Below are 113597 nucleotides of genomic sequence, written 5' to 3'. Positions count from 1 at the left end.
CCGTCCGGTGGGGGCTTCTCGCGCAGTTCCCCGCGCCCCTGATGGCCTGCGGCCATCTCAGGGTCGCGGGGAACTGTGCGAGAAGCCCCACTCACCCGCACCCGACAACGCACCCCCGTTCCCATGCCCGCGGGCGGGGTTCGGGGGACGGGACGCGTGTCACAGGGCTTCGCGGTTCCATCGGGTCCGGCATCCCCCTATGGTCAGGCGCATGTTCGCTGCCTACGCCGCCCGCATCGACCGCGACCAACCGCTCAACGGACTGGAGTTGGGCGACCGGCCCGCGCCGGAACCGAGGCCCGGCTGGACGACCGTGAAGGTGAAGGCCGCCTCGCTGAACCATCACGACCTGTGGTCCCTGCGTGGAGTCGGCCTCGCGGAGGACAAGTTGCCCATGATCCTCGGCTGCGACGCCGCCGGCGTCGACGAGGACGGCAACGAGGTCGTGCTGCACTCGGTGATCGGCCAGTCCGGCCACGGCGTCGGCCCGGACGAACCCCGCTCGATCCTCACCGAGCGCTACCAGGGCACCTTCGCCGAGCTTGTCTCCGTCCCCACCTGGAACGTCCTCCCCAAGCCCGCCGAGCTCTCCTTCGAAGAGGCCGCCTGCCTGCCCACCGCCTGGCTGACGGCCTACCGCATGCTCTTCACCAACGCCGGTGTACGCCCCGGCGACTCCGTTCTCGTCCAGGGCGCCGGCGGCGGCGTCGCCACCGCCGCGATCGTGCTCGGCAAGGCGGCGGGCCTGCGGGTCTTCGCCACCAGCCGGGACGAGGCCAAGCGCAAGCGGGCCCTGGAACTCGGCGCCGTGGAAGCGCTGGAGTCGGGGGCGCGGCTCCCGCAGCGCGTCGACGCGGTCATCGAGACCGTCGGCGCCGCCACCTGGTCCCACTCGGTGAAGTCCCTGCGCCCCGGCGGCAGTCTCGTCATCTCGGGCGCCACCAGCGGCGACCGCCCCTCCCACGCCGAACTGACCCGCATCTTCTTCCTCGAACTCAAGGTCGTCGGCTCCACCATGGGGACCAAGGACGAACTGGAGGACCTGCTCTCCTTCTGCGCCGCGACCGGTGTGCGCCCCGTCATCGACGAGGTGCTGCCGCTGGACCGCGCCCGCGAGGGCTTCGAACGCCTCGCGGCGGGCGACCAGTTCGGCAAGATCGTGCTCACCAGCCCCTGACGGGTCGACTCCCTCGACATGACGACGGCCGGCCCGGACACCCGGGCCGGCCGTCGTCATGTCAACCAGGGTTGACATGGGCCATGGTGTCAACGTAGGTTGACGTCATGACCGAAGCAACGGATCTCGCCGAGCGCGCGGGCGATCGTGACCCCCGGGTCGGACTGCGAGCCGTCGCCGCGCTGCGGAGGCTGCTGGAGCAGTTGGAGTCGGTGCAGGTGCGCAGCGCGCGCAACCAGGGCTGGTCGTGGCAGGAGATCGCCGCGGAACTCGGCGTCAGCAGGCAGGCCGTCCACAAGAAGTACGGGAGGCATTGATGTTCGAGCGGTTCACGAAGGATGCCCGGGCCGTGGTAGTGGGCGCGGTCGAGCACGCCGAACGCGCCCGTGCGGGGGAGGTGACCGAGGAGCATCTGCTGCTCTCCCTGCTGGACAGGAAGGCCGGCCGCGCCTCGTTCGCCCTTGGCGCGCTCGGGCTCGCCGAGGAGCGCCGCGACTCCGTCGCGCGAGCCCTCGCCGAGGCCCGCCGCCGGGGCGGCCTCTCCCGCGCGGACACGGACGCCCTCTCCGGCCTCGGCATCGACCTCTCGGAGATCGTCTCCCGCGTCGAAGAGGCCCACGGGGTCGGAGCGTTGGAACCGGGTGCCACGGGCCGCCGGCGGCGGTGGTCGTCGGGGCATCGTCCCTTCACCCGCGATGCCAAGGACGTCCTCACCCGCTCCCTGCGCACCGCCCACGCCCACCGTGACCTCCACATCGGCGACGAGCACCTCCTCCTCGCCCTCACCACCCGCCCCGGGGTCCCGGCCGAGGTCCTCGCCGACCACGGGGTGACGTACGAGGCGCTGGAGCGGGTCCTCTACGGGGTGGGGGAGGCCAAGGCGGGTTGAAGGGAGCCGGTCACCCCCTGGGGGCTCGCAGTATCACCCCGATGTGCGCCGCCGCTGTCGACAGATGGCGGCGGGCGTCACGGAGTTGGGCCTCTGTCACGCCGTGGTCGCGGGCCGCGTCGCGGATGTCGTCGCGGAAGCGGTCCAGCAGGCGGTCGAGGTCGCGGGACGGGTCGCCGGTGGGGGTCTCGTGCACCCAGGCGGGCTCGTACTCGGCAGGGAAGTCCTCGGGGGTGGTCGAGTACTCGGGCTCCCCACCGTCGGTGGCCGTCCCGGTCCCCTTGGGCGAGGTCGTCCCGGGGCCCGTGCCGCCTTCCGTGCCGGCCGTCGTCGAGCCGGGCTCCGGCCCCGTCCGTCCGAAGCCGAAGTCCTTGCCGAACTCCTTTCCGAAGTCCTTCCCGAACTCGCCGAACTCCTTGGCCAGCTCGGTCAGCCCCTCGCGCACCCCCGTCGGCCAGTCGCCCCGCGTGAAGTGGTCCTGGACTCGGTCCTGGACCCGCTTCGCGATGCGCTGCAACTCCTCCTGGGCCTGGGTGCGGGCGTGCTCCTGCGCCTCCTTCGCCTGACGACGGGCGCGCTGGGCCTCCTCCCGGGCTCGCCGGCTCTCGTCCTTCGCCCGGCGGGCCTGCTCCTTCCACTCCTGCTTGACGCGGCGCATCTCCTCCTTCGCGACCCGCCAGGACTCGCTGTCGGCGTACTCCCCGGGCTCTCCGGACGGGCCCCCGTCCCCGCCGCCCCTGCGGGCCTCGGAGGCCGCCGCCCGCATCTCACGGCGCAGATCGCCCGCCGCGCCCCGGACATCGGCCCGGATCTCGGCGGCCAGCTCCGCGACCGACTCCCGGATCTCCAGCTCCAGGTCGGCCAACTCGCCGCTACGGTCGGCCAGTTCGGCGCGACCCGCGTCGGTGATCGCGTACACCTTGCGGCCGCCCTCCGTGGTGTGGGTGACCAGGCCCTCGGCCTCCAGCTTGGCCAGGCGGGGGTAGACGGTGCCGGCCGAGGGCGCGTACAGGCCCTGGAAGCGTTCCTCCAGCAGGCGGATCACCTCGTAGCCGTGGCGCGGGGCCTCGTCCAGCAGCTTCAGCAGGTACAGCCGCAGGCGTCCGTGGGCGAAGACGGGAGGCATGTCAGAGGTCCTTCTCGTCGGTCGTGCGAGGGGTCGTGCCGTCGGTCGCGCCGTCGGTCGCGTCGGCGGATGTGGCGTGCGCGTCAGCGGTCTCGGCGTCCTTGTCGGGGGAGTCCGGGGTGGCCCAGGGCTCGTCCTCCGACGGGGGTCTGCGGAGGAGGGCGATGGAGCCGGAGATCGTCGTGGCCTTGAGGCGGCCGTTGCCCGGGCCGAGGCGGCCGGTGACCTTGTGGGCGCCCCAGGGGCCGCTGACGCGGAGGTCGTCGAAGGCGTTGGAGATGGTGCCGCTGGCCGTGTTGGCCTCGACCTCGGCGTCGGCGGGGTGGGGGAGACGGATCGCGATCTCGCCGGAGACGCTGGAGAGGCCGATGTCGGTGGGGCCGCCCGTGGGGTCGAGGTCGAGGATGATGGCACCGCTCACCGAGTCGGCCTTCACCGTGGGGCAGGAGCCCTCTATGACGGTCAGATCGCCGGAGACGGAACTGAGCCGCAGATCGCCGGTGAGGGCCTGCGCTTCCACGCTTCCCGAGACCGTCGTGGCGCGCACCGGGCCCGACAGGCCGACCAGGGTGGTGTCGCCCGAGATGCCCTTCACCTCCGTACGCCCGCCCAGCCCGGACATGACGGCCGTGGCACCCACCACGCCCACCTCGACCCGGGTGCCTGTGGGGACGGCGAGCGACACCAGGGCGTGACGACGCCAGCCCTTGCGGTCGAGCCACTTCAAGAAGCCCTTCCAGGGCAGGTCGTCGTAGGCCACGGTCAGGGTGCCGTCCTTCTGCGTCACCGTCAGCGGTGGGCCCTCGACGCCGGCCACCTCCAGGCGGGCGGAACCTTCGTCGGTGCCCATGACGTTCACCGTTCCGTTGACGACGCGCACATGCAGTGCCGTCACCGGCTCGTCGAACGTGAGCTTTCGCGGCTCGGCGACGGACCACTCGGACATGGTGCTGACCTCCTCGACAGACCCGACACGACAGAACACAAAGACGCGCACTATCGCGTCTCACGTCATTCACGATATATCGCGGAGAGGGAAAGTCAAGGCACCCGTTCTGGTGATCCCGCAGGATGTTCCTGGGCAAATCGGCCTAGCGTGGAGGCATGTCGACGGAACGCTCCCAGGGATCCCGTGACCCCCGGCCCGCCCCCGCGCCCGGTGCGCTCCTGCTCTGCCGGGCGGAGCCCGACTCCGTCGCCCCCGTCGCCCAGCTGCTGCGCGAACGCATGCTGCTCGTCCCCGCCGGTCCCGAGTGGACGGCTCTCGTGCCGGAGGGAAAGCCCTGGTCGCACGGCGGGGAGCTGGTCGACCGGGTCCTCACCGGCTGGGCCACGGCCCTCGCCGTCGGAGTCCCGTGGCCCGTCCTCGCCCTGTGGTGGGACGCCGACCGCGGCGGCTACACGCTCGCCGCCGGATTCCGCCGCACCGTCGGCTATGTATGGCTCGCGAACGGCACCCCGGTCGGCGAGGACGAGGCGATGCGCACCTTCGCCGCCCGACTGGGGCTGGATCCGGTCCTGGACGGGGAGTCGCTGGACCACCTCACCAGGCCCGACCCCGCCGCCGACGCCCGCGCCCGCCTGCTGGGCCTGCTCGCCGTCCTCACCCGTGCGGGCATGTCACTCCCCGCAGGCCTCACCCCGGGCGAACCCGCCGACCGACTCCGTGAGGTCGCCCGGGTCCAGCCCGGTGTCCAACGCATCGAGTGGACCGGCTGGCGCGGGGCCGTCCGCACGGAACTCGACGCCCTCGACCGCGGCCGCCTGGGTCCGTGGCTCCCCTGGGCCGGCACCCCCAGAGCGCGCGCCCTGGCCACCGCCCAACTCCTCGCGGGCATCCCGCTCACCGCCTGGGGCCTGCACCGCCGCAGCCCCGGCTGGCTCGTCGCCGGCGGCCTCCTGATCGGCCACGGCACCCTCGGCCTGCTCTACGACCTGGCCCACCCGCGAGACTGAAGCCGGCCGCGGGGCTGAAGCCGACCTTCGAGGCAAGACCGAAGCCGGCCGTGGAGTCAGCCGGCCGCGAGGCTCAACCGGTCGTGCGAGGAGACCGGCCCCGCCAGTAGCCCCGGCCGCGCCCGCCAAAAAGGCGGCTACTCGTCCTCGTCCTCGTCGTCCAGCCGCGCCAGCCACGTGGCCAGCCGCTCCACCGGCACCTCGAAGTCCGGGTTCAGGTCCACGAAGGTCCGCAGCTGTTCGGCGAGCCACTCGAACGTGACCTCCTCCTCGCCGCGCCGCTTCTCCAGTTCCTCGATGCCGCGGTCGGTGAAGTACATGGCTCGCTCTCCTGGGTCCGTACATGGTCGATGTGCCGCTCACAGCGTACGAAACCGATCGATGCCCCTCGGTCGCGTTGGCCGACGGCTATGGTGTGCGCCTGGCGATTTCTGGGCAACTGCCCTATTTCGTACGCCTGTTCAGGGAGCGGTGAGATGTCCGAACTGATATCGGCGGTCGGTCAGCTGTCCCCCTATCTGAGTGCGGCCGCGGCCTCGATGGGGACGGCCGTGCTCGTCACGGCCAGGGACCAGCTGGCGGTCAGTGCCGTACGAGGCGGCCGCGCGTTCCTGGCCGCGGCCCTGCGCGGGAAGGACGCGGGGGACGAGGAGGCGGCCGGGGCGGCGACGGTCCTCGAAGGGCTCGGCGACGAGGAGCGGGCCCTGGTGGAAGCGGCCGTGGGCCACTGGCTCGCCGATGGCGACCTGAGCGCCGCCGCCCTGGAGGCCCAGGTCACGAAGGCCGCGGGCGTCGGGCGGGGCGGCGACATCCATGTGACGGCTCACGGGAGGCACGCGGTGGCCGTGGGGCGGATCGAACGTGATCTCACCATCTCGTTCGGGGCGGACCCGCGAGCGGCAGATGTCCCAGCCGACTGACAGCATCCCGACGAGCGGCCAGGACCAGCCCGTCGAGGACCGACGGCCCGGCGTCTTCGGACAGGGCCGCTGGGTGACGGCCGTCGGACAGGTACTGGGCAACCTCGTGGTCAGCCTGGTCGTGGGCGACGCGCTCGCGAACGCCACCGAGCGGGCGCGGAGCTGGCGGGTCTGGAACTGGCTGCCCTTCCTGGTGGTCCTCGGCCTGGGCGGCACCGCCCTGCTCCGTACGAAGGGCTCCTCCGAGCAGTTGCTGTGGGTGTGCCTGATGCTCGGCGTGGCGGTGACGGCCGCGCTGGTGCGGGTGGCGGGCTTCCGGCACCCCGCGGCCGTAGCCGCCCTCGTCTCGGCACTGTCCGTGGCCCTCGCCGCCGGCGCGGTGGTGCGGGCGGAGTATCTCCGTGAGCACGGGGAGGTCCACGTCGAGGGCCGGACGACGGTCTCGCCCGACCGGCCGCTGACGGACGGGGAGACGCTCCTCGTGAGGGTGCGGGGCGACGTGCCCCGTACCCATCTGCGTCTCGTCCTCACGGTCACGGACGCCTTCCCGGACACGGCCTACTGCGCCCCGGACACCTCTCTCGACATCGCTCTGGAAGGCGGCCGTACCGCCGTGGCCGAGGTCCGCTCGGGCGCGACCGTCGACCTTCCGCTGGGCGGGGCACGGCCTGACGCCCGGGTCGGCGTGACGGTCAGCACCTCCCACGGCTGCCAGATGCACGTGACCGTCCGCGATGCCGTCCTGCACGGCTGAGGAGACCGTATGAACTGGAACACCCGTTGGATCTTCGCGGCCTCGGTGGCCCTCTTCGTCTGCAGTGTCACCGGTCTCGCGATGGGCGGCATACCGGACGAGCGTGGTCCGGAGTTCCTCGGCACCGAACGGCTCAGGGTGGGCATGCACAACGACCTGCCCGGCGTGTCCTTCGAAAAGCACTACAAGCGCTTCGGCTTCGATCCAGAGGTGTTCCGGGCGGTCATGAAGGGGCTGGAGTTGCAGGAGGACGACGCGACGCTGACCAATGTGTCCTCCGAGGCCCGGGTGTCGAAGCTGGAGGAAGGACACCTCGACATGGTGGTGGCCAGCTTCTCCATCACTCCGCAGAGAGGGAAGCGGATCGACTTCGTCGGGCCGTACGCCACCACCTACCAAGGGTTTCTGGTGGGCCCCGAGGGCGCGGACATCCAGGAGTTCGGCGACCTGGGCGGCAAGGTCGTGTGCTCCTGGGACGGCAGTACCTCCGCGGACGTACTGCGGCGCTTCAAGCTCGCCGACATCGAGGCGAGGACTCTCCTCGACGCCTCCGCCTGTGTCCAGAAGCTCAGGGAGGGAGAGGTCGACGCGGTCTTCACCGATCAGATGATCCTTCAGGGCTTCGCGGACCTCTACGCCGCCGACGGGCTCAGGGTCGTGCCCGGCCTGACGATCGGCGGCCCCCAGCACTACGGCATCGGGTTGCCCAAGGGACACCGGGCAGACTGTCTGCGGCTGCGTGAAGTCCTGAAGGACTACGTCGAGAGCAGCCAGTGGAAGCGGGACTTCGAGACGTGGCTGCCGGGCATCGCGAAGCAGGACCCCGCCTGGATCAGCGACTACCGGCCGAGCGCCGACGCGATCGACGCCCGTTCCTGCCGCGACAGTCCCTGACGTCGCCCGGCGCGACCGCCGAGGGCCCGGTCCGAGTGACGTAGCACTCGGACCGGGCCCTCGCCGCGACCGGGGGTCAGAGGCTCACGCCTCGAACACCTCGCGCACCAGCTGCTCCTGCTCGGCCTGGTGGCGCTTCGCCGAGCCGACCGCCGGGGACGACCCGTGCGGGCGGGAGATGCGCCGCAGGCGCTCGCCGTGCGGGACGTCCGCGCCGACCGCGAGGTCGAGGTGGTCGATCAGGTTGAGGGCGATGAACGGCCAGGCACCCTGGTTCGCCGGCTCCTCCTGGGCCCACAGGTACTTCTCGGCGTTCGGGTACTTGTTGACCTCCGCCTGGACCTCGGCCCCGGGCAGGGGGTAGAGGCGCTCGATGCGGATGATCGCCGTGTCCGTGACGCCGCGCTTCTGACGCTCGGCCTCCAGGTCGTAGTAGACCTTGCCGGCGCAGAAGACGACCTTCTTGACCGCGTTCGGGTCGACCGAGCCGTCGCCGATGACCGGGCGGAACTCGCCGCTCGTGAACTCCTCCGCCTTCGACGCGGCGGCCTTCAGACGCAGCATCGACTTCGGGGTGAAGACGACCAGCGGCTTGTGGTGCGGGTTGTGCACCTGCCACCGCAGGAGGTGGAAGTAGTTCGACGGGGAGGTCGGCATGGCGACCGTCATGTTGTTCTGCGCGCACATCTGGAGGAAGCGCTCCGGGCGGGCGGACGAGTGGTCCGGGCCCTGGCCCTCGTAGCCGTGCGGGAGCAGCAGGGTGACGCCGGACGTCTGGCCCCACTTCTGCTCCGCCGAGGAGATGAACTCGTCCACGACCGTCTGGGCGCCGTTGACGAAGTCGCCGAACTGGGCCTCCCACATCACCAGGGACTCGGGGCGGGCGAGCGAGTAGCCGTACTCGAAGCCCATCGCCGCGTACTCGGAGAGCAGGGAGTTGTAGACGTTCAGCCGCGCCTGGTCCTCGGAGAGGTACATCAGCGGCGTGAACTCCTCGCCCGTCTCACGGTCGATGATCACCGCGTGACGCTGGCCGAAGGTGCCGCGCTGCGAGTCCTGGCCGGCCAGCCGGACCGGGGTGCCCTCCAGGAGGAGGGAGCCGACCGCGAGGGTCTCGCCCATGCCCCAGTCGATCGTGCCGTCCTCGACCATGGCCGCCCGGCGCTGCAGCTGCGGCAGCAGACGCGGGTGGGCGGTGATGTGGTCCGGGACGTTGACCTGGGACTCGGCGATGCGCTTGACGGTCTCCGCCGTGATCGCGGTGTTCACCGCGACCGGGAAGCCGTCCTGCGGGTCGTGGACCTCGGCGGACGCCGACTGGGAGGTGGCCTCGCGGACCTCCGTGAAGACCTTCTCCAGCTGGCCCTGGTAGTCCTGGAGGGCCTGCTCGGCCTCTTCCAGGGTGATGTCGCCGCGACCGATGAGGGACTCGGTGTAGAGCTTGCGCACCGAGCGCTTCTTGTCGATCAGGTCGTACATCAGCGGCTGGGTGAAGGCCGGGTTGTCCGACTCGTTGTGACCGCGGCGGCGGTAGCAGATGAGGTCGATCACCACGTCCTTGTTGAACGCCTGGCGGAACTCGAAGGCGAGCCGCGCGACGCGGACCACGGCCTCCGGGTCGTCGCCGTTCACGTGGAAGATCGGGGCCTCGATCATGCGGGCCACGTCGGTCGCGTACATCGAGGAGCGCGACGACTCGGGGGCCGCGGTGAAGCCGACCTGGTTGTTGATGACGATGTGGACCGTGCCGCCGGTGCGGTAGCCGCGCAGCTGCGACATGTTCAGGGTCTCGGCCACCACGCCCTGGCCCGCGAAGGCCGCGTCGCCGTGGAGGGCCACCGGCAGGACCGTGAAGTCCGTGCCGCCCTTGTTGATGATGTCCTGCTTGGCGCGCGCGACGCCCTCCAGGACCGGGTCCACGGCCTCCAGGTGCGAGGGGTTCGCGACCAGGCTGACCTTGATCTGCTCGCCGTCCAGGCCCGTGAAGGTGCCCTCGGCGCCCAGGTGGTACTTCACGTCGCCGGAGCCGTGCATCGACTTCGGGTCGAGGTTGCCCTCGAACTCGCGGAAGATCTGCGCGTACGACTTGCCGACGATGTTCGCGAGGACGTTCAGGCGGCCGCGGTGGGCCATGCCGATGACGACCTCGTCGAGGCGGGACTCCGCCGCCGAGTCGATGACCGCGTCCAGCAGCGGGATGACCGATTCGCCGCCCTCGAGGGAGAAGCGCTTCTGGCCGACGTACTTGGTCTGCAGGAAGGTCTCGAAGGCCTCCGCCGCGTTCAGCCGGCGCAGGATGCGCAGCTGCTCCTCGCGCTCCGGCTTGGTGTGCGGGCGCTCGATGCGGTCCTGGATCCAGCGGCGCTGCTTCGGGTCCTGGATGTGCATGAACTCGATGCCGGTCGTACGGCAGTACGAGTCGCGCAGGACGCCGAGGATGTCACGGAGCTTCATCAGGGACTTGCCCGAGAAGCCGCCGACCGCGAACTCGCGCTCCAGGTCCCACAGGGTGAGCCCGTGCTCGGTGATGTCCAGGTCGGGGTGCTTGCGCTGGCGGTACTCCAGCGGGTCGGTGTCGGCCATGACGTGGCCGCGGACCCGGTAGGAGTGGATCAGCTCGAAGACGCGGGCGGCCTTGGTGACGTCGTCGTCGTGCGAGGCGTCGATGTCCTTGAGCCAGCGGACAGGCTCGTAGGGGATGCGCAGGGCCTCGAAGATGTCGTCGTAGAAGCCGCCCTCGCCGAGGAGGAAGTTCGCGACGATCCGCAGGAACTCGCCGGAGGCGGCGCCCTGGATGACCCGGTGGTCGTACGTCGAGGTCAGGGTCATGACCTTCGAGATGCCCAGCTTGTTCAGGGTGTCCTGGGACGTGCCCTGGAACTCGGCCGGGTAGTCCATGGAGCCGACGCCCATGATGACCGACTGGCCGGGCATCAGACGCGGCACGGAGTGGACGGTGCCGAGGCCGCCGGGGTTGGTCAGGGAGACCGTGACACCGGTGAAGTCGTCCATCGTCAGCTTGCCGTCACGGGCGCGGCGGACGATGTCCTCGTAGGCCTGCCAGAACTCGAAGAAGTTCAGCGTCTCGGCCTTCTTGATGCCCGCGACGACCAGCTGGCGGTCGCCGTTGGGCTTCACCAGGTCGATGGCGAGGCCGAAGTTGACGTGCGGCGGCTTGACGAGGGTGGGCTTCCCGTCCTTCTCCGCGTAGTGCCAGTTCATCGACGGCATCGTCTTGATGGCCTGCACCATCGCGTAGCCGATCAGGTGCGTGAAGGAGATCTTCCCGCCCCGGGCGCGCTTGAGGTGGTTGTTGATGACGATGCGGTTGTCGAACAGCAGCTTCACCGGGACGGCGCGCACGGACGTGGCCGTGGGCAGCTCCAGCGAGGCGTTCATGTTCTTCGCGACCGCGGCGGCCGGGCCGCGCAGGGTGATCAGCTCCGGGCCCTCGGCGGCGGCAGCGGCGGGCGCGGCCTGCTTCGCGGGGGCGGCGGCCTTCGGCTTCGCCGGCGCGGGCGCGGCGGCCGCGGGCTTCGCGGGGGCCGGGGCAGCGGCGGCGGGCTTCGGGGCAGCCGGGGCGGGGGTGGCCGGGGCGGCGGGTGCGGCCTGGGCCGGGGCGGCGGGGGCCGCGGGTGTGGTGGTCGCTGCGGGCCCCGTGGCCGCAGAGCTCGCCGGAGCCGGGGCGGCAGCCGCGCCTGGCTTGTAGTCGGCGAAGAAGTCCCACCAGGCTCGGTCTACCGAATTCGGGTCCTGGAGGTACTGCTGATAGATCTCGTCGACGAGCCACTCGTTCGGACCGAAGGCCGCGGCGGGGTTCTTACCCGCTTGGTCTGCGTCGGTCGAGATGCTCGAGTTACTGGGGGACTGTGGCGACACGGCGGCAACCGCCCTCTTCCGCTTCACAAGGTGATGGACAGCGGGAATTAAGGCTACGCCCCCGTGGCCGGGTAGGTCAGGCCGAGTCCGCTCTTCGTCGCGTAAGTCACATCGGAATGCGTGTTTCGGGGGTGGAAATGGCGGGAAACAAGCGTGGTTCCGGTCTGGAACGGGGGTGGGGGGCGGGTGCCGGGCATGCGTCGGGTGGGGCCTGCGGCGATGTGCACGCGGCCCTCTGCTCGAACGCACCTGATCACACGTGTCCGGCTGGGCGGATCTGCCATGGATCTTGTGGCTCCGGTTCGAACTTTACGTCAACTTGGGGGAGAAGTAAGCCCCGGGAGGATGAGCGATATCTGGCAATGGCGGGGGGATTCAGCCAGGTGGGATGTGGGTATCGCGGGATTTTTCCGGCCCCCGCCGCCCCTACCCGTCCCCTCCTGCCCCGGGGGTCTGGGAGGGCGCGTGGTCGGGTGCGGGTTCGTGGGGGTTGCTCGCGCAGTTCCCCGCGCCCCTGGAGAGCCTGCGGCTCTCCGCAGAGCGCGCCCGGGTGGTCGGCCTAGGTGGTCGCCGGGCTCTGCGGTTTCGGGGGTATGCCCGGGAGGATCACCTGGATGCGGCAGCCCTTGGGGGATTCGGCTACTCCGATGCGGCCGCCGTGGAGGTCCACCGCCCAGCGGGCGATCGCCAGGCCCAGGCCGGTGCCGCCGTCGCTGCCGGGGCCGTGGGGGGAGCTGACGGCGCCGCGGTTGAAGCGTTCGAAGACGCGGTGCCACTCGGACTCGGGGATGCCGGGGCCCTCGTCCAGGACCTCCAGTTCCAGCGACTCGGCGGTGGGGCCGCGCCGGGCCTTCACGGTCACGCGGCCGTGCGCCGGGCTGTGCTTGACCGCGTTGTCGATGAGATTGGCGACCACCTGGTGGATGCGCTCCGGGTCCGCGTTCGCGGTGAGCTCCGGCGGGTGCACGTCCAGGTGCAGGTGCACGTCCGTACGCGTGTGCTTGCCGGAGTCCGAGGCGACGCCGCCGCGGGCCGAGGCGACCATCTGGGCCTCCTTGAGGACGCCCGAGAGGTACGGCCAGACCTCGAAGCGGCGGCGGCGCAGCGGGACGACGCCGTTGTCCAGGCGGGACAGGTCCAAGAGGGTCTCCACCAGCCGGCCGAGGCGCTCGGTCTGCTTCAGGGCCGTGCGCATCGTCTCCGGGTCGGCCTGGGTGACGCCGTCGACGATGTTCTCCAGGACCGCCCGCAGGCCCGCGATGGGCGTGCGCAGCTCGTGGGAGACATTCGCCACGAGCTCCTTGCGCTGGCGGTCCTGGGCCTCCAGTTCGTCCGCCATGAGATTGATCGTGTGGGCGAGGTCGCCCAGCTCGTCCCGGCGGTTCTCGCTGACCCGCCGGGTGTAGTCGCCGCGCGAGATGGACCGGGCGACCGCGTTCATCTCGTCCAGCGGCGCGGTGAGTGAATGCGCCACGAACTGCGTTATCAGGAGTGTGGCGATCATCGAGAACACCGTGATGAAGCGCAGCTCCGTCTTGGTGTGCACCGCGATCATCGACAGACCGGTGGTGATCAGGACCGAGATGACGACGAGCGCGCCCAGCTTCGTCTTGATCGAGAAGGGGCGCACCCCGCCGAGCGGGCCCGCGCCCTTCCGCGACTGCGCGCCACCGGGAGCCCGGTTCCGGGACCTCGGGTCACCGATTCCGCTCATCACGCCACCAGCCCCCTGCGCCTACCTGTCTGCGTGCCTACGAATGCCCCGCGCACGCGGGACGGCGAGCACGGGTCAGGGAGTCGGGGTCTCCAGGGCGTACCCCACACCGTGCACCGTGCGGATCCGCTCCGCGCCGATCTTCCGCCGCAGCGCCTTGATGTGGCTGTCCACGGTCCGCGTCCCGGACGCGTCCGCCCAGTCCCACACCTCGGCGAGCAGCTGCTCGCGCGAGAGTACGGCACGCGGGGTGTTCGCGAGACATACGAGGAGGTCGAACTCGGTGGGCGTGAGGTGCACGTCCTCGCTGCGCACCCGGACGCGGCGCTGGGCGTGGTCGATCTCCAGCTCGCCGAGGCGCAGGATGCCCGAGCGCGGCGTGGTCGCGGCCAGCGCGGCGCGCTCCACCCGGCGCAGCAGGACGTGCACGCGCGCGGCCAGTTCACGCATGGAGAACGGCTTGGTCATGTAGTCGTCGGCGCCGACGCCGAGCCCGACCAGCATGTCCGTCTCGTCGTCCCGGGCGGTGAGCATCAGCACGGGGACGGGCCGCTGGGCCTGGACGCGCCTGCACACCTCCAGGCCGTCGAAGCCGGGCAGCATGATGTCGAGGATCAGCAGGTCGGGCTGCCATGCCTCCGCCGTGTCCACCGCGGCCGGTCCGTCGGACGCGGTCTGCACGACGAAACCCTCGGCGCGCAGGCGGGCCGCGATGGCGTCGACGATCGTCGGGTCGTCCTCGACCACGAGCACGCGGCGCTGTGCGCCCGGCGTCGCCGTGGCGCTGTTGTGGGTGGTGTGTGTCTGCTCCATCGCCCGCCCCTGTGTTGCTTTCCGGAATCCGTGGGGTGATCCCTTGACTACGCATGGCTGCGCATGACTGCGATTGACGCTTGAATGATCGGCGTCAGGCAAGCAGGGTACGGGCAGTCACCGCACCAGGGCTATCCAGGTCGGACCGCGAGGTGCACGACGTCCGGAACTCCTCGGGCAACCGGGATCTCTTCGGTACGCACCTGTTGGAACCCGGCATTCCCCAAGGTTTCCTCGAATTCCGCAGATGGCCGGGCCGACCACACGGCAAGCACCCCACCTGGCCTCAACACCCTTGCGCAGCTTGCCAGTCCGGTCGGCGAGTACAGGCTGTCGTTGGTCTCGGAGACGGTCCAGTCGGGCCCGTTGTCGATGTCCAGGCAGAGTGCGTCGAACGTGTCGGATGTCTCATTGACGTAGGTGACGAGATCGGCTTCCACGATCTCCGTACGGGGGTCGGCGAGCGCCTCGGCGGACACCTCGGCCAGTGGTCCGGTGCGGTGCCACGCGATGACGGAGGGTTCGCGTTCGACAACTGTGATCGCACCCCAGCGCGGGTCCGCGGCGGCTCGGGCGAGCGAGAAGCCGACGCCCAGACCCCCGATGAGCACATGTGGCCGAGAACGATCCGTCAGCGCGGAGAGGGCGGCGTCGACCAGCAGCCGCTCCGAGCGGCCGTCCGAAGTGTCCATCAGGAAGCACCCGTTGGCGATGATCTGCAACAGCTCTCCGTGCCGTCGCAGCACGACCTCGCCGTAGGGGCCCTCGTGCCGGTCGATGACCACGGGTTCGTCGGTGATGGGCATCCGCCCATTTTCGCGCGCCCCCGGCTCCGAGGCAGCCGAATTTCGACGGACGGTGACGCCGCGTCGACAACCCGGTGGCGAATGGCTCGATCGGCGCGCCGTGTCAGAGCGTCAGGCCGTGGCCGTACGGGAAGACCGGGTCCGCGGTGTCGTTGGGGACGTCCGGGCGGGACGCCTCGACGGCCGCCATGGAACGGGGCAGTTCGAAGGGCAGCCGGCCCTCGGCCCGGGCCCGGCCGAAGGCCACGTCGAGCAGGGCCGTGTCCGAGGCCCCGTAGTCGGCGACGAGCGCGGCGGCCTTCTCCGCGATCTCCGGGAGGACGGCGGGCCGCTCCAGGTTGACGCAGACCAGGGTCGGCACGGCCGCCAGCAGCGCCAGGATCTCCTTCAGCCGCTCCTCGTCGAACGCCAGCGACCCGGAGTGGAAGAAGGACTCGAACAAGCCCGGTCGCTCCTCGTACGGCGTGCGCAGCCGCAGCACGGCGACGTCCGCGTGGGCCGGGTCGGCCACGACGTTGCCGTACAGGGACGCCGTCTGCGCGCCGACCCCTTCGACGTACAGGTTGGGGCGGTCGGTGAGCGGGAGGAGGGAGTGGTTGGTCAGGATCGTGAGCGAGCGGCGCTGGGCGGCCTCGCCGAGGGCGGTGAACTCGCTCGCGCCGACGGTCTCCTCGGCCCGGTCCGGGTCGACGTACCGCCTCTCGAAGAGGCCGAGGACGAACTTCACGCGCAGCAGACGGCGGACCGAGGCGTCGACGCGGTCCTCGGTGATCCGGCCGGAGCGGACCAGTTCGACGATCACCTCGGGGCACTGTTCTCCGCCGAACTGGTCGGCGCCCGCGTCCAGGGCCTTCGCGGCGCGTTCGGCGAGGGTGAGGTGTTCGACGCCCCAGGCGTGGGCCTGGTGCGGTTCGCCGCCGATGGACGCGTCGGTGAGCAGGCCCCAGTCGGTGCAGACGACGCCGTCGAAGCCGAGGCGTTCGCGCAGCAGTCCGGTGAGGACGTCCCGGTTGAAGCCGAAGCCGACCTCCTCCCAGCCGTCCACGCCGATCGGCTGCCCGTAGTACGGCATCATCTGCGCGCACCCCGCCTCGACGGCGGCCCGGAAGGGCGCGAGGTGGTGGTCGTGCATGCCGCCGGGATAGATCTGCTCCTTGCCGTACGGGAAGTGCGGGTCCTCGCCGTCGCGTTGCGGGCCGCCGCCGGGGAAGTGCTTGACCATGGCGGCGACCGACCGCGGGCCGAGCCGGGGCCCCTGGAGGCCGCGTACGTACGCCCTGGCCAGGGCGCTCGTGACCTCGGCGGACGAGCCGAAGGTGCCGGACTGGCGCGACCAGCGGGGCTCGGTGGCGAGGTCGATCTGCGGGTGCAGGGCGACCCGGAAGCCGACGGCGAGGTACTCGCGGCGGACCGTGTCGGCGAACTTCTCCACCAGCTCCGGTTCGCCGATCGCGCCCAGGCCCAGGGGCTCGGGCCAGGCCGAGAAGGCACCGGCGCCGATGGAGGCGCCCGGGTGGTCGGTGAACGAGTGGCGCGGGTCGGTGGAGAGGGTGACCGGGATGCCCAGGCGGGTGTCGGCCGCGACCGCCTGGAGCCGGTTGACCCATTCCGCCGTCTCGCGCGCGCCGTGGCCGCCCATGAGGTTGAAGTGGGTCAGCCGGCCGTCCACGACCAGTTCCGTGGTGCCCTGCCGGGGGGACGAGGCGTCGGTCGCCTCCACGAGCGTCCCGTCCTCGTTCATCGTCAGCATCGTGTGGAAGAGCTGACCCGCCTTCTCCGCGAGGGTCATCCGGGACAGCAGGTCCTCCACCCGTTCGTCGACGGGCCGGCTCGGGTCGAGGTACGGGGCTGTGGACATCCTGGGTTCCTTGGACGAGGCGGTGGCAGGGTGCGAGTGGGGGTCACCTGACCGCGCGGACGGTCCGGGGTGACGGTGATGGGCTCTCCTGGGGACGGGGGTTGCGGCGTCGCCGCGCAGGCCAGTTCAGGGAAGCAGTAAAACCGAGTGGGTACTAGGTTTTGGGCAAGTGGCCACTCTCACGCGGCAGATGGCTTGAAAGAAGGGGGTGGTTGACTCGTGTAACCGCCGGTCCGCAGGGGCTCTTGAGGCCGTGGGGCGGGGGCTAAAGTGGCGGACATGGTGCGAAACCCGAGGCCGGAGGGGCCGGAGGGATCCGACAGCTCCGCGGGGCGCGCGCCGGAGGACTCCGGTGGCGTGCGGGGCACGTACGCCGTCGGGGACGAGCGGCGGCTGCGCATTCTCGACGCGGCCGTCGAGCGCTTCGCCCAACGGGGTTTCCACGCCTCCTCGTTGGCCCGGATCGCCGCCGACGTCGGCCTCACCCAGGGCGGGCTGCTGCATCACTTCCGCAGCAAGGAGGACCTGCTCGTCCAGGTCCTGGAACGCATAGACCAGACGGACCGGGAGCGGTTCTTCTCCCGGGAGTTCGAGTCGGCCGCCGACATGTTCACGGCGCTCGTGCGACTCGCCGAGTACAACAGCACCCGCCTGGGCCGCACCCGGATGTTCAACGTCCTGGCCGCCGAGGCCGGCGACCCCGGGCATCCCGCCCACGCCTACTTCGTCGAGCGGTACGCCGAGGTGATCGGCACGCTGTCCGCGGTGCTGCGGCGCGGGGTGGACGGCGGTGAACTGCGGGCCGGCACGGATGTGGTGGCCGTGGCGCAGGAACTGGCCGCGGTGATGGACGGGCTGCAGATCCAGTGGGTGCTGGATCCGAAGGGGTTCGACATGGCGGGCCGGTTCCGGGCGTATGTGGAGCGGGTGAGGCGGGAGATCGGGGGCCCGTAGCTGTCGGCTTGCTGTGAATCGCCCTCCGGGTGGCGGAGGTCACAGACAAGGACGTACCGGGGCGTCGAGGGTGAGGTGAAACGGAAGGAGCGCCTCACCTTGGATGCCGCCGAGACTGTGGAGACCGCGGGGCCCGTCCTCGACGGCATCCCGCGGCAGCCCGGTGCGGCGCCCGGTGGGGCGCCCGGCGCGGCGTCCAGTGGGGTGACGGAGCGGGAACCGGCGGAGGTCGCGGACGTCGGGGCGCACGTGGAGCCCGGGGCGTACGTGGACTCAGGGGCGTACGCCGGGCGGGTGTCCTCCTCGCGTCGGCGCACGCCGTTCCCGCGCCCCTGGCGGCTGCTCCCCGCCCCCGCCGGCACGCCCTTCACCTTCTTCTACGCCACCGTCCTCGTGGTGACCTCGCTCGTCGCCGAGTACGCCGACCCGGCCCTGGTGCACGCGCTGCACCAGGGCTCCAGTACGGATGTGGCCCATCTGGTCCGCACCCCCGTACTCGTCCTGATCGCGAGTGCGCTGTGGGTCGCGGGCGGGGTCGCTTCCCTGTACGCCGTCGCCTTCCTGCTGGTGCTGACCGCGCTGGAACGCCGGATCGGCGGGTGGCGCACGGCCGGTGTGTTCCTGCTGGGCCATGTCCTCGCCACCCTCGCGACGGAGGTCCCGGTGGGCCTCGCCGTCCTGGCCGGCCGTCTCCCCGACAGCTCCCTCCACCGGCTCGACTACGGCATCAGCTTCGGCGTGGCCGCGAGCGCGGGCGCGTTGGCGGGCCTGCTCCCGCCGTGGCTGCGGTGGCCGCTGCTGCTGGGCTTCGGCGGGATGCTGGTGGACGACCTGCTCGCCTACGCGGACCCGCTGACCAACTGGGGGCATCTGCTCTCCCTGGCGATCGGGGTTGCCGCATGGCCGGTGGTGCGGCGGTGGCGGCGGTCGGCGGGTGACGGTCCTGTGGGCCCGGTCGGTCCGGGGGCGCGTACGAGTCGGGCTCAGGCCGCCACGACCGCCGCGTAGCCGCCGGCCGCGTCCAGCGCGTCGAGCGGGCCGTGGAAGGCGACACGACCGTCGGCCAGGACGGTCACGTCGTCGCAGGCGCCCTCCACGTCCTCCATGAGGTGGGTGGACACGACCACACACGCGTGCCGCCCCAACCGCCGTACGAGGACGTGGAAGTCGGACCGTTGCCGCGGATCCAGCCCGGTGGTCGGCTCGTCGAGCAGGAGCAGGGTGGGCGAGTTGACGAGGGCCTGCGCGATGCCGACCCGCTGCTTCATCCCGCCGGAGAGGGTGCGGAGTCTGTGCCCCAGACGGTCATGCAGGTCCACGGCCTCCGCCGCCCTGTCCACGGCCTCGGCGATGCGACCTCCCGGCATGTCGCGCAGCCAAGCCGCGGACGACAGGAACTCCCGCACCGTGTAACCGCGGAACACACCGAACTCCTGGGGGAGGTAGCCGAGACGGCGTCTGATCTCGAGGCGTTGCGCCGGCACGCGGGGATCGCGGTCGAGCAGGGTGACCGTGCCTTCGGTCGGGGCGATCGCCGTGGCGAGGACGCGGAGCAGCGTCGACTTCCCGGCGCCGTTGGGGCCGAGCACGGCGTGCACACCCTGGCCCAGGGCGAGGGTGAGCTCGTCCAGGACGAGGGCTCGGCGGCGGCGTACGCAGAGGCGATCGGTGCGGATCATCGGGAGCCTCGCTGGTGTCGTCGGGGCCGGGGCGGGCGGTGGTCGCCGGGGGAGGGGGTGTTGTAGGCGTGGCGGCGCAGGAAGAGGAGTTCGACGAGGACGGCGGCGCCGATGGCCCAGATCAGCTGCCTGCTGTCTCTGAGGAGGAGAGAGAGGGCCTTGAACAGTTCCCGGCGACCCAGCCCGGTGACGGTGTTCTCCTGTCCGCACAGGTGAGTGATCGTCGCGACGGTGAGCAGCCAGCCGCAGGTGGTGAGCAGTGCGGCGAACCGGCTGTCGACGTAGGAACTGAGCAGCAGTGTCGCCAGCGTGAGGAAGAGGCAGGGCAACAGCCACCCCGCGGGACCGACTTCCAGCTCTTCAGGGACTCGCCCGGACACCGCGAACGTGGCCGCTGCCAGCAACGGCACGCACAGGACCAGTACCTGCCCGGTTCTGATCAGCAGGAGCCGCAGGCCTCCGGCAGGGGTCGTACGGGTCACTTCCGCGAACGGGTCGGCTCTGCCGCCGTAGCTCGCCGCCACGCAGAGCAGAGGGAGCAGTGGGGCGAGCAGGAGCAGTACCGGCAGGGTGTCGTCATCGCGTTCGACACGGGACAGCCATGCGCCGGTCGCGCATACGCCCAGGACGGCGAGCAGCCAGGACACCCGCAGTCCGTGCACGGCGAAGAGCCACGGAGGCCGCCGCCGTGGTGCTCCGCCGCCCGACGGTGCGGGGGGCGGCGGATCAGGGGGCGGGGGACCGCCGAGCCGGTTGAGGAGTGAGCCCAGTACGGCGTCGAGGCGCAGGCCTTGCGTCCCGCTCCGTACGGAGGCATTGACCGCTGTCGCACAGCGGCGGCATGCGAGCAGATGAGCCTCCGTGTACCGGAGGAGGCCGGAGGAGAGAGTGCCGTGGGCGTACGCGGTGACCCAGGCGCACGGGAGGTGACGGTCGTCGGTGCGGGTCCCGGCCCGGGCCAGGGGTGAGGAGTCGGTCATCGGATGGCAGCCTCTGGGGTCGGCGGAGGATGAGGAAGGGGTCGGTCCGCACGGGCGTGAGCGAAATAGCGGCTCAGCCAGACGGCTCGGGTGCCGGGCGGGAGGGCGGATATGTGGGCGACCAGGCGGCGGACAGCCGGGGGACGGTCGCGGAGGTCGCGCTGCTCGGTGGGGAGGAACCACAGGTGGAGTGCCTCGACGACACGGTCGTCATGGGGCGACACGGAGGGTTCCCACCTGAGGCAGTGCGGGTCCGCGATCACCTCGGCGACGTCGTCGAAGCGCTCGACACGTCCGTCCTCCGGTCTGACGTCGACCGTCCACCCTCGAACACCTGTGGAGGGCATGTCCGAGCAGGAGGTCTGCGTCTCCGCCGTGGCCAGGAAATGCGAGGGGCCGCCCTCGACGTTCGCCAGTTTGGCGGCGAAATGGCCGACGAGCCGACGCAACTCCGCACGGAACCTCGCTCGGTCGTCCGACAGGCACAGGACAGGGGGCGTGTGCGTGCAGCGGACGGCGATGGTCACCGGCCCGGGCTTGGGAGCCGCCGGGTGGTCGACGGGCAGGACGTACACGGCGGATGCGAGCGCGGCGCCGAGGAACGAGGCGAGCACCCGTCGCCGTGCCAGTACGGCGAGCGCTGTCACCGCCACGGTCCCCAGCAGGGCGAGCGCGAGCCAGTAGAGCGGCAGGGCCGTGGTGTCCGGCAGGTCGCGCCACCACTCGTACCCGGGGATGGCGGGGCCTGTGTAACGCCGGTCGGGGGTGACGTCGTACCACGACACCCCCAGGTGGATCGCGAAGGGCTCGTCGGCGGACTCGATGAGCGAGCCCGCGACAGCGACCCCGACGGTGGCGAGGACGGGTACGACACGGAGAGGCAGCAACTCGCCGACGGCATGGGCGAGGCAGGTCGCGGCGATCAGCAGAGCCGCGTTGTAGGCCACTTCGTGCAGAGGCGGGGCTCCGGCCGTCGCCGTGCGCCAGGTGGCAACCAGAAGCAGCAGCGTGACGGCTGTGAAGCCGGTCAGTGGCCAGAGCACGGAAGGGGCACAGGACAGCAGGGCCCGTGGGAACGGTCCGCGCGCCGCATGGGGGTGGGCCCAGAGCATCCTGGCTCGCTCCTCCATGCCTCCTTGCCCGCATGCGAAACCCACCGCGACGGGCAGGGCGACCGAAAGGGCGGAGCCGAGCGCCTCGCCGGCGTTGATCCAGTCCCCTTGCCAGGGCGCCCAGAACGGAGTCGACCGCCGGGACCAGAGCCACGCCAGGAGGACACCTGTGAACACGACGGCGCCGATGGCCCCGGGGCCTCGGCGCAACCGCGTCCCCAGCACCCTGAGATGGCCGGAGCCACCTGGCGACCCTCCGAGGCCCCTACGAGCGCGGGCGAGGAACCCGGTCCCCACAGCCACCGACCTCGTCACCCCCGCCCCCGCGGTCGTCCTCGTCCCCGTGCGTCAGCAGCCACCGCCGTAGCTGGGCGCAGCCCCGTGACGCCCGCGCCTTCACCGTCCCCTCGGCCACGCCCAGCCGCTCCGCGGTCTCGCGGACGCTGAATCGGTGGAGGTATCGCAGCTCGATGACGTCCCGCTGGGCCGGGGGGAGTTCGGCGAGGGCCACCGCGACGGCCGCGTAGCGCGGGGAGGCGGCGAGGAGACAGTCCTCGGCGGAGGGAGCCGTGGCCGTGGCCGGCGGGGCGGACTGGACACGTTCGTCGAGCGCTGCCCGGCGCCCCTGCTCGCGGACGAGGTCCAGGGCCCGGCGGTGGGCGATCCGCATCAGCCATCCGATGGCGTTGCCCTCATGGAACGACGACGCGCCCTTCCACGCCGAGAGGAACGCCTCCTGTACCGCGTCCTCGGCGGTGTCGGGGGAGAAGCCACGGTTCAGGAGGTGGGCGAAGATGCTTCCCGCGTGTCGGCCGAACAGCTCCGACAGTGCCTCGGTGCTTCCCTCCGCCATGGCACGGACGAGGTGGGTGTCACAGGGTGCGTTGTCCTCGGGGGAGGGCTCGGGCGGCGGGTCGGTGCAGGACCGGCACCCGGGAAATGTGGTCATGCGGCCTCGGTGGTCGTCGGTCGATCGGGCCGCGAAGTCCCCAGGTGCGGCCGCCGGTGTCATCACGTTCAGTTCATCGCTCGATGCGCTGTGTGAGGTTGCGTCGGTGGCGGCTGTCGTACGGGGCGGGGGTGTGCCGTCGGTGGTGCGGGCGGTTCCCGTGCGCCGTCGGTAGGCGCGCGGGGGGCGCGTGCGCCGGTTCGTCGAGGTCTTGGCGGGGTCTCGCTACGGGGTCGAGTCAAGGGGCCTTCCCGAGGGGCGCCCCTGGGAGGGCCGCTCCGAAAACCTCTGGAGGGTCGTCCCGCTCCGGTGCCGTGGCTCAGGCGTGGCCGGTGAACTTCGCGCTGGTCAGGGGGGCCCGTACCGTCCAGCCCAGTGACTCGTACAGGGCCCGGCCGTCCGGGGTGCCGCCCAGCACGCCCGTCTCCGCGCCCTGTTCGCGGGCGGCCCGGGTGAGGGCGCGCATGACGAGGGTGCCCAGGCCGCGACGGCGGTGGGCCGGGGACGTCTCTATCTGGTCGACGACCGCCGTAGCGCCGGTCGGGGCGACCTGGCCGCGGGCCGCCAGGGAACCGTCCGGCGCCGCGACCATCACGCGGGTCACGCCGCCGCGCGACCAGGTGCGCAGCCGGTAGCCGTCGGGCACGCAGGCCGGGGGCTCGTGGGGGTCCAGGCGTACGGACATGAGGTAGCCGGGGTCGGGGTCGATCCACCAGCCCTCGCCGAGCCATGAGGTCACCGCCGACGAGTCCGCGAAGACCTTGAGCCAGGTGCCGGGCCCGGTGACCGCGTCCGCCACCTTCCGTACCGCCCTCTCCTCCACGTCGTCGTTCGTCGCCGCGAAGACGTGACGCGTGACGTGATGGGTCAGGCCCATGTCGATGGTGAAGCCCCACGGCTCGACCACCGGGGGCGCCGCTCCCCGCGACACGACCCATCCGTCGACCCACGCCCGCACGATTCCGTCCACGCCGCCCCCCGCTCCGCGATCGTTGTAAGGGATGGGATGAGGATACGGGTGTTACGGGAGGGCGGGGGTGTGGCGTGGGTCTCTCGTGCGGTCGCCGCGTCCGCTCGCGTCCGTCGCCGCTCGGCCTCCTCCGGTTGCCCGTGAGGCCGGTCGTGATCGCCCACAGCGAACGGGCGGCGGCTCGGGGAACATTCCTCGACTCACGGGCATTGAGTCGGCATAGCTCAACTTGACTGCCGAGGGAGAGATCATGGCTTCGACGTCCGCACCGCTCACCCTGCCCGTACTGCCGCTCGACGACGAGGTCGTGCTGCCGGGCATGGTGGTGCCTCTGGACCTCAATGACGCGGATGTACGGGCCGCGGTGGAGGCCGCGCAGGCCGCGGCGCGGGCGGTGCCCGGCAAGCCCAAGGTGCTGCTGGTGCCGCGGATCGACGGGGCCTACGCGAGCACCGGTGTGCTCGGGACCGTCGAGCAGGTCGGGCGGCTCGCCGACGGGGACCCGGGAGCGCTGATCCGCGCCATAGGGCGGGTACGGATCGGGGCCGGGACCACCGGGCCCGGTGCCGCCCTGTGGGTGGAGGGCACGCGGCTCGACGACAGCGTGCCGGAGCCGCTGCCCGGACAGGTCGCCGAACTCGTCAAGGAGTACAAGGCACTTGCCACCAGCTGGCTGCGCAAGCGCGGCGCCTGGCAGGTCGTGGACCGGGTGCAGGCGATCGACGACGTCTCCGCGCTCGCCGACAACTCCGGCTACTCGCCCTTCCTCACCGTCGAGCAGAAGATCCAGCTCCTGGAGACCGCCGACGCCGTCGCCCGGCTGAAGCTCGCCACCCAGCTGCTCCGCGACCACCTCGCCGAGCAGGACGTCGCCGAGACCATCGCCAAGGACGTCCAGGAGGGCGTCGACAAGCAGCAGCGCGAGTTCCTGCTGCGGCGTCAGCTCGAAGCCGTCCGCAAGGAACTGCGCGAACTGAACGGCGAGAAGGACGGCGAGGAGTCCGACGACTACCGGGCGCGCGTCGAGGCCGCCGACCTGCCGGAGGCGGTCCGGGAGGCCGCGCTCAAGGAGGTCGACAAGCTGGAGCGCTCCAGCGACCAGTCGCCCGAGGGCGGATGGATCCGCACCTGGCTCGACACCGTCCTCGAACTCCCCTGGAACGAGCGGACCGAGGACGCCTACGACATCCAGGGCGCGAAGGGCGTCCTGGACGCCGAGCACGCCGGGCTGGAGGACGTCAAGGAGCGCATCACCGAGTACCTCGCGGTGCGCAAGCGACGGGCCGACCGGGGCCTCGGTGTCGTCGGCGGGCGGCGCGGCGGTGCCGTGCTCGCGCTCGTCGGGCCGCCCGGCGTCGGCAAGACCAGTCTCGGCGAGTCCGTGGCGCACGCCATGGGGCGCAAGTTCGTCCGGGTCGCGCTCGGCGGTGTGCGGGACGAGGCGGAGATCCGCGGGCACCGGCGTACGTACGTCGGTGCGCTCCCCGGACGGATCGTCCGCGCCATCAAGGAAGCCGGGTCCATGAACCCCGTCGTCCTGCTCGACGAGATCGACAAGGTGGGCTCCGACTTCCGGGGCGACCCGGCGGCGGCGCTGCTGGAGGTCCTCGACCCCGCGCAGAACCACACCTTCCGGGACCACTACCTGGAGGTCGAGCTGGACCTGAGCGACGTCGTCTTCCTCGCCACCGCCAACGTGCTGGAGGCGATCCCCGAGGCCCTGCTCGACCGGATGGAACTCGTCCGGCTCGACGGGTACACGGAGGACGAGAAGGTCGTCATCGCCCGGGACCACCTGCTGCCCCGCCAGCTGGAGCGGGCCGGGCTCGACGCCGACGAGGTCGTGCTCGACGAGAGCGCCCTGCGCAAGCTCGCCGGTGAGTACACGCGCGAGGCGGGCGTCCGGAACCTGGAGCGGTCCGTGGCACGGCTGCTGCGCAAGGTCGCGGCCCAGCACGAACTGGGTCAGCGGGAGCTGCCGTTCACCGTCACCGACGGGGATCTGCGCGGGCTCATCGGGCGCCCGCACCATGTGCCCGAGTCGGCCCAGGACCCCGCGGAGCGGCGTACGGCGGTGCCGGGTGTCGCCACCGGGCTCGCGGTCACCGGCGCGGGCGGCGACGTCCTCTACGTCGAGGCGTCGCTCGCCGACCCGGAGACGGGCGCGGCGGGGCTGACCCTCACCGGTCAGCTGGGCGACGTCATGAAGGAGTCCGCGCAGATCGCGCTCTCCTTCCTGCGGTCGCACGGCGCGGAGCTGGAGCTGCCCGTCGCCGACCTGAAGGACCGGGGCGTGCACATCCACTTCCCGGCGGGCGCGGTCCCCAAGGACGGCCCCAGCGCCGGCGTCACCATGACGACGGCCCTCGCCTCGCTGCTGTCCGGGCGGCTGGTCCGTACGGACGTGGCGATGACGGGTGAGGTCTCGCTGACGGGCCGGGTGCTGCCCATCGGCGGGGTGAAGCAGAAGCTGCTCGCCGCGCACCGGGCCGGTGTCACCACCGTCGTCATTCCGAAGCGGAACGAGGCCGACCTCGACGATGTGCCGGCGGAGGTGCTCGACAAGCTGGACGTCCACGCGGTCACCGATGTCCGGCAGGTGCTGGAGCTGGCGCTGGCTCCGGCGGCGGTGGAGGTGCCCGTGGCCGCGTGAGCGCTCCGCTGTGAGGGGTGTGGGGTGGGGGCGTGCGGGTGAGTGGGCAGGTGCGGGTCCGGTGGGGGCTTCTCGCGCAGTTCCCCGCGCCCCTGAAGGAGCCTTCGGCCCTTCGATGAAAAGCACGGGGCGCAGCCCCTGCTTTTCAGGGGCCCGGGGAACTGCGCGAGAAGCCCCACCGGACCCGCGGGCGACCAGGGCGATGTTCCGCCCCCCACCTACGAAATACTGACCCGCAGGTAGCCGGAATCGGAAAGCAGGAGCGCTGACGTGCACGACGAGGGCGGAAACGGCGACGGCGGCGGGGTCGGGGCCGGCGGGCCGACGGCAGGAATGCCGGCGGCCGGCATGGACCAGGCGTTCCTGGCCCTCGAACGCGAGTTGACGGTCCTGCTGCGGCGCGCCCGGGCCAAGTCCGGCGAGATGGCCCGGGCCGTCCACCCCGACCTGGAGTCCGCCGCCTACGGTCTCCTCGCCCGCCTCGACGAGGCCGGTCGGCTGCGCGCCACCGAACTCGCCGCCTACATCGGCGTCGGCAAGGCCACCATGTCCCGTCAGCTGCGCGCCCTCGAACACCTCGGCCTCATCGCCCGCGAACCCGACCCCGCCGACGGCCGCGCCTGGCTCGTCCACCTCACGGAGGAGGGCCGGGCCCGCTTCCGGGCGGTCCGGGACGCCCGCCGGGGGGCGTACGTACGTCAGCTGGCGGGGTGGGACCGGGACGAGGTGGCCCAACTCGCGCGTCTGCTGCACCAGTTGAACCGGGGCGTGGAGGGCTGAGACCCGGAGGGGTCGCTCACCACTCCACGAACACCACGCTCGCGTCGTCGTGCGTCTTGGCGCGGCCCAGGAACCGCCGCTCCACATCGGTGGCCTCCAGCTCCCGCACCCGCTGCACCAGCCCCCGCGCCCCCGTCTTGCGGACCAGGGTGAGGCAGTCCGCCCAGTCGCCCTCGCGGAACGTCTCCACCCAGCGGCCCGCCCCGTCCGTCAACGCGACCAGCGCGCGGACCTCCTCGCGGGGGACGGTTCCCGTCACCGCGCGCGCGGCCACGGCGGGATCGGCGGCGGCCGTCCAGAATCCGCCCTCCTTGTTCCGCACCGTCGAGTCGGCGATCGCGGCCGTCGCCAGCGAGGCCCGGGGCAGCAGGGCGAGACGGTCGTCCAGGACGGCCGTCACCGCGCCGTCCGGCCGCTCGAACAGCAGGGCCGAGTCCGACAACACCAGGTACTCCACGGCCTCCGTGGACCAGCGGGCCAGGACCACCGTGGCCTGTGGGGTTCGTGGGTGAGAAAGGTCACAGGTTTGGGTGTGGGTCCGGGCGGTACGAGAAATGGCCTGTGAGAGCACGTCGGGCAACGGTGAATCCCGCTCCGAAACGGACAGTTCGGTCAGGGTGCCGCCGAGGCGGGAAGTGAACCATGCGACCGAATGTCGACAGCCGTAGCCCTCGGGCGGCGGAGTCACGCCGTCGAGGACGACGAGGGCGCCGCCCTGTCCCCCCGCGGGCAGGGCCACCGACGCGAAGTCCTCGTTGGGGCGAAGGGGATCGCCGGGTTCCGAGACGAGTTCCGTGCGCATTCGGCCAGTCTGCACGAGCCCGCCGCAAGATCCGTGAAAGGCCGACAATGGTCGTGGTACGACCCGGACCCTCCAGGTGGGCCGCCGGGTTTGGCATGGAATGATCGTGAGCGGTGAAGCGCGGCGGCGAATACTGTCAAAGCGCGTCGCCGACGTCCAACCGGCCCGCTGCGGAGGGCATCGGCACGAGCCGGAGGAACTTGCCCGCCAACTCCCCGGGGATGTTCACTCCTTCGGGTGGCGGGACTGATGATGCGGGACCACTGCCCACCGGCACTGGGAGGGTCGGGAGCCGTACCGGGGGGACGGCCGTATTTGACGAGTTGACGGATCGTCACCCGGGCCAATGGGTACACGAGTCAGGAATGCGAGCACCGGTGCAGAAGACGCGGCCTCGGCGCGCAGGCAAGCAGGCAGCTTCGAAGGCCTCCGCGGCCTCCCCGAACCAGCAGGGGACGGCACAGGCAGAGGCCCCCGCCGTCGGCACCGGACGGAAGGCGCGCGTACGCAATCGGCTCATCGTCGCCGTGGCCGTCGTGGCCGCCGCCATAGCGGGCGCCGGGGCGCCCTCGATCCTCGCCGCCTCGGAGCAACTGCACGACACCCAGAGCCTGGTCACGCTCGCCGAGCAGACCCAGGAGGCGCTCACCCTCGCGCACGCGCTCGCGGACGAGCGGGACGAGGTCACCGCGTACATCGCCGCCGGGCGCCCGAAGCGGGCCGCGCCCAGCAAGCAGCGCAGCGACCGCGTCGACACCCAGGCCGAGGAACTGAGTGCCGACACCGACACCTCCGCCGCCCTGCGGGAGGACATCGAGTCCATCGCCGGCGTGCGGCAGGCGGCCCTCTCCGGGAAGAGCACCGCTCTGGAGGCGCACACGGCGTACACCGCCGTCGTCACCGAACTCCACGCCCTCGCCGAGGAACTGGCCGCCGAACTGCCGCCGCGCGCGGGCGGCGGCGCCTACGCCCTCGCCGAACTCGACAGCGCCGTCCAGCAGGCCGCCGCCGCCCGGGGGCTCCTCGTCGCCGCGCTCAGCGTCCCGACGACCACCCAGACGGTCATCGACCCCACCACCGGGCTGCCCACGACCAGGACCGGAGCCTCGGCCGCCGACGCGAAGCAGCGCGACGCCCTCACCGCCGTCGCCCAGCAGGCCCGCGTCCGTTCCGACGCCGCCCTCGCCCACTTCCGCGAGACCGCGCCCGCCGCCGGACGCTCCTCCTACGACGCCACGGTCACCGGCCCCGAGGCCGACACCGCCGACGCGTACCTGGCCGACCTCACCGACCAGCCCACGCTCTCCGCCGACGAGGCCGGCACCAGCGCCGAGAAGGTCGGCGCCGCCCTCTCCGCCCGTGTGGACCTGATGCGCGGCGCCGAGTCCTCCCTCTACGACCGGCGCACCAAGGACCTCGCCCAGCTGCGCGACGAGGACGTCACCGCGCTGGAGATCCGGGTCGCCGTCCTGGGCGCCCTGATGCTCCTGGCCGTCGGCGTCGCCACCGGCATGGCCCGCTCCCTCACCCGCCCGCTCGCGGTGCTGCGCATCGGCTCCGCCCGGGTCGCCGGCGACCCCGCGCACGAGGAACCGGTCAAGTTCACCGGCCGCAACGACGAGTTCGCCCAGGTCGTGCGCTCGGTCAACGCGCTCCACGCGCACGCCCTCGCCCTGCACGAGCGGCTCGCGCCCCTGGAGGGCGACCGCAAGCACCTCATCGGCCAGCGCCAGACCATGGCCGACGAACGCGACCGGCTGCGCGCCGAACTCGCCGAGGCGACCGCCCATCTGACGAAGGTCCAGCACAGCGTCCACGCCACCTTCGTCAACCTCGCGCTGCGCACCCTCGGCCTCGTCGAGCGGCAGCTCGCCGTCATCGAGTCGATGGAGGAGCGCGAGCAGGACCCCGACCGGCTCGCCACCCTCTTCAAGCTCGACCACTTCGCGACCGTCATGCGCCGCCACAGCGAGAACCTCCTCGTGCTGGCCGGTCACGAGCACGTCCAGCACCACGCCGGACCCGTCCCGCTCGTCGACGTCGTCCGCGCCGCGGTCAGCGAGATCGAGCGCTACGAACGCGTCCGCATCGCCGCGCTGCCCCCGGGCGCGCACGTCGCCGGGTTCGCCGCCGACGACCTCAGCCACCTCCTCGCCGAACTCCTGGAGAACGGCACCTCGTTCTCGCCGCCGGAGATGTCCGTCGAGGTCACCGGCCATCTGAGGGAGAACGGCGAGATCACCCTCTCCGTCCAGGACGGCGGCATCGGCGTCGCCCCCGAGCGGCTCGCCCGGCTCAACTCCCGCCTCACCGACTTCGACCCCGAGGCGCCCTACGAGCAGGAGGACGGCGAGGGCCTCGGCCTCGGCCTGTACGTCGTGGCCCGCCTCGCCCACCGGCTCGGCACCCCCGTCCGGCTCCAGCCGCACGGCTCGGGCGGCACCGCCGCGGTCGTCGTCCTGCCCAAGGCGCTGCTGGCCCCCACGCCCGCCGTGCCCGTGGGCACCCCAGTCTCCGTCACGCCCCAGTTCTCGCTGCCGGGCGCCGACGCCGAGGCCAACTCGAACGTCCTGCCCGGCCGATCCGTCGCCGTACGCGAGCCCGAGGGCGACGGCGACCCGCTCATCGAGGCGGCCGAGCGGGCACTTCAGGCGAGGGAGGCCGTGGGGACGGCCGCCGTCGCCGCAGAGGTCGCCGGGAGCGTCGTACCGGAAGACGACGCACCCGAGGCCGCACCCGGCCCCGACACCGGGGCCGGTACCGGACCCGTGTCCGGGGCCGAGTCCGTGTCCGAGACGACGATGGAGCTCTTCGCTCCGGTGACCCCGGGGAAGGGCGCCGACGAGGAGAGCGACGAGGACTCCGCCGCCCACGAGAGCCACGCCGGCACAGGCGTGGGCGCGGACGGCGACACCGACGGCGACGCCTCGTACCCGGGCGAACCCGACACCCACGAGCGGGCCGCCGACGAGGGGAACACGGCGCGCGCGACCGAGGGGTCACGGGCCGGGACGGAGGGGCCACGGGGTGATGCGACCCCGCGGCTCACCGACAAGGGGCTGCCCAAGCGCACGCCCCGGATCACCGCGCCGGTGCCCACGACCCCCCGGCCACGGGTGGGCGGCGTGAACGCCGAGGAACTGCGCCGTCGGCTCGGCGGGTTCCACCAGGGGGCCAGGGAGGGGCGGCGTGACGTCGAGGCGGAGATCGCCGAGCAATCGGGTGAGACACGGATGCCCGTGCCGCACGAGTACCGGACAGAGGCAGTTGACACCACGGGGGGCACTTCCGAGGAGGAAAGCAGTTGACCGCGCCCATGACCTTCGGACTGAGCAGTGAAGCCCGCAACCTGCACTGGCTCCTGACCAACCTGGTGGAGGAGGTGCCGGGACTGCTGTCGGTCGCGGTGGTCTCCTCCGACGGACTGCTGCTGCTCTCCTCCGACCCCGGCAGAAACGCCGCGGCCCGCGAGGCCCGGGAAGCACGACCGCAGGGCCCGCGGGGCTCCGCCGCCGACCTGGCCACCATCGTCTCCGGCATCGGCAGCCTCACCATCGGCGCCGCCAAGCTGATGGAGTTCGGCGGGGTCAAGCAGACGATGGTCGCGATGGACGAGGGCAGCCTCTTCGTGATGTCGATCAGCGACGGCTCGCTGCTCGGGGTGCACGGCTCCCCGGACTGCGACATGAGCGTGGTGGCGTACCACATGGCGCTCTTCGTCGGCCGCGCCGGCCATGTACTCACCCCGGAACTCCGCAGCGAACTGCGCAAGTCCCTGGAGGCCGAGTCCCAGAGGGAGACCGAGGCGGCCGGGAGCCGACGATGAGCGGCCCCAGGCAGAACAGGGCGCGGGCCCACGAGTCCGGCCGGGTGAAGCGGCCGCCCGCGACGAAGGGCGCGACGGGCGCCAGGAGCACGAAGGGCGCCAAGAGGCTGCCCGTGCGCGGCGGCGACCGCAAACCCGCCCGCGTACGCCCCTACTCGCTCACCGGCGGCCGCACCCGCTTCGGTCACGTCCTCCTCGTGGAGACGTTCGTCGCCGTGCTCGAAGCTCCGGCGGAGCGGCCGGAGTTGGCTGGGGGTACCGCCCACACGTTCCCTCGTGGGGGAGGTTCACCCAACACCAGGGTGATGCCCGAGATGCGGGCCATCGTCGAACTCTGCCGCCGTATGCGGACGGTGGCGGAGATCGCCGCGCTGCTGAAGATGCCGCTCGGCGTGGTCCGCGTCCTCCTCAGCGATCTCGCGGACCAGGGAAAGATCCGTGTGTACGGAACAGGTCACGGACCGGGACAGCCGGACCGCGCTCTGCTGGAAAGGGTGCTGAGTGGACTCCGCCGTCTCTGACGCCGCCTCGGCTGGCGTCAACCCCGACGCCTCGGCCGGCGTCACCCCGGGCGTCGACGACGCCTCCCGTGTCGGGACAGACACGGACGCGCCTCGTGTCGGGACGGACACGGGCGCGCCCCGTGTCGAGATAGACGCGGACGCTCCTCGTCTGGACGTGGACGCCGTGCGTGCCGGGACCGGCACGCACGGCGTCGGCATCGACACCGGTACGACCCCGCCCGGGGGCTACGCCCGGGCGGCCTCCCGCGGTCTCGACCGGCTCGCCGAGGCCGAGGCGGAGGCCGACACCGGCCCCGTCGGGCCCGGCGCGGAGCCCGAGGAGGAGCTGAAACCCTGGCAGTCCGACCTGAGCCGGGCCCCCATCGCCACCAAGATCGTGGTGGCGGGCGGCTTCGGCGTCGGCAAGACCACCTTCGTCGGCGCGGTCTCCGAGATCACCCCGCTGCGGACCGAGGCGCTGATGACCGAGGCCAGCGTCGGCACGGACGACCTCTCCAGGACGCCGGACAAGCTCACCACCACCGTGGCCATGGACTACGGCCGCCTCACCCTCGACGACGACCTCGTCCTCTACCTGTTCGGCACCCCCGGGCAGGAGCGGTTCTGGTTCATGTGGGACGACATGGTGCGCGGCGCGATCGGCGCGGTCGTCCTCGCCGACACCCGCCGCCTCGACGACTGCTTCCCCGCGCTCGACTACTTCGAGAGCTGCGGACTGCCGTACATCGTCGCGGTCAACGCCTTCGACGGCAGTGTGCGCTACGAGCCCGAGGACGTACGGGACGCGCTGACCGTGCCCGACCATGTGCCTGTCATGATCATGGACGCACGCAAGCGGGCCTCCGCGATGGAGACCCTGCTGGCGCTGTGCGCCCACGCGATATCCCTCAGCCCCGAGTAGTCCCCGAGCGGGACGTCACGGGACGCCACGGACGAACCAGGAGACCTGTCCGGATGCGGAAGATTCTCGTCGTCGGAGCCGGCCAGTCCGGGCTGCAACTCGCCCTCGGGCTCCAGTCGCACGGGTACGAGGTCACACTGATGTCCAATCGCACCCCGGACGAGATACGCGCGGGCCGCATCATGTCCACCCAGTGCATGTTCGACTCGGCCCTGCGCCACGAGCGCGAGAGCGACCTCGCCTTCTGGGAGTTCCAGGCACCGCGGATCGAGGGCGTCGGAGTCTCCGTCGCCGGCCCGGACGGGCACCGCGCCGTCGACTGGGTCGGCCGGCTGCGCGGGTACGCACAGGCCGTGGACCAGCGGGTGAAGATGGCCGGCTGGATGGAGACGTTCTCCCGGCGGGGCGGCCAGCTGGTCGTCCACGGCGCCGCGGTCTCCGACCTGGACTACTTCTCCCGGCTGTACGACCTCGTGCTCGTCACCGCGGGCAAGGGCGAACTGGTGCGGATGTTCCGCCGCGACGCCGCCCGCTCGCCCTACACCGAACCGCAGCGCGCGCTCGCCGCGGTGTACGTCCACGGACTGGGGCCGCGCCCCGAGCACCCGGAGTTCGACGCGGCCCGCTGCAACCTGGTGCCCGGCGCCGGCGAACTCATCGTCCAGCCCGTCCTCACCACCTCCGGGCGCGCCGACGCCCTCTTCTGGCTGGGCCGGCCCGGCGGGCCGCTCGACGTCTTCGAGGGCGTCCGGAACGCGGAGGAACAGCTCGCGCTGACCCTGGAGCTCATGAAGCGGTACACGCCCTGGGAGTACGCGCGGGCCACGGACGTCGAGGTCACGGACCCGGGGGCGGCGCTGACCGGCCGCTACACCCCGGTCGTGCGGCACCCCGTCGGACAGCTCCCGAGCGGCGGCCTGGTGCTGGGCGCCGGGGACGTCGTCGTGGCCAACGACCCGCTCACCGGGCAGGGCGCCAACTCGGCGGCCAAGTGCGCGGCCGTGTACCTCTCGGCGATCCTCGACCACGGCGACGGACCGTTCGACGAGGTGTGGATGCGACGGACGTTCGAGCGGTTCTGGCGGATCGCGGGGCCCGTCACCAAGTGGACCAACACGATGTTGGCTCCGCCGGCCGAGCACGTCATGGAGCTGGTCGGGGCGGCCGAGGGGCTGCCGGTGGTGGCGGATCGATTCGCCAACGGCTTCGACGACCCGGCGGATTTCGAGGGGTACTTCTACGAGGCGGAGAAGACGCGGGCGTATCTGGCGGAGGTCGCGGGGGGTTGAGGGCCGGGCGCCTACTGGACGGGGGTGCGGGGTTCGTCGGCCGGTGCGGGTGCCGGTGCGGGTGCGTGGGGCTTCTCGCGCAGTTCCTCGCGCCCCTGAGGGGCGTGGGCGCCCTGCGGCATCGAGGAGAGGGCCTTGTCGGTGGTCTCCGACGTCCTGAGGGCGGCGAGTTGGTCCGGGGTCAGGGAGACGAGGAGTTCCTCGATCCTGTCCAGGCGGTCGGACGCGGTGTCGTGTTCTCTCCGGTGCTGTTCGGCGAGGGTGAGCTGGCGGTCCAGCGCCACACGCGCTTTGCGGGCGAGGGCGTCGGTGTCCTGTTCGCTGCCGACCAGGCGCTCGATCGTCTCGGCCCGCTTCCGCGCCACCTGCCCGATCACATGGCCCTGCTCCAGCGCCCGGTGCGGGTCCCGGCTCATCAGCAGCCGTACGTAGGGGGACAGCGCGGTGCTGCTGTTCTGGTACTGCTGCCGCGCCAGCCGGCCGGCCGCGCCCCGGCTGTCGTGCAGGGAGAGACGGGCCGCCGCGAGCCGGTGGTCGAGCCCCGCCACCTCGGCCCGTTGCCTCCTCAGCTCCTCGCCGGTCCGGTGGTACGCCTCGGTGGCCTTCTCGGCCTCCTGGTGGAGCCGTCGCAGGTCGGTGAGGAGGTCGGCGACCGAGCGGCCCTCGGCGGCGGGCGGTTCGGTCGTGGCCATGGCGGGTGCGGGGGCCGTGGCGAGGAGGACGCCGGCCGTGAGGGCCGTGACCGTCACCGTACCGACCAGGCGCAGAAGCCTTTCTGACATGTCATCACCTCCGGTGCTCAGGTGGGCCGTCCACCTCGCACCGGCAGGATCGGGGCAGGGGGAGGCGGCCGCGCGCCGGGTGGACCGTTCGGTGCCGGGGTGTCACTCGTCGGTGGGGCGCGGCCGCGCCGGCGGCGTGGCGGATCGCCCGTCCGCCCGGTCCGGGGTGCCGGCGCCCGCCGGGGTGCCCGGCTTGGACCAGGGCCACTTCAGGTGGCGCCGGGGGTCGGCGTCCGGGGCGTACTCGTACTTCCACAGCTGGTGCAGCAGGCCGCCCCGGCCGGCGTCGACCCGGCGGTAGACGAGGACCGTCGGCGGGCCGCCGGCCGCGTCGGGCACCGGGACCCGGTACGTCTTCGGGGGGTGCCCGGTGATGCCGAGCAGCACGGGCAGGACGCGCCCGTCGAGGGGGCCGCCCACGAAGGGGGTGTCTTGGCTCTTCACCGGACCAGTGTCACAGCAGGTGGCCGGCGTCGGCGACGACGGGCAGGACGCGGCGGGCCAGGGCTCCGACGGCGCCTTCGGGCGTCTCGACGGTGAGGGCGTGCCGGACGGCGGCGGCGGTCTGCGCGTCGCGGCCGGCGGTGGCGGTGAGACAGGCGACGAACTGCTCGACGAGCCAGTCGCGGAGTTCGCCGACGTCCGGTTGTTTGCCCTCGTCGAGCCAGATGAGGGAGGCGGCCTCCACGGAGGTGATCCACATCCGGACGGTCATCCGCAGCCGGAGGCCCGGCTCGGCGACCTCCAGGTGGCGCAGGATGTGGTCGGCGGCGGCGCGCCGGACCCCGTCCACGATGGCCGTCGCGCGGGAGGTCTCCACGACGCTGCCGCCCTGGAGGAGGGCGCTGAAGCCGGTGTCGTGGGTGTCCACGAAGGTGAGATACCGGTCGAGGGCGCGGGCGAGGCGGCTGGTGAGGGGGCCCTCGGCGGGCTCGTCGAAGCAGTGCTCCAGTTCCTCGGCGGCCGTGCGCAGGGCCGCCTCGTAGAGCTGCTGCTTGCCGCCGGGGAAGTAGCGGTAGACGAGGGGCCGGGAGACGCCGGCCGCCTCCGCGACGTCGTCGAGGGAGACGTCCTCGGGCGCGTGGTGCGCGAAGAGCTCCAGGGCCGCGTCCAGCAGCTGGCTGCGCCGTTCTTCGACACTGAGCCGACGGTACGTGCGGGTGGGGGCCTCGGACGTCATACCTCGCAGCGTACGGGCTGCGCCGCTGGGCCGGGGCGCCCAGTGGGGTGGGGTGCGTGCATCGTCGGCGGGTGCGGGTGAGTGGGGCTTCTCGCGCAGTTCCCCGCGCCCCTAAATGACCAGGCCCTGCGGGCCTGAAAAGCATGGGGCGCAGCCCCGGCTTTTCAGGGGCGCGGGGAACTGCGCGAGAAGTCCCACCGGGCCCGCGGCCGCCGTGCGACCCGCACCCCCGAGCCATGAGGCGCCCAGCCCATCACCCCTACGGCAACAACCCCGACGACCTCCACATCCGCCGCCCCACACCCCGCAGCACCCCGATGTCGTCCAGGAAGTCCGTCAACCGCTTCGCCCCGGTCTGCATGATGTCGCGCCGGTGCCCGCTGGCCCGTACCTGGGCGACGGCCGCCCGCTGGTCGAGGCCGACGTTCGAGTAGACCTCGGGGTTGATGAACGCGACCGAGAAGACGCGGGCGAACTCGCCGGACGTGACGCGGGTGAAGCTCCGGGACAGCCGCGGAGCGGTCACCATCTGGCGGCGCAGCTCCTCACGCGCGTACCGCACATGCCGCGCCTCCTCGACGACATGGATCCGCGTGACCCCCCGGATCAGCGGCTGCACCCGCTCGTCCGCGAAGGTCAGCCGCTGCATCCAGTCGAGGATCTCCTCGCCGAGCAGGGTCGCCGTGAAGGACCCCGGTGTCGTCGAGATCGTCTTGAAGACGCGGCCCAGATTCTGGTGCAGCCGGCTCACCGGGTAGTACGGCGTACCGCCCTTGCTGATCAGCCGGGCGAACATCTTCGAGTGCCGGCACTCGTCCTCGATCTCGGTCAGCGCGTAGCGCACATGTGCGCTGGTCGCGGCCCGGTCGTAGATGTGCCGGACGAGCAGCTGCATGAGGATGATCTCGAACCAGATGCCGAGGGAGGCCAGCGCCGCGGCCTCGTGCTGGGACAGCGCGATGCGCTGCTCCTGCGACATCCCGCGCCACATCGGCGTCCCGTACAGGGACACCAGCTCCGGCGGCCAGAACCACTTCCCCTCCTCGAAGGGGGCGTCCCAGTCCAGCTCCTCGTCCGGGTCGAAGGAGTGCTTCGCGGACGAGAGGAGCAGCCGCTCGGCCACCTGTTCCCGGTCCTTGAGGAGCCCGAGCGCGTCGCGCAGCACGTCCGCCTCCGACCCGGGGTTGGTCGCGTTCACCGAGGTCACCGTAGTCATGGCTGTCGCAGCTCCTCGTACGGGATGGCAGGAAGTCACCGGCGTGAGTTACCGGCGGTCACCGCTTATGAGACTACTTGTCAGCAAGGCCGTCAATCCTTTGCGCGCGACTTGTGCAGTAGCGTGCTGGCGTGTCCATGCCTCCATCGCCTCAGCAGCCCTACGGCCAGCAGCCGCCGCACCAGGGGCCCTACGGCCAGCAGCCGTCGCCTCAGGGGCCGTACGGCCAGCAGCCGTACCCGCCGCAGCAACCACAGCCGCAGCCGTACGGCCGACAGCCGCACGTACCGCAGCAGTACCCGCCGCCACCGCAGCAGTACGGCGCGCCCCATCCCGCCGGGTGGCAGCCCCCGCCGCCGCCGAAGAGCCGGACGGGGCTCGTCCTCGGGCTCGTCGGCGGGGTCGTCGGGCTCATGGTGCTCGGGGCCGTGGGCCTGTGGGTCGTCGGGACGAAGAGCACCAGCGGCTTTCCGGAGGCCGAGTACAAGCTGGCCCTGCCCGAGACCGTCCTCGACGGTGAGTACAAGCTGGCCCAGGACCTCTCCGACACCGAGGGGCGCCAGGTGGAGGACGAGGCGGAGGGCGCCTTCGACGCCCGTGACGTCACGGCCGCCGTCGCGCAGTACGCGCCCGCGGGCGACGGGGCCGAGGGCGCCCTGATCGTGTCGGGCATGTACGGCCGGTTCAAGAACACCGACGCCGCCCGCGACAACATGCTGAAGGGCGCGGCCGGGGTCAGCTCCATCACGGTGGTCGTGCCGCCCGAGGACTACACCCCGGGCGACTCCGACCTCACCATCAGCTGCCAGGTCGTCACCCAGAACCAGGCCGGCAGCAAGATCACGTACCCCATGTGCGCCTGGGCCGACGGCAACACGGGGGCGTCCGTCGCAGAGCTGAGCGTGGAGAGCGTCGGACAGGACGCCTCGGAGGTGGACGTGGAGGCCTTCGCGGAGCGCACCCTTCAGGTCCGCTCCGAACTCCGGCAGCCGATCAGCTGAGGACCGCGTCGGCGATGGGTTCCGCCGGCCCCGCCGGGAACGACGTGCGCAGGGTGAAGGCGTACGGCGTCGGGCCGTGGGCGCGGAGGTGGAGGATCCGTTCCTCCGCCTCGGCCACGGTGGGGCGGTGGCCGGCCGGAACCCACCACAGCGCGGTCGCCGCCTCGCTCAGCCGCTCGAACCACTCCCGCCTGCGGGCCAGCAACTCCCGGTGCTGTCCCTGGTACATGAACGCGGTCAGGGCGTCGGTGTCCCGCCACACGGACATGTTGATGATCAGCCACTCGTCGCCGAGGACGGGGATGTCGGTCGCGTTGCCGGAGTCGCTCTGGAGGCGCCAGACGAAACCGGGGGAGCGGTCAGCGACCGCGTTCACCGGGTCGAGGGCGTCGACGAAGTCCTTCAACTGGGGTGAGTCCAGCGGGGCTTGGAGGCGGGCGATGTTCACCTGGGCGAGTTCGTACGCGGCGGTCGTCATGGGCGAACGGTAGGGCCGGGTGGGCCCGCGGGCCCACTGGTTATCTCAGGAACTGGGCAGGCGATCACGGCGCGCCGGCCGGGCTTCTCGCGCGGTTCCCCGCGTCCCTCACGGGGCGCCGGAGGCCCTGAGCACCGCCCGCATCACCTCCCGCGCGATCGGTGCCGCGTCCCCACCCCCGCTGATGTCGCCCCGGACCGCCTCCGCGTCCTCCACCACCACCGCCACGGCCACCTCGGGTTCCATCGCCTCGTCGGACTGGGCCCAGCCGACGAACCAGGCGAACGGGGTGCCGGAGTTGCCGAGGCCGTGCTGGGCGGTGCCGGTCTTGCCGCCGACGGTGGCGTGGCGGAGGGCCGCGTTGGCGCCGGTGCCGTTCTCGACGACGCCGCGCATGAGGTCCCGCATCCGGCGCGCGGTGGTGGGGTCCATGACCTGGCGCGGGGTGTGCGTGCCCGAGCCGGCGACCGTGCGGCCGCTCGCCGTGGTGGTGCGTTCGACGAGGTACGGCGGCCGCACCGAACCGCCGTTCGCGACGGCCGCCGCGACCAGCGCCATCTGCAGGGGGGTCGCCCGGGTGTCGTACTGGCCGATGGAGGAGAGCGCGAGCTGCGCCCGGTCCATGTCGGTGTCGAAGCTGCTGGGGGCGACCGAGAAGGGGATCCGCAGGCCGGCGTCGTTGAAGCCGAAGGCGCGGGCGGTGTCCGTCATGGCGTCGAGGCCGACGTCCACGCCCAGTTTCGCGAACACCGTGTTGCAGGACCACTCGAAGGCATAGCGCAACGAGGCGTTCTCGCACCCCTCGACCTCGTTGGAGAGGGAGGTCGTGGTGCCCGGCAGGGTGTACGGGTCGGGGGAGCGGGTCGGCGCGTCGAGGTCCTCGACCACCCCGGTGTCCAGCGCGGCGGCCGCCGTCACCACCTTGAAGGTCGAGCCCGGCGGATAGGTCTGCCGCACCGCCCGGTTGAGCATGGGCCTGCTCGCGTCCCCGTTCAGCCGCGCCCACGCCTCGGCCGCCTCGCGCCCGTTGCCGGAGAGCGCCCCGGGGTCGTACGACGGCCGCGAGACCAGCGCCAGGACGCGTCCGGTGGCCGGTTCGAGCGCGGCGACCGCGCCCCGGCGGGTGCCGAGGCCCAGATACGCCGCCCGCTGGGCCGCCTCCCGGATCGTGGTGACGACCGAGCCGCCCGCGTTGCGGTCGCGGGTGATGTCGTTCCACAGCGGGAGGAAGGAGAGCAGCGGGTCGCTGCCGTCGAGGACGGAGTCCTCCGCGTGCTCCAGGAACGTCGTCCCGTACACCTGCGAGGCGAAACCGGTGACCGGCGCGTACAACGGGCCGTCCCGGTAGGTGCGTTCGTAGCGGAGCTGCTCCCCGGTGTCCTTCGAGCCGGTGACCGGGCGCCCCTCGACCACGATGTCCCCGCGCGGCTGGCCCCAACGGGCGATCTCCGGACGGCGGTTGGCGGGGTTGTCGTCGTAGGCCCGGGACTGGAGGACCTGGACCCGGGTGGCGTTGACGAGAAGGGCGAGCAGCAGCAGGGCGCACAGCGCGGCGGCCCGGCGGATGTACCTGGTCATGCGCCCGGGCCCTCCCCGTGCGCGCCCGGGCCCGGCGGGCTCTCCTGCGGCGGCCCGGGGGCGTACTGCCGCCTGGAGGAGTCGCTCAGCCGCATCAGCAGCGCCACGATGACCCAGTTGGTGACGACGGACGAGCCGCCCTGCGCGAGGAAGGGCATCGCCATGCCGGTCAGCGGGATGAGGCCCATGACACCGCCGGCGATGACGAAGACCTGGAGGGCGATGATCGAGGCGAGGCCGGTGGCCAGGAGCCGGCCGAAGGGGTCGCGCAGGGCGAGGCCGGCCCGGAAGCCGCGCTCCACCAGCAGGGCGTAGAGCAGGAAGATCGCGGAGAGTCCGGCCAGGCCCAGCTCCTCGCCCGCCGTGGCCAGGATGAAGTCGGACTTGGCGGCGAAGCCGATCAGGATGGAGTGGCCGAGGCCGAGCCCGGTGCCGAGCAGCCCGCCGGCGGCGAACGCGAAGAGGGACTGGGCGAGTTGGTTGGGTCCCTGTCCCGCCTCGATCGACGCGAACGGATGCAGCCAGTCCTCGACCCGGCTGTGGACGTGCGGTTCGAGCCAGCCGACGGCGACCGCGCCCACGCACGCCAGCAGCAGCCCCACCGCGATCCAGCCGGTGCGGCCCGTGGCGACGTACAGCATGATCACGAACAGGCCGAAGAACAGCAGGGAGGTGCCGAGGTCCCGTTCCAGGACCAGCACGCCGACGCTCAGCAGCCAGATGGTGACGATCGGGCCGAGGACGCGCCCGGTGGGCAGCTGAAGGCGCTTGAACCGCCAGATCTGACGGCCGGCGTACGCCAGCGCGTTGCGGTTGGCCGCGAGATAGCTGGCGAAGAACAGCGCGAGCAGCACCTTCGCGAACTCGCCCGGCTGGATGGAGAACCCGGCGATCCGCATCCAGATCCGGGCCCCGTTGACCGGCGGGAAGAGGATCGGCAGCGCCAGCAGCCCGAGCGCGGTCACCACGGAGACGTACGCGTACCGCTGGAGCACCCGGTGGTCGCGCAGCAGCGCCACCACCGTGATGAACAGCGCCACCCCGAGCGTCGACCAGTTCAGCTGCGCGGGCGCCGCGTGGTCGGCGGGCGTCTCCAGGTCGAGCCGGTGGATCAGCACCAGACCCAGGCCGTTGAGGAGCACCGCGATCGGCAGCAGCAGCGGATCGGCGTACGGCGCCCGCAGCCGGACCACGAGATGGGCCAGCAGCGCGAGCACGCCGAGCCCGGCGCCGTAGTCGGCGGCGCCGGGCGGGACCGTGCCGTTCTCGGCCAGACCGACAGCGCAGTAGCCGTACACGGAGAGCAGGACGGCCACGACGGTGAGGGTGAGCTCGACGCCTCGGCGCCGGAGCAGGCGTACGGCGGGCGGTGGGGAGGGGTCCGAGTGATCCGCCGCCAGGGTCGTTCCGGCCTTGTGGTTCATGCCCGGAACTTACCCAAATGCAATGCCTTGTGCGTCTTGTCGGTCAGGCGTCGCACCAGCGTGGCGCCTTGAAGGGGGCGATGTAGCGGGCCGAGCCCCAGGCCCAGGTGCCGTCGACGAGCAGGTACCACTGCCGGTTGCCGTCGACGCTCCGGCCCTCGGTGCGGCAGTAGATCTTGACGATCTCGCCGTAGCGCGCGACCCGGACGACCGAGCCCCCACGGGTCGGGGCGCTGCGCAGGATGAGGCCGGTGCGGGCGACGACCTCGCCGTTGACTATCTGCTTGCTCTCGCGGGGGTCCTCCTGTTCGACACCGGCGGCGGGAGTCGTGGCCGCGAACGCCAGAAGGGCGCCACCGGCAGCGGCTATTCCGAACCGCATGAGCAGAATCCGCAGGGACATCTGATGCTCCTCCAGGGGAAAAGGGGGCGAGGCTGACTATTCGCCACGTTAGGAGGAGGGAGGGTGGGGCGCCTTTCCCGATGGGCCATCAGAGTGGCGCGGCCCTCAGCGGGTGCTGCGGTGCTGCGGGCTCTGCGGGTGCTCTGCGGGTGCGGGGACCCGTGTGATCAGCCCTCATCGACCCGCAGTCGCAGAACGGCCGACGCACCCCCGTCCGCGGCGTTCTCGAACTCCAGCCGCGCCCCCAACACCTCCGCCTGCCCCACGGCGATGGTCAACCCCAGCCCGTGCCCCTTGGCGGAGCCCTCCGTGCGAAATCGTTGTGGCCCCTCACTGACCAGATAGGCCGGGAACCCCTCCCCGTGATCCCGCACACTCACCACCGCCCCCTCCACGGTCAGCACCACCGGAGGCGCCCCGTGCCGGTGGGCGTTGGCCACCAGGTTCCCCAGCACCCGCTCCAGCCGCCGCCGATCGGTCTCCACCCACGCGTCCTCGACGACCCGCACCTCGGTCTCGCCGCTCGTGTGCGCGGCCACCCGCTCCACCACCGGACCGAGCCGGATCGCGTCCAGCTCCAGCCGCTCGCTCCCCGCGTCCAGCCGCGAGATCTCCAGCAGATCCTCGGTCAGCGTCCGCAACGCGGCGACCCGGTCCCGCACCAGCTCCGTCGGCCGCCCCGCCGGCAGCAGCTCGGCCGCCGCGTGCAGCCCGGTCAACGGCGTCCGCAGCTCGTGCGCGACGTCCGCCGTGAACCGCTGCTCGCCGAGCAGCTTGCGCTGCAGCGTGGACGCCATGGTGTCGAGCGCGGCGGCCACCGCGGCCACCTCGTCGCGGTACCGCGCCGGGTCCGTCGTACGGGGATCGCCCACCCGCGCGTCCAGGTCGCCCGCGCTGATCCGCCGGGCCACCTGGGAGGTCGTGCGCAGCCGCCGGGTCACCCCGCTGACGCCCAGCGCGCCGACGACCAGCGTCACGCCGATCGCCAGAGCCGAGGACCCCAGGATGGCCCGGTCGAGGTTCTCGATGGTGGCCGCGCTCTGCGCGTAGTCGATCTGTACGGCGAGGGCCCGACCGTCGGCGGGGGCGGCGGCCCACATCGAGGGGACCCCGGCGACGACCCCGACCATCGTGCCGCGCCGCCCGCTCACCGCCAGCTCGCGCAGTTCCGCCGGCAGACCACGCGGATCGATCCCGGAATCGGGCGGGAGCCGGTTCCCCGCCTCGTACGCCCGCGCCGCCTCGTCGAGCCGGACCAGCGCGCGGGAACGCGCGTCGCTCACGGTCCGGTTGGTGACGGAGACATGGACGAGGGCGCCGAGCAGCGCGGCCAGCCCGCAGCACATGACCGTGATGAAGGCCAGCGCCTTCCAGGTGAGCGAGGACGTCCACCGGGGCAGGCCGAACCGTTTCCGCGCGGACCTCTCGACGCTCACCCCGGCCTCACCGACGACGAGGCGGCGGACGGGACGGACAGAGGGGAGAGGCCGGCCGACGGGGAGGCGGAGGGCGAGGCGGCCGGTGAGCGGGACGGCTTCACCGGTCCGCCCACGCGGAGGATCTCGTCCCGTGTGAGCAGCATCGCCAGCTGGTCCTCGTCCCAGGTCCACTGCGTGCGGTACTCGTAGCCGACGATGCCCGCGGGGGAGCGGATGATCACCGTACGGCCGGCCAGCTCGACCGCGAGCACGGCGTCGTCGTTGGCCAGCACCTGCACCAGCCGGTCCGCCTGGAACGTGTACATCCGCACCGCCGTCTGGTTGCCGGGCAGCAGCCGGAAGCCGAGCACCATGTCGTCGCGCCCGTCGCCGGTGAGGTCCCGGTAGTAGGCCTTCAGGACGGGGCACCCGGCTCGACGGGCGTCCGTGCCGGAGTCCGGGCCCGGGGCGGCGGTTCCGTCCGCCCCCGCCTCGGCGCTCTCCCCGGCGCCCTTTCCGCAGGCGGCCATGCGCGTGGCCGTTCCCCCGTACGGCGCGCCGGACCCGGAGTACACCTCGGGGTGCGCGGCGATCTCCGCGCGGACCACGGCCGACGGATCCACCCGGTGGATGTCCTCGCCGGGGGCCTTCACGCCCCTGACCACCTCCGTCTCGGCCTCGCCGTAGTCGTAGGCGGGGGAGGACGCGGGCGGCTCCCCGGGCCACAGCCGGGTCGGACCGTTCGCGGCGGGCGTCGCGCCCGCGCTCACCAGCCCTCCGGAGTCACCACAGCCGCCCAGCAGCAGGACGACGGCCACGGCGGCGAAGGCGCCGACGGCAGCGCGCGCGGGGCGGCTGGTGGACACGGGACTCCTGGGCGTACGGGTGAAGGACATGGGGCAAGGGGGTGTGGTCCCGTACACCCTAATTCGCGCGGAAGTGCTTTTTCGTGACGGCCCGATCGCGCACGCCCAGCTGCCCGGCCTGCTCCTCCCGCACGCCCGGCTGCTCGGCCGGCTCGTCCCGTTCGCCCGGTTACTCGGCCTGTTCCTCCAGTTCCTCCAGCAGCCGGACCGTGGCCAGCCCCGTGTGCAGGTACTCCACGAACAGCTCGTTGTGCAGCGCCCACGGCGAACGGCGGGTGCGGATGAGCCGGATCGCCTCCTCGGCGGAGTGCCCGTCGCGGATCAGCGCGTGCGCCACGACCAGACCGGAGCGGTTGTACCCGCTGTAGCAGCGGACGAGGACCCGTTTGCCGTCCTCCAGCGCGTCGCACGCCGCCTGCGCCAGCCGCATCACACCCGCCAACTGCGTACCGTCCAGCGGCCCGTCCGGGATCGGCCACACATGGTGCTCGACCCCGTCGTCCGGCCCGTGCCCCGGCAGCCGCAGCAGGGTCAGCACCAGGTCGAACTCATCGCGCACGACCGCGAATTCGACGCCCCCGGCACCGGTCGGCCCCGCGAACTCGTGTCCGCCCATCCACAGCCCGGGCACGATCTCGCTCCACGGTTCCCTCGGAGCCGGGACATCGGGTTGCTTGCGCGTCCGCAACGGCGCCTCCCCCAGACCTCGGAGCCCATCCGACGGACCATGGCCCTCGACGACGGGTCGTCACCCCAAAGGTAGCCGGGTTCTTGCCGATGGAGCACCCCGCCTGTTCCCATGGTCGTGGGGTGATGGTGCATGAGCGGACTGCGCGTCATACCGACCTGGCGCCATGGACAGCAGCGCCTGTACGTGTGCCGGACCGATGGGAGGAACATCGCCTGGTACGACCGTGAGGCGGGCCGGGTGAACCTCCTCAGCGAGGAGCTGAGAGAGGACGTGATGGCCGTCCTCCGCCCCTTCGTCACCGGCCCGGTCACCGTGGGGCCGCCACCCGTGCCGACCCCCGCCGAGCTGGCCCGGCTGAGTCTCCCCCCGGACGACGACCTCGCCCCCAACCGGCCCGGCGAAGCCCTGCTGATCTCCCTCGAGCGCGCCCCCGGCCCGCCACACCGGCTGCGCCCCGACCCGCGCCGCCGGGCCCTGGCCGCCGAGCGGACCGTCGGCGACGCGCTGGACCGGCTGGAGGGCGCCGGCTGGCACACCCTGCACTCCGTGCCGCTGCCCGGCGGCGACCGCATCCACCATCTGGTCGTCGGCCCCGGGGGCCTGTTCTGCGTCCGCTCCGTCCACGCCCGCAGGCAGCGCGTCGTCGTCACCGACCCCATGGTCGCGGTCGGCCGGCACGAACCCCGCGCGCTGCTGCGCGGACTCCGCGCCGACGCCGACCGCGCCTCCTACGCCCTGACCGCCGAGGTCCGTCCGGTCCTCGCCCTCGCCGAACCCTCCTCCGTCGCGGTCACCACGCCGCTGCGCGAGGTACGCGTCCTGCGCGACACGGACCTGGCCGAGCTCGCCCGCGCGGGTGGGGTGCTGAAGCCGGCGGACGTGGAGGGACTGCACGCGATGGCCCGCGACCGGCGGACGTGGACACGGGTGTAGACCGGGTGCGGGTGCGGGTGCGGGTGCGGGTGCGGGTGCGGGTGTTGGGCGTTCGGGCTGCGGCGGTGGGTGTGCCCGGCGGTGGGCCGCGTCAGGGCAGGGGGTGCGCGGCCTGCGGGTCCAGGAGGGGTGCCAGCAGATCGCCGTGGTCCTGGAGGCGGGGCGCGATGTCCGGGGCGCGGAAGACCAGCCGGCCGGGGGAGGCGCACTCCTCGACCTCGGTCCAGGTCACCGGCGCGGAGACGGTCGGCTCGGGACGGGCCCGCAGGGTGTACGGCGCGGCCGTGGTCTTGCGGGCGGCGTTCTGGCTCCAGTCGACGAAGACCTTGCCGGGGCGCAGACTCCGGGTCATCCGGTGGACGACCCGGCGGGGCATCGCCTGCTCCGCCTCGACGGCGAGTTCCTTGGCGTACTCCGAGACCCGCTCCGAGGACGCCCCGCGCACCGCCGCCAGCAGATGCAGCCCCTTCGACCCGGACGTCTTCGCGTAGACCTCGATCCCGTCCGCCGCGAGCCGCTCCCGCAGCCAGCAGGCCACCTCGCAGCACTCGACGACCGTCGCGGGCGACCCCGGGTCCAGGTCGAACACCAGCCGGTCGGCCTCGTCGGAGGTGCGGACGGTCCACTGCGGTGTGTGGAACTCGGCGACCAGGTTCGAGGCCCACATCAGGCTCGCCAGGTCCTGGACCAGCACCATCCGGGCCGGCCCCTCCATCCGCCGGACCTCGGCGGTGGTGACCCAGTCCGGGGTGCCCGGCGGCACGTTCTTGGTGAAGAAGACCTGGCCGCCCGGCCCGTCCGGGTAGCGGAGGAAGGAGACCGGGCGGTCGCGCAGGTGCGGCAGCAGGGCGTCAGCCGTCGTGGCGTAGTAGTGCAGCAGCTCCCCCTTGGTGAAGCCGGTCGCCGGGTGGAGGACCTTCTCCAGATTGGAGAGGGCGACCCTGTGGCCCTCCACCTCGGTGATCGGCGTCATGGAAGCCAGAATCCCATGATTTGACGAGAAAAGGGGCGGAGTGCCCGGCGTGTGGAGGCGTGCGTGCCCGGCGTGTGGAGGCTGGTGTGCCGGGCGTGTGGAGGCTGGTGTGCCGGGCGCGTGGAGGCCCGCGCGCCCGGCGTTCCGCTCCCCGCTCAGGCGCCCACGTACGCCGCCAGGTGCTCGCCGGTGAGGGTGGAGCGGGCCGCGACCAGGTCGGCCGGGGTGCCCTCGAAGACGATCCGGCCGCCGTCGTGGCCGGCGCCGGGGCCGAGGTCGATGATCCAGTCGGCGTGCGCCATGACCGCCTGGTGGTGCTCGATGACGATCACCGACTTGCCGGCGTCGACCAGCCTGTCGAGCAGCCCGAGCAGTTGCTCCACGTCGGCGAGGTGGAGACCCGTGGTGGGCTCGTCGAGCACGTAGACCCCGCCCTTGTCGCCCATGTGGGTGGCCAGCTTCAGCCGCTGCCGCTCACCGCCGGAGAGCGTGGTGAGCGGCTGCCCCAGGGTGAGGTAGCCGAGCCCGACGTCCGCCATCCGCTCGACGATCCGGTGGGCGGCCGGGGTGCGCGCCTCGCCCTCGCCGAAGAAATTCTCCGCCTCGGTCACCGACATCGCGAGCACCTCGCTGATGTCCCGCCCGCCGAAGCGGTACTCCAGCACCGACGCCTCGAACCGCTTCCCCTCGCACTCCTCGCACGTCGTGGCGACGCTCTGCATGATCGCCAGGTCGGTGTAGATGACCCCGGCGCCGTTGCAGGTGGGGCAGGCGCCCTCGGAGTTGGCGCTGAACAGCGCCGGCTTGACCCCGTTGGCCTTGGCGAAGGCCTTGCGGATGGGGTCGGCCAGCCCGGTGTACGTCGCCGGGTTGCTGCGCCGGGAGCCGCGGATGGGGGTCTGGTCGACCGACACCACGCCCTCCTCGCTCGGGATCGAGCCGTGGACCAGCGAACTCTTCCCGGAACCGGCCACACCGGTGACGACGGTGAGCACGCCGAGCGGGATGTCGACGTCCACGTCCTGGAGGTTGTTGGCCGTCGCGCCCCGGATGGCCAGCGTGCCCGTGGGCTTGCGCACCGTCTCCTTCAGCGCGGCCCGGTCGCCGAGATGACGTCCGGTGACGGTGTCGCTCGCCCGCAGCCCCTCCAGGGTGCCCTCGAAGCAGACCGTGCCGCCCGCCGTACCGGCGCCTGGACCGAGGTCCACGACATGGTCGGCGATGGCGATCGTCTCCGGCTTGTGCTCCACCACCAGCACCGTGTTGCCCTTGTCGCGCAGCCGCAGCAGCAGGTTGTTCATCCGCTCGATGTCGTGCGGGTGCAGCCCGATGGTCGGCTCGTCGAAGACGTATGTGACATCGGTGAGCGAGGACCCGAGGTGCCGGATCATCTTCGTCCGCTGCGCCTCACCGCCGGAGAGCGTGCCGGAGGCCCGGTCCAGCGAGAGGTAGCCGAGGCCGATCTCCACGAAGGAGTCGAGCGTGAAGTGCAGCTTGGCGAGCAGCGGCGCCACCGACGCGTCCTCGATGCCGCGCGCCCACTCGGCGAGGTCCCGGATCTCCATGGCGCAGGCCTCGGCGATGTTGAGCTTGCCGATCCGTGAGGAACGGGCCAGTTCGCTGAGCCGGGTGCCCTCGCAGTCGGGACAGACGGCGAAGGTGACCGCCCGGTCCACGAAGGCCCGGATGTGCGGCTGCATCGACTCGCGGTCCTTGGAGAGGAAGGTCTTCTGCAGCTTCGGGATCAGACCCTCGTACGTCAGGTTGACCCCGTTGACCTTCACCTTGGTCGGTTCCCGGTACAGGAAGTCGTGCCGCTCCTTCTTGGTGTACTTCCGGATCGGCTTCTCCTTGTCGAAGAACCCGGACTCGGCGATGACCCGTACGACCCACCCGTCCCCCGTGTAGGTGGGGATGGTGAACGGGTCCTCGGACAGCGACTTCGAGTCGTCGAACAGCTGGGTGAGGTCGATGTCGGAGACCGTGCCCCGGCCCTCGCAGTGCGTGCACATCCCGCCGGTGCGGCTGAACGTCACCTTCTCGGTCTTGGTCTTGTCGGCGCCCCGGTCGACCGTGAGACCGCCGCTCGCCGAGACCGAGGCGACGTTGAAGGAGAACGCGCCGGGCGGGCCGATGTGCGGTCTGCCGAGCCGGCTGAAGAGGATGCGCAGCATCGCGTTGGCGTCGGTGGCGGTGCCGACGGTGGAGCGCGGATCGGAGCCCATCCGCTGCTGGTCCACGGTGATCGCGGTGGTCAGCCCGTCCAGCACGTCCACCTCCGGGCGGGCCAGGTTCGGCATGAAGCCCTGGAGGAAGGCGCTGTAGGTCTCGTTGATCAGCCGCTGCGACTCGGCGGCGATCGTGTCGAACACCAGCGAGCTCTTCCCCGAGCCGGAGACCCCCGTGAAGACGGTGAGCCGGCGCTTGGGGATCTCGATGCTGACGTCCTTGAGATTGTTCTCCCGCGCCCCGTGCACACGGATCAGGTCATGGCTGTCGGCGGCGTGCGGCCCGGGAGCCTGCGCCCGCGTCCGCGCGCTCGTGGGCTTGGTCATCGTTCCTCCATCTGTCGGGCGGGGCCGCGTCCACGGCGACCGCCGGTGTCGCCCGTCCGCTTCCGGTCCGCTGGGCCCGGCGGCGCCGAGACCAGGTCTCCCGGGTCCGTTCAGGTCCGGGTCCGGGTCCGCCGGAACAGTCCGCTGCGTACGGTACGTGCGAGGGGGCGCCGGAGGCGCGTGTTCCGCGGGTCAGCCGGTGCTGCCGCGTGGTCGTGCGGTCCCCGGCTCTCAGACCTCGTGGACGCGGATCAGGTTGCCCGCGGCATCGCGGACGGCGAAGTCACGGACGCCGTACGGCTGCTCCGTCGGCTCCTGGACGATCTCCGCGCCGTCCGCCTCCAGCCGGGCGAAGGTGCCGTCGAGGTCGGCCGTCCTTGCGCACCTCGAAGCCGAGGACGTCGCGGTAGAGGGCGAGGGAGGCGTCCGGGTCGGTGTGCGGGAGGAAGCTCGCGCTGATGGTGAGGTCCATGACTTTCACGCTAGGCGCGCCCCGCCCGCCGGCGCTTCTCGAATCCTGACCGGTCGGGTGGTCGGGTGGTCGGATCGCCGGGTGGTCGGGTGCTCCGGAGTGTGCCGACGGTCGACGGGCAGGGGCGGCGGGTCGGCGTTACGGTGTGGACAAACCGGAAGCAGGGACCCGAAAGGTGCGTGCTGCCCCGTGCGATCCATCTGGAACGGCGCCATCTCCTTCGGCCTGGTCAGCATCCCGATCAAGCTGGTGAACGCGACCGAGAGCCACTCCGTCTCCTTCCGCCAGGTCCACCTGGAGGACGGCGGCCGCATCCGCTACCGCAAGGTCTGCGAGCTGGAGGACCGCGAGGTGACGCAGGGGGAGATCGGCAAGGCGTACGAGGACGCGGACGGGACGATGATCCCGATCACCGACGAGGATCTCGCGTCGCTGCCCATCCCCACGGCCAAGACGATCGAGATCGAGGGCTTCGTACCGGCGGAGAGCGTCGATCCGCTCCAGGTGGACGCCGCGTACTACCTCGCGGCGAACGGGGTGCCCGCGGCCAAGCCGTACACCCTCCTCCGTGAGGCGCTCAAGCGCAGCGGAAAGGTCGCCATCTGCAAGTTCGCGCTGCGCGGGCGCGAGCGGCTGGGGATGCTCCGGGTGGTGGACGACGTGCTGGCGATGCACGGTCTGCTCTGGCCGGACGAGATCCGTACGACCGAGGGGGTCGCGCCCGACGCGGGTGTCACCGTCCGCGACAAGGAACTCGACCTGGCGGACGCCCTCATGGACACGCTCGGCGAGGTCGACCTGGATTCCCTCCACGACGACTACCGCGAGGCGGTGGAGGAACTGATCGCGGCGAAGGCCTCCGGCGAGGAGCCGCCGAGTGCTCCGATGCCGGCCGCGGAGGGCAAGGTCCTCGACCTCATGGCGGCGCTGGAGAAGAGCGTGCGCGAGGCCAAGGAGTCCCGGGGCGAGGACGTCGAGGCCGACGTCACCCACCTCGCGTCCCGGCCGACGCCCAAGCAGTCGCCCGGCAAGAAGTCCACGGCGTCCACGGGCGGAACGGGCAGGAAGACGGCCGCACCCAAGAAGTCCACGTCCAAGTCGACCCAGCCGACGAAGAAGGCGGCCACGAAGAAGCAGACGCCCAGAAAGACGGCGGCGACGAAATCGACGAAGTCGTCCACGGCGAAAACCGCAGCGAAGAAAACCCCCGCAAAGAAAACGCCCACCCGCAAACGCACGGCGTGACCGACCGACGAGCGAACAGAGCCGCGACAGGCCACCACCATCCATCCGCCCACCGCCGAGGCCTGCGCCGCAGCTCCTGCGCCGCAGCTCCTACGCCGACGCCTCGCGCCGAGGCCTCGCAGCGGAGCCCCCTGTGCTGCCGCACTCCGCTGAGGCCCTCGCTCTGACCCCCTCGCTCTGCCCCCCTCGCTCTGCCCCCCTCGCTCTGCCCCCTCGCTCTGACGCCCCGCGTCGCCGTCCCCGCGTCGCCGTCCCCGCGTCGCCGTCCCCGCGTCGCCGTCCCCGCGTCGCCGTCCCCGCGTCGGGACCCGGGCCGGAGGGCTGCTCCACGGGCCGGGACTGCCGCCGGCTCCCCTTCGCTGTCCGGCGGCCCTCCCGCCGCTGAGCCACTCGTCCGCCGCCCCCCGTGGCCGGTGGTGTCCGCCCCGCCCGGAGGGCTACGTGCGGCGGAGGGCCAGGACCGCGTTGTGGCCGCCGAAGCCGAAGGAGTTGGTGAGGGCGAGGTCGCCGTCGGCCGGGAGCGGGCGCGGCGCGCTGGTGACGACGTCGAGCGCGATGGCGCGGTCCTGCTCGGCGCAGCCGATGGTCGGCGGGATGAGCCCGTGATGGAGCGTGAGCGCGGTGGCGAGCGCCTCCACCGCCCCGGCCGCCCCCTGAAGGTGCCCGAGGTGCCCCTTGAGCGCCGTCACCGGCACCCGGCGCCCCGACAGCACCGCCCCCAGCGCGTTCGCCTCCGCCAGGTCACCGTCGACCGTGGCGGTGGCATGCGCGTTGACGTGGACCACGTCCGAGGGCGACGCCGCCGCGTCCTCCAACGCCCGCCGCAGCGCGAGCGCCACCCCCGCCCCCGACGGATCGGGCGCGGCCATGTGGTGCGCGTCGGCGGACAGCCCCCACCCCGCGGCCTCGCAGTAGACCCGGGCCCCACGAGCCCGGGCGTGGTCCTCCGCCTCCAGCAGCAGGAACCCCGCCCCCTCCCCGTTCACGAACCCGTCCCGGTCCTTCGCGAACGGCCGCGACGGACTCGCCCCACCACCGTCCAGCCCGTGCCGCGACAGCGCCCGCATCGCCGCGAAGGACGCCATGATCGCCGGCGTCACCACCGCCTCCGCGCCGCCCGCGAGCGCCATGTCCACCCGCCCGTACCGGATCCGGTCGACCGCCTGCCCGATCGCCTCGGTCCCGGAGGCGCACGCACTGGTGACGGTCCGCGCCTCCCCGGTGATACCGAGGTCCAACGAGATCTGCGACGCCGCCTGCGAGGGCACGCACATCGGCGTCGTGAGCGGCGAGACACCGCGCGGCCCCCGGTCCCGCAACTGCCGGTCGCCGGCCACGAGCACCGACGCGTCCCCGAGGATCGCCCCGGCGGACACCCCGACCCGCCCCGCGTCGACCCCGCTCTGCGCCGTACCGCCGGGCGGGAGGCCCCCGTCCCGCCACGCCTCCCGCGCCGCCAGTACGGCGAACCGCGCGGCCCGGTTCATACGCCGGGCCCGGGGCCGGGGCAGCAGCTCGGCGGGATCCACCGGCACCGTCCCCGCGACCCGCACGGGTAACCCCGCGAACTCCTCCCCGTCCAACTCCCGTATCCCGCAACGCCCGTCCAGCAGGCCCTGCCACAGCTCACCCACGCCCACCCCGAGCGGAGTGACGGCCCCCAGCCCCGTGACGACCACCCGACGCCCCACCGAGTACGACATGCGCCCTCCCCAACCTGCTGGCCCCGCCCGATCCTCCTGTTCCAGAGATAGTTCCCGCTTCAACTGCTAGGACGCACTCGGGGAGGGTGTCTCACAGGCGCGCTCGAGCGGGCAGCACAGCACCGCATGAGCCGCAGCGCCGCATGAGCAGCAGCGCCGCATGAGCCGCAGCGCCGCATGAGCCGCAGCCCCTCGCGACGCCGCAGCCCCTCGCGATCCGCAGCGCACCGAGCGCCCCCGCGCACCGAGCACCCCCGCGCACCGAGCGCGCTCCTGCGCACTGAGCGCGCCCCCGCGCACCGAGCGCCGCAGCGCGCATCGCGCGCCACTCCGCTCCGCCCGCTCAGAGCACCTTCGCCCGCACCAACGCCGAGAGGACGAGCGTGCCCGGCAGGAGGGGCAGCCAGACGGTGAGCACGCGGTAGCCGATGACCGTGGTGGTCGCCAGGGTCGCCGGCGCGCCGAAGGCGACCAGGGTGAAGACGAGCGCCGCGTCCATCGGCCCGAGGCCGCCCGGCGCGGGCACGGCACCGGCGGCCGTACTGGCGACGAGGTAGGCGAAGAGCATCTGCGGCCAGGACACGGACAGCCCGAGCGAGGAGCCCACCGACGCGACCACGGCCCCCTGGCACAGCGGGAAGGCGGCGGCCCCGCCCCACAGGGCGAGCGCGCGGACGGGCCGGCCGTGCACGATCCGGGTGTCGGTGAGGGCGGACCGCAGCCCTCCGATCAGGGGACGCCGCAACGGCCGTACGGTCGTGATCAGTGTGACCACGGCGGCGAGGCTGACGCCGGTGATCGCGCCGATCAGGGCGAGCGTCTCGCCCTTGGGAAGGAGTTCGGTCAGGCGCAGCGTGCCCGGGAAGGCGACGACGAAGGCGACGATCACCAGCGTCTTGGCCACGGGTTTGACCGCCGAGTACAGGGCGAGCGAGGACGTGGCCCGGGCGAGGGGGATGCCCCGGCGCCGCAGGAAGCGCAGGACGACGGCGTGGGCGCCGATGTTGCCCGGCAACGCGTGACCCGCCGCCCCGGCCGCGAACTGCGTCGCCAGCAACTGGCCCGGCGGCAGCCGTTCGGGCACCGCGCCCTGCCGTACGCACGCGGAGGCCACCGAGCACAGGGCGGTGAAGAACACCCCGGCCAGCAGCCACCGCGGATCGGCCGACGCCAGCCGTACGGCACCGCCGTGCACGGTCCGCCAGTCGACCGCCGCCCAGATGCCGAGCATCACCAGCGGCAGCATCGTGAGCGCCAACCGCAGCCGTCGGCCGTTGGCGGGCGTCCGGGCGGGAAGCAGCGCCCGGAGCCTGCCGGGCAGAAGAGCCACGAGCCGGGCCGGGTGGGGACCCGTGGGACAGGAGGGATCGGGATCGCAGGGGGTGACGGGGTCGCAGGGAGTGACGGGGGCGCGGGGGGCGACGGGGTCGTGGAGGTCGAGGGAGGGGCGCGCCGAGATGTGGCCGGGAAGCGGCGTCGGCTCAGGCTCAGGCGTCGGCTCCGGCGCAGGCTCCGCGTCAGGCGTGAGGGCGCGGGGCGGGGAGGCCGGCACCGGCGGGTCCATGGGACGGGCCGGGCTGGGTATCAGGGTGAGCGGATCGGGGACCGGAGGCGGGGTGGGCCGCGAGGGGGGCGGCGCGTCGAGCGGGAGCGGGAACAAAGGGCACGTCGTCCTTCCGCGTCGCGTCGGTACGGCGGGGGACCGCGCCGACGGAGGCAGGGCAAGTCAAGAACGAAGGGAACCCCAGGACCGTTCCCACCCCAAATGACTCCCCGGTATGCACCCCTCGAACTCCTGCCACCGAGAGAACGACGACACCGCGTCCGAACAGCGACTCCGCCGCCGAGACCCGCCCGCACCCCCCATCCCACATGAGACACAAGTCACTCTCGGTCCCCCGCGGAGGGACCCCACACCCCCCTGCGCCACCGAGTGCAAAGCCACCCGCCCCCGTCCCCGCGCAAGCCGTCCCGCCCCGCCCACTCAAGCCCCGCCCACCCCCAACCTCCCCACCCGCCCCACTCCACCCCGCCGTTGTGATATGCGTCACCCAAGGTCTAGGGTTGTAGCGCCTGGCAGGCGGCCCGTGGGTGCGTCCGGTGGCGGGGTGCGGCGGGTCGTGCGCAGGTGAGGGAAGTGATCCCGTTGTCCGTCTCCTGGGACGACATCGGCGGTCTCGTCGATGCCCATGAACGTTTCCTCGCGGGCGCGCACGTCGACTCCGACGTCCGTGACCCGGTCCTCGACTCCTGGAAGCGCTGCCGTTCCGCCGGCCTGGAACCCCACCGGCTGCTGGTCCCCTTCGTGCCGGACCTGGCCATGGAGGATCCGTTTCTGCGCGCCGCCGACCCGGTGCTCACCCGGCTCACCGCCTCCCTCGCGCACGTCAGCATGACCGTCGTGCTCTGCGACGGACAGGCCCGCATGGTCCAGCGGCACGGCGGCGACCGCCGGCTCCTCACCCGGCTCGACGAGGTGAACTTCGCCCCCGGCTTCTGCGCCTCCGAGGCCGCCGCCGGCACCAACGGAGTGGGCACCGCCCTCGCCGAGCGGCAACCCGTCCTCGTCCTCGGCCGGGAACACTTCGCCGACTGCCTCTCCCCGTTCGCCTGTGCCGGCGCCCCCATCCGCAACCCGCTCAGCGGCCGCGTCGAGGCCGTCCTCGACCTCACCTGTCTGCGCGACGACGGCGACCCCACCATGCTGCGGCTCGTCCAGGACGCCGCCCACGACATTGAGGCCGCCCTCCTGGAACAGGCCACGGAACGCGAACGCGCCCTCCTCGCCGCCTACCGCCGAGCCGCCCGCGCCACCGCGGGCCCCGGCCCGGACGCATTTCCCAGCACATCCGGTCCCGCTTCCGCTTCCGCATCCGTATCCGCCGCGGCCCCGGGCACCGCCACCTGGCCCCGCCAACCCGAGCGACCCCCCTGGCCGTCCGACGGCGAGGCCCGGTACGCCGAGACCCTCGGCCGCGTCGACCTGGCCGTCCTCCGGGAGAAGGCCGAGGAACTCATCGCCTCCCCCCACCGCACCCTCGACGAGGTCACCCTCTCCGGCAACCGCGTCGCCACCCTCCTGCGCCGCCCGATCATGAGCGAGTCGGGCGAGACCGGCGTCGTCGTCGAGGCCCGCGTCCTGGGCGGCCCCCACATCCGCCACACACAACTGGCCCCACCCTCCGAAGCCCCGCCGACACACCCCCGCCCGCACCGCCCCGCATCCGCGACGGCCCCCCGGCCCCTCCCTCCCCCCACCAGAACCCAGCCCCCCGCGCCGTCCCTCACCTCCACACTCACCCCCCGATCCGCCCCCACCCCCACCCCGTCATCCCCGACCGTCCTCCTCCGCCCCGGCCCCCGCCCGACCCCCACACCCCCACCGCCCCACCCCGCCCCGTACGAACCCACCCCGCCCGAACCCGACGCGCCCCCCGAAACCTCCACCCCCGACGCCTGGCTGCTCCTCATCGGTGAACCCGGGGTCGGCCGCCTCGCCGTCCTCGCGCGTCGGCGCCTCGAACTGCTGCACGACGCTGGAGTCCGCATCGGCACCACGCTCGACGTCACCCGTACCGCGGAGGAACTCGCCGAGGTCGCCGTCCCCCGGTTCGCCGACTTCGCGGCCGTGGACGTGCCCGTCTCCGTCCTCCTCGGCGACGAGCCGGAGCCCCTCGGATCCGGCACCCGGCTGCGCCGGGTCGCGCTCGGCGCCGTGCACGAGGAGTCGCACCTGTACGAGGTCGGGGACCCGGTGCGCTACGTCCCCTCCACCCCGCAGGCCCGCAGCTGGGAGACCGGCCGCTCGGTGCTGGAACCCGTCCTCGCGGAGGCGGGCGGCTGGCTCGCCCAGGACCCCGCCCGGCTGGAGCGCGCCCTCGCCGCCGGCATCCACTCCCTGATCACCGTGCCGCTGCGGGCACGCGGCGCGACCCTCGGCGTCGTCAGCTTCTACCGCTCCGAGCAACCCGCCCCGTTCGAGGACGACGACCTGTCGCTGGCCCAGGAACTGGTCGGCCGCGCGGCCATCTGCATCGACAACGCGCGCCGCTACACCCGCGAGCACAACACCGCCCTCGCCCTGCAACGCAGCCTGCTGCCGCGCGGCCGCCCCGAGCAGAGCGCGGTCGACGTCGCCTACCGCTACCTCCCCGCCCAGGCGGGCGTCGGCGGCGACTGGTTCGACGTCATCCCGCTCTCCGGCGCCCGGGTCGCCCTCGTCGTCGGCGACGTCGTCGGCCACGGCCTGCACGCCGCCGCGACCATGGGCCGACTGCGCACCGCCGTCCACAACTTCTGCGCCCTCGACCTGCCCCCGGACGAACTGCTCACCCACCTCGACGACCTCGTCGGCCGCCTCGACCGCGGCGAGGGCTGGGCGGTGGAGAACACCCACGAGGACTCCGGCATCGTCGGCGCGACCTGCCTGTACGCGGTCTACGACCCGGTGTCCCGACACTGCGCCCTCACCCGCGCCGGGCACCCGCTGCCGGTGGTGGTCGCCCCCGACGGGACGGTGGAGTTCGTCGACCTGCCCTCGGGACCGCCGCTGGGCCTCGGCGGCATGCCCTTCGAGACGGTCGAACTCGAACTGGCCGAGGGCAGCCAACTGGTCCTCTACACCGACGGCCTGGTCGAGGACCGCCACCGCGACATCGACACCGGCCTCGACATGCTCCGTACCGTCCTGGCCCGCCCCGACCGCGCCCCCGAGGACACCTGCGAGGCCGTCCTCGACGCCCTGCTCCCGGCCCGGCCCAGCGACGACGTGGCCCTGCTCGTCGCCCGCACGAACACGCTGGGCCCGGAGCGGGTCGCCCAGTGGGACCTGCCCAGCGACCCGGCGGTCGTCTCCCGCGCCCGCGAGGCCGTCACCGGGCAGCTCGCCGCCTGGGGCATGGACGAACTGGCCTTCACCACCGAGCTGGTGGCCAGCGAACTCGTCACCAACGCCATCCGCCACGCCACCGGCCCGGTCCAGCTCCGCCTCCTGCGCGACCGCGCCCTGATCTGCGAGGTCTACGACGGCAGCGGCACCTCACCCCGGCTGCGCCGCGCCCGCACCGAGGACGAGGGCGGCCGGGGCCTCTTCCTCGTGGCCCAGCTCACCGAACGCTGGGGCACGCGCTACACCCCCGACGGCAAGACCATCTGGACCGAACAGCCCCTGCCCCGACCGTGATCGCGGAGGACCGGTCGCCCCTGTCGGCGCCGGCCCCGAGCACCCGCGGGAACGGGCAGCCGGGCCAGCCGGTCGTCACGGGCGAAGCCCATCTGCCACAGCGTGCGCATCGCGTTCGGCCCCGACGGGCGGCGCAGCGTCGGGGCCACCAGCACCTCGGGGTCGATGCTCGCCCCGCCTCGGGTCGATGCTCGCCTCGTACCGGGCGCCGATCATCGAGTCCGGCACGTCGGCGGCATCACACCCGCTTGATCTACGAGGCGACGATCCGCATGACGCCGGGGCGGGGCGGCGGCAACAAGTAAAATCCGTCGGCAAAAGCCCAGTTCACCCCACCCCCGCACCCCACGAGGCCACCGGACGATGCACCCCCCTCAACCCGCCCCCTGCCGGGTAACGGTCTGCCGGGACTGCTGCTGCGGCACCCCCAAACTCCCGGGCGTGGACCACGAGGCCCAGACCACCCGCCTCAAGTCCCTCGTCCCCACCCGCATCTCGGCCTGCCTGGACGCCTGCGACCAGGCGAACGTGATCGTCGTCCAACCCTCGGCAGCAGGCCGAGCCGCAGGCGCCCGCCCCGTCTGGCTGGGCCTGGTCAACGACCCCGAAGCCACGGAGGACATAGCCACCTGGGTCCGCTCCGGCGGCCCGGGCGTAGCTCCCATGCCCCCCATCCTCGACCTCTACCTCTTCACCCCACCGGCCCGCCGCACTTCCCCCTGAGCCATTGCACCCGACGACCAAGCCACACCATCGAAGGTTGCCGACCTACTGCTGAACTGACACAGAACCAACCAACCAACAGACACCCGACCAACCTGAAGGACCCCAACCACCCAACCACCGGCGCCCCGCCCAACCCATCAAGCCCGACCGCTGACCACCAACGGAACAACGCAGGCACACGGCCACCCGAAGCCCGGACCACGGAACATCCCAACAGCACCAACGATGCCCTGTGGAAGATCACCGGCCGGTCCCCGAAACGCGCATAAGCAAAGACCCCGACCACAGCGTTTCCGCTGGTGACGGGGTCTTCGGGCACCTCATACAAGGTGCCCCCGGCAGGATTCGAACCTGCGCACACGGCTCCGGAGGCCGTTGCTCTATCCCCTGAGCTACGGGGGCGTGTCGGGCGCCTTGTGTGGCGGCGACGGGTAGAACCCTACCAGCTCTCCGAGGGAGATCATGAACGGGTTTTGCGGGGGTGGGAGCGGGGTTGAGGAGCCGGGCGCCGCCCGCAGAGGGTGGAAGTGGGGAAAACCCGGACGCGGCGGTGGGCGCGCACCTACTCTCGAGTTGTGCCAGGCGCGTCCGGCCGGGTGCTTGTTGTGGACGACAACAAGGTCATCCGGCAGCTGATCAGGGTCAATCTCGAGCTGGAGGGCTTCGAGGTGGTGACCGCGGCCGATGGTGCCGAGTGCCTCGATGTCGTGCATCAGGTGCGGCCCGACCTCATCACCCTCGACGTCGTCATGCCTCGGCTCGACGGTCTCCGTACCGCCGCCCAGCTCCGCGGGGACCCGCGGACACGGCGTCTCCCCCTTGCCATCATCAGCGCCTGTACCCAGTACGAGGTCGAAGCCGGGCTCGACGTCGGTGTCGACGCGTTTCTCGCCAAGCCCTTCGAGCCCAGTGAACTCGTCGCCCTGGTAAGGCAGTTGGTCGAGCGTGCCCGCGACGGGGGCGGCGGCCTTGACGGTCCCGCTGCCGCTGCCGCCAACGGCGTCTCCGCCACCGGCGCCGGCACCCACGTCACCACCACCCCCGGCCCCGCCTCCACCAGTGCCCCGGCCGGCGGCGTCGGGAACGCGGGTGAGCACGCCGAACGTGCGGAGCGCGCCGGTCGCACCAGAGGTTGACGGTCGCGTGTTGAGGGTTGAGGGGCGCGTGGTTCGGTGATCTCTCGGAGTCACGGCTCCGTCCCGGTGACCCCCTACCGCTCCCACTCCGGCACACCCGCTCCCGCCGCGCCCCCTGTCCGGTCCAACCCCGCCGTCCACATCGCGGACCCCGAGGTAAACCGGCTCGCATACCCACCCCCCTCCTCCCATACGCTTGTCCCGTGACCCCCGTCGAGCTCTCCCGCACCGTGCTGCGCGCGGTGCGTCGTGCTGTGGACGAGGGTGAGCTGAGCGTGGCGGTCCCCGCACGCGCCGTCGTCACTCCGCCTGGGCCCGGCGGACGTGGGGACTACGCCACGAACATCGCCCTGCAGCTCGCCCGGCCCGCCGGCCGGCCCCCACTGCAGGTCGCCGAGATCCTGCGACCCCACCTCAGCCGCACCGACGGCGTCGCCGCCGTCGAGATCACCGGTCCCGGCTTCCTCAACATCCACCTCGACCGGGCCGCCGTCACCGCCCTGGTCCGCCGGATCCAGCGCGACCACGGCACCCGACCCGGCCAGGCCGGCCAACCCGGTCAAGGTCCCGCCCCGCTTCCTTACGGTCACAGCGACGCCCTCGCCGGGCACGTCGTCCGGCTGCGCATCCCGTACGACATCCGCGCCGAGGTCGTCGCGGACGCGCTGGTACGAATCGTCGGCAGCCAAGGCGGTCGAGTCGAGGTCCATCACGTCCGGCCCCATGTCACCCCAGAGCCAGCCGAAGATGCAGACGCAGGGGCAGGGGCAGGGGCCGAGGAGGCGTACGACCTCCGCCCCGTCCCCGCCCCGGAGGACCCCACCCCCCTCGGCCCCGACGCCCTCCGCTGGGCCCTTCTGCATCCGGCAGCCCACGACCGCCCCCGGATCACCGCGGACCTCCTCGTGCAGCGGGCAGCCAACCCCCTCTTCCGTGTGCGTTACGCCCACGCCCGAGCCCGCGCGCTCACCCGTAACGCCGCGGCCCTCGGTTTCACCGGCGCCCCGGGTGATCCGAACACCCCCGACGCCCCGCATGCCCCCACCCCATACACCCCCACCCCCCACACCCCACCCCCCTCTCGCCCGACCGCCGCCGTCACCACCCCAGACGCTGCGACCACGCCCCCCGCGACCCCCGCGCCCCCCACCGCCGTCACCACCCCCGACGTGACCACCCCCCTCGTCAGCGCCCTCACCGAATACCCGTCCGCCCTCGCCCGAGCAGCCACGCACCGCGCTCCCGATCGTCTCGCCCGGCACCTGGTCGTCCTCGCCGACGCCCTGCTCGCTTTCCAGCACACGGTGCTGCCGCGCGGCGACGAGAAACCCTCGGCCGCCCACCGGGCCCGGCTGGCTCTTGCCGAAGCCGCCGGGACGGTGCTGGCCGGCGGCCTGTCCCTGCTCGGCATCGACGCACCCGAATACCTCTGAGCAACCCCGCGGAACCCAAGCCACAGAGCGGCAGCCAGCAAGCAGCAACCAGGAAGCAGCAACCAGGAAGCAGCAAGCAGGGAGAAGGGGCCCTCCGCCCCGCCTCTGCCCCCCGGCCCCGCCCCGTCCGCCCAAGCCCGCGCCATCGCCCAGAGAGCACACAGAAAGCCCTACAGACATGAGCCGTTCCGCACACCCCGCCGGGCCCCGTCACGCCGACGTGCTTCCCGAGGGGCACTACTCCGCTCCGCCGGCCGACCTGAACACGCTGGACCCGAAGGTGTGGGCGCAGACCGTCACCCGTACCGCCGACGGAGTCGTCAGCGTCGGTGGGATCGATGTGAAGGCGCTCGCGGAGGAGTTCGGCACGCCCGCGTACTTCGTCGACGAGGCCGACTTCCGCGCGCGGGCGCGCGCCTGGCGCACCGCGTTCGGGCAGGACGCCGACGTGTTCTACGCCGGCAAGGCGTTCCTGTCCCGCGCCATCGTGCGCTGGCTGCACGAGGAGGGGCTCAACCTCGACGTCTGCTCCGGCGGTGAACTCGCGACCGCGCTCTCCGCCGGTATGCCCGCCGACCGCATCGCCTTCCACGGCAACAACAAGTCCGAGCAGGAGATCCGCCGGGCCGTCGAGGCCGGCGTCGGGCGGATCGTGCTCGACTCGTTCCAGGAGATCGTGCGGGTCGCGCACATCGCCCAGTCGCTCGGTACGCGGCAGCGGGTGCAGATCCGCGTCACCGTCGGCGTCGAGGCGCACACCCACGAGTTCATCGCCACCGCCCACGAGGACCAGAAGTTCGGGATCCCGCTGGCCGGGGGGCAGGCCGCCGAGGCCGTACGGCGGGCGCTCAAGCTCGACGGGCTCGAACTCATCGGGATCCACAGCCACATCGGCTCGCAGATCTTCGACACCTCCGGGTTCGAGGTCGCCGCCCACCGCGTCGTCGGGCTGCTCAAGGACATCCGTGACGAGCACGGTGTCGAGCTGCCCGAGATCGACCTCGGCGGCGGGCTCGGCATCGCGTACACCAGCGACGACGACCCCCGCGAGCCGCACGAGATCGCCAAGGCGCTCACCGAGATCGTCAACCGGGAGTGCGAGGCCGCAAGGCTGCGCGCGCCCCGGATCTCCGTCGAGCCCGGGCGCGCCATCGTCGGCCCGACCGCCTTCACGCTCTACGAGGTCGGCACCATCAAGCCGCTGGACGGGCTGCGGACGTACGTCTCCGTGGACGGGGGCATGTCCGACAACATCAGGACCGCGCTGTACGACGCCGAGTACAGCGTCGCGCTGGTGTCCCGGACCTCCGACGCCGAGCCGATGCTGGCACGGGTGGTCGGCAAGCACTGCGAGAGCGGTGACATCGTGGTGAAGGACGCGTTCCTGCCGGCGGACCTGGCACCGGGTGACCTGATCGCGGTGCCGGCCACCGGCGCGTACTGCCGTTCCATGGCGAGCAATTACAACCACGTCCTGCGCCCGCCGGTCGTCGCCGTCAATGATGGAGAGGCCCGGGTCATCGTCCGCCGCGAGACGGAGGATGATCTTCTCCGGCTCGACGTCGGCTGATCCGCGGACGAAGGAAAAGACCCGGGCCGGAAGATCTCCGTCTTCCGGCCCGGTGAAAATGAAATAGATGTCTCACGATCCGGACCAGGGATAGAAACTCCCGTCCGGTGAGTGAGACTGGTCCCACCGTGTTCGGTATGTCGGTATGTGAGGAAACGAGGTCGGATGATGCGTACGCGTCCGCTGAAGGTGGCGCTGCTGGGCTGTGGGGTTGTCGGCTCAGAGGTGGCGCGCATCATGACGACGCACGCCGACGACCTCGCCGCGCGCATCGGCGCCCCGGTCGAGCTCGCGGGCGTGGCCGTCCGGCGGCCCTCACGGGTGCGTGAGGGCATCGACCCGGCGCTCGTCACCACCGACGCGACGGCCCTGGTCAAACGGGGGGACATCGACGTCGTCGTCGAGGTCATCGGCGGTATCGAGCCCGCCCGTTCCCTGATCACCACCGCGTTCGAGTACGGCGCCTCCGTCGTCTCCGCCAACAAGGCCCTCCTCGCCCAGGACGGTGCCGCCCTGCACGCCGCCGCCGGGGACCACGACGCCGACCTCTACTACGAGGCCGCCGTCGCCGGCGCCATCCCGCTGATCCGTCCGCTGCGCGAGTCCCTGGCGGGCGACAAGATCAACCGGGTGATGGGCATCGTCAACGGGACGACCAACTTCATCCTCGATAAGATGGACACCACCGGCGCCGGTTATCAGGAGGCCCTCGACGAGGCCACCGCGCTCGGGTACGCGGAGGCGGACCCGACCGCCGACGTCGAGGGGTTCGACGCCGCCGCCAAGGCCGCGATCCTCGCCGGCATCGCCTTCCACTCGCGGGTACGGCTCGACGACGTGTACCGCGAGGGCATGACCGAGGTGACGGCGGCCGACTTCGCCTCCGCCAAGAACATGGGCTGCACCATCAAGCTGCTCGCCATCTGCGAGCGGGCCGCGGACGGCGGGTCCGTCACCGCGCGCGTGCACCCCGCGATGATCCCGCTGACGCACCCGCTCGCCTCCGTGCGCGGCGCCTACAACGCCGTGTTCGTGGAGTCCGACGCCGCCGGTCAGCTGATGTTCTACGGACCGGGCGCGGGCGGTGCCCCCACCGCCTCCGCCGTGCTCGGGGACCTCGTGGCCGTGTGCCGCAACCGGCTCGCGGGGTCCACCGGACCCGGCGAGTCCGCCTATGCCGCCCTGCCGGTCTCGCCGATGGGCGAGGTCGTCACGCGCTACCACATCAGCCTCGACGTCGCCGACAAACCGGGTGTTCTCGCCCAGGTGGCGACCGTGTTCGCGGAGCACGGAGTGTCGATCGATACGGTTCGCCAGCAGGGCAAGGACGGCGAGGCCTCTCTCGTCGTCGTCACCCACCGCGCCTCCGACGCCTCCCTCACCGGGACCGTCGAGGCGCTGCGCAACCTCGACACCGTGCGGGGTGTCGCCAGCATCATGCGGGTTGAAGGAGAGTAACCAGCAATGACCCACCAATGGCGCGGAATCATCGAGGAGTACCGGGACCGGCTGCCCGTCTCCGACAGCACGCCGGTCGTGACGCTCCGCGAGGGCGGCACGCCCCTCGTCCCCGCGCAGGTGCTCTCGGAGCGCACGGGCTGCGAGGTCCACCTCAAGGTGGAGGGCGCGAACCCCACCGGGTCCTTCAAGGACCGCGGGATGACCATGGCCATCACCCGGGCGAAGGAGGAGGGCGCGAAGGCCGTCATCTGTGCCTCCACGGGCAACACCTCTGCCTCCGCGGCCGCCTACGCCGTCCGCGCGGGCATGGTCTCGGCCGTGCTCGTCCCGCAGGGCAAGATCGCGCTGGGCAAGATGGGCCAGGCCCTGGTGCACGGCGCGAAGATCCTCCAGGTCGACGGCAACTTCGACGACTGCCTTACCCTCGCGCGTGAACTGAGCGACAACTACCCGGTGGCGCTGGTCAATTCGGTGAACCCGGTGCGGATCGAGGGCCAGAAGACCGCCGCGTTCGAGATCGTGGACATGCTCGGCGACGCCCCCGACATCCACGTCCTGCCGGTGGGCAACGCGGGCAACATCACGGCCTACTGGAAGGGCTACAAGGAGTACGCCGCCGACGGCATCGCCGCGAGGACGCCCCGTATGTGGGGCTTCCAGGCCTCCGGCTCCGCGCCGATCGTGCGCGGCGAGGTCGTCAAGGACCCGTCGACGATCGCCACCGCGATCCGTATCGGCAACCCCGCGTCCTGGAACTACGCCCTGGCCGCGCGGGACGAGTCGGGCGGCTTCATCGACGAGGTGACGGACCGTGAGATCCTGCGCGCCTACCGGCTGTTGGCCGCTCAGGAGGGTGTCTTCGTGGAGCCCGCCTCCGCCGCCTCCGTGGCCGGTCTGCTGAAGGCCGCCGAGAACGGCAAGGTCGACCCGGGCCAGACGATCGTCTGCACGGTCACCGGCAACGGCCTCAAGGATCCGGACTGGGCCGTCGCGGGTGCCCCGCAGCCCGTCACGGTCCCGGTGGACGCGGCGACGGCGGCCGAACGCCTCGGGCTCGCGTAACCGCCCCCACGGCCACTCGCGTATCCTCTCGCCCAGCCGTTCGAAAAGACCTGAGAGCCGCGCGTAGACGTCGGTTCTCGGGGGATAACCCTGACAGGACCCGACAGGGGGTGCACAGGGGGCTTACGACACGCATCGTGCGCCTCCTGTGCGCCCTATGTCGCCACAGAACCTTCCTTCGATAGGCTGTGGTGAACCCGCCCGCCGCATATGCCCCGCAAGGGTGCGGCGCCGTGCCGTCCTGAGCGGCCGCCGGGTTTCAGGTACCTGTCGAACGTCAATCGAATGTCATTCGACAATCGTCAATCCCGCAGTTCAAGGAGAGTCATCGAGCGATGGCCGGTCCAGCGTTCCGCGCCGCCGCCGTACGGGTGCGCGTCCCCGCCACCAGCGCCAACCTCGGTCCGGGCTTCGACGCCCTGGGCCTGTCGCTGGGGCTCTACGACGACGTGGTCGTCCGGGTGGCCGACTCCGGCCTGCACGTCGACATCGCGGGGGAGGGCAGCGAGACCCTCCCGCGCGACGAGCGGCATCTGCTCGTCCGCTCCCTGCGCACCGCCTTCGACCTGCTGGGCGGACAGCCCCGGGGCCTGGAGATCGTCTGCGCCAACCGCATCCCGCACGGCCGCGGCCTCGGCTCCTCCTCCGCCGCCATCTGCGCAGGCATCGTCGCCGCCCGCGCCGTGACCATAGGCGGCGACAACCGCCTCGACGACGCCGCGCTGCTCGAACTGGCCACGGAGATCGAGGGCCACCCCGACAACGTCGCGGCCTGCCTCCTCGGTGGTTTCACCCTCTCCTGGATGGAGGGCGGCGCCGCGCGGGCGATCAGGATGGACCCCGCGGATTCCATCGTTCCGGTGGTTTTCGTCCCCGGGAAGCCGGTTCTGACGGAGACGGCGCGCGGACTGCTCCCGCGCAACGTCCCGCACGTCGACGCAGCCACCAACGCGGGCCGGGCGGCCCTTCTCGTGGAAGCCCTGACCAGGCGCCCCGAGCTGCTGCTGCCCGCCACCGAGGACCGGCTGCACCAGGAGTACCGGGCGCCCGCCATGCCGGAGAGCGCGGCCCTGGTCGAGCGACTGCGGGCCGACGGCGTCCCGGCGGTCATCTCCGGCGCCGGACCCACGGTCCTGGCCCTGGCCGACGAGGCCAGCGCCGACAAGGTGGCCGATCTCGCCGGTACGGGATGGGCCGCCAACCGGCTGGACCTCGACGCCCGCGGGGCGTGCGTCCTGCCGCTCACCACCACCGTCGCCGAGACCGGCGCCGACAGCGGCGACGACTAGGCGTTCGGTTGCCGGATTTCGAGAGGGGGAATGTTTGTTGGATCCGGTAGTGTTAACCTCAAGTCTGCACCTGCCCCAGCCATGGCGAGGTGCTTATCGTCCCCGTCCGGGACAACCATTCTTCCGGGAGTCTCCCAAGCCGCACTGTGCTTCGTACGTCAAGCTGTACGCCGTACGCAGGCACTGAGCGGTCTGCCGAGCAGGCTCCGGAACCGGCGCATCGCCGAGCCGCGTGACACAGACACTCAGTGCCACGGCCCGGAAAGCGCCGAATCACCAGAAATTCCCCTCCGCCGCCTTTGGCGGACCACCGCCCCGGCACGGTCCACACGAACAGGACCGAAGCCGGACAGCACAAACGGTCGCCGAGCCAGAAGGCCGACGTCCGCTCCAGGGAAGGACCCTTCGTGAGCGACACCACCGATCTGATGGGCGCACGTGTCGAGGACACCGCTGCCGCGCCCGCCACGGACGCCGCGCCTGCCAGCGGTGCCGGCTCCCGGCGGCGCCGCGGCACCGGCCTCGAAGGCATGGTGCTGGCCGAGCTGCAGCAGGTCGCATCCGGCCTCGGCATCAGGGGCACCGCGCGGATGCGCAAGAGCCAGCTGATCGAGGTCATCAAGGAGGCGCAGGCGGGCGGGGGTGCCCCGGCGAAGGCCGAGGTCGCCACCGAGACCAAGCCGAAGCGCCGCGCCACCTCGAAGGCGCGTACGGGCGACGACGCCGCCCCGGCCGAGAAGGCCACCGCCGAGAAGGCCACCGCCAAGAAGGCCGCTGCGCCCGCCGAGAAGGCCGTGGCCCAGCAGCAGATCGAGATCCCCGGCCAGCCGGCCGGCGGCGACGAGGCGCCCACCGAGCGCCGTCGGCGTCGGGCCACCGCCGACGCGGGCAGCCCCGAGACGGTCGCCGCCGAGGCGAAGAGCGAGCCGAAGGCCGAGACCCCGGCCGCGCCGGTCGAGACCAAGGCCGACGCCGGTGACCAGGGCGGCGAGGGCCGTCAGGGCCGCCGCGAGCGTGGCCGTGACCGGGGCGAGCGTGGGGACCGCGGTGAGCGCGGCGACCGCGGCCGCCGCGGCAAGGGCGACGAGCAGCAGCAGGGCGGCGGCCAGCCGCAGCGCGACCGCGGCCAGCAGCAGGGCCAGCAGCAGGGCGGCGGCCGCCAGGACCGCCAGCGTGACAACGGCCCGCAGGACGACGACGACTTCGACGGCGGACGCCGTGGCCGTCGCGGCCGCTACCGCGACCGTCGTGGCCGTCGCGGCCGTGACGAGATCGGCGCCCCCGAGCCGCAGCTCGCCGACGACGACGTCCTGATCCCCGTCGCGGGCATCCTGGACATCCTCGACAACTACGCGTTCATCCGCACCTCGGGCTACCTGCCCGGCCCGAACGACGTCTACGTCTCCCTCGCCCAGGTCCGCAAGAACGGCCTGCGCAAGGGCGACCACGTCACCGGCGCGGTCCGGCAGCCCAAGGACGGCGAGCGCCGCGAGAAGTTCAACGCGCTGGTCCGCCTGGACTCGACCAACGGCATGGCCCCCGACTCCGGCCGCGGGCGCCCCGAGTTCAACAAGCTGACCCCGCTCTACCCGCAGGACCGCCTCCGTCTGGAGACGGACCCGGGCATCCTCACCACCCGCATCATCGACCTCGTCGCGCCGATCGGTAAGGGCCAGCGCGGTCTGATCGTGGCCCCGCCGAAGACCGGCAAGACCATGATCATGCAGGCCATCGCCAACGCGATCACGCACAACAACCCCGAGTGCCACCTGATGGTCGTCCTCGTCGACGAGCGTCCGGAAGAGGTCACCGACATGCAGCGGTCGGTGAAGGGCGAGGTCATCTCCTCGACCTTCGACCGCCCGGCCGAGGACCACACCACGGTCGCCGAACTCGCCATCGAGCGCGCCAAGCGCCTCGTCGAGCTGGGCCACGACGTCGTCGTGCTGCTCGACTCGATCACGCGTCTGGGCCGTGCCTACAACCTGGCGGCGCCGGCCTCCGGCCGCATCCTGTCCGGTGGTGTCGACTCGACCGCCCTGTACCCGCCGAAGCGCTTCTTCGGTGCGGCCCGCAACATCGAGGACGGCGGCTCGCTGACCATCCTCGCCACCGCCCTGGTGGACACCGGGTCCCGCATGGACGAGGTCATCTTCGAGGAGTTCAAGGGCACCGGCAACGCCGAGCTCAAGCTCGACCGCAAGCTCGCCGACAAGCGCATCTTCCCGGCGGTGGACGTGGACGCGTCCGGCACCCGTAAGGAAGAGATCCTGCTCGGCAGCGACGAGCTCGCCATCACCTGGAAGCTGCGCCGGGTGCTGCACGCGCTCGACTCCCAGCAGGCGATCGAGCTGCTCCTCGACAAGATGAAGCAGACGAAGTCGAACGGCGAGTTCCTGCTGCAGATCCAGAAGACGACGCCGATGCCCGGTAACGGCGACTAGGTCTCGTACCTCTGAAAACGCTGGGGCCACCCTCTTTGTGAGGGTGGCCCCAGTTTTCTGTATGCGACACGTGTACGATCACGGTCTTCCACGATCAGGTTCTTCACGTTCTGATCAAGCATGCTCAACCATTGCACTCCCAGGGGGGAATTGAGTGGCTAGACCTTTGTCCGGAGCCATAGCCGCCGCGATAGCCGGGACGCTGCTGATGTCGTCCGCGGGCGCGGCCGGCGCCGACACCACCTCGACACCGAGCGAGGCGGATGTACGGATCGCCAAGGCGATGGCGGCGGACGACACCGCTGCCATGACGCGGGAGCCGTCCTCGACCGAGAGCACGGACACCGACAGCGACAGCGGCCTGAAGCCGTCGGCCCAGATCATCGGCGGCTCGGAGACGAGCATCGCCTCGGCGCCGTGGATGGCGCAGCTCTGGTACTACGACGAGACGCAGGACCTCGGCTTCTTCTGCGGCGGCACGGTCGTCTCGCCGACGAAGATCCTCACCGCGGCGCACTGCGTGGACAAGAACCACTACAACTGGGTCAAGTACGGCGAGGTCGTCACCGGCACCGACCAGCTGCCCACCTCCGTCTACAAGGACGACGGCAGCTTCGACCACCTCGACTACCACGGCGGCGCCCCCAGCAAGGTCTCGCGCCAGTGGAACCACTCCTCGTGGGACGAGGAGGCGATCGACAACGACGTCGCGGTCCTCACGCTGTCCAAGCCCGTCAAGGCCACGCCGATCAAGATGACGACGTCCGGTGACACGGCCTCGTACGCGGCGGGCACCAGCGCCAAGGCCTACGGCTGGGGCCGTACCAGCTCCAAGACCCAGGACATCTCGCAGACGCTGAAGACGGCCACGCTGCCGATCGTCAGCGACACGACCTGCGCGAACACCTGGAGCCCCTACTTCGTCAAGGGGCACATGGTCTGCGCGGGCAAGCCGTCCGGCGGCACCGACGCCACGACCACCGCCACCTGCAACGGTGACTCCGGTGGCCCGCTCGTGGTCGGCGGCAAGGTCGTCGGCGTCGTCTCGTGGGGCGTCGAGGACTGTGTGTACGAGGGTGCCTACCCGGTCTTCGCCAAGGTCAGCACCTACGTCGGCGCGACCCAGCCGCGGGTCGACGATGCCGCCATCACCCGGGACGGCAAGGCCGACGTCTTCCTGCGCAACAAGGAGACCGGCACGGGCTACGTCCGCGCCTCCACGGGCTCCGCGCTCGGCGACCGGGCGGCCCTGACCGCCGAGGGCAGCTGGAAGGGCTACAACCTGGTCCAGCAGACCGACCTGAACCGGGACGGCTACCAGGACTTCGTCCTGCGCCGCTCCTCCGACGGTGACGTCTTCTGGCGGCGGTTCGTGCCCTCGTCCAACACCTGGACGACCACGCAGATCTTCGACAACTGGGCGACCCGCACCCGGATCGTCACGCCCGGCGACGTCACCGGCGACGCCCTGCCCGACCTGCTCTCGGTCGACTCGGCGGGCGCCCTGTGGATCTACCCGGGCAAGGGCGACGGGACGTTCTCGACCCGCGTCAAGGTCGGCACGGGCTGGAACACGTACAACGCGGTCCTCGGTCACGGCGACTTCACCGGCGACGGCAAGGTCGACCTGATCGCGCGCACCAAGACCGGCTCGGACGTCTACCTCTACAAGGGCGCCGGCAAGTCCGGCACGGGCGCCTTCGCCACCCGGATCAAGGTCCGTTCGGACTGGAGCGCGTACAACACGCTCATCACTCCCGGTGACGTGAGCGGCGACGGCCGGGCGGACCTGCTGGCCCGTACGCCGGCCGGCACGCTGTACCTCTACAAGGGCACCGGCAAGGCCACGAGCGAGATCTTCAGCACACGCGCCTCGGTCGGGACCAGCTACGCCCAGTACGACCTGCTCGGCTGAAACACCAGGTGAGCCCGGTCCCGCCGGGCTCATCCGTCACACACGGTGCCCATCGTGCTTTGCGCGATGGGCACCGTTCGTTGTGCAACCCTTTCCCGGCATATCCCGTCTGACCGGGCGGAGCGGCCATGGGCGCCGATCACGTGTCGTGGCCCCCTCCGACCCGACAGGCCTGGGCATGAGCGCAGGGGGTAACCGACCGGAGAGAGAACGAGGAGCAGATGTCCGCCGAGAGCACGCCGGACGCCGGCATACCGGGGAAGACCAGCACCACCGGCCCACGCCACCGCGCGGCCAAGGGCCGCCGCCGCAAGCCCCACGACGGGCACAGCAGAGCGGCGCTCGCCGTCCTCTGGACCGCCGCGGGCGTCCTGGTGCTGGGCGGCACCGGAATCGGCTACCTGTACTTCAAGCTCAACGGCAACATCAAGAGCGTCGACATCAACCAGGCCCTCGGCGCCGACCGGCCCCTCGACGTGGACAACGGCTCGCAGGACATCCTGGTCCTCGGCTCCGACACCCGCTCGGGCAGCAACAAGAAGCTCGGCGGTGGTGTCGACGACGGCAGCGCCCGCTCCGACACGGCGATGGTCGTGCACGTCTACGAGGGCCACAAGCGGGCCAGCGTGGTCTCCATCCCCCGGGACACCCTCGTCCAGCGGCCCGAGTGCACCGACGCGAAGGGCGAGACGCATCCGGCGGCGTCGTACGCGATGTTCAACTCCGCGTACTCCACGGGGGGTGCCGCGTGTGCGGTGAAGACCGTGGAGTCCATGACGGGGATCCGGATGGACCACTACATCGAGGTCGACTTCGCGGGCTTCGAGAAGCTGATCAACGTCCTCGGCGGGGTTCCCGTCACCACCACGAAGGACATCAAGGACCCCGACAGCCATCTGGACCTCAAGGCCGGGGAGCACACGCTCACGGGCAAGCAGGCGCTCGGGCTCGTGCGGACGCGGCACGGGGTGGGGGACGGGTCCGACCTCGGGCGCATCCAGCTCCAGCAGGCGTTCATCAAGGCACTGATCGAGCAGGTCAAGTCGGTCGGGATCTTCAGCAACCCCAAGAAGATCTACGACCTCGCCGAGTCCGCGACCGACGCCGTCACCACGGACTCCGAACTGGACAGCGTCAAGAACCTCGCGTCCTTCGCCAACGGGCTCAAGGGCATCGGCTCCAAGAACATGGCCATGGTCACGATGCCGGTCCAGTACGACCCCGCCGACCCGAACCGTGTGCTGGTGGACGAGGCCAAGTCCCAGCGGGTCTGGGCGGCGCTCAAGGCCGACAAGCCGATCCCGAAGTCGGCGACGAAGGGGACGGCGACGGGGGCCGCCGGGGGCGTGGTGGCCGCGGGCTAGCCCCCGAAGGGACGCGCGGAACTGCGCGACCAGCCCGTACGGCCCTGCGGTCGCGTACGGCGGCTACGAGGCACCCCATAGCGCGTGCCGACCGGGGGTGGGAGGCGCTCACCGGCGCTGACAGGGAGCCGCCTGCGCCCACCCGTGCCGCCCCAACGGCACGACTGCCCGCAGCTGGAAAGGGCGAGGCAGCGGCGTGCCGCCCGCAGCCCTGGGGAGAGCGGCGGCAAGCGCGCCGGCATCTGTGGGAATACCTTTGCGCACCCCCTGGTTTTGGGAGATGACGCCAGTGAATGGCAGACTGGTACGTCGGCTCCGGTTCACGCTCTCGCATCCCGCGGCAGCGACCCGGCGCCCTCCCGAAACTAGGAGACACCTTGAAGCGCGACATCCACCCCGAGTACGTCGAGACGCAGGTCAGCTGCACCTGCGGCGCGTCGTTCACCACCCGCAGCACGATCGAGAGCGGCACCATCCGTGCCGAGGTCTGCTCCGAGTGCCACCCGTTCTACACGGGCAAGCAGAAGATCCTCGACACCGGTGGCCGTGTGGCCCGCTTCGAGGCCCGCTTCGGCAAGGCTGCCGCTGCCAAGAAGTAGCGAGCCCCCAGCGCCGGTCCGCGGCGCCCCCACCGGGGGCGTCGGGACCGGCGCTTTGCGGTGCGGCACACAGCTGCGCAGCCCAGGAGTGCAGCCCACTCACAACGTCGTACGTCGTACAGGGAGCCGGAGAGATGTTCGAGGCGGTCGAGGAACTGGTCGGGGAACACGCCGACCTGGAGAAGAAGCTCGCCGACCCGTCGGTCCACGCGGACCAGGCCAACGCGCGCAAGCTGAACAAGCGCTACGCGGAGCTGACCCCGATCGTCGGCACGTACCGCACCTGGAAGCAGACCGGCGACGACATCGACACGGCCCGCGAATTCGCCGCGGACGACCCGGACTTCGCCGCCGAGGTCAAGGTGCTGGAGAAGCAGCGCGAGGAGCTGACGGAGAAGCTGCGGCTGCTGCTCGTGCCCCGGGACCCGTCCGACGACAAGGACGTCATCCTGGAGATCAAGGCCGGCGCCGGCGGCGACGAGTCCGCCCTGTTCGCCGGGGACCTGCTCCGCATGTACCTGCGCTACGCCGAGCGGGTCGGCTGGAAGACCGAGATCATCGACTCCACCGAGTCCGAGCTGGGCGGCTACAAGGACGTCCAGGTCGCCGTGAAGACCAAGGGCGGCCAGGGCGCCACCGAGCCCGGCCAGGGCGTCTGGGCCCGGCTGAAGTACGAGGGCGGCGTGCACCGCGTCCAGCGCGTGCCGGCCACCGAGTCCCAGGGCCGCATCCACACCTCCGCCGCCGGTGTGCTGGTCACGCCCGAGGCCGAGGAGGTCGACGTCGAGATCAACATGAACGACCTGCGGATCGACGTCTACCGCTCCTCCGGGCCCGGCGGCCAGTCCGTCAACACCACCGACTCCGCCGTGCGCATCACGCACCTTCCCACCGGAGTCGTCGCCTCCTGCCAGAACGAGAAGAGCCAGCTGCAGAACAAGGAGCAGGCGATGCGTATCCTGCGCTCCAGGCTGCTCGCCGCGGCTCAGGAGGAGGCGGAGCGGGAAGCCGCCGACGCCCGCCGCAGCCAGGTCCGTACCGTCGACCGCTCCGAGAAGATCCGTACGTACAACTTCCCGGAGAACCGCATCTCGGACCACCGCGTCGGCTTCAAGGCCTACAACCTGGACCAGGTCCTGGACGGTGAACTCGACGCGGTGATCCAGGCCTGCGTCGACGCGGACTCGGCCGCGAAGCTGGCGGCCGCGTAAGGCACGTACGAGCACGAAGAAGTACGACGGAGGACTTGCGTGAACCTGCTGCTCGCGGAAGTGGCCCAGGCCACCCAGCGTCTGGCCGACGCCGGCGTGCCCTCGCCGCGCAACGACGCGGAGGAGCTCGCCGCGTTCGTGCACGGCGTCAAGCGGGGCGAGCTGCACACCGTCAAGGACTCCGACTTCGACGCCCGGTACTGGGAGGTCATCGCCCGGCGCGAGCAGCGCGAGCCGCTCCAGCACATCACCGGGCGCGCCTACTTCCGCTACCTCGAACTTCAGGTCGGGCCCGGGGTGTTCGTGCCCCGGCCCGAGACCGAGTCGGTGGTCGGGTGGGCCATAGACGCCGTCCGCGCGATGGACGTCGTCGAGCCGCTCATCGTCGACCTGTGCACCGGCTCCGGTGCCATCGCCCTCGCCCTCGCCCAGGAGGTGCCGCGCTCGCGCGTGCACGCCGTGGAGCTGTCCGAGGACGCCCTGACGTGGACCCGCAAGAACATGGCGGGCTCCCGCGTCGACCTGCGCCAGGGCAACGCCCTGGACGCCTTCCGCGACCTCGACGGCCAGGTCGACCTGGTCGTCTCCAACCCGCCGTACATCCCGCTCACCGAGTGGGAGTACGTGGCGCCCGAGGCCCGGGACTACGATCCCCAACTCGCCCTGTTCTCGGGCGAGGACGGCCTGGATCTGATCCGCGGCCTGGAACGCACCGCACACCGGCTCCTGCGCCCGGGCGGTGTCGTCGTCATCGAGCACGCCGACACCCAGGGCGGCCAGGTGCCGTGGATCTTCACCGAGGAGCGGGGCTGGGCCGACGCGGCCGACCACCCGGACCTCAACAACCGGCCGCGGTTCGCGACCGCCCGCAAGGCGCTGCCCTGATGAGCACGCGCCCGACGACAACCCCCCAGCAGTACGTGTACGAGGAGGCCCGCTAAATGGCACGGCGATACGACACCAACGACGCGACCGACCGCGCCACCGGTCTGCGCGAGGCCGCGTCCGCCATTCGCCGGGGCGAACTCGTGGTGCTGCCGACGGACACCGTGTACGGCATCGGCGCGGACGCCTTCACGTCGGAGGCCGTGGCCGATCTCCTGGAGGCCAAGGGCCGGGGGCGCAACATGCCCACGCCCGTACTCATCGGCTCCCCGAACACCCTGCACGGCCTGGTCACGGACTTCTCCGAGATGGCCTGGGAGCTGGTCGACGCGTTCTGGCCGGGCGCGCTCACGCTCGTCGCCAAGCACCAGCCGTCGCTGCAGTGGGACCTCGGCGACACCCGGGGCACCGTCGCCGTACGCATGCCGCTGCACCCGGTCGCCATCGAGCTGCTGACCGAGGTCGGCCCGATGGCGGTCTCCTCGGCCAACCTGACCGGGCACCCGGCGCCGGAGAACTGCGACGCCGCCGAGGCGATGCTCGGCGACTCCGTCTCCGTCTACCTGGACGGCGGCCCGACCCCCGGCAACGAGCCGTCCTCCATCGTCGACGTCACGGGCAAGGTGCCGGTGCTGCTGCGCGCGGGGGCCCTGTCGGCAGAGGAACTCCGCAAGGTCGTACCCGACCTTGAGGTGGCGAATTGACGGCCCCTGACGCGGGGCGTGGCATATGGGACGGGGAAGAGACGCGGACCTTCACGGGACTGCCGCGGGACACCTTCCGCATCCTCCACGTCAGCACCGGCAACGTGTGCCGCTCGCCGATCACCGAGCGGCTGACCCGGCATGCCCTGGCGGACCGGCTCGGGGACCCGCTGTGGGGCGGGCTGATCGTCGAGAGCGCGGGGACGTGGGGGCACGAGGGGGCGCCGATGGAGGCGAACGCGGAGGCGGTCCTCGCGGACTTCGGCGCGGACGCCTCCGGCTTCACCGGGCGCGAGCTGCTGGACGAGCACGTCATCCGGGCCGACCTGGTGCTGACGGCCACCCGTGACCACCGGGCGCAGGTCATCTCCATGGGTCACTCCGCGGGGCTGCGCACCTTCACGCTGAAGGAGTTCACCCGGCTCGTCCGCGCGATCGACCCCGCCACGCTCCCTCCCCTGGAGGAGGGCATGGTCGTCCGCGCACGTGCCCTGGTCCGTGCCGCCGCCGCTCTACGCGGGTGGCTCCTGGCCCCCACCGCCGAGGCGGACGAGGTCTACGACCCGTACGGGGCCCCGCTGCCGTTCTTCCGCTCGGTGGGCGACGAGATACACCAGGCTCTGGATCCGGTGGTGACGGCGCTGACCGGGGTGCCCGCGAGGGCGTGACACCGGGCGCGTGCCGACCCGTGGGTCTACATTGGCGGTACGTCACCACAGCGAGTGAGCCGAAGGGGCGCGTCGGTGTCGAGCTGTCGACACCGACTGAGGCGCCCCGGAGGCGAGCCGCTCCAAAACACGTCGCCCCGGAGTCCATCATGTCGGTCACCCCTGTCCTAGAGGCCGATGTCCTGCGGCGGCAGGACCCCGAGCTGGCCGACATCCTGCTCGGTGAGTTCGATCGGCAGGCGACGACGCTCCAGCTCATCGCCGCGGAGAACTTCACCTCGCCCGCGGTCCTGGCCGCGCTGGGCTCCCCCCTGGCGAACAAGTACGCGGAGGGCTACCCGGGGGCCCGGTACCACGGCGGCTGCGAGATGGTGGACGTCGCCGAGCGGCTCGCCGTGGAGCGCGCCAAGGCGCTCTTCGGGGCCGAACACGCCAACGTGCAGTCGCACTCCGGGTCTTCGGCCGTCCTCGCCGCGTACGCCGCCCTGCTGCGCCCCGGCGACACCGTGCTCGCCATGGGTCTGCACTTCGGCGGTCACCTCACCCACGGTTCGCCCGCCAACTTCTCCGGCCGCTGGTTCGACTTCGTCGGATACGGCGTCGAGGCCGAGTCGGGGCTGATCGACCACGAGCAGGTGCGCACCCTCGCCCGTACCCACCGCCCCAAGGCCATCGTCTGCGGGTCCATCTCCTACCCCCGGCACATCGACCACGCCTTCTTCCGCGAGGTCGCCGACGAGGTGGGCGCCTATCTCATCGCCGACGCGGCCCATCCGATCGGCCTGGTCGCCGGGGGAGCGGCGCCCAACCCGGTGCCGTACGCCGACATCGTGTGCGCGACCACGCACAAGGTGCTGCGCGGGCCGCGCGGCGGGATGCTGCTGTGCGGGAGCGAGCTGGCCGAGCGGGTCGACCGGGCGGTGTTCCCGTTCACCCAGGGCGGCGCGCAGATGCACACCATCGCCGCGAAGGCCGTCGCGTTCGGGGAGGCGGCAACCCCGGCGTTCACCGCGTACGCCCATCAGGTGGTCGCGAACGCCCGCGTCCTGGCCCGGGGGCTGGCCGAGCAGGGGCTCGTGGTCGTCACCGGCGGCACCGACACCCACCTGCTGACCGTCGATCCCGCGCCGCTCGGGGTGGACGGCCGCACGGCCAAGGGGCGGCTCGCGGCCGCCGGGATGGTCCTGGACTGCTGCGCGCTACCGCACGGGGACGCCCGTGGCCTGCGGCTCGGCACGGCCGCGCTGACCACCCAGGGCATGGGCGAGGCGGAGATGGCCCGGCTCGCGGTGCTGTTCGCGGGGGCCCTCAGGGACGGCGGCGACGGCAAGCGGACGCGTGAAGAAGTACGGGACCTGGCCGGAAGATTTCCGCCGTATCCGCGCTGAGGCGGGGTAGACGCACCACCAGGCACAGCATCACGTGCAACCATCGTCGCTACCCGGATGTCCTCCACCGTATGCGTGCACCGTCGCGCGCATCGCTAGGGTGTGAGGCTGTGATGGCCAGCGAGACCTGTGGGGAAGCCCGTGCGTGAATACCTCCTGACGCTCTGCATCACGGCCGCGGTGACGTACCTGCTGACAGGGCCGGTGCGGAAGTTCGCGATCGTGGCGGGAGCCATGCCGGCGGTTCGTGCGCGCGACGTCCACCGTGAGCCCACGCCCCGGCTCGGCGGTATCGCGATGTTCTTCGGGCTGTGCGCCGGTCTGCTGGTCGCCGACCACCTGACCAATCTCAGCCAGGTCTTCGCCGAGTCCAACGAACCGCGCGCCCTGCTCTCCGGGGCCGCGCTGATCTGGCTCATCGGCGTCCTGGACGACAAGTTCGAGATCGACGCCCTGATCAAGCTCGGCGGCCAGATGATCGCCGCGGGTGTGATGGTCATGCAGGGTCTGACGATCCTGTGGCTGCCCATCCCCAGTGTGGGGATCGTCGCGCTGACCCAGTGGCAGGGCACCCTGCTCACGGTCGCCCTGGTCGTCATCACCATCAACGCGGTCAACTTCGTCGACGGCCTCGACGGTCTCGCCGCCGGCATGGTCTGCATCGCCTCCGCGGCGTTCTTCATGTACGCCTACCGCCTCTGGTACAGCTACGGCATCGAGGCCGCGGCCCCCGCCACGCTGTTCGCGGCCGTCCTGATGGGCATGTGCCTGGGCTTCCTGCCGCACAACATGCATCCGGCCCGGATCTTCATGGGCGACTCGGGTTCGATGATGATCGGCCTGGTGCTGGCGGCCGGCGCGATCTCCATCACCGGGCAGGTCGACCCGGACGTGATGAACCTGTACGGCTCGGAGCGCAGCACGGTCTACTCGATGGTGCCGGTCTACATCCCGCTGCTGATGCCGCTGAGCATCCTCGCGATCCCGGCGGCGGACCTGATCCTCGCGATCGTGCGCCGCACCTGGCGGGGCCAGTCGCCGTTCGCGGCCGACCGGGGGCATCTGCACCACCGGCTGCTGGAGGTCGGGCACTCGCACAGCCGGGCCGTGCTGATCATGTACTTCTGGTCCGCGGTGATCGCCTTCGGCACCCTCGCGTACACGGTGAACTCGGCGTCGATGTGGATCGTCCTCGCCATCGCGATGTTCAGCGGGGTCGGGCTCTTCCTTCTGCTGCTGCCCCGCTTCACCCCCCGCGCCCCGCTCTGGGCCCAGCGCTTCGTGCCGCCCCGCTACCGCCGTCGCGTGGTCCCGGCCGTCGCCCAGGAGCCGGTCCCGGACTGGACGCCGTCCCTCAACGGGGCGACGGCGATCGGCGGCCGGGCGCACGAAGCGGAACGCAGCCCGGCGGGTGCGCGCCGCTGAGCGGGGGCCCGGCGCCGGGCCCCCGTCACTCTGCTCCGACGGACGGCCGGAGGCCGGGTGCGGTACTTCGCACCCGGCCTCCGGCCGTCCGTCGTGCGAGCGGAGGGCCGGGGCGTCGCGCTGACGGCAAGGTAAGAATCTGACTAACACTTTGCCGATGCCATGCGAGCACGTGACGACGCAAAACGGCCTTATACCAGACAAGTCGGCGCGGTTTCTGCACAGACGGGCGGCTTCACTCTCATGTGTGACACCTGGCACAGCATTCAGGTAAAGACCTCATCAAATAGTTTGTGATACGGTTCACGAGAACCCGGGACAGAGTCGAAGGACCGCACTGCGACGGTCCGTTGGCGCGAGATTCTCGCTCGCCCCCGGGGTCTACGCTCGTCCATGACGACACCCTGCCCCCTTAGCAAGCGGAGTTGCCGCCATGCCGTCCAATGACGTCCGGACCCTCCTTCAGGCCGCCGTGCCCACGGCAGCCGCCGGCGCGATCGCCGCTGTCGTCAGCGGTGTCATCGTCGGAGGAAAGGGGGCTCTCGGCGCCGTCGTGGCGGCGGTGATCACGATCCTCTTCATGGGAATCGGGCTCTACGTTCTGCAGCGCACTGCCAAATCGCTTCCTCATCTGTTCCAGATGATGGGCCTGATGCTTTACGCGGCGCAGATTCTGCTGTTGTTCATCTTTCTGTCCGCGTTCAAGGACACCACGCTCTTCCACCCTCGGGCCTTCGCGTTCACGCTGGTCGGCACCACGCTCGTGTGGATCGCCGCACAGACGCGCGCACATATGAAGGCCAAGATCCTCTATGTCGAACCCGATGCGCCGACGGGCAACAAGCCCGAAAAATCGGGGCACTCGTCGTGAGGAGTAGGGCCGGGATAAGGGCGTGTGCGAACTCCTGCTATCGTCCGGTGCCAACTGCGGCATCGCGGGCGCGGGCATCTGAGCTGACGCCTGCTCAATCGCGAGGCTTGATGCCCCCCAGCCGCCCCCACATCCGTAACACCAGTCCAGTGCCGACCCGCGGCTGCGCGCCGCGCCGACACAACGAGGTTGCCGTACCCATGCGTCACGCCGAAGGAGCCCGTGGTGAGTGCTGACCAGACCCAGCTCGCCTTTGACTGGAGCTGTCGGATCATGTCCGACAACGGCTGTGGCTTCCCGGCTCCGGGCCTGCACTCGTTCCTCTTCAAGCCGATCGCCACGGTCGGCGGGTTCGAGTTCAACAAGGTGATGCTGCTCGCCCTCGTCACCACTCTCCTGGTGATCACGTTCTTCACCCTCGCCTTCGGCAAGGCGAAGGTCGTCCCGGGCAAGCTGCAGATGATCGGTGAGGCGGGCTACGACTTCGTACGCCGCGGCATCGTCTACGAGACGCTGGGCCGGAAGGAGGGCGAGAAGTACGTCCCGCTGATGGTCTCGCTGTTCTTCTTCATCTGGCTCATGAACATCTGGTCCGTGATTCCGCTGGCCCAGTTCCCGGTGTCGTCGATCATCGCCTACCCGATGGTCCTCGCCCTGGTCGTCTACGTGGTCTGGGTCTCGCTGACCTTCAAGAAGCACGGCTTCGTCGGCTTCTTCAAGAACGTCACCGGCTACGACAAGTCGCTCGGCCCGGTGCTGCCGCTCGTGGTGATCATCGAGTTCTTCTCGAACCTGCTGGTCCGCCCGTTCACGCACGCGGTGCGACTGTTCGCCAACATGTTCGCCGGCCACCTGATGCTGGTCATGTTCACCGTCGCCTCCTGGTACCTGCTGAACAGCTGGATGATCCCGGCGGCCGGTGTCTCGTTCATCATGACCATCGTCATGATCCTCTTCGAGCTCTTCGTGCAGGCCGTCCAGGCGTACGTCTTCGTGCTCCTCGCCTGCTCCTACATCCAGGGCGCGCTCGCCGAGCACCACTGAGTCACGCGCTCCACCAGCCCCCAGAACGTCCGGTGGCCAACCCCCGCCGGTCCATGAAAGAGAAGGAAGAATCAGCATGGCTGCCCTTGAGACCCTCGCCGCTGTCGACGGCAACATCGGCTCCATCGGCTACGGCCTCGCCGCCATCGGCCCCGGCGTCGGCGTCGGCATCATCTTCGGTAACGGCACCCAGGCCCTGGCCCGCCAGCCCGAGGCCGCCGGCCTGATCCGTGCCAACCAGATCCTCGGCTTCGCCTTCTGTGAGGCGCTGGCCCTCATCGGCATCGTCATGCCGTTCGTCTACAACTGACGAACCCTGACGAGCAAACCTTTCAACGAAAGGCACTGATGTGATCGCCAACCTGGTACAGCTGGCGGCCGGGGAAGAGCAGAACCCGCTCATCCCGCCGGGCCCCGAGCTGCTCGTGGGCGCCATCGCCTTCGCCATCGTGTTCTTCTTCTTCTGGAAGAAGGCGCTTCCGAACATCAACAAGGTTCTGGAAGAGCGCCGCGACGCGATCGAGGGCGGTATCGAAGAGGCCGACCGCATGAAGGTCGAGGCCCAGAGCGTGCTGGAGCAGTACAAGGCCCAGCTCGCCGAGGCTCGGCACGAGGCCGCGCGGCTGCGCCAGGAGGCGCAGGAGCAGGGCGCCACGCTCATCGCCGAGATGCGGGCCGAAGGCCAGCGGCAGCGCGAGGAGATCGTCGCCGCCGGTCACTCGCAGCTCGAGGCCGACCGCAAGGCCGCCGCTTCGGCGCTGCGTCAGGACGTGGGCAAGCTCGCCACCGACCTGGCCGGCAAGCTCGTCGGTGAGTCTCTGGAGGACCACGCCCGGCAGAGCCGTGTCATCGACCGCTTCCTCGACGACCTCGAGGAGAAGGCCGAGGCCACGCGATGAATGGAGCGAGCCGCGAAGCCCTGGCAGCCGCACGTGAGCGCCTCGACGCGCTGACGGACTCCACGTCCGTGGACGCGGCGCGGCTCGCCGACGAGCTGGCCGCCGTCACCGCTCTGCTCCACCGCGAGGTGTCGCTGCGTCGGGTCCTCACCGACCCGGCGCAGTCCGGCGAGGCCAAGGCCGAGCTGATCCGCCGCGTTCTCGGCGGCCAGGTCGGCGCGACCACCGCCGACCTGGTGTCCGGTCTGGTGCGCTCCCGCTGGTCGCAGCCCCGCGACCTGGTGGACGCGCTGGAGCAGCTGGCCGACGTCGCCGACCTCACGGCCGCGCAGCAGTCGGCCACGCTCGACGACGTCGAGGACGAGCTGTTCCGCTTCGGCCGGATCGTCGCCTCGAACACCGGGCTGCGGTCCGCGCTGACCGACCGTGCCGCGAGCGGCCAGGCCAAGGGCGAGCTGCTGCACAGCCTGCTCGGCGGCCGGGCCAAGGCCACCACCGAGCGTCTGGTGACGCGCCTCGTGACCGCGCCGCGTGGACGTAGCCTGGAGGGGGGACTCGAGTCCCTGTCCAAGCTCGCCGCCGAGCGCCGGGACCGCATGGTCGCCGTCGTCACCTCGGCGGTCCCGCTGAGCGACCCGCAGAAGCGACGCCTCGGCGCCGCCCTGACAAAGCTCTACGGCCGTCCGATGCACCTCAACCTCGACGTGGACCCCGGTGTCCTCGGCGGGATCCGGGTGCAGGTCGGCGACGAGATCATCAACGGCTCGATCGCGGACCGACTCGAGGACGCCGGCCGCCGCCTGGCGAGCTAGCACAAACTTCATAGCAGTACGTACGTATGTCTGCGGCCCGGTTGGGCCGTGCAGAGGATTCACCTCGTTCAGGGGGGAGTCCCCATCCCCCCAAGTGAAACTTCGGGCCCAACAAGGAGAGCAGGGAACCCAGATGGCGGAGCTCACGATCCGGCCGGAGGAGATCCGGGACGCGCTGGAGAACTTCGTCCAGTCGTACAAGCCGGACGCGGCCTCGCGCGAGGAGGTCGGTACGGTCACCCTTGCCGGCGACGGCATCGCGAAGGTCGAGGGTCTTCCCTCGGCCATGGCCAACGAACTGCTGAAGTTCGAGGACGGCACCCTCGGCCTCGCGCTCAACCTGGAAGAGCGCGAGATCGGCGCCATCGTCCTGGGCGAGTTCAACGGCATCGAGGAAGGCCAGCCGGTCACCCGTACCGGTGAGGTCCTGTCGGTCGCCGTGGGCGAGGGCTACCTCGGCCGCGTCGTCGACCCGCTCGGCAACCCGATCGACGGCCTCGGCGAGATCGAGACGTCCGGCCGCCGTGCCCTGGAGCTGCAGGCTCCCGGTGTCATGGCCCGTAAGTCGGTGCACGAGCCGATGGAGACCGGCTACAAGGCCGTCGACGCGATGACCCCGGTCGGCCGCGGCCAGCGTCAGCTGATCATCGGCGACCGCCAGACCGGCAAGACCGCCCTGGCCGTCGACACGATCATCAACCAGCGCGACAACTGGCGCTCCGGTGACGTGAACAAGCAGGTCCGCTGCGTCTACGTCGCCATCGGCCAGAAGGGCTCGACCATCGCCTCCGTGCGTGGCGCCCTCGAAGAGGCCGGCGCGCTGGAGTACACGACCATCGTCGCCGCCCCGGCGTCCGACCCGGCCGGCTTCAAGTACCTGGCGCCGTACACCGGTTCGGCCATCGGTCAGCAGTGGATGTACGAGGGCAAGCACGTCCTCATCATCTTCGACGACCTCTCGAAGCAGGCCGACGCCTACCGCGCCGTGTCGCTGCTGCTGCGCCGCCCGCCGGGCCGTGAGGCCTACCCGGGTGACGTCTTCTACCTGCACTCCCGTCTGCTGGAGCGCTGCGCGAAGCTCTCCGACGACCTCGGCGCGGGCTCGATGACCGGTCTGCCGATCGTCGAGACGAAGGCCAACGACGTCTCGGCGTTCATCCCGACCAACGTCATCTCCATCACCGACGGCCAGTGCTTCCTGGAGTCGGACCTCTTCAACGCCGGTCAGCGCCCCGCGCTGAACGTCGGTATCTCCGTCTCCCGAGTCGGTGGTTCCGCGCAGCACAAGGCGATGAAGCAGGTCTCCGGCCGTCTGCGCCTCGACCTCGCCCAGTACCGTGAGCTGGAGGCCTTCGCCGCCTTCGGTTCCGACCTGGACGCCGCGTCGAAGTCGCAGCTGGAGCGCGGTCAGCGTCTGGTCGAGCTGCTCAAGCAGCCGCAGTACCAGCCGATGCCGACCGAGGACCAGGTCGTCTCCGTGTGGGCCGGTACCACCGGCAAGATGGACGACGTTCCGGTCGCCGACGTGCGCCGCTTCGAGAAGGAGCTGCTGGAGTACCTGCACCGCAAGGAGCAGGGCCTCATGACCTCCATCAAGGAGGGCGGCAAGATGTCGGACGACACCCTCACCGCTGTCGCCGACGCGATCGCCGAGTTCAAGAAGCAGTTCGAGACCTCGGACGGCAAGCTGCTCGGCGAGGATGCCCCGGCCGTCAACGTCTCCAAGTGACGTAAGGAAGGGACCTGACTCATGGGAGCCCAGCTCCGGGTCTACAAGCGTCGCATCCGATCCGTCACCGCGACCAAGAAGATCACCAAGGCGATGGAGATGATCGCCGCCTCGCGCGTCGTCAAGGCGCAGCGCAAGGTGGCGGCCTCCGCGCCGTACGCGGCCGAGCTCACCCGCGCGGTCACGGCGGTCGGTACCGGTTCGAACACCAAGCACCCGCTGACCACGGAGGCGGAGACGGCGACCCGTTCCGCGGTGCTGCTCCTCACGAGCGACCGCGGACTGGCCGGCGCCTTCAACTCCAACGCCATCAAGGTCGCCGAGCAGCTGACGGCACGTCTTCAGGCGGAGGGCAAGGAGGTCGACACGTACATCGTCGGCCGCCGCGGTCTGGCCCACTACAACTTCCGCGAGCGCAAGGTCGTGGAGTCGTGGTCGGGCTTCACCGACGAGCCCACCTACGCGGACGCCAAGAAGGTCGCGGGTCCGCTGATCGAGGCCATCGAGAAGGACACGGCTGACGGCGGCGTGGACGAACTCCACATCGTCTTCACCGAGTTCGTCTCGATGATGACGCAGACGGCGCTCGACGCCCGTCTGCTGCCGCTCAGCCTCGACGAGGTGGCGAAGGAGGCGGCGCCGAAGGGCGAGATCCTTCCGCTGTACGACTTCGAGCCGTCGGCGGAGGACGTCCTCGACGCCCTGCTGCCGCGCTATGTCGAGAGCCGTATCTACAACGCGATGCTCCAGTCGGCCGCTTCCAAGCACGCCGCCACCCGCCGCGCGATGAAGTCGGCCACCGACAACGCGGGCGAGCTGATCAACACGCTCTCCCGTCTTGCCAACGCGGCCCGCCAGGCCGAAATCACCCAGGAAATCAGCGAGATCGTCGGTGGCTCCGCAGCCCTGGCCGACGCGACCGCGGGGAGTGACAAGTAATGACGACGACAGTTGAGACGGCCGTTGCCACGGGCCGCGTCGCCCGGGTCATCGGCCCGGTCGTCGACGTGGAGTTCCCCGTCGACGCCATGCCGGAGATCTACAACGCCCTTCACGTCGAGGTGGCCGACCCGGCCCAGGACGGCGCGAAGAAGACGCTGACCCTGGAGGTCGCCCAGCACCTGGGTGACGGCCTGGTCCGCACCATCTCCATGCAGCCCACCGACGGTCTGGTCCGCCAGGCCGCCGTCACCGACACCGGCACGGGCATCTCCGTCCCGGTCGGCGACTTCACCAAGGGCAAGGTGTTCAACACCCTCGGTGAGGTGCTGAACACCGACGAGCAGTACGAGGGCGAGCGCTGGACCATCCACCGCAAGGCCCCCAACTTCGACGAGCTCGAGTCGAAGACCGAGATGTTCGAGACCGGCGTCAAGGTCATCGACCTTCTCACCCCGTACGTCAAGGGTGGAAAGATCGGTCTGTTCGGTGGTGCCGGCGTCGGCAAGACGGTGCTCATCCAGGAGATGATCTACCGCGTCGCCAACAACCACGACGGTGTCTCCGTGTTCGCCGGTGTCGGTGAGCGCACCCGTGAGGGCAACGACCTCATCGAGGAGATGGCCGAGTCGGGCGTCATCGACAAGACCGCGCTGGTCTTCGGCCAGATGGACGAGCCCCCGGGCACCCGTCTGCGGGTGGCCCTCGCCGGTCTGACCATGGCGGAGTACTTCCGCGATGTGCAGAAGCAGGACGTGCTGTTCTTCATCGACAACATCTTCCGCTTCACCCAGGCCGGTTCCGAGGTCTCGACCCTGCTCGGCCGTATGCCCTCCGCGGTGGGTTACCAGCCGAACCTGGCCGACGAGATGGGTCTCCTCCAGGAGCGCATCACCTCGACCCGTGGTCACTCGATCACCTCGATGCAGGCGATCTACGTCCCCGCGGACGACCTGACCGACCCGGCCCCGGCCACCACCTTCGCCCACCTCGACGCGACGACGGTTCTCTCCCGTCCGATCTCCGAGAAGGGCATCTACCCGGCCGTGGACCCGCTGGACTCCACGTCCCGCATCCTGGACCCCCGCTACATCGCGGCGGACCACTACAACACCGCGATGCGCGTCAAGACGGTCCTGCAGAAGTACAAGGACCTCCAGGACATCATCGCGATCCTCGGTATCGACGAGCTCGGCGAGGAGGACAAGCTCACCGTCCACCGTGCCCGTCGTGTGGAGCGCTTCCTGTCGCAGAACACCCACGTCGCCAAGCAGTTCACCGGCGTCGACGGGTCGGACGTGCCGCTGGACGAGTCGATCACCGCGTTCAACGCGATCATCGACGGTGAGTACGACCACTTCCCGGAGCAGGCATTCTTCCTCTGCGGTGGTATCGAGGACCTGAAGAAGAACGCGAAGGAGCTCGGCGTCAGCTGACGTCAGGCACATCGTGATCAGTGGGGGGCGAGGCCACACCTCATGGGGTGCGTCCCGCCCCCCTCTGTACTCCCTCTAGAATTGACCCAACACCCGGCCGAGGCGCCGGGTGGTGACCCGAGGAGCCACCTTGGCTGCTGAGCTGCACGTCGCGCTGGTCGCGGCCGACCGAGAGGTCTGGTCGGGCCAGGCCACCCTGGTCGTCGCCCGGACCACGTCCGGCGACATCGGCGTCATGCCCGGTCACCAGCCGCTGCTCGGTGTGCTGGAGTCGGGCCCGGTGACCATCCGTACGAGTGAGGGCGGCACCGTCGTCGTCGCTGTGCACGGCGGTTTCATCTCGTTCGCGGACAACAAGCTGTCCCTGCTGGCCGAGGTCGCCGAGCTGGCCGACGAGATCGACGTCCAGGGCGCCCAGCGGGAGCTGGAGCGCGCGAAGGCGGAGGGCGATGCCGCCGCCGAGCGCCGCGCGGATGTACGACTGCGTACGGCGGGTGCGCGCTGAGCGCAGACGCCGTGTGATGCTGTACCTCAGCCGCGGCCGGGTCTGGATGTCCTCATCCCGACCCGGCCGCGGCTGAGGCGAATATGGGTGTTTTTTACGTTTCGTTACCTAGGAGACGAGGAGGTCGGTGTCGATGGTCCTCGCTCTGACTGTGTGCGGGTCGGTGATCGCTCTGGTGGTGGTCGGGCTCTTCGTCTTCGGACTGCGCCGACGCCTCATCCAGCGTTCCGGGGGCACCTTCGACTGCAGCCTCCGCTGGGACGCCCCGGAGAAACCCGGCACCGACGAGAACGGCAAGGGCTGGGGGTACGGCGTCGCCCGCTACAACGGCGACCGCATCGAGTGGTACCGCGTCTTCTCGTACTCGCCCCGCCCCCGCCGCGTCCTGGAGCGCGCCTCCATCGAGGTGGCCGGGCGTCGCACCCCCGAGGGCGAGGAGGAGCTGGCGCTCCTCTCCGACGCCGTGATCCTCGCGTGTCTGCACCGCGGGAACCGGCTGGAACTGGCGATGAGCGAGGACGCGCTGACCGGTTTCCTCGCTTGGCTGGAGGCAGCCCCGCCCGGACAGCGAGTGAATGTGGCGTAGCCACTTTCACTCGCTGGGTGGGGGTCCCCCCGGACGAAGTCTGGGGGAGCGTCAACGTGGCCCAGTACTGATCCTGGTACTACTTGAGCCCGTTGCTGATCGCCGTCACCAGCTCTCCGTTGGTCGTGTCGCCGCTGAACTCCCAGAAGAAGGCGCCGCCCAGGCCCTGGTTCTTCGCCCAGGTCATCTTTCCGGCGATGGTGGACGGGGTGTCGTAGCTCCACCAGTTGCTGCCGCAGTGGGCGTAGGCCGTGCCGGCGATCGTGCCGGTGGCCGGGCAGGAGTTCTTGAGGATCTTGTAGTCCTCGATGCCCGCCTCGTAGGTGCCGGGGGCCGCGCCGGTCGCCGTGCCGCCGGGGGCGGACTGGGTGACACCGGTCCAGCCGCGGCCGTAGAAGCCGATGCCGAGCAGCAGCTTGGCGGACGGGACGCCCTTCGACTTCAGCTTGGCGATCGCGTCGGCCGAGTTGAAGCCGGCCTGCGGGATCCCGGAGTACGAGGTCAGCGGGGAGTGCGGGGCGGTCGGGCCGTCCTTGTCGAAGGCGCCGAAGTAGTCGTACGTCATCACGTTGTACCAGTTCAGATGGGTCGCGGCGCCGCCGTAGTCGGCAGCGTCGATCTTGCCGCCGGAGGAGCCGTCGGCGGTGATGGCCGCGGTGACCAGGTAGTTCGGGCCGAACTCGGTGCGCAGCGCCGACATCAGGTTCCTGAAGGCGGCCGGGCCCGAGGTGTCGCAGGTCAGACCGCAGGCGTTCGGGTACTCCCAGTCGATGTCGATGCCGTCGAAGACGTCGGCCCAGCGCGGGTCCTCCACGACGGCCTTGCAGGACTTGGCGAACGCGGCCGGGTTCTGCGCGGCCTGGCCGAAGCCGCCGGAGTAGGTCCAGCCGCCGAAGGAGTACAGCACCTTGATGTGCGGGTACTTGGCCTTGAGCTGGCGGAGCTGGTTGAAGTTGCCGCGCAGCGGCTGGTCCCAGGTGTCGGCGGTGCCGCTGACGGACTGGTCGGCGGTGTACGCCTTGTCGTAGGCGGCGTAGGTGTCGTCGACCGTGCACTGGCCGTTCTTGACGTTGCCGAACGCGTAGTTGATGTGGGTGATCTTGGCCGCGGAGCCCGAGGTGGCCAGGTTCTTCACGTGGTAGTTGCGGCCGTAGACGCCCCACTCGGTGAAGTAGCCGAGGTTGATCTTCGAGCCGGGGTTCGGGTCGGTCCCGCCGCCGGTGGTCCGTACGGCGGCCGCGCCGCTGACGGGGCCGGTCTGGTCGGCGGTGTCACGGGCCTGGACGGTGTAGGAGTAGTCGGTGCCGGCGCTCAGGCCGGTGTCCGTGTAGGTGGTGCCGGTGACGGTGGCGACCTTGGTGCCGCCGCGCAGGACGTCGTAGTTCTTGATGCCCTTGTCGTCGGTGGCGGCGCGCCAGCTCAGCTTCACCGAGGTGTCGGTGACGTCCGAGGTGGTCGGGGTGCCGGGGGCGGAGGGCGCCGCGTCGCCGGGGACGCTGGGGCCGCCGTCGCAACTGGCGCCGTTGAGCTTGCAGTTGGCCGGGGAGCCTGAGCCGCTCCCGTTGAAACCGAAGGAGACGGAGGCGCCGGGGGCGAGGGTGCCGTTCCAGGACTTGTTCCTGGCGGTCCAGTGGGTGCCGGAGGAGGTGACGTCCGCGTCCCAGGCGGAGGTGACCGTCGTGCCGGAGGGGAAGTCCCACTCGACGGTCCAGGAGCTGATGGTGGTGGTGCCGGTGTTCTTCACCGTCCACTTGCCTTCGAAGCCGGTGCCCCAGTCCTGGGGCTTGGCGTAGGTGGCGGTCGCCTCCGTGGCCGCCTGTGCGGGGGTGGCGAGACCGACGAGGCCGGCGAGGGGGAGGAGCAGGGTCGCGAGACCCGCGGTGACTCTGTGCCTGAAGCGCATGTGCGCCTCCTTGTGGGGTGTCTTGATCATGAGCATGACGTGGCGCAGTGCGGCTGAGAATAGAAAGGTCTGGACCATAGGTCAATGGGTCTGGACCAATGCGCTCACGCCCGACACCCCGGGCCGGGTCCTACCGGGTCCTAGCGGGGTCAGACCCGCAACTCCTGTGCCAGCACGGCCGCTTGCACCCTGCTGCGCAGATCGAGCTTCCCCAGCAACCGGCTGACATGCGTCTTCACCGTCGCCTCCGCCATGTCCAGCCGAACCGCGATCTCCGCGTTCGACAGCCCTTCGCCCAGACAGGAGAGGACCTCCCGCTCCCGCCGGGTGAGGGAGTCCAGGACGGCCGGATCGACCGCGGGCTCCCGTACGGGCTTGGCGGCGAACTCCGCGATCAGCCGACGGGTGACCGCCGGGGCGATCAGACCCTCGCCGCGCCCCACCGCCCGGACGGCCTCGATGAGGTCCCTCGCCTCCGTGTTCTTCAGCAGGAACCCGGCGGCCCCGGCCCGCAACGCCCCGAAGACGTACTCGTCGAGGTCGAAGGTGGTCAGCACGAGGACGTCGGCGAGGCCCTCGGCGACCACCTGCCGGGTCGCCGACACCCCGTCCAGGCGCGGCATCTGCACGTCCATGAGCACCAGGTCCGGCCGCAGCTCCCGCGCGAGCGCCACCGCCCGCTCGCCGTCCGCCGCCTCCCCGATCACCTCGATGTCCGGCGCGCTGCGCAGAATGAGGACCAGCCCGGCCCGTACGGCGGACTGGTCCTCGGCGACGAGCACACGGATCATGCGGGTTCTCCTTCGGTGACGGGGAGCGTGGCGCGTACGCTCCAGATCTTGCCGTGCCGCGCGCTCTCGGGACCCGCCTCGAACGTGCCGCCCAGCAGGGCCACCCGCTCGCGCATCCCGACCAGGCCGGCTCCGGAACCGGGCGCGCTCGGGCCGTCGCGGTCGCCGTACGGGCTGGTCACGGCGATGTCGAGGGAGCCGTTCGCCCGGCGCAGCGCGACGGTGACCCGGCCGGGGCCGGCGTGCTTGAGCGCGTTGGTGAGCGACTCCTGGACGATGCGGTAGGCCGCCAGCTCGACGGGGGCGGGGAGGGTCTCGGCGTGGTCGGCGTCCAGGGTGACGTCGAGACCATTGGTGCGGGCGCCCGCGACGAGGGCTTCGAGGCCGTCGAGTGTGGGTGCGACGGACGGCTCGGTGTCGTCGCTCGAGTCCCGCAGGATGCCGATCAGCCGGCGCATCTCCGCCAGCCCCGCCACGCTGTTCTCGCGGATGACCCCGAGGGCCTCCTTGGAGGTGTCCGGGTCGTCGAGGGAGAGCGCGGCCGTGGAGTGGATCGCGATCGCCGAGAGGTGGTTGGCGACCATGTCGTGCAACTCCCTTGCCATGCGCGCCCGTTCCGACACGACGGCCTGGGCGCGGTCCATCTCCGCCAGCAGGGCGGTCTGTTCGGCGCGCAGCCGGGCGGCCTCGGCGGCGTCGCGGTGGTTGCGCACGATCCAGCCGGTGCCGGCGGGCATCAGGGAGACCAGACCGACCACCACCCCGATCAGCAGCGCCTCCGGTTTCCGGAAGGCCGTCAGCGGGATCACGGTGAAGGCGACGGTCACCAGTGCGGAGATCCAGGGCACCCGGCGGGCCGTGGCGGGCGGGCCGTACAGCACGGCCGCGTAGACCAGGTCGGTGAACATCAGGACCGTGATCAGGTTGCCCTGGGTGATGGTGTCCAGCGTCAGCGCGGCCCAGCCGACCAGCAGGGCCGTGCGGGGCATGGTGCGGCGCAGCGCCTCGCAGCCGGCCGTCACGACGAGGGGCGGCAGGACCCACCAGTGGCTCTCCAGCACCACGAGGCCGTCGCGGGGTGTGCGGGTGTCGAGCCCCAGGCCCCACAGCAGCAGCCCGCCGAGGAGTCCGGCGGTGGCGATGCACAGGTCCATGCGGTGTGGGCGGGGCGGTGTGACGACCATGCCCTCCATCCAACACGGCACGGGGCCCGGCGCCTGGTGCCCGCGAACGGTCCTCAACTGCATCTTTCGATGTACCGCCACTTCGTCACCGGCGACGACGCGTCCGGGCCCGCCCGCCGGGAGCCTGGAAGGGTGAACGAGAGGAGCGAGTCGTGATCGTCGCGTTGATCATCGCCTGCGAGGTCGGTTTCTGGGTGCTGCTGGCCCTGGCGCTGGCCGTCCGCTACCTGGGGAAGAAGCGCCGGACCAGTGTCGTGCTGCTGCTCTGTGAGCCCGTGCTGGAGCTGGTGCTGTTCGTCGTGACCGCGATCGACCTGAAGAACGGCGCCGAGCCGAGCTGGGAGCACGGGGTGGCCGCGCTCTACATCGGCTTCACCGTGGGCTACGGCCACTACATGATCAGGTGGCTGGACGGCCACGCGGCGCATCGCCTGGGCGGCGGGCCGAAGCCGGCGGGCCCGCCGAAGTACGGCCTGGCCAGGGCCCGCCACGAGGGCAGGCTCTGGATCCGGACGCTGGTGGCGACCGGGGTGGCGCTGGCCCTGCTCCAGCTGGCCGTCTGGTACGTCGGCGACGACGGGAACGTCGATTCGCTGAGGTCGTTCCAGTGGGTGGCCCTCCGGGCCGCCGGTATCCACGGCCTGGTCGCCCTCGCCTACACGATCTGGCCGAAGAAGGAGCCGGACGCCGCGGGGGGCGGGGACCGGGGCGCTGTCGCGAAGGAGAGGGCCGGGCGATGAGCGGGGCGTCGAGGAACGTGTGGGAAGGGGCCGGCACCTTCGTGATCGGCCTGGTGCTGTGGCTCTCCACGGACGGGGTGGAGGTGCCGGTCGTCACTCTGACCAAGGTCGGCGTGGTGATGATGTGCGTGGGTGCCGTCCTCGTCGTGACGGGCCTCTACCAGCGGGTTCGCGGCACGCCGGGCAGCTAGGGGCCCGGCGGCTACCGCTCCCCGCCCGGCACCCACAGCACGTCCCCGACCTCCTTGTTCGCCGTCCTCGCGAGGATGAACAGGAGGTCGGAGAGGCGGTTGAGGTAGGTCGCGGTGAGGGGGTTCATCCCGTCGGCGTGGGTCTCCAGGGCTGCCCAGGTCGAGCGCTCGGCCCGCCGGACCACCGTGCAGGCCTGGTGCAGCAGGGCCGCGCCGGGGGTGCCGCCGGGCAGGATGAAGGAGCGCAGCTTCTCCAGCTCCCCGTTGAAGCGGTCGCAGTCCGCCTCCAGCTTGTCGATGTAGAACTGCTCGACCCGCAGGGGCGGGAACTCGGGGTTCTCGACGACGGGCGTGGAGAGGTCGGCGCCCACGTCGAACAGGTCGTTCTGCACCCGCACGAGCACCTTGACGATTTCCTCGTCCAGTCCGCCCAGCGCGACCGCCGTCCCGATGGCCGCGTTGGCCTCGTTGGCGTCCGCGTACGCCGAGATCCGCGGATCGGTCTTGGGCACCCGGCTCATGTCGCCGAGGTTGGTGGTGCCCTGGTCGCCGGTCCTGGTGTAGATGCGCGTCAGATTGACCATGCGACCAGCGTAGTTACGCCCCGGCCGTCCGGAAGACCCGTGTGCCCACCGTCACGGAGACGGCCGTGAGTCCGACGGCCACCAGAACGCCGTACAGCATGGCCGGGGTGGCGTACGCGCCGACGTACGCGTCCCGCATCGCGTCCACCAGATAGCGGAACGGGACGAAGTGGGACAGGATGTCCAGCCAGCCCGGGGCCAGGGACATCGGGAGCATCAGACCCGACAGGAGCATCGACGGCATGGTCAGCGCGTTGACCGCCGGGCCGAACTCGTGCTGGGAACGCGCCTTCATGGCGAGCGCGTACGACAGCGAGGCGAGCGAGACGGTCAGCGCGGCCACGAAGGCGAAGCCGATCAGGACGCCGGCGAGGGGTGCCCGTAGTCCCATGACGAGCGCGGCGAGGACCAGCAGTATTGCCTGGAAGACGAAGACCGCCGCGTCGCGCAGCACCCGGCCCAGCAGCAGGGCGAGCCGGCTCACCGGGGTGACACGCATGCGTTCGATCACCCCGGTCTGCTTCTCCAGGATGACCATGAAACCCGCGAACGAGGCCCCGAACAGGCCCAGTTGCAGCAGCAGGCCGGGCACCAGCACCTGCCAGGAGCTGCCCCGTGAGCCGAGCGGGACGTCGGTGAGCAGGGGACCGAAGAAGAGCAGATACAGCAGCGGCATCAGTACGCCGAACAGCATCGCGAAGCGGGAGCGCAGGGTCTGGCGGGCGTACCGCCCGAAGATCAGCGCGGTGTCGTGAAGAAGCATGGGAGTCCTCGGACCGGTTCTAGACGGCTACGGGGGTGGTGTCGGCGGGGGAGGGGCCGCGCCCGGTGATGGCCAGGAAGGTGTCCTGGAGCGTGGCGTCGATCGAGCCGCCGTGCCTCAGCTTGAGCGCGCTCGGGGTGTCGTCCGCCACGACCCGGCCCTGGTCGACGACGACGATCCGGTCGGCGAGGGCGTCCGCCTCGTCGAGGTAGTGCGTCGTCAGAAGGACGGTGGTGCCGCGCTCGTCGCGCAGGCGGCGGACCAACTCCCAGAGATCGGCGCGGCTCGCCGGGTCCAGTCCGGTCGTCGGCTCGTCCAGGAAGAGGACTCGGGGCCGGTGGGTGAGCGCCATCGCGATGTCGAGACGGCGCCGCTGACCGCCGGAGAGCGTGGCGCACTTGCGGACCAGCAGCTCGGTGAGGTCCAGATCACCCGCCAACTCCTCGGCTCGCTCGATGGCCTGGCTTTTCGTCAGGCGGTAGAGCCGTCCCTGGGTGACCAGTTCCTCCCGCACGGTGATCTGCGGGTCCACCCCGCCCGACTGCGCCACATAGCCGCAGGACCGGCGTACTCCGGAGGGGTCGGTCGCCAGGTCGTGGCCCGCGACGGTGGCCGCGCCGCCGGTCGGGGGCAGCAGGGTGGTGAGCATGCGCAGGGTCGTCGTCTTGCCCGCGCCGTTCGGGCCGAGGAGGCCGAGGATCTCGCCGGGGCGCACGGTCAGGTCGATTCCGCGCACGGCTTCGACGGGGCCGCGTTTCGTCTGGAAGGTACGGCTCAGTCCGGCCGCACTGATGATGGGCATGACCCCAGAAAAACAGAGTCACTGAAAATTTGCAATGTCACCAAGTTTTCAGTGGGCCCAGGAATGCGCCGTCGCCCGGCGGGGCGACCTACGATGTGCCCATGGCAGAGGGGCTCAGGGAGCGCAAGAAGCGCGAGACGAGGCAGCGGATCTCGGACATCGCCACCGGGCTGTTCCTTGAGCACGGCTTCGTGACCGTCACCATCGCGGAGGTGGCCGAGGCCGCCGACGTCTCCGTGAACACGGTCTACAACTACTTCCCCGCGAAGGAGGACCTCTTCTTCGACCGCAGTGCGGGCATCGTCGACCGGCTCGCCCGCTGGGTGCGTGGTCGCGACCGGGGCGAGTCGGCCGTCGCCGCCGTGCTGCGCGAGCTGCGTGCCGAGGTCGAGGCGGTCTCGCCGCGCGTCGGTCTGATGGAGGGCTACGACCGCTTCATGAAGGCCATCCACGAGGCGCCCGCGCTGCGGTCCCGGCTGTGGAGCATCCAGCAGGAGGTCCAGGACAACCTGGAGGCGGCCCTCCGGGAGGAGACCGGCGCCCCGGCCGACGACCCCCTGCCCACCCTGATCGCGGGTCAGATCAACTGGGTCCACCAGACGGTGATGGCCGTCATCGGGCGCGAGATGCTCGACGGGCGCAATCCGGGCGAAGTGTCACGAGAGGTGCTTCTTCTTCTGGACGGCATGGAGGGCCTGTTGAGCGAGAAGGTGCTCAACTACGCCGTACGCCCCTTCGAGTGAGTGCCGCCGGTGTGATGTCCGTCCTTTGAGACGTGACTCGCGTTACTAAGCGGTCACACAGCCCCTCACGAGCGCTAGTGTCCGGCCGAGAGGTCAGTCATCGACAGCGCGTACCAGGGGAGTCGCACAGTGGCACGGAAGCTCGCCGTGATCGGAGCCGGACTCATGGGGTCCGGCATCGCCCAGGTGTCCGCGCAGGCGGGCTGGGACGTCGTCCTGCGTGACGTCACCGACGAGGCGCTCGACCGTGGCATCGGCGGTATCACGGCGTCGTACGACAAGTTCGTGAGCAAGGGCAAGCTGGCGGCCGAGGACGCCGAGGCGGCGCTGGGGCGGATCACCGCCACCACCGACCTCGACGCGGCGGCCGACGCGGACATCGTCGTCGAGGCCGTCTTCGAGAAGCTCGAGGTCAAGCACGAGATCTTCCGGGCGCTCGACAAGATCGTCCGCGAGGACGCCGTGCTCGCCTCCAACACCTCCGCCATCCCGATCACCAAGATCGCGGCGGCCACCGAGCGGCCCGAGCGGGTCGTCGGCGTCCACTTCTTCTCGCCGGTGCCGATGATGCAGCTCTGCGAACTGGTGCGCGGCTACAAGACGAGCGACGAGACGCTCGCCACCGCACGGGAGTTCGCCGAGTCGGTCGGCAAGACCTGCATCGTCGTCAACCGGGACGTGGCCGGCTTCGTGACGACCCGTCTCATCTCCGCCCTCGTCGTGGAGGCCGCGAAGCTGTACGAGTCGGGCGTCGCCACCGCCGAGGACATCGACCTCGCCTGCAAGCTGGGCTTCGGCCACGCGATGGGGCCGCTGGCCACGGCGGACCTGACGGGCGTCGACATCCTGCTGCACGCCACGAGCAACATCTACACCGAGTCGCAGGACGAGAAGTTCGCCCCGCCGGAGCTGATGCGCCGGATGGTGGACGCCGGTGACATCGGACGCAAGAGCGGGCAGGGCTTCTACACCTACTGACGCGGACCCGGCCCACGCCGGCCCGCACGTCACGGGCGGCCCCTCCCACGCATGTGAACGCATGAGCCTCTCCGGCCTCACCCCTTGAGGTGAATTCGGTATCGGTTCGCTCACAGACGGCAACCTGACGGTGTCAAACACCGTCAGACGTTGCATCACTCATCACGGAGTACGAGACGCACTCACGGGAGCGCTTATGTACATCAGGGGCGACCACGCCGAGCTGGTCGTCGGGGGCCGCCTCGACGTACGCAGCGCGGCGGACGCCCGTACGGTCCTGCACTCGGCCGTCGACGACGGAGCCGGCGACCTGGTGCTCGACCTGTCAGAGCTGGATTCCTGGGACGCCACCGGACTCGGGGTGATCATGGGAGCCCACCGGCGGGCGGGACGGTGCGGACGGCGGCTCGTGCTGCGCGATGTGCCACCGCAGATGCAGCGACTGCTGGTGGCCACCCGGCTGCACCGCATCCTCGCGATCGAGGGCGGAATCGGTCTGGAGTCGTTGCCCAGAGTGTGAACGCGTGTGCGGGTCTGTACGTATGGCTCTGTGGGTGCGGGGCACCCGTGGGGAGCATGAGGGCGAAACGCACCACGCTCGCAATCCTCACGAGACTGTGATGTCTCGGACGGCGCGGGACCCCGGACTGTCGGAGATACTGTGCGAAGGTTTAGGGTTCGGCTGCCCGCCGCCAGCTACCCTCGAGCGGGTTCCGGACCAGAAGCGACAGCGCGGTGTGCGACACGGCCGGGAGGGGCTCCAGCACACGAGACGCTTTTGGGGGGCTAGGACCGATGGACCCGAACAACCGGGGACCCGAAGAGTACGGCCATGACGACGCACAGGCGCAGAGCAGGCGTCCGCCACGGGACGCGCTGACGCAGGACTTCGACCGGCACGCCCCGGCGCTCGCCCGCACCGTCCAGCTCGTCTCGGGCGACTTCCTGCTCACCGTCAACCCCGTCGACGGCAGCGAGATAGAGAACTGCCCACCGGGCGAACTGCCTGGTCAGCCCGTGAAGCACACAGCCGCCGAGCGCGCCGTCCTCGACCGCGCCGCCCGGCCGCCGGTGCCCCCGGGCCCCTCGCTGCCCCGGCTGCCGCTGCTCCAGCGCGACGAGGAGAGAGCACGCCTCGTACGGCTGCTCGCGCGCGGCCGCTCCGTGCGCCTGACCGGAGCCCCCGGTTCCGGTCGCACCACTCTCCTCGACGCGGTCGCCGAGGACTGCGCGGATCTGGCCCCCGACGGCGTCGTCCGGCTGAGCGGTTTCCGGCGCACGGTCGACGACCTGTTGTACGAACTGTTCGCAGCCGTGTACAGCACACCGCTGTTCCGGCCCGCCCGGCAGCAGATCCTCGACATCGTGCGGGACATCGGCGCGGTCGTCGTCCTGGACGACCTGGAGTTCGGCGGGATCGCGCTCGACGAACTGCTCGACGCCACCCCCGAGTGCGCCTTCCTCATCGCCGCCACCCCCGCGACGCCCCTGCCGTCCACCGACGCGCCCCTGGAGGAGATCGTCCTCGGCGGCTTCGACCGGGCCGGCAGCGAACAGCTCCTGGAGCGCGCCGTCGGGCGGCCCCTCACCGAGGACGAGACGAACTGGGCCGGTGACCTCTGGTTCGAGTCCGAGGGACTGCCGCTGCGCTTCACCCAGGCCGGTGCGCTGCTCAGGCAGCGGGACCGGCAGCGCGCCGGCGCGGACGCCGTCGACGAGTTCGGGGTCTTCCAGGAGGCGCCGCCCCTCGACGCGCCCTTCGACGCCGTCCCGGACGGGCACGACCTGCCCCTGCCGTCGCTCGCCGAAGGGGCCGCGCCCGCCGCGCTGCTCGCCTCCCGGCTGAGCGCCTCCGCCCGCGAGACGCTCAGGTACGCCGTCGCGCTCGGCGGGGAGATCCCGCACCAGGCGCACCTGCCCGCCCTGGTGGGCGACACCCACGCCGACGCCGCCCTCGGCGAGCTGGTCGGCTGCGCCCTGGTGACACCTGTCGGCTCCCGCTACCGGCTCGCCGCCGGGGTGGGGACCCAGCTGGAGGCCGCCGGGTACGCCGACGACACCGAGGCGCGCGCCCGCAGCGCCGCCCAGCACTACGCCTGGTGGGCCGGGCACCCCTCGGTCACCCCCGAGCGGGTCTCGGCCGAGGCGGACGCCGTCCTGGCCGCCCTCACCGCGCTCGTGCCGGCGACCACCCCGTCCGGTGAGGACGAGGAGAGCGCCGCCGTGGTGCTGGCCCGGCAGGCCGCGCCCGCGTTCGCCGCCGGGCTGCGCTGGAACGCCTGGGAGCGTTCGCTGCGGGCCGGCGCCGAGGCGGCCGGGCTCGCCGGTGAGACCGGCGAACAGGCCTACTTCCACCATGAGCTGGGCGTTCTCGCGCTCTGCTCCGGGCAGTTGGAGCGGGCCCGGGCGGAGTTGGAGGCCTCCATCGGGCTGCGCAACGTCCTCGCCGACAAGCGCGGCACCGTCGCCGGACGCCGGGCCCTCGCCCTGGTCGCCGACCGCTCCGGGGCGACACCGCCCGGCGGGCGCACGGCGGCGGGGGAGGAGGTGCCGGACGCCCGGCACGAGGAGTCGGCCTCGCCGCCCGGGGGCGTGCCGTCCGCGTACCCGCCGGCCGGCCCGACCGGGGCCGGCCTCGGGGCGGCGGGCGCGAACGCGGTCGGTTTCGGGACGGTGAGCGCGAACGGAGCCGGGTTCGGGGCGGTGGCCTCGAACGGAGCCGGGTTCGGGGCGGTGGGCTCGAACGGGTCCGCTCTCGGGTCGCCCTCCGGCTCGGGAGCATGGGGCTCGGGGCCGGTCGGCAAGGGCGGGGCCTCCTCGGCGCCGGCCATCGGCGAGACGACACTCGTCACCCAGCGGGACGGCTCCCGGTCGCCCGCGCACCGGCTGAACGGTCTCAAGACCCTGGTCGGCGGGGCCCGGCGCAACCTGGTCGCGGCGGGCGCGGGTGCGCTCCTCGCGGCCGTCCTGGGCACCGTCGTCACCCTCGGCGCGACCTCCGACCGCAACGGCGACACCCCCGCCGAGCGGGTCGGCGTCAACCCGTCCGCCAGTGAGGGCGTCGACGACGGCGGCCTCGTCGCGGACCGCCCCAAGGCGGGCGACGAGGGCGACGCCCCGGGCACCCTGCCCGAACCGACCGACCCCGGTCCCGACGGCACCTACGGCACGTCGGACGACCCCACCCCGTCGGACACGGCGGGGCCGTCGGACGACCCGAGCGGTACGACGGGGTCGTCGGGCAAGCCGTCGCCGTCGCCGTCGAAGACCTCCCCGAAGCCGACGCCGTCCGACGACCCGTCGACGGACCCCACGGACAATCCGACCGGCGACCCGACGGACGATCCCACGGTCGACCCGACGGACGATCCGACCGGCGACCCGACGGACGATCCCACGGACGATCCGACCGACAACCCGCCGCCGCCCGGCACCACCGACACCGCCACCGCCCCGACGGCGACGACCGCCTCGGCGACCGTGCCCGAGCCTCCGGCCGACACCGTGGCCTGACGGTGACGGGCCGGTCGTTTCTGGCGTGGACGGGCCGGTCGTCTCCCGTGTGATCGAGAGGTCGCGCGGGAGACGAGGGTGTCGCGGGGCGTTCAGTCGCCCTCAGTCGCCCTCAGTCGCCGTCGGGTGCGGTCGTCGTGGCCGGGCGCGGGTGGCGCGGGATGGCGAGCGCGCACAGGGCGCCCGCGAGCACCACGGCGACGCCGACCCACACCGCCGGCCGTAGGCCGTCGACGAACTCCTGCGGGCCGCGCGTGCTGCCGTAGGTCACGAACACGGTGCTGAGCACGGCGATGCCGAGCGCGCCGCCGATCTCGCGGACGGTGGTGTTGGCGCCGGACGCCTTGCCCGCGTGCTCCCTGGCGACCGAGCCGAGGACCACCGCGGCGGTGGGGGCGAAGACGAAGCCCATGCCGATGCCCGCCACGACCATCGGGCCCACCAGGGAGGAGTAGGGCGTGTCGGTGTCCGCGACCAGGTTGATCCAGCCCAGCCCCACGCCCTGGAGGAACAGGCCGAGCGCCATCAGACGGCCGCCGCCGACCTTGTCGGTGAGGAGGCCGGCGACCGGGGCGACGAACATCGGCATCAGGGTCCAGGCGAGGGTGCGGACGCCGGCCTCCAGCGGGGTGCGCGGCGGCACCAGCTGGAGGTACTGGGCCAGCAGGAACAGGGAGCCGAACACGCCGAAGTACATCGTCGCCGAGACCACGTTGGTGAGCGTGAAGGCCCGTACCCGGTAGAAGGACAGCGGCAGCATGGGCTCGGGCGACCGGGCCTCCCAGGCGACGAAGGCGACCAGCAGCACGGTGCCGCCGAGGAACGTGCCCAGGACCTTCGCCGAGGTCCAGCCGTCGGGCTCGCCGTGCACGATCGCCCACACCACGGCGCACAGCCCGGCCGCCGCCAGCAGCATGCCGACCAGGTCCAGGCGGGTGCCGGGCAGGGAGCTCTCCCGCAGGGCGATCAGGATCAGGGGGACGGCGATCACGCACACCGGGACGTTGATCCAGAAGATCCACCGCCAGTCGAGTCCTTCGACCACCGCGCCGCCCACCACGGGGCCCATGGCCACGGCCAGGCCACTCACGCCGGACCAGATGCCGAGCGCCATCCCGCGCAGGCGCTCGGGGACCGCCTGGGCGAGCAGGGTCAGCGACAGCGGCATGACCGCGGCCGCGCCGAAGCCCTGGAGCGTGCGGAAGGTGATCAGCTGGGCACTGGTGTCGGACAGGCCGCAGCCTATGGAGGCCAGCGTGAACACGACGATGCCGACGACGAAGACCGCGCGACGGCCGAAGCGGTCCCCGAGGGCCGCGCCGGTCATCAGCAGACAGGCGAAGCTCAGGACGTAGGCGTTGACGAACCACTGGAGCTGCTGGGTGTTCGCGTCCAGGTCGACGGCCAGGGTGTGCAGGGCAGTGGAGACGACGAGGTTGTCGAGCGCGACCATGAACATGGGGAGGCTGCACGCGACGACGGCGAGCCACAGGGGGATGCGCCGCTCGCCGGAGGCGGCCGGCTCCGGGGCGGGACGGTCGAGAACCGCGTTCTCTTCGGACAGCGTCATGGTGAGGGTCTCTCCCTGGTGGAAAGCGGGGCCGGTGGGGGTCAGGAGCCGTCGTGCGCCTGGTCGGCGAGGCGGCGCCGGGCGTCCGACCAGTCGATGGGCAGATCGGCCGAGGGGGCCTGCCAGAAGGTGAAGACCGAGTCCTTCATCGTGGGCCGCAGGCCGTTCATGATCGACCGGTGCGGTTCGGTCTTGGCGTACGTGTACAGCGCGTCCTTGTCCTCCCACGCCGACAGGGTCCAGAAGGTGCGCTTCAGGGGCTGGGCGATCAGTGAGGCGCCGTAGGCCCCGGGCGCGCCGGAGACCTGCTTCCACGCGGACAGGGACTGGAGGAAGAACCGCGGTACGTCCTTGAACGAGCGGACCTCCAGCCGGGAGGCCATGACGAACGCCTCGGTGTCCGGTGCGGGGGTGCTGACCGTGGTCCAGCGCAGGGTGGGCATGGCTGTGGCCCTCTCCGGGGAGATATTGGATACCTTCACTATCTATGTTAGACAGTGAAGGTATCCAACTTCTAGTGCTGGGGGCGACCGATGCGAATCTCCGAGCTGAGCCGCCGCAGCGAGGTCTCCGTCGCGACGATCAAGTACTACCTCCGCGAGGGGCTGCTCCCGGCCGGGCGGCAGATCTCCGCGACCCAGGCCGAGTACGACGAGAGCCACGTCCGCAGGCTCCGGCTGATCCGTGCGCTGATCGGTGTGCGGGGACTGTCCGTCAGCACCACCCGGGAGCTGTTGGGCGCGCTGGCGGAGCACGCAGGGGACACCCACCTGCAGTTGGGTCTCGCCCTCGGGGCGATCCGGCTCACCGAGGAGCCCGCCGAGGCCCCCTCGGAGACCGGGAAGGTCGACGCCCTGGTCGAGGAGCTGGGCTGGAACGTGCACGAGTCGGCGCCCGCGCGCGCGGTGCTGGCCGAGACCCTGACCACGCTGCGGACCCTGGGCGCCCCGCTCGACTGGCAGGTGCTGCTGCCCTACGCCCGCCTCGCGGAGCGCACCGCGACCCTCGACCTCGATCAACTGGAGGGGATCGAGGACTCGTTGGAGGCCGCCGAGCGTGCCCTGCTGCTGACCGTCCTCCTGGAGCCCGCGCTGCTGGCGCTCCGGCGCATGGCCCAGGAGAACGAGTCGGCACGCCGGTACGCCGGCGACTGCTAGTGCTTCGGCAGGTCTATGCGTTGGTGCTGATCAAGAGCATGTTGAGAGTGTGGACGCGTGTGAAGTGAACCGATCGCGGGCTGCGTTGTGGCTGTTCGTGGAGGATGTGTTCGGGTCGGTGCCGCGGCGGGGTCGGCGGCGGTGGGGCGAGTGTTGTCTGCGGGGCCTGATGCTGGACGGCCGTCGCAAGTCGATCCAGCCGATGGCCGGGCGTCTGCCGGACGGCGACATGCAGGCCCCGCGGCAGTTCGTGAACCGGTCGCCGTGGGATTGGCTGCCGGTTCGGCGGCGGATCGCCGAGCGGTTGAGCGAGGCGATCGCTCCTGAGGTGTGGTGATCGACGACGTGTCGTTCCCCAAGTGCGGCACGTCGTCGGTCGGGGTCGCCCGCCAGTACCGCGGAGCGCTCGGGAAACGGGCGAACTGCCAGGTCGCGGTCAGTGTCCATGCCGCCACCGACACAGCCTCGTGTCCGCTCGACTGGCAGTTGTGTCTTCCCCGGGAGTAGGAGTGGAAGTACGCGCCGCACCGCTTCACCCGCGGGCCGACGCCCGCTCTTCAGGAGCCACCGGCACGGGAAGCCGGCCGCCCTAGAACAGGCGCAGCTTGTCGTCCTCGATACCGCGCAGGGCGTTGTAGTCGAGGACCGCGCAGCCGATGCCGCGGTCGGTGGCGAGGACGCGGGCCTGGGGCTTGATCTCCTGGGCGGCGAAGATGCCGCGGACCGGCGCGAGATGCGGGTCGCGGTTCAACAGCTCCAGGTAGCGCGTGAGTTGCTCGACGCCGTCGATCTCGCCCCGCCGCTTGATCTCCACCGCGACGGTCGCGCCGTCGGCGTCCCGGCACAGGATGTCCACGGGGCCGATGGCGGTCATGTACTCGCGGCGGATGAGGGTGTAGCCCTCACCCAGGGTCTCGATGCGGTCGGCGAGGAGCTCCTGCAGATGCGCCTCGACGCCGTCCTTGATCAGCCCGGGGTCGACGCCCAGCTCGTGCGAGGAGTCGTGGAGGACCTCCTCCATCGTGATGATGAGCTTCTCGCCCGCCTTGTTGACGACGGTCCAGACGCCCTCCTCGTCACCGGAGCCCTCCTTCAGCGTGCAGGGCGGCGACATCCAGTTGAGGGGCTTGTAGGCCCGGTCGTCCGCGTGGATCGAGACGCTGCCGTCCGCCTTCACCAGGATCAGGCGGGGGGCCGAGGGGAGATGGGCGGTGAGCCGGCCCGCGTAGTCGACGGAGCAGCGGGCAATGACGAGACGCATGGTCGGCAACGCTACTCGACGCCGACGGGTGCGCGCGATTCGACCACCGCGACGGGCACCTTTAGAAGGCCCCGCCGGGCACCTTTCGAAGGCCCCGCCGGGCACCCTTCGACGGCCCCGCCCGCCACCGTTCGACAGCTCCGCCCACCCCGCCCGGTCACTGTCGCCCTCCGTCACGTCATCCCGCCCCTCACGTGCGCCTTCGTCGTCCCCCGGCATGTGCCACTGTCAACTCCTGTTCGGCATTGGCTGATTGTGTGCGTCACACGCCCTGTCGGTGCGCGCAATCTCCTGGTGCGGTCACGTTCGGTTGCATACCGTAGAAACTGGAGGTCGCGAAGCGTGCACTCTGCGTGTTCGCCGACCCGATCTCCGCCCCTGTCCGTCAACCCCCGTTGTTGTGGGGGTGCGAGAGGAGAACCCATGTCGCTCGACGTCTCACCGGCCCTACTCGAACAGGCCGAGCGAGGCGAGGTCGACGAAGCCGCCTTCGTCGACTGCGTCCGGACCTCCCTGCCTTACGCCTGGGAGATGATCAGCTCTCTGGTGGCCCAGCTGAAGGTCGACGGCGGAGAGTTCGCCGACAACCAGACGCCCCCGCCGGACGAGCAGGCGCGCGGGCAGCTGCTGCGCGCGCTCGCCAGTGACGCGATTCGCGGCGCGCTGCAGCGGCACTTCGGTGTACGGCTGGCCTTCCAGAACTGCCACCGGGTGGCGGTGTTCCCGCTGGACCCGTCCGTGGACGACAGGCTGGCCCGCTTCACCTCGATCCGCGGCCAGCTCCTCAACCAGTCCCCGGAACTCCGGGACTGCTGAGGTCATGACGCGCCACAGCTTGCCGCTCCCATCGCGGGAGGTGCATCGGTAACCGGGGCGGCAAGCTCCCCATGGTCGCAGTGGCTCAGCCGAGGTGAGGCAGCACCTCGGCACCGAGTCGTCGTACGTTCTCCTCCGTCGCCGCCAGATCGCCGGAGCCCTCGACGAGCAGGGCGAAGCGGGAGATGCCCGTCCGCTCACTGGTCGCCGCGAGCCGGTCGGCGCACAGCCGCGGGGTCCCCACCGGGTGCAGCCCGCAGAGCAGTTCGGTGTAGGCCAGCGGGTCCCGCATGGCGCGAGCGCGGCCGTCGACGGTCACATGCGCGTCGAGGCCCTGCTTCAGCCAGCCCGGCATCGCCTTGGTGAGCGCCTCCACGGCGTCGGTGCGCCGGTCCGCGATCTGGCAGACGCCCGCCGAGACATGGGCCGCGCCGGAGATCTCCTCCGGCGAACGGCCCGCCGCCCGAGCGCAGTTGCGCCACAGCGCGACCATCTCGGCCTTCTCCTCGTCCCCGACGTGCATGCCGAGGAGCATCGACAGCCCGCGCTCGGCGGCCAGCTTCACACTCGTCGGCGAGGTGCAGGCGACGACGACCTCCGGACCCGGTGTCTCGTCCAGGTCCTCCGCCGGCCGCGGCACGACGGGGACCTCACGGAAGCTGAATCGTTCCCCCGACGCCGAGACCGCGGGCTCACGCAGCCACCGCATGAGCAGATCGAGTGATTCCGGGAAGCCCTTCTCGTACGCCTCCAGCCCGGAGCCGAACACCTCCAGGTCGACCCACGGCCCGCCCCGCCCGACGCCCAGGGAGAAGCGGCCGCCGGAGGTCACATGCAGCAACGCGGCCTGTTCGCCCAGGGCCACGGGGTGGACGGTGGACAGCACGCTGACCGCCGTGCCGACCCGGATGTGCCGGGTGCGCCCCAGCAGCAACGCGGCGAGGGTGATCGCCGACGGACAGGTGCCGTACGGCACGAAGTGGTGCTCGGCCAGCCAGACAGCGTCGAGCCCGGCCTCGTCGGCCACCTCGGCGGTCCGTACCGCCCGGTGGAGCGCCTCCCCCTGGCCCTGGCCGGGGAACTGGGCTCCCAGTACAAATGTTCCTACGTGCATCGCTCTTCCTGCTTCCTCGGCTCCGACTCGGGAGCTCCCCCACCGGCATAACCCCGTGACACGTGCCGAAGACACGGCCTGGCGACGAGATTTGCGGATTGTCTGCAGAATGCGCCGGGCGGAGGGCGTTCTGAGGGGATTGGCGACGTACGCGTACCCCCACCGGGTCCGCGTAGGCTGGACACCAACCCTGCTCCCTGTATAGCCCCGTGAGGTGTTCCGTGTCCCCGCGTCGCAACCGCCCCAAGGACTCCGGTTCATCGGGCCTGCCGGGTCCGTCAGGCCGCAGCGCGGAGGACGACCGGTCGGACCGTTACGGCGGCTGGCAGACCAGCGAGCCCTGGCGGGGCGAGGAGTGGAGCGTGCGCCATGTGGCGGGCGCGAGCGCGGCCGGCAAGACCTACCGCTGCCCCGGCTGCGACCAGATGATCCCCTCCGGGGTGCCGCACGTCGTCGCCTGGCCCGAGCACTCCGGTGTCGACGAGCGCCGGCACTGGCACAAGGCCTGCTGGAACGCGAAGGACCGCCGCACCTCGCGGGTGCAGCGGTCCCGTAACGCGCCGCGATTCTGACACCTCGCGGACCCTGGGTCGTGGTCCCGGTCAGACGTCCCGCTTCTCCAACAGGGCGTACGCGCCGACGAACGCGGCCGCCACCAGACCGAGCATGATCCACAGCGGGTCCCAGCCCGACGGGCCGGTCTGGCTGAGCTCCGCGCCGTAGAAGACGCTGAGCTGACTCGGGATCGAGTACTCCAGCAGGAACTCCTGGACGTCCTTCAGCGACTCCGAGAACATGAAGATCGCGATGACCAGCGGAGCGAGGAAGACGCCGAGCATGATGGTGATCGCTCCGGCGGAGTGCCGGATCAGCGAGCCCATCAGCAGCGACAGCAGCCCGAAGAGCGCGAGGAACAGGCTCACGCCGACGGTGGCCTTGAACCACTCCTCCCCGTCGGGGCTCACCACCCCGTTGCCTTCCAGGATCGCGACCTGGGCGAAGCCGACGAACGCGGTGGTGACCAGGGTGACCGTGAAGGTGAGCGCGAAGAACACGATGGCCTTCGCGAGCAGCACCCGGCCGCGGCTCGGGCAGGCCGTCATCGTGGTGCGGATCATCCCCGTGCCGTACTCGGACGCGGTGGTCAGCACTCCGAGCGTGATGACGCAGACGCTGCCGATCATCAGCCCGAACAGACCGAGGCCGAGCGGCGACTCGCCCTCCAGGTTCATGTCCGTGGAGGCGGCGATCAGGGCGAAGAGCAGACCGAGACCGATCACCAGGACGACGAAGACGCCCAGCGTCCACACCGTCGAGCGGACCGACTTGATCTTCGTCCACTCGGAGGAGATCGCGTGCCCGAGGTGGGTGCGCACGATCGGGATCGGCGAGGTGTACGAAGTGCCCGGCGCGCCCTGCCAGTTGGGGGCGGGCGGCTGCTGGGTGAGGGGCGGCTGGGGCGTGCTCATCGGGCGTCCTCGGACTTCGTCAGGTCGGCGGCGGGCGCGGGGGCCGCGGGGGAGGGGGCGGCCGGCGCGGGCGCGGCCGGGGGCTGCGCGGGGGCCTGGGGCGCGGCCGGGGGCGCGGACTGGGCGTACGGGTTCGGCTGGGACTGCGCGGGCGCCGGAGCGGGCGCCGCCGGAGCCGGAGCGCCGTAGGGACCGGCCGGCGGCTGACCCTGCGGTGCCGGGTGGCCCTGCGGCGCGTACGGCAGGCCCCCCTGTTGCGGGGCCGGCGGGGCGTACCAGCCCGGCTGGCCCTGACCGGGCACCGGCATCGGCGGCTGCGCGCCGGGCGGCAGGGGCTGCTGGAGACCGGCCTTCTGGTCGGTCGTCGAGCGGTAGTCGACGGCGCCCTGCGTCATCCGCATGTACGCCTCCTCCAGCGAGGCCTGGTGCGGCGACAGCTCCCACAGCCGTACGTCGGCGCCGTGCGCGAGGTCGCTGATCCGGGGGAGCGGCAGACCCATGACACGCAGTGCCCCGTCCTGCTCGGGCAGCACCTGGCCGCCCGCCTCGGTCAGCGCCGCCGACAGCTTCTCGCGCTGCTGCGGCTCGGTGTCCGGCGTCCGCACCCGCGCGAAGTCGGCGGAGTTCGCCGAGATGAAGTCCTTGATGCTCATGTCGGAGAGCAGCTGGCCGCGCCCGATCACGATGAGGTGGTCGGCGGTCAGCGCCATCTCGCTCATCAGGTGCGAGGAGACGAAGACCGTACGGCCCTCGGCGGCGAGCGCCTTCATCAGGTTGCGGACCCAGAGGATGCCCTCGGGGTCGAGGCCGTTGACGGGCTCGTCGAAGAGCAGCACCTGGGGGTCGCCGAGCAGGGCGGCGGCGATGCCGAGCCGCTGGCCCATGCCGAGCGAGAAGCCCTTGGAGCGCTTCTTGGCGACGTCCTGGAGCCCGACGACACCGAGCACCTCGTCCACCCGGCGGGCCGGGATGCCCGACAGCTGGGCCAGAGACAGCAGGTGGTTGCGGGCGTGCCGGCCGCCGTGCACCGCCTTGGCGTCGAGGAGCGCACCGACCTGACGGGCCGCGTTCGGCAGTTTGCGGTACGGGTAGCCGCCGATCGTCACCTGCCCGGAGGTGGGATTGTCCAGGCCGAGGATCATGCGCATCGTCGTCGACTTGCCCGAGCCGTTGGGGCCCAGGAAGCCGGTGACGGCCCCCGGCCGCACCTGGAAGGAAAGGTTGTACACGGCCGTCTTGGCGCCATAGCGCTTCGTCAGGCCGACTGCCTCGATCATGCTCCGCACCCATCGAACGGTTCGTGACGTCTCGGACTCGTCTCAGGACGTCGGGGCGCACGCCCCCGTAAGGATTAGGAGCTTATCGGGGCGCTGACGGTTCCGGCCAAGAGGAAGTAAAACCGCGCAGGTCACCGGCCGGTTGTTTTGGCATGTACGTAACCGCTGGTCAGGCCCTGCTCATGCGTCGCGCCGCTTCAGCGTCAGATATCCGCCGAGCAGGGCCGCCGCCACCCACAGCGCCATCACGGCGAGACCGCCCCAGGGCCCGTAGGGCGTGTCGTCGTCGACCGGGGTGACCACCTGCATGATCTTGCTGCCGGCCTGGTCGGGGAGATAGCGGCCGACCTTCTCGGTGGCGCTCACATTGCCCAGGATGTTGGAGATCAGGAAGAAGAACGGCATCAGGATGCCGAGCGACAGCATCGGACTGCGCAGGATCGCCGCGACGCCCATCGAGAACATCGCGATCAGCGTCATGTAGAGCCCGCCGCCGAAGACCGCGCGCAGAACACCCGGATCGCCGATCTCGGCCCGGTGCGAGCCGAGCATCGCCTGGCCGAGGAAGAACGTCACGAAGCCGGTCACGAGTCCCACCGCGAAGGAGAGGGCGGTGGCCACGGCGATCTTGCTGAAGAGGAAGGTGCCGCGCTGCGGCACGGCGGCCAGCGAGGTCCGGATCATGCCGGTGTTGTACTCGTTCGACACCACCAGCACCCCGAACACGATCATCGCCAGCTGGCCGAGGGTCATTCCCGCGAAGCTGATGAAGGTGGGGTCGAAGGAGAGCCGGTCGTCGCGGCTGAGATGGTCGAACTCGTTCTTCGACAGCAGGGAGATCAGCACACCGAGCGCGATCGTGACGAGCCCGGCCAGCGACAGCGTCCACACCGTGGACGCCACCGAACGGATCTTGGTCCACTCCGAGCGGACGACCTGGGCCGCGGTCACGACCGGCCCTCCCGCGTCCGGTCGGCGCCCCAGGCGGTCGCGGGGGGCGGGCTCGCCACCGGGGTGCCGTCGTGCGCGTGGTACTCCACCGACTCGGCGGTCAGCCGCATGAACGCCTCCTCCAGCGACGCCTGTTGGGGGCTCAGCTCGTGCAGCACGATCCCGTGCCTGGCGGCCAGTTCGCCGATCTGTTCCGGTTTCCCGCCGTCCACCTCCAGTGCCCCGTCGCCCGTCGCCGCGGCCATGACGCCGACCGTGCACAGCGCGTCGAGCAGCTGTTCCGGCTGGGGGGTGCGGATCCGTACGTACGACCGTGAGTTCCGCTGGATGAACTGCGCCATCGAGGTGTCGGCGAGGAGCCGTCCCTGTCCGATCACCACGAGGTGGTCGGCGGTCAGCGCCATCTCGCTCATCAGGTGCGACGAGACGAACACGGTCCGGCCCTGGGCCGCGAGGGACTTCATCAGGTTCCGGATCCAGTGGATGCCCTCGGGGTCGAGGCCGTTGACGGGCTCGTCGAACATCAGGATCCGGGGGTCGCCGAGCAGCGCGCCGGCGATGCCAAGCCGCTGGCCCATGCCGAGCGAGAACCCCTTCGCCTTCTTCCGCGCGACCGACGTCAGTCCGACCGTGTCCAGCACCTCGTGCACCCGGGCCCGGGGGATCCCGTTGCTCTGGGCGAGGCACAGCAGGTGGTTGAAGGCGCTGCGGCCGCCGTGCATGGCCTTGGCGTCCAGCAGGGCGCCGATGTACGTCAACGGGTCCCGCAGACGGTCGTAGTGGGTGCCGTCGATCCGGACGTCACCCGCCGTCGGGCGGTCCAGCCCCAGGATCATGCGCATCGTCGTCGATTTCCCGGCTCCGTTGGGCCCGAGGAAACCGGTCACGATCCCGGGCCGCACGGCGAAGGTCAGATTGTTCACCGCGACCTTCTCGCCGTACCGCTTGGTCAGCCCGTCGAGCTCGATCATGCGGCCACGCTAAAGCGGTGCCGGGGGCCCTGCCACCGGAGGGGCGAAGCCCCTCCAGGGGCGCGGGGAACTGCGCGACCAGCCACCTAGTGGTGTCAGCCGCGATCCGACGTGGACCCCCGACCCATTAGGCACCCGGCACTGACGCTGAGCGGGAGTAGGCCGCGCGACTCGGCGCTTACCAGTGCCCCCATCGCCCCAGCGGCACGACTGCCCGCAGGCCGGGCGGCGGGAGCGGCGGGGCGGACGGAGCGGCGGGGCGGACGGAGCGGCCGGTCGGCGGCCCGAGGACACCGAACCAGCCCCCGGGAACGCCGAAGCCCGCGCCCCCCGGAGGGGAGACGCGGGCCCGTGGTGCCTCGGCCGGTGGGACGGCAGGAGACGCGGTTACCGGGACTGCTGCGCCGGAACCCCGCGGGAGATCGGCTCGTCGTCGGTGACCGGCGTGCCCGCGGCGGCGACCGCCGCACCCGTGAGGGTCGCCAGCATCTCGCGCACGTTCGTCAGCTGCGCGTTGATCGAGTCGCGGCGGTTGGTGAGCGCCGCCAGCTCGCGCTCGGATTCCGAACGGATCCGGTCCGCCTTGGCGTTCGCGTCCGCGACGATGTCCTCGGCCTGACGCTGCGCGGTCTCCACCGTCTGGCGGGCACGGCGCTCGGCGTCGGTGCGCAGCTTCTCGGCCTCCAGGCGGAGCTGCTCCGCGCGGTGCTCGATCTCCGCGAGACGCTTCTCGGCCTTCTGCTGACGCGAAGCCAGGTCACGCTCGGACTGCTCGCGACGCTTGGCGAGGTTCGTCTCGAAGTCGGCGGCGGCCTGCGCGGCCTTCGCCCGGGTCTCCTCGAAGAGCGCGTCCGCCTCCTCGCGCTTGGACTGCGCGTCCTTCTGCGCCTCGGCACGCAGCTGCGAAGCGTCGCTCTTGGCCTTCTCGACGATCCGGACGCCCTCGTCCTCAGCCTTGGCCTTGCGCTCCGCGGAGAAGGACTCCGCGTCGTTGCGCACCTGCTGGGCCGCCGACTCGGCGAGCTCACGGTGCTGCTCGGCGGCGCGGCGGGCCTCCTCGCGCAGGTCCTTCGCCTCCTCCTCGGCGAGGCGGAGGATCTTCTCGACGCGCGCGCCGAGACCGGCGTAGGACGGCTCGGCGTCGGTCACCGCGGCCTGGGCGTTCTGCGTCTCGAGGTGGAGCTCCTCGATGCGCTTCTCCAGGGCGGTGATGCGGGCGAGAGCGGAGTCACGGTCGGAGACGAGCTTGGAGATACGTTCGTCCACCTGAGCGCGGTCGTATCCACGCCGCACAAGCTCGAAGCCGTAGGGGGAAGTGTCGCTCATGGGGTTCCTGTCGAATGAGACCGGTGAGGTGATAGGTGGAATCCTAGGGGGCGAAGCGGCGTGTCATCGAGCAGATGCACGTTTGATCTGGAGAATGACACCCCTTTTGAGTGGCCGACCATCGGAATACTTGCCAGAAACTTTGCGTAAAGGTCCTGAAAGCACAGACGGCACAGATGGCAAGCACAGAACGAGCACAAATTGATGTCCGTAGAGCCAGGGCGGGGCGGGAAGATACCCGCAACACCCCGGCACCGCTAGCCGTCTGACGACTTGCCACCCGAACGGGTCGCACCCGCCGCGGCGCCCGTCTTGACTCCACCGTCCTTGCCGCTCGACGGGGCCTCAAAAGACTCCAACGCGACCAGCACGTCCTGGACACGGGAGATCTCCGCATTGATGTCCTCGCGGCGGCGGACCAGCACCTCCAGCTCGCGCTTGCCCTCCTCGACCGTACGGCGGGCCTCGCGGATCGCCTCGGCCTTCAGCTCCTCGGCCTCACGCACCAGCGTGGACTTCTTCTGCTCGGCCTCCTTCAGAAGACCCTCGGCCTTCTTCACCGCGGCGATACGCACCTTGCCCGCCTCGGAGTTCGCCTCGGAAACGATCTCCTTGGCCTTGGCTGTCGCCTTCTCCAACTGCTCCTCGGCGGCCTTGATGAGCGCGTCACAGCGATCACCGGTGGATTTCATCGTCTCGGCGGCCTCACGTCGGGCCCGCGTGTGCAGCGCCTCGATCTCGGCCGTGATGCGGTCACGCAGCTCTTCGGCCCGCTCCCTTATGGCGGTAGCGTCCCGGCGCGCGCCGACGAGCAGCTCGTCGGCGTCCGTGCGGGCCTTCTCCACCGTGGAGTTGCCCTCGACGGTCGCCTCGGCGACCAGCCGCTCGGCCTCCTTGCGGGCCGCGCCGACCATGGAGTCGGCCTGCCCCTCGGCGTCCGCGGTGGTCTGCAGGGCCTGCGTCTGCGCCTCGGTGAGCAGCTTGTCGGCCTCGGCAGCCGTCTCCGAGATGAGCTTGTCGACCTGCTCGGCGGCCTCGGAACGCCGCTTGTTGGCGTCCTTGCGGGCCTGGTCGAGGGTGTTGTCGG

The 113597-nt window shown here is 71.3% G+C and carries 101 protein-coding genes, 1 tRNA gene and 2 pseudogenes (1 of these 104 running past the window's edge); 57 read left to right on the top strand and 47 right to left on the bottom strand.

Annotated elements, in window-relative coordinates; translation table 11 throughout:
• Positions 1-211 precede the first annotated feature (211 nt).
• From ACZ52C_RS05550 to ACZ52C_RS05540, 3 genes are all read left to right on the top strand, one after another.
• Complete coding sequence (locus ACZ52C_RS05550) at positions 212-1177, top strand: zinc-binding dehydrogenase (RefSeq protein ID WP_192333016.1); 966 nt, start codon at positions 212-214, stop codon at positions 1175-1177.
• A 107-nt stretch (positions 1178-1284) separates the two neighbouring features.
• Positions 1285-1494 (top strand): helix-turn-helix domain-containing protein, encoded by a 210-nt coding sequence (locus ACZ52C_RS05545; RefSeq protein ID WP_007384656.1) that lies wholly within the window; start codon positions 1285-1287, stop codon positions 1492-1494.
• Positions 1494-2066 carry a Clp protease N-terminal domain-containing protein gene (locus tag ACZ52C_RS05540; protein ID WP_469073542.1) on the top strand — a complete coding sequence of 191 codons (573 nt, stop codon included), beginning with the start codon at positions 1494-1496 and terminating at the stop codon, positions 2064-2066. Before ACZ52C_RS05545 ends, ACZ52C_RS05540 begins: the two co-directional genes overlap by 1 nt.
• Before the next feature lie 10 nt (positions 2067-2076).
• Here ACZ52C_RS05540 and ACZ52C_RS05535 read toward each other — a convergent pair whose 3' ends face one another.
• Both ACZ52C_RS05535 and ACZ52C_RS05530 read right to left on the bottom strand, forming a co-directional pair.
• The gene (locus ACZ52C_RS05535) at positions 2077-3192 is read right to left on the bottom strand and encodes a PadR family transcriptional regulator (protein WP_469073541.1); all 1116 of its coding nucleotides are present in this window, start codon (positions 3190-3192) and stop codon (positions 2077-2079) included.
• 1 nt (position 3193) lies between these two features.
• Positions 3194-4138, bottom strand: coding sequence for a DUF4097 family beta strand repeat-containing protein (locus tag ACZ52C_RS05530; RefSeq protein ID WP_469073540.1), 945 nt, complete (start codon positions 4136-4138; stop codon positions 3194-3196).
• Between the two features lie 158 nt (positions 4139-4296).
• Here ACZ52C_RS05530 and ACZ52C_RS05525 point away from each other — a divergent pair, with 158 nt between their 5' ends.
• The gene (locus ACZ52C_RS05525) at positions 4297-5148 is read left to right on the top strand and encodes a hypothetical protein (RefSeq protein ID WP_469073539.1); all 852 of its coding nucleotides are present in this window, start codon (positions 4297-4299) and stop codon (positions 5146-5148) included.
• 137 nt (positions 5149-5285) lie between these two features.
• On the opposite strand, the gene ACZ52C_RS05520 is transcribed toward ACZ52C_RS05525, so the two are convergent.
• The gene (locus tag ACZ52C_RS05520; protein WP_003961784.1) at positions 5286-5468 is read right to left on the bottom strand and encodes a DUF6104 family protein; all 183 of its coding nucleotides are present in this window, start codon (positions 5466-5468) and stop codon (positions 5286-5288) included.
• Positions 5469-5624: 156 nt separating this feature from the next.
• Here ACZ52C_RS05520 and ACZ52C_RS05515 point away from each other — a divergent pair, with 156 nt between their 5' ends.
• The 3 genes from ACZ52C_RS05515 to ACZ52C_RS05505 are packed head-to-tail and all read left to right on the top strand — an operon-like array spanning position 5625 to position 7716.
• Complete coding sequence (locus tag ACZ52C_RS05515) at positions 5625-6068, top strand: hypothetical protein (RefSeq protein ID WP_469073538.1); 444 nt, start codon at positions 5625-5627, stop codon at positions 6066-6068.
• Positions 6052-6822, top strand: coding sequence for a hypothetical protein (locus ACZ52C_RS05510; protein WP_469073537.1), 771 nt, complete (start codon positions 6052-6054; stop codon positions 6820-6822). The genes ACZ52C_RS05515 and ACZ52C_RS05510 overlap by 17 nt, the downstream gene beginning before the upstream one ends.
• Before the next feature lie 9 nt (positions 6823-6831).
• Positions 6832-7716 carry a transporter substrate-binding domain-containing protein gene (locus ACZ52C_RS05505; RefSeq protein WP_469073536.1) on the top strand — a complete coding sequence of 295 codons (885 nt, stop codon included), beginning with the start codon at positions 6832-6834 and terminating at the stop codon, positions 7714-7716.
• Between the two features lie 84 nt (positions 7717-7800).
• Here ACZ52C_RS05505 and ACZ52C_RS05500 read toward each other — a convergent pair whose 3' ends face one another.
• The 5 genes from ACZ52C_RS05500 to ACZ52C_RS05480 form a co-directional block, all read right to left on the bottom strand.
• Complete coding sequence (locus ACZ52C_RS05500) at positions 7801-11595, bottom strand: multifunctional oxoglutarate decarboxylase/oxoglutarate dehydrogenase thiamine pyrophosphate-binding subunit/dihydrolipoyllysine-residue succinyltransferase subunit (protein WP_469073535.1); 3795 nt, start codon at positions 11593-11595, stop codon at positions 7801-7803.
• Positions 11596-12154: 559 nt separating this feature from the next.
• Entirely contained in the window at positions 12155-13309 is a 1155-nt protein-coding gene (locus ACZ52C_RS05495) for a HAMP domain-containing sensor histidine kinase (protein WP_469073534.1), read from the bottom strand.
• A 75-nt stretch (positions 13310-13384) separates the two neighbouring features.
• Positions 13385-14122 carry a response regulator transcription factor gene (locus ACZ52C_RS05490; RefSeq protein WP_045558984.1) on the bottom strand — a complete coding sequence of 246 codons (738 nt, stop codon included), beginning with the start codon at positions 14120-14122 and terminating at the stop codon, positions 13385-13387.
• 131 nt (positions 14123-14253) lie between these two features.
• Positions 14254-14928: a spermine/spermidine synthase domain-containing protein gene (locus ACZ52C_RS05485; RefSeq protein ID WP_469073533.1), complete on the bottom strand. Its 675-nt coding sequence runs from the start codon at positions 14926-14928 to the stop codon at positions 14254-14256.
• A gap of 103 nt (positions 14929-15031) precedes the next feature.
• On the bottom strand, positions 15032-16786 hold the full coding sequence (locus tag ACZ52C_RS05480) for a glycoside hydrolase family 3 protein (RefSeq protein WP_469073532.1): 1755 nt from the start codon (positions 16784-16786) through the stop codon (positions 15032-15034).
• Positions 16787-17065: 279 nt separating this feature from the next.
• On the opposite strand from ACZ52C_RS05480, the gene ACZ52C_RS05475 reads away from it, so the two are divergent.
• Positions 17066-17740 carry a TetR/AcrR family transcriptional regulator gene (locus tag ACZ52C_RS05475; protein ID WP_469073531.1) on the top strand — a complete coding sequence of 225 codons (675 nt, stop codon included), beginning with the start codon at positions 17066-17068 and terminating at the stop codon, positions 17738-17740.
• A 99-nt stretch (positions 17741-17839) separates the two neighbouring features.
• Positions 17840-18748: a rhomboid-like protein gene (locus ACZ52C_RS05470; protein ID WP_469073530.1), complete on the top strand. Its 909-nt coding sequence runs from the start codon at positions 17840-17842 to the stop codon at positions 18746-18748.
• Here ACZ52C_RS05470 and ACZ52C_RS05465 read toward each other — a convergent pair.
• The 5 genes from ACZ52C_RS05465 to ACZ52C_RS05445 form a co-directional block, all read right to left on the bottom strand.
• Positions 18724-19419, bottom strand: a complete 696-nt coding sequence (locus ACZ52C_RS05465) for an ATP-binding cassette domain-containing protein (RefSeq protein WP_469073529.1) — start codon at positions 19417-19419, stop codon at positions 18724-18726. The genes ACZ52C_RS05470 and ACZ52C_RS05465 overlap by 25 nt on opposite strands.
• Entirely contained in the window at positions 19416-20399 is a 984-nt protein-coding gene (locus tag ACZ52C_RS05460) for a hypothetical protein (protein ID WP_469073528.1), read from the bottom strand. The genes ACZ52C_RS05465 and ACZ52C_RS05460 overlap by 4 nt, the downstream gene beginning before the upstream one ends.
• Positions 20396-21529: a hypothetical protein gene (locus tag ACZ52C_RS05455; RefSeq protein WP_469073527.1), complete on the bottom strand. Its 1134-nt coding sequence runs from the start codon at positions 21527-21529 to the stop codon at positions 20396-20398. The genes ACZ52C_RS05460 and ACZ52C_RS05455 overlap by 4 nt, the downstream gene beginning before the upstream one ends.
• A 247-nt stretch (positions 21530-21776) precedes the next feature.
• Entirely contained in the window at positions 21777-22460 is a 684-nt protein-coding gene (locus ACZ52C_RS05450) for an RNA polymerase sigma factor (protein ID WP_469073526.1), read from the bottom strand.
• A 319-nt stretch (positions 22461-22779) separates the two neighbouring features.
• Positions 22780-23430 carry a GNAT family N-acetyltransferase gene (locus ACZ52C_RS05445; RefSeq protein WP_469073525.1) on the bottom strand — a complete coding sequence of 217 codons (651 nt, stop codon included), beginning with the start codon at positions 23428-23430 and terminating at the stop codon, positions 22780-22782.
• Between the two features lie 250 nt (positions 23431-23680).
• Between ACZ52C_RS05445 and lon the strand changes: the two genes are divergently transcribed.
• Together lon and ACZ52C_RS05435 are read left to right on the top strand one after the other, a co-directional pair.
• The gene (gene lon / locus ACZ52C_RS05440) at positions 23681-26083 is read left to right on the top strand and encodes an endopeptidase La (RefSeq protein ID WP_469073524.1); all 2403 of its coding nucleotides are present in this window, start codon (positions 23681-23683) and stop codon (positions 26081-26083) included.
• 270 nt (positions 26084-26353) lie between these two features.
• Entirely contained in the window at positions 26354-26863 is a 510-nt protein-coding gene (locus ACZ52C_RS05435; protein WP_469073523.1) for a MarR family winged helix-turn-helix transcriptional regulator, read from the top strand.
• A 16-nt stretch (positions 26864-26879) separates the two neighbouring features.
• On the opposite strand, the gene ACZ52C_RS05430 is transcribed toward ACZ52C_RS05435, so the two are convergent.
• Entirely contained in the window at positions 26880-27665 is a 786-nt protein-coding gene (locus ACZ52C_RS05430; RefSeq protein ID WP_469073522.1) for a protein phosphatase 2C domain-containing protein, read from the bottom strand.
• A gap of 377 nt (positions 27666-28042) precedes the next feature.
• Between ACZ52C_RS05430 and ACZ52C_RS05425 the strand changes: the two genes are divergently transcribed.
• From ACZ52C_RS05425 to ACZ52C_RS05405, 5 genes are all read left to right on the top strand, one after another.
• Positions 28043-30973 carry a sensor histidine kinase gene (locus ACZ52C_RS05425; RefSeq protein WP_469073521.1) on the top strand — a complete coding sequence of 977 codons (2931 nt, stop codon included), beginning with the start codon at positions 28043-28045 and terminating at the stop codon, positions 30971-30973.
• Positions 30970-31491, top strand: a complete 522-nt coding sequence (locus ACZ52C_RS05420; RefSeq protein WP_045558975.1) for a roadblock/LC7 domain-containing protein — start codon at positions 30970-30972, stop codon at positions 31489-31491. Before ACZ52C_RS05425 ends, ACZ52C_RS05420 begins: the two co-directional genes overlap by 4 nt.
• Positions 31488-32012, top strand: a complete 525-nt coding sequence (locus tag ACZ52C_RS05415; RefSeq protein ID WP_469073520.1) for a DUF742 domain-containing protein — start codon at positions 31488-31490, stop codon at positions 32010-32012. The genes ACZ52C_RS05420 and ACZ52C_RS05415 overlap by 4 nt, the downstream gene beginning before the upstream one ends.
• A gap of 328 nt (positions 32013-32340) precedes the next feature.
• Entirely contained in the window at positions 32341-32916 is a 576-nt protein-coding gene (locus tag ACZ52C_RS05410) for a GTP-binding protein (protein ID WP_469074147.1), read from the top strand.
• 53 nt (positions 32917-32969) lie between these two features.
• Entirely contained in the window at positions 32970-34205 is a 1236-nt protein-coding gene (locus ACZ52C_RS05405) for a styrene monooxygenase/indole monooxygenase family protein (RefSeq protein ID WP_469073519.1), read from the top strand.
• An 11-nt stretch (positions 34206-34216) separates the two neighbouring features.
• Here the strand turns inward: ACZ52C_RS05405 and ACZ52C_RS05400 are convergent, their stop codons facing one another.
• The 4 genes from ACZ52C_RS05400 to ACZ52C_RS05385 all read right to left on the bottom strand — a co-directional run bounded on the left by ACZ52C_RS05400 (position 34217) and on the right by ACZ52C_RS05385 (position 37383).
• The gene (locus ACZ52C_RS05400) at positions 34217-34987 is read right to left on the bottom strand and encodes a coiled-coil domain-containing protein (protein ID WP_469073518.1); all 771 of its coding nucleotides are present in this window, start codon (positions 34985-34987) and stop codon (positions 34217-34219) included.
• Between the two features lie 102 nt (positions 34988-35089).
• Positions 35090-35431: a hypothetical protein gene (locus ACZ52C_RS05395; RefSeq protein ID WP_469073517.1), complete on the bottom strand. Its 342-nt coding sequence runs from the start codon at positions 35429-35431 to the stop codon at positions 35090-35092.
• Positions 35432-35441: 10 nt separating this feature from the next.
• The gene (locus tag ACZ52C_RS05390) at positions 35442-36167 is read right to left on the bottom strand and encodes a TetR/AcrR family transcriptional regulator (RefSeq protein WP_469073516.1); all 726 of its coding nucleotides are present in this window, start codon (positions 36165-36167) and stop codon (positions 35442-35444) included.
• 259 nt (positions 36168-36426) lie between these two features.
• Complete coding sequence (locus ACZ52C_RS05385) at positions 36427-37383, bottom strand: AurF N-oxygenase family protein (RefSeq protein ID WP_469073515.1); 957 nt, start codon at positions 37381-37383, stop codon at positions 36427-36429.
• A 137-nt stretch (positions 37384-37520) separates the two neighbouring features.
• Here ACZ52C_RS05385 and ACZ52C_RS05380 point away from each other — a divergent pair, with 137 nt between their 5' ends.
• Positions 37521-38384, top strand: a complete 864-nt coding sequence (locus ACZ52C_RS05380) for a hypothetical protein (protein WP_469074146.1) — start codon at positions 37521-37523, stop codon at positions 38382-38384.
• Here ACZ52C_RS05380 and ACZ52C_RS05375 read toward each other — a convergent pair.
• The 7 genes from ACZ52C_RS05375 to ACZ52C_RS05345 all read right to left on the bottom strand — a co-directional run bounded on the left by ACZ52C_RS05375 (position 38377) and on the right by ACZ52C_RS05345 (position 45239).
• Positions 38377-38862, bottom strand: a complete 486-nt coding sequence (locus ACZ52C_RS05375) for a DUF3291 domain-containing protein (protein WP_469073514.1) — start codon at positions 38860-38862, stop codon at positions 38377-38379. The genes ACZ52C_RS05380 and ACZ52C_RS05375 overlap by 8 nt on opposite strands.
• A 108-nt stretch (positions 38863-38970) precedes the next feature.
• Positions 38971-40440, bottom strand: coding sequence for a penicillin-binding transpeptidase domain-containing protein (locus ACZ52C_RS05370; RefSeq protein WP_469073513.1), 1470 nt, complete (start codon positions 40438-40440; stop codon positions 38971-38973).
• Positions 40437-41864: an FtsW/RodA/SpoVE family cell cycle protein gene (locus ACZ52C_RS05365; protein WP_469073512.1), complete on the bottom strand. Its 1428-nt coding sequence runs from the start codon at positions 41862-41864 to the stop codon at positions 40437-40439. The genes ACZ52C_RS05370 and ACZ52C_RS05365 overlap by 4 nt, the downstream gene beginning before the upstream one ends.
• Before the next feature lie 43 nt (positions 41865-41907).
• Positions 41908-42267, bottom strand: coding sequence for an SH3 domain-containing protein (locus ACZ52C_RS05360; protein ID WP_469073511.1), 360 nt, complete (start codon positions 42265-42267; stop codon positions 41908-41910).
• Between the two features lie 167 nt (positions 42268-42434).
• A complete protein-coding gene (locus tag ACZ52C_RS05355) occupies positions 42435-43703 on the bottom strand; it encodes an ATP-binding protein (protein ID WP_469073510.1) in 1269 nt (422 codons plus the stop codon).
• A complete protein-coding gene (locus ACZ52C_RS05350) occupies positions 43700-44581 on the bottom strand; it encodes a hypothetical protein (RefSeq protein ID WP_469073509.1) in 882 nt (293 codons plus the stop codon). The genes ACZ52C_RS05355 and ACZ52C_RS05350 overlap by 4 nt, the downstream gene beginning before the upstream one ends.
• A 139-nt stretch (positions 44582-44720) precedes the next feature.
• Positions 44721-45239 (bottom strand): protein-tyrosine phosphatase family protein, encoded by a 519-nt coding sequence (locus ACZ52C_RS05345; protein ID WP_469073508.1) that lies wholly within the window; start codon positions 45237-45239, stop codon positions 44721-44723.
• A gap of 132 nt (positions 45240-45371) precedes the next feature.
• Between ACZ52C_RS05345 and ACZ52C_RS05340 the strand changes: the two genes are divergently transcribed.
• Positions 45372-46175 (top strand): nuclease-related domain-containing protein, encoded by an 804-nt coding sequence (locus tag ACZ52C_RS05340; RefSeq protein ID WP_469073507.1) that lies wholly within the window; start codon positions 45372-45374, stop codon positions 46173-46175.
• 91 nt (positions 46176-46266) lie between these two features.
• Here the strand turns inward: ACZ52C_RS05340 and ligD are convergent, their stop codons facing one another.
• From ligD to ACZ52C_RS05325, 3 genes and pseudogenes are all read right to left on the bottom strand, one after another.
• Positions 46267-47148, bottom strand: coding sequence for a non-homologous end-joining DNA ligase (gene ligD, locus ACZ52C_RS05335; protein ID WP_469073506.1), 882 nt, complete (start codon positions 47146-47148; stop codon positions 46267-46269).
• 155 nt (positions 47149-47303) lie between these two features.
• The gene (locus ACZ52C_RS05330) at positions 47304-49703 is read right to left on the bottom strand and encodes an ATP-binding cassette domain-containing protein (protein ID WP_469073505.1); all 2400 of its coding nucleotides are present in this window, start codon (positions 49701-49703) and stop codon (positions 47304-47306) included.
• A gap of 231 nt (positions 49704-49934) precedes the next feature.
• Positions 49935-50175: pseudogene (locus ACZ52C_RS05325) on the bottom strand (VOC family protein).
• Between the two features lie 189 nt (positions 50176-50364).
• Between ACZ52C_RS05325 and ku the strand changes: the two are divergent.
• The gene (ku, locus tag ACZ52C_RS05320) at positions 50365-51420 is read left to right on the top strand and encodes a non-homologous end joining protein Ku (RefSeq protein WP_469073504.1); all 1056 of its coding nucleotides are present in this window, start codon (positions 50365-50367) and stop codon (positions 51418-51420) included.
• A gap of 437 nt (positions 51421-51857) precedes the next feature.
• Here the strand turns inward: ku and ACZ52C_RS05315 are convergent, their stop codons facing one another.
• Positions 51858-53123, bottom strand: coding sequence for a beta-ketoacyl-[acyl-carrier-protein] synthase family protein (locus ACZ52C_RS05315; protein ID WP_469073503.1), 1266 nt, complete (start codon positions 53121-53123; stop codon positions 51858-51860).
• Positions 53124-53466: 343 nt separating this feature from the next.
• A complete protein-coding gene (locus ACZ52C_RS05310; RefSeq protein ID WP_469073502.1) occupies positions 53467-54783 on the bottom strand; it encodes a lysylphosphatidylglycerol synthase transmembrane domain-containing protein in 1317 nt (438 codons plus the stop codon).
• Positions 54784-55260: 477 nt separating this feature from the next.
• On the opposite strand from ACZ52C_RS05310, the gene ACZ52C_RS05305 reads away from it, so the two are divergent.
• Both ACZ52C_RS05305 and ACZ52C_RS05300 read left to right on the top strand, forming a co-directional pair.
• Positions 55261-58305, top strand: a complete 3045-nt coding sequence (locus tag ACZ52C_RS05305; protein ID WP_469073501.1) for an ATP-binding SpoIIE family protein phosphatase — start codon at positions 55261-55263, stop codon at positions 58303-58305.
• Between the two features lie 363 nt (positions 58306-58668).
• Complete coding sequence (locus ACZ52C_RS05300; RefSeq protein WP_060886715.1) at positions 58669-59028, top strand: hypothetical protein; 360 nt, start codon at positions 58669-58671, stop codon at positions 59026-59028.
• A gap of 333 nt (positions 59029-59361) precedes the next feature.
• Here ACZ52C_RS05300 and ACZ52C_RS05295 read toward each other — a convergent pair.
• Positions 59362-59433, bottom strand: a tRNA-Arg gene (locus tag ACZ52C_RS05295).
• A gap of 173 nt (positions 59434-59606) precedes the next feature.
• Between ACZ52C_RS05295 and ACZ52C_RS05290 the strand changes: the two genes are divergently transcribed.
• From ACZ52C_RS05290 to ACZ52C_RS05165, 26 genes are all read left to right on the top strand, one after another.
• On the top strand, positions 59607-60167 hold the full coding sequence (locus ACZ52C_RS05290; RefSeq protein WP_469073500.1) for a response regulator: 561 nt from the start codon (positions 59607-59609) through the stop codon (positions 60165-60167).
• A 203-nt stretch (positions 60168-60370) separates the two neighbouring features.
• On the top strand, positions 60371-61600 hold the full coding sequence (nrtL, locus tag ACZ52C_RS05285) for an ArgS-related anticodon-binding protein NrtL (RefSeq protein ID WP_469073499.1): 1230 nt from the start codon (positions 60371-60373) through the stop codon (positions 61598-61600).
• A 178-nt stretch (positions 61601-61778) separates the two neighbouring features.
• Positions 61779-63170, top strand: coding sequence for a diaminopimelate decarboxylase (lysA, locus tag ACZ52C_RS05280; RefSeq protein WP_045558944.1), 1392 nt, complete (start codon positions 61779-61781; stop codon positions 63168-63170).
• Positions 63171-63335: 165 nt separating this feature from the next.
• Positions 63336-64628, top strand: coding sequence for a homoserine dehydrogenase (locus tag ACZ52C_RS05275; RefSeq protein ID WP_033526526.1), 1293 nt, complete (start codon positions 63336-63338; stop codon positions 64626-64628).
• 6 nt (positions 64629-64634) lie between these two features.
• A complete protein-coding gene (gene thrC / locus ACZ52C_RS05270) occupies positions 64635-65693 on the top strand; it encodes a threonine synthase (RefSeq protein WP_469073498.1) in 1059 nt (352 codons plus the stop codon).
• A 335-nt stretch (positions 65694-66028) separates the two neighbouring features.
• On the top strand, positions 66029-66982 hold the full coding sequence (gene thrB / locus ACZ52C_RS05265) for a homoserine kinase (protein ID WP_469073497.1): 954 nt from the start codon (positions 66029-66031) through the stop codon (positions 66980-66982).
• A 407-nt stretch (positions 66983-67389) separates the two neighbouring features.
• Positions 67390-69426 (top strand): transcription termination factor Rho, encoded by a 2037-nt coding sequence (gene rho / locus ACZ52C_RS05260; RefSeq protein WP_469073496.1) that lies wholly within the window; start codon positions 67390-67392, stop codon positions 69424-69426.
• A gap of 208 nt (positions 69427-69634) precedes the next feature.
• Positions 69635-71341: a trypsin-like serine protease gene (locus ACZ52C_RS05255; RefSeq protein ID WP_469074145.1), complete on the top strand. Its 1707-nt coding sequence runs from the start codon at positions 69635-69637 to the stop codon at positions 71339-71341.
• 221 nt (positions 71342-71562) lie between these two features.
• On the top strand, positions 71563-72705 hold the full coding sequence (locus ACZ52C_RS05250; protein WP_469073495.1) for an LCP family protein: 1143 nt from the start codon (positions 71563-71565) through the stop codon (positions 72703-72705).
• Positions 72706-73082: 377 nt separating this feature from the next.
• Entirely contained in the window at positions 73083-73304 is a 222-nt protein-coding gene (gene rpmE, locus ACZ52C_RS05245; RefSeq protein WP_028804216.1) for a 50S ribosomal protein L31, read from the top strand.
• Positions 73305-73438: 134 nt separating this feature from the next.
• Positions 73439-74515 (top strand): peptide chain release factor 1, encoded by a 1077-nt coding sequence (prfA, locus tag ACZ52C_RS05240; protein WP_045558938.1) that lies wholly within the window; start codon positions 73439-73441, stop codon positions 74513-74515.
• A gap of 39 nt (positions 74516-74554) precedes the next feature.
• Positions 74555-75400, top strand: coding sequence for a peptide chain release factor N(5)-glutamine methyltransferase (gene prmC, locus ACZ52C_RS05235; protein ID WP_045558937.1), 846 nt, complete (start codon positions 74555-74557; stop codon positions 75398-75400).
• Positions 75401-75456: 56 nt separating this feature from the next.
• Positions 75457-76104: an L-threonylcarbamoyladenylate synthase gene (locus ACZ52C_RS05230; protein ID WP_033526519.1), complete on the top strand. Its 648-nt coding sequence runs from the start codon at positions 75457-75459 to the stop codon at positions 76102-76104.
• Positions 76101-76772: an arsenate reductase/protein-tyrosine-phosphatase family protein gene (locus ACZ52C_RS05225; RefSeq protein WP_060883293.1), complete on the top strand. Its 672-nt coding sequence runs from the start codon at positions 76101-76103 to the stop codon at positions 76770-76772. The genes ACZ52C_RS05230 and ACZ52C_RS05225 overlap by 4 nt, the downstream gene beginning before the upstream one ends.
• 149 nt (positions 76773-76921) lie before the next feature.
• A complete protein-coding gene (locus tag ACZ52C_RS05220; RefSeq protein WP_469073494.1) occupies positions 76922-78160 on the top strand; it encodes a serine hydroxymethyltransferase in 1239 nt (412 codons plus the stop codon).
• Positions 78161-78301: 141 nt separating this feature from the next.
• Positions 78302-79585 (top strand): MraY family glycosyltransferase, encoded by a 1284-nt coding sequence (locus ACZ52C_RS05215; protein ID WP_469073493.1) that lies wholly within the window; start codon positions 78302-78304, stop codon positions 79583-79585.
• Between the two features lie 433 nt (positions 79586-80018).
• Positions 80019-80456 carry a hypothetical protein gene (locus ACZ52C_RS05210; RefSeq protein WP_469073492.1) on the top strand — a complete coding sequence of 146 codons (438 nt, stop codon included), beginning with the start codon at positions 80019-80021 and terminating at the stop codon, positions 80454-80456.
• Positions 80457-80729: 273 nt separating this feature from the next.
• Positions 80730-81500 (top strand): F0F1 ATP synthase subunit A, encoded by a 771-nt coding sequence (gene atpB, locus ACZ52C_RS05205; protein WP_469074144.1) that lies wholly within the window; start codon positions 80730-80732, stop codon positions 81498-81500.
• Positions 81501-81576: 76 nt separating this feature from the next.
• Complete coding sequence (gene atpE / locus ACZ52C_RS05200) at positions 81577-81810, top strand: ATP synthase F0 subunit C (RefSeq protein WP_003997868.1); 234 nt, start codon at positions 81577-81579, stop codon at positions 81808-81810.
• 40 nt (positions 81811-81850) lie between these two features.
• Complete coding sequence (locus tag ACZ52C_RS05195) at positions 81851-82399, top strand: F0F1 ATP synthase subunit B (RefSeq protein ID WP_319107705.1); 549 nt, start codon at positions 81851-81853, stop codon at positions 82397-82399.
• Positions 82396-83211 (top strand): F0F1 ATP synthase subunit delta, encoded by an 816-nt coding sequence (locus ACZ52C_RS05190; RefSeq protein WP_469073491.1) that lies wholly within the window; start codon positions 82396-82398, stop codon positions 83209-83211. Before ACZ52C_RS05195 ends, ACZ52C_RS05190 begins: the two co-directional genes overlap by 4 nt.
• Positions 83212-83344: 133 nt before the next feature.
• On the top strand, positions 83345-84940 hold the full coding sequence (gene atpA / locus ACZ52C_RS05185) for a F0F1 ATP synthase subunit alpha (RefSeq protein ID WP_469073490.1): 1596 nt from the start codon (positions 83345-83347) through the stop codon (positions 84938-84940).
• A 21-nt stretch (positions 84941-84961) separates the two neighbouring features.
• Positions 84962-85879: a F0F1 ATP synthase subunit gamma gene (locus tag ACZ52C_RS05180; RefSeq protein ID WP_192334346.1), complete on the top strand. Its 918-nt coding sequence runs from the start codon at positions 84962-84964 to the stop codon at positions 85877-85879.
• Positions 85879-87315 carry a F0F1 ATP synthase subunit beta gene (gene atpD / locus ACZ52C_RS05175; RefSeq protein WP_469073489.1) on the top strand — a complete coding sequence of 479 codons (1437 nt, stop codon included), beginning with the start codon at positions 85879-85881 and terminating at the stop codon, positions 87313-87315. Before ACZ52C_RS05180 ends, atpD begins: the two co-directional genes overlap by 1 nt.
• Positions 87316-87445: 130 nt before the next feature.
• Positions 87446-87820: a F0F1 ATP synthase subunit epsilon gene (locus tag ACZ52C_RS05170; RefSeq protein WP_033526509.1), complete on the top strand. Its 375-nt coding sequence runs from the start codon at positions 87446-87448 to the stop codon at positions 87818-87820.
• Positions 87821-87953: 133 nt separating this feature from the next.
• Complete coding sequence (locus ACZ52C_RS05165; RefSeq protein ID WP_045558927.1) at positions 87954-88406, top strand: DUF2550 domain-containing protein; 453 nt, start codon at positions 87954-87956, stop codon at positions 88404-88406.
• Between the two features lie 79 nt (positions 88407-88485).
• Here the strand turns inward: ACZ52C_RS05165 and ACZ52C_RS05160 are convergent, their stop codons facing one another.
• From ACZ52C_RS05160 to ACZ52C_RS05150, 3 genes are all read right to left on the bottom strand, one after another.
• Positions 88486-90309 carry a glycosyl hydrolase family 18 protein gene (locus tag ACZ52C_RS05160; protein WP_469073488.1) on the bottom strand — a complete coding sequence of 608 codons (1824 nt, stop codon included), beginning with the start codon at positions 90307-90309 and terminating at the stop codon, positions 88486-88488.
• Between the two features lie 149 nt (positions 90310-90458).
• Positions 90459-91100, bottom strand: coding sequence for a response regulator (locus ACZ52C_RS05155; protein WP_469073487.1), 642 nt, complete (start codon positions 91098-91100; stop codon positions 90459-90461).
• Positions 91097-92284 (bottom strand): sensor histidine kinase, encoded by a 1188-nt coding sequence (locus ACZ52C_RS05150; protein WP_469073486.1) that lies wholly within the window; start codon positions 92282-92284, stop codon positions 91097-91099. Before ACZ52C_RS05150 ends, ACZ52C_RS05155 begins: the two co-directional genes overlap by 4 nt.
• 152 nt (positions 92285-92436) lie before the next feature.
• Between ACZ52C_RS05150 and ACZ52C_RS05145 the strand changes: the two genes are divergently transcribed.
• Both ACZ52C_RS05145 and ACZ52C_RS05140 read left to right on the top strand, forming a co-directional pair.
• A complete protein-coding gene (locus ACZ52C_RS05145; protein ID WP_469073485.1) occupies positions 92437-93024 on the top strand; it encodes a hypothetical protein in 588 nt (195 codons plus the stop codon).
• Positions 93021-93215 (top strand): DUF5708 family protein, encoded by a 195-nt coding sequence (locus tag ACZ52C_RS05140; protein ID WP_469073484.1) that lies wholly within the window; start codon positions 93021-93023, stop codon positions 93213-93215. Before ACZ52C_RS05145 ends, ACZ52C_RS05140 begins: the two co-directional genes overlap by 4 nt.
• 11 nt (positions 93216-93226) lie before the next feature.
• On the opposite strand, the gene ACZ52C_RS05135 is transcribed toward ACZ52C_RS05140, so the two are convergent.
• The 3 genes from ACZ52C_RS05135 to ACZ52C_RS05125 are packed head-to-tail and all read right to left on the bottom strand — an operon-like array spanning position 93227 to position 95364.
• Entirely contained in the window at positions 93227-93799 is a 573-nt protein-coding gene (locus ACZ52C_RS05135) for a cob(I)yrinic acid a,c-diamide adenosyltransferase (protein ID WP_329911286.1), read from the bottom strand.
• Between the two features lie 13 nt (positions 93800-93812).
• Positions 93813-94562, bottom strand: a complete 750-nt coding sequence (locus ACZ52C_RS05130; RefSeq protein ID WP_469073483.1) for an ABC transporter permease — start codon at positions 94560-94562, stop codon at positions 93813-93815.
• A 19-nt stretch (positions 94563-94581) separates the two neighbouring features.
• Positions 94582-95364, bottom strand: a complete 783-nt coding sequence (locus tag ACZ52C_RS05125; protein ID WP_469073482.1) for an ABC transporter ATP-binding protein — start codon at positions 95362-95364, stop codon at positions 94582-94584.
• Between the two features lie 101 nt (positions 95365-95465).
• On the opposite strand from ACZ52C_RS05125, the gene ACZ52C_RS05120 reads away from it, so the two are divergent.
• The 4 genes from ACZ52C_RS05120 to ACZ52C_RS05105 all read left to right on the top strand — a co-directional run bounded on the left by ACZ52C_RS05120 (position 95466) and on the right by ACZ52C_RS05105 (position 100598).
• The gene (locus tag ACZ52C_RS05120; RefSeq protein WP_469073481.1) at positions 95466-96107 is read left to right on the top strand and encodes a TetR/AcrR family transcriptional regulator; all 642 of its coding nucleotides are present in this window, start codon (positions 95466-95468) and stop codon (positions 96105-96107) included.
• A 129-nt stretch (positions 96108-96236) separates the two neighbouring features.
• A complete protein-coding gene (locus tag ACZ52C_RS05115; RefSeq protein WP_469073480.1) occupies positions 96237-97085 on the top strand; it encodes a 3-hydroxyacyl-CoA dehydrogenase family protein in 849 nt (282 codons plus the stop codon).
• Between the two features lie 196 nt (positions 97086-97281).
• Positions 97282-97605: an STAS domain-containing protein gene (locus ACZ52C_RS05110; protein ID WP_033526497.1), complete on the top strand. Its 324-nt coding sequence runs from the start codon at positions 97282-97284 to the stop codon at positions 97603-97605.
• A 275-nt stretch (positions 97606-97880) separates the two neighbouring features.
• The gene (locus ACZ52C_RS05105; RefSeq protein WP_469073479.1) at positions 97881-100598 is read left to right on the top strand and encodes an ATP-binding protein; all 2718 of its coding nucleotides are present in this window, start codon (positions 97881-97883) and stop codon (positions 100596-100598) included.
• Between the two features lie 112 nt (positions 100599-100710).
• On the opposite strand, the gene ACZ52C_RS05100 is transcribed toward ACZ52C_RS05105, so the two are convergent.
• On the bottom strand, positions 100711-102168 hold the full coding sequence (locus tag ACZ52C_RS05100) for an MFS transporter (RefSeq protein WP_469073478.1): 1458 nt from the start codon (positions 102166-102168) through the stop codon (positions 100711-100713).
• Positions 102169-102209: 41 nt separating this feature from the next.
• Entirely contained in the window at positions 102210-102611 is a 402-nt protein-coding gene (locus ACZ52C_RS05095) for a DUF3291 domain-containing protein (RefSeq protein ID WP_469073477.1), read from the bottom strand.
• 90 nt (positions 102612-102701) lie between these two features.
• On the opposite strand from ACZ52C_RS05095, the gene ACZ52C_RS05090 reads away from it, so the two are divergent.
• Positions 102702-103325 (top strand): MerR family transcriptional regulator, encoded by a 624-nt coding sequence (locus ACZ52C_RS05090; protein ID WP_469073476.1) that lies wholly within the window; start codon positions 102702-102704, stop codon positions 103323-103325.
• A 49-nt stretch (positions 103326-103374) separates the two neighbouring features.
• Positions 103375-103829 (top strand): annotated as a pseudogene (locus ACZ52C_RS05085) (IS701 family transposase); the annotation flags it as partial.
• A gap of 85 nt (positions 103830-103914) precedes the next feature.
• Here the strand turns inward: ACZ52C_RS05085 and nucS are convergent.
• Positions 103915-104586, bottom strand: coding sequence for an endonuclease NucS (nucS, locus tag ACZ52C_RS05080; protein ID WP_045558915.1), 672 nt, complete (start codon positions 104584-104586; stop codon positions 103915-103917).
• Positions 104587-105009: 423 nt separating this feature from the next.
• Here nucS and ACZ52C_RS05075 point away from each other — a divergent pair, with 423 nt between their 5' ends.
• Positions 105010-105402, top strand: a complete 393-nt coding sequence (locus ACZ52C_RS05075; RefSeq protein ID WP_005480204.1) for an SCO5389 family protein — start codon at positions 105010-105012, stop codon at positions 105400-105402.
• Positions 105403-105487: 85 nt separating this feature from the next.
• Here the strand turns inward: ACZ52C_RS05075 and ACZ52C_RS05070 are convergent, their stop codons facing one another.
• The gene (locus tag ACZ52C_RS05070) at positions 105488-106516 is read right to left on the bottom strand and encodes an LLM class flavin-dependent oxidoreductase (protein ID WP_469073475.1); all 1029 of its coding nucleotides are present in this window, start codon (positions 106514-106516) and stop codon (positions 105488-105490) included.
• 221 nt (positions 106517-106737) lie between these two features.
• On the opposite strand from ACZ52C_RS05070, the gene ACZ52C_RS05065 reads away from it, so the two are divergent.
• Entirely contained in the window at positions 106738-107088 is a 351-nt protein-coding gene (locus tag ACZ52C_RS05065) for an ATP/GTP-binding protein (protein ID WP_319107739.1), read from the top strand.
• A 30-nt stretch (positions 107089-107118) separates the two neighbouring features.
• On the opposite strand, the gene ACZ52C_RS05060 is transcribed toward ACZ52C_RS05065, so the two are convergent.
• The 6 genes from ACZ52C_RS05060 to scy all read right to left on the bottom strand — a co-directional run.
• The gene (locus ACZ52C_RS05060) at positions 107119-107985 is read right to left on the bottom strand and encodes an ABC transporter permease (protein ID WP_469073474.1); all 867 of its coding nucleotides are present in this window, start codon (positions 107983-107985) and stop codon (positions 107119-107121) included.
• On the bottom strand, positions 107982-109262 hold the full coding sequence (locus tag ACZ52C_RS05055) for an ABC transporter ATP-binding protein (protein WP_469073473.1): 1281 nt from the start codon (positions 109260-109262) through the stop codon (positions 107982-107984). The genes ACZ52C_RS05060 and ACZ52C_RS05055 overlap by 4 nt, the downstream gene beginning before the upstream one ends.
• A gap of 180 nt (positions 109263-109442) precedes the next feature.
• A complete protein-coding gene (locus ACZ52C_RS05050) occupies positions 109443-110213 on the bottom strand; it encodes an ABC transporter permease (RefSeq protein ID WP_469073472.1) in 771 nt (256 codons plus the stop codon).
• Positions 110210-111184, bottom strand: a complete 975-nt coding sequence (locus ACZ52C_RS05045) for an ABC transporter ATP-binding protein (protein ID WP_469073471.1) — start codon at positions 111182-111184, stop codon at positions 110210-110212. The genes ACZ52C_RS05050 and ACZ52C_RS05045 overlap by 4 nt, the downstream gene beginning before the upstream one ends.
• Before the next feature lie 387 nt (positions 111185-111571).
• Positions 111572-112510, bottom strand: a complete 939-nt coding sequence (locus ACZ52C_RS05040; protein ID WP_013000631.1) for a coiled-coil domain-containing protein — start codon at positions 112508-112510, stop codon at positions 111572-111574.
• A gap of 257 nt (positions 112511-112767) precedes the next feature.
• On the bottom strand, positions 112768-113597 hold the final stretch of the coding sequence (gene scy / locus ACZ52C_RS05035) for a polarized growth protein Scy (RefSeq protein WP_469073470.1). 3022 nt of this gene lie beyond the right edge of the window; only the last 830 of its 3852 coding nucleotides appear in the window; its start codon lies beyond the right edge, outside the window; it ends in the stop codon at positions 112768-112770.

It is taken from the genome of Streptomyces sp. NPDC034049 (genome assembly GCF_055575575.1).
This window is presented reverse-complemented; position numbering and strand designations above follow the sequence as displayed.

Coding starts and splice junctions, on each gene's coding strand:
- ACZ52C_RS05550 (WP_192333016.1), top strand. CDS start 212: ATGTTCGCTGCCTACGCCGCCCGCATCGACCGCGACCAACCGCTCAAC.
- ACZ52C_RS05545 (WP_007384656.1), top strand. CDS start 1,285: ATGACCGAAGCAACGGATCTCGCCGAGCGCGCGGGCGATCGTGACCCC.
- ACZ52C_RS05540 (WP_469073542.1), top strand. CDS start 1,494: ATGTTCGAGCGGTTCACGAAGGATGCCCGGGCCGTGGTAGTGGGCGCG.
- ACZ52C_RS05535 (WP_469073541.1), bottom strand. CDS start 3,192: ATGCCTCCCGTCTTCGCCCACGGACGCCTGCGGCTGTACCTGCTGAAG.
- ACZ52C_RS05530 (WP_469073540.1), bottom strand. CDS start 4,138: ATGTCCGAGTGGTCCGTCGCCGAGCCGCGAAAGCTCACGTTCGACGAG.
- ACZ52C_RS05525 (WP_469073539.1), top strand. CDS start 4,297: ATGTCGACGGAACGCTCCCAGGGATCCCGTGACCCCCGGCCCGCCCCC.
- ACZ52C_RS05520 (WP_003961784.1), bottom strand. CDS start 5,468: ATGTACTTCACCGACCGCGGCATCGAGGAACTGGAGAAGCGGCGCGGC.
- ACZ52C_RS05515 (WP_469073538.1), top strand. CDS start 5,625: ATGTCCGAACTGATATCGGCGGTCGGTCAGCTGTCCCCCTATCTGAGT.
- ACZ52C_RS05510 (WP_469073537.1), top strand. CDS start 6,052: ATGTCCCAGCCGACTGACAGCATCCCGACGAGCGGCCAGGACCAGCCC.
- ACZ52C_RS05505 (WP_469073536.1), top strand. CDS start 6,832: ATGAACTGGAACACCCGTTGGATCTTCGCGGCCTCGGTGGCCCTCTTC.
- ACZ52C_RS05495 (WP_469073534.1), bottom strand. CDS start 13,309: ATGAGCGGAATCGGTGACCCGAGGTCCCGGAACCGGGCTCCCGGTGGC.
- ACZ52C_RS05490 (WP_045558984.1), bottom strand. CDS start 14,122: ATGGAGCAGACACACACCACCCACAACAGCGCCACGGCGACGCCGGGC.
- ACZ52C_RS05485 (WP_469073533.1), bottom strand. CDS start 14,928: ATGCCCATCACCGACGAACCCGTGGTCATCGACCGGCACGAGGGCCCC.
- ACZ52C_RS05480 (WP_469073532.1), bottom strand. CDS start 16,786: ATGTCCACAGCCCCGTACCTCGACCCGAGCCGGCCCGTCGACGAACGG.
- ACZ52C_RS05475 (WP_469073531.1), top strand. CDS start 17,066: ATGGTGCGAAACCCGAGGCCGGAGGGGCCGGAGGGATCCGACAGCTCC.
- ACZ52C_RS05465 (WP_469073529.1), bottom strand. CDS start 19,419: ATGATCCGCACCGATCGCCTCTGCGTACGCCGCCGCCGAGCCCTCGTC.
- ACZ52C_RS05460 (WP_469073528.1), bottom strand. CDS start 20,399: ATGACCGACTCCTCACCCCTGGCCCGGGCCGGGACCCGCACCGACGAC.
- ACZ52C_RS05455 (WP_469073527.1), bottom strand. CDS start 21,529: ATGGAGGAGCGAGCCAGGATGCTCTGGGCCCACCCCCATGCGGCGCGC.
- ACZ52C_RS05450 (WP_469073526.1), bottom strand. CDS start 22,460: ATGACCACATTTCCCGGGTGCCGGTCCTGCACCGACCCGCCGCCCGAG.
- lon (WP_469073524.1), top strand. CDS start 23,681: ATGGCTTCGACGTCCGCACCGCTCACCCTGCCCGTACTGCCGCTCGAC.
- ACZ52C_RS05430 (WP_469073522.1), bottom strand. CDS start 27,665: ATGCGCACGGAACTCGTCTCGGAACCCGGCGATCCCCTTCGCCCCAAC.
- ACZ52C_RS05415 (WP_469073520.1), top strand. CDS start 31,488: ATGAGCGGCCCCAGGCAGAACAGGGCGCGGGCCCACGAGTCCGGCCGG.
- ACZ52C_RS05405 (WP_469073519.1), top strand. CDS start 32,970: ATGCGGAAGATTCTCGTCGTCGGAGCCGGCCAGTCCGGGCTGCAACTC.
- ACZ52C_RS05400 (WP_469073518.1), bottom strand. CDS start 34,987: ATGTCAGAAAGGCTTCTGCGCCTGGTCGGTACGGTGACGGTCACGGCC.
- ACZ52C_RS05390 (WP_469073516.1), bottom strand. CDS start 36,167: ATGACGTCCGAGGCCCCCACCCGCACGTACCGTCGGCTCAGTGTCGAA.
- ACZ52C_RS05385 (WP_469073515.1), bottom strand. CDS start 37,383: ATGACTACGGTGACCTCGGTGAACGCGACCAACCCCGGGTCGGAGGCG.
- ACZ52C_RS05380 (WP_469074146.1), top strand. CDS start 37,521: ATGCCTCCATCGCCTCAGCAGCCCTACGGCCAGCAGCCGCCGCACCAG.
- ACZ52C_RS05375 (WP_469073514.1), bottom strand. CDS start 38,862: ATGACGACCGCCGCGTACGAACTCGCCCAGGTGAACATCGCCCGCCTC.
- ACZ52C_RS05370 (WP_469073513.1), bottom strand. CDS start 40,440: ATGACCAGGTACATCCGCCGGGCCGCCGCGCTGTGCGCCCTGCTGCTG.
- ACZ52C_RS05365 (WP_469073512.1), bottom strand. CDS start 41,864: ATGAACCACAAGGCCGGAACGACCCTGGCGGCGGATCACTCGGACCCC.
- ACZ52C_RS05360 (WP_469073511.1), bottom strand. CDS start 42,267: ATGTCCCTGCGGATTCTGCTCATGCGGTTCGGAATAGCCGCTGCCGGT.
- ACZ52C_RS05350 (WP_469073509.1), bottom strand. CDS start 44,581: ATGTCCTTCACCCGTACGCCCAGGAGTCCCGTGTCCACCAGCCGCCCC.
- ACZ52C_RS05340 (WP_469073507.1), top strand. CDS start 45,372: ATGAGCGGACTGCGCGTCATACCGACCTGGCGCCATGGACAGCAGCGC.
- ligD (WP_469073506.1), bottom strand. CDS start 47,148: ATGACGCCGATCACCGAGGTGGAGGGCCACAGGGTCGCCCTCTCCAAT.
- ACZ52C_RS05330 (WP_469073505.1), bottom strand. CDS start 49,703: ATGACCAAGCCCACGAGCGCGCGGACGCGGGCGCAGGCTCCCGGGCCG.
- ACZ52C_RS05315 (WP_469073503.1), bottom strand. CDS start 53,123: ATGTCGTACTCGGTGGGGCGTCGGGTGGTCGTCACGGGGCTGGGGGCC.
- ACZ52C_RS05300 (WP_060886715.1), top strand. CDS start 58,669: ATGCACCCCCCTCAACCCGCCCCCTGCCGGGTAACGGTCTGCCGGGAC.
- lysA (WP_045558944.1), top strand. CDS start 61,779: ATGAGCCGTTCCGCACACCCCGCCGGGCCCCGTCACGCCGACGTGCTT.
- ACZ52C_RS05275 (WP_033526526.1), top strand. CDS start 63,336: ATGATGCGTACGCGTCCGCTGAAGGTGGCGCTGCTGGGCTGTGGGGTT.
- thrC (WP_469073498.1), top strand. CDS start 64,635: ATGACCCACCAATGGCGCGGAATCATCGAGGAGTACCGGGACCGGCTG.
- thrB (WP_469073497.1), top strand. CDS start 66,029: ATGGCCGGTCCAGCGTTCCGCGCCGCCGCCGTACGGGTGCGCGTCCCC.
- ACZ52C_RS05255 (WP_469074145.1), top strand. CDS start 69,635: ATGTCGTCCGCGGGCGCGGCCGGCGCCGACACCACCTCGACACCGAGC.
- ACZ52C_RS05250 (WP_469073495.1), top strand. CDS start 71,563: ATGTCCGCCGAGAGCACGCCGGACGCCGGCATACCGGGGAAGACCAGC.
- prfA (WP_045558938.1), top strand. CDS start 73,439: ATGTTCGAGGCGGTCGAGGAACTGGTCGGGGAACACGCCGACCTGGAG.
- ACZ52C_RS05230 (WP_033526519.1), top strand. CDS start 75,457: ATGGCACGGCGATACGACACCAACGACGCGACCGACCGCGCCACCGGT.
- ACZ52C_RS05220 (WP_469073494.1), top strand. CDS start 76,922: ATGTCGGTCACCCCTGTCCTAGAGGCCGATGTCCTGCGGCGGCAGGAC.
- ACZ52C_RS05210 (WP_469073492.1), top strand. CDS start 80,019: ATGCCGTCCAATGACGTCCGGACCCTCCTTCAGGCCGCCGTGCCCACG.
- atpB (WP_469074144.1), top strand. CDS start 80,730: ATGTCCGACAACGGCTGTGGCTTCCCGGCTCCGGGCCTGCACTCGTTC.
- atpE (WP_003997868.1), top strand. CDS start 81,577: ATGGCTGCCCTTGAGACCCTCGCCGCTGTCGACGGCAACATCGGCTCC.
- ACZ52C_RS05190 (WP_469073491.1), top strand. CDS start 82,396: ATGAATGGAGCGAGCCGCGAAGCCCTGGCAGCCGCACGTGAGCGCCTC.
- atpA (WP_469073490.1), top strand. CDS start 83,345: ATGGCGGAGCTCACGATCCGGCCGGAGGAGATCCGGGACGCGCTGGAG.
- ACZ52C_RS05180 (WP_192334346.1), top strand. CDS start 84,962: ATGGGAGCCCAGCTCCGGGTCTACAAGCGTCGCATCCGATCCGTCACC.
- atpD (WP_469073489.1), top strand. CDS start 85,879: ATGACGACGACAGTTGAGACGGCCGTTGCCACGGGCCGCGTCGCCCGG.
- ACZ52C_RS05165 (WP_045558927.1), top strand. CDS start 87,954: ATGGTCCTCGCTCTGACTGTGTGCGGGTCGGTGATCGCTCTGGTGGTG.
- ACZ52C_RS05160 (WP_469073488.1), bottom strand. CDS start 90,309: ATGCGCTTCAGGCACAGAGTCACCGCGGGTCTCGCGACCCTGCTCCTC.
- ACZ52C_RS05155 (WP_469073487.1), bottom strand. CDS start 91,100: ATGATCCGTGTGCTCGTCGCCGAGGACCAGTCCGCCGTACGGGCCGGG.
- ACZ52C_RS05150 (WP_469073486.1), bottom strand. CDS start 92,284: ATGGTCGTCACACCGCCCCGCCCACACCGCATGGACCTGTGCATCGCC.
- ACZ52C_RS05140 (WP_469073484.1), top strand. CDS start 93,021: ATGAGCGGGGCGTCGAGGAACGTGTGGGAAGGGGCCGGCACCTTCGTG.
- ACZ52C_RS05135 (WP_329911286.1), bottom strand. CDS start 93,799: ATGGTCAATCTGACGCGCATCTACACCAGGACCGGCGACCAGGGCACC.
- ACZ52C_RS05130 (WP_469073483.1), bottom strand. CDS start 94,562: ATGCTTCTTCACGACACCGCGCTGATCTTCGGGCGGTACGCCCGCCAG.
- ACZ52C_RS05125 (WP_469073482.1), bottom strand. CDS start 95,364: ATGCCCATCATCAGTGCGGCCGGACTGAGCCGTACCTTCCAGACGAAA.
- ACZ52C_RS05120 (WP_469073481.1), top strand. CDS start 95,466: ATGGCAGAGGGGCTCAGGGAGCGCAAGAAGCGCGAGACGAGGCAGCGG.
- ACZ52C_RS05110 (WP_033526497.1), top strand. CDS start 97,282: ATGTACATCAGGGGCGACCACGCCGAGCTGGTCGTCGGGGGCCGCCTC.
- ACZ52C_RS05105 (WP_469073479.1), top strand. CDS start 97,881: ATGGACCCGAACAACCGGGGACCCGAAGAGTACGGCCATGACGACGCA.
- ACZ52C_RS05100 (WP_469073478.1), bottom strand. CDS start 102,168: ATGACGCTGTCCGAAGAGAACGCGGTTCTCGACCGTCCCGCCCCGGAG.
- ACZ52C_RS05095 (WP_469073477.1), bottom strand. CDS start 102,611: ATGCCCACCCTGCGCTGGACCACGGTCAGCACCCCCGCACCGGACACC.
- ACZ52C_RS05090 (WP_469073476.1), top strand. CDS start 102,702: ATGCGAATCTCCGAGCTGAGCCGCCGCAGCGAGGTCTCCGTCGCGACG.
- nucS (WP_045558915.1), bottom strand. CDS start 104,586: ATGCGTCTCGTCATTGCCCGCTGCTCCGTCGACTACGCGGGCCGGCTC.
- ACZ52C_RS05075 (WP_005480204.1), top strand. CDS start 105,010: ATGTCGCTCGACGTCTCACCGGCCCTACTCGAACAGGCCGAGCGAGGC.
- ACZ52C_RS05070 (WP_469073475.1), bottom strand. CDS start 106,516: ATGCACGTAGGAACATTTGTACTGGGAGCCCAGTTCCCCGGCCAGGGC.
- ACZ52C_RS05060 (WP_469073474.1), bottom strand. CDS start 107,985: ATGAGCACGCCCCAGCCGCCCCTCACCCAGCAGCCGCCCGCCCCCAAC.
- ACZ52C_RS05055 (WP_469073473.1), bottom strand. CDS start 109,262: ATGATCGAGGCAGTCGGCCTGACGAAGCGCTATGGCGCCAAGACGGCC.
- ACZ52C_RS05045 (WP_469073471.1), bottom strand. CDS start 111,184: ATGATCGAGCTCGACGGGCTGACCAAGCGGTACGGCGAGAAGGTCGCG.
- ACZ52C_RS05040 (WP_013000631.1), bottom strand. CDS start 112,510: ATGAGCGACACTTCCCCCTACGGCTTCGAGCTTGTGCGGCGTGGATAC.